The organism is Nocardioides sp. YIM B13467 (assembly GCF_042788075.1).
Classification (GTDB): Bacteria; Actinomycetota; Actinomycetes; order Propionibacteriales; family Nocardioidaceae; genus Nocardioides.
Map to the genome: position 1 here is coordinate 3,222,980 of NZ_JBHZPJ010000046.1, position 110,493 is coordinate 3,333,472.

General features: G+C 69.7%; 114 protein-coding genes (2 of these 114 only partly in view). 68 read left to right on the plus strand and 46 right to left on the minus strand.

Going from position 1 to position 110,493, the window contains the following annotated elements; all coding sequences use genetic code 11:
• The 4 genes from ACFX43_RS22605 to ACFX43_RS22620 all read left to right on the plus strand — a co-directional run.
• On the plus strand, positions 1 to 1,363 hold the 3' portion of the coding sequence (locus ACFX43_RS22605; RefSeq protein WP_378835190.1) for an acyl-CoA dehydrogenase family protein. It extends 2 nt beyond the left edge of the window; only the last 1,363 of its 1,365 coding nucleotides appear in the window; its start codon straddles the left edge of the window (only 1 of its three bases is visible, at position 1); its stop codon occupies positions 1,361 to 1,363.
• The gene (locus ACFX43_RS22610) at positions 1,363 to 2,577 is read left to right on the plus strand and encodes an acyl-CoA dehydrogenase family protein (RefSeq protein WP_378835193.1); all 1,215 of its coding nucleotides are present in this window, start codon (positions 1,363 to 1,365) and stop codon (positions 2,575 to 2,577) included. Before ACFX43_RS22605 ends, ACFX43_RS22610 begins: the two co-directional genes overlap by 1 nt.
• Positions 2,578 to 2,676: 99 nt before the next feature.
• Positions 2,677 to 3,213 (plus strand): nucleosidase, encoded by a 537-nt coding sequence (locus tag ACFX43_RS22615; RefSeq protein WP_378835196.1) that lies wholly within the window; start codon positions 2,677 to 2,679, stop codon positions 3,211 to 3,213.
• Positions 3,214 to 3,287: 74 nt separating this feature from the next.
• Positions 3,288 to 4,208 carry a patatin-like phospholipase family protein gene (locus tag ACFX43_RS22620; RefSeq protein ID WP_378835200.1) on the plus strand — a complete coding sequence of 307 codons (921 nt, stop codon included), beginning with the start codon at positions 3,288 to 3,290 and terminating at the stop codon, positions 4,206 to 4,208.
• 146 nt (positions 4,209 to 4,354) lie between these two features.
• On the opposite strand, the gene tal is transcribed toward ACFX43_RS22620, so the two are convergent.
• Positions 4,355 to 5,455: a transaldolase gene (gene tal / locus ACFX43_RS22625; RefSeq protein ID WP_378835204.1), complete on the minus strand. Its 1,101-nt coding sequence runs from the start codon at positions 5,453 to 5,455 to the stop codon at positions 4,355 to 4,357.
• 3 nt (positions 5,456 to 5,458) lie between these two features.
• On the minus strand, positions 5,459 to 7,570 hold the full coding sequence (tkt, locus tag ACFX43_RS22630) for a transketolase (protein WP_378835207.1): 2,112 nt from the start codon (positions 7,568 to 7,570) through the stop codon (positions 5,459 to 5,461).
• A gap of 170 nt (positions 7,571 to 7,740) precedes the next feature.
• Between tkt and ACFX43_RS22635 the strand changes: the two genes are divergently transcribed.
• Positions 7,741 to 8,679, plus strand: a complete 939-nt coding sequence (locus tag ACFX43_RS22635; RefSeq protein WP_378835209.1) for a heme o synthase — start codon at positions 7,741 to 7,743, stop codon at positions 8,677 to 8,679.
• A gap of 39 nt (positions 8,680 to 8,718) precedes the next feature.
• On the opposite strand, the gene ACFX43_RS22640 is transcribed toward ACFX43_RS22635, so the two are convergent.
• Positions 8,719 to 9,588 (minus strand): LacI family DNA-binding transcriptional regulator, encoded by an 870-nt coding sequence (locus tag ACFX43_RS22640; RefSeq protein ID WP_378835213.1) that lies wholly within the window; start codon positions 9,586 to 9,588, stop codon positions 8,719 to 8,721.
• 159 nt (positions 9,589 to 9,747) lie between these two features.
• Between ACFX43_RS22640 and ACFX43_RS22645 the strand changes: the two genes are divergently transcribed.
• From ACFX43_RS22645 to ACFX43_RS22660, 4 genes are read left to right on the plus strand one after another with little or no spacing between them, the layout of a single operon-like run.
• A complete protein-coding gene (locus ACFX43_RS22645) occupies positions 9,748 to 11,028 on the plus strand; it encodes an ABC transporter substrate-binding protein (protein ID WP_378835216.1) in 1,281 nt (426 codons plus the stop codon).
• Between the two features lie 45 nt (positions 11,029 to 11,073).
• Positions 11,074 to 12,018: a carbohydrate ABC transporter permease gene (locus tag ACFX43_RS22650; RefSeq protein WP_378835220.1), complete on the plus strand. Its 945-nt coding sequence runs from the start codon at positions 11,074 to 11,076 to the stop codon at positions 12,016 to 12,018.
• On the plus strand, positions 12,015 to 12,866 hold the full coding sequence (locus ACFX43_RS22655) for a carbohydrate ABC transporter permease (RefSeq protein ID WP_378835223.1): 852 nt from the start codon (positions 12,015 to 12,017) through the stop codon (positions 12,864 to 12,866). The genes ACFX43_RS22650 and ACFX43_RS22655 overlap by 4 nt, the downstream gene beginning before the upstream one ends.
• Positions 12,863 to 15,283 (plus strand): glycoside hydrolase family 3 N-terminal domain-containing protein, encoded by a 2,421-nt coding sequence (locus tag ACFX43_RS22660; RefSeq protein WP_378835226.1) that lies wholly within the window; start codon positions 12,863 to 12,865, stop codon positions 15,281 to 15,283. The genes ACFX43_RS22655 and ACFX43_RS22660 overlap by 4 nt, the downstream gene beginning before the upstream one ends.
• Here ACFX43_RS22660 and ACFX43_RS22665 read toward each other — a convergent pair.
• On the minus strand, positions 15,280 to 16,473 hold the full coding sequence (locus tag ACFX43_RS22665; RefSeq protein WP_378835227.1) for an ROK family protein: 1,194 nt from the start codon (positions 16,471 to 16,473) through the stop codon (positions 15,280 to 15,282). The genes ACFX43_RS22660 and ACFX43_RS22665 overlap by 4 nt on opposite strands.
• Before the next feature lie 139 nt (positions 16,474 to 16,612).
• On the opposite strand from ACFX43_RS22665, the gene xylA reads away from it, so the two are divergent.
• Both xylA and ACFX43_RS22675 read left to right on the plus strand, forming a co-directional pair.
• On the plus strand, positions 16,613 to 17,767 hold the full coding sequence (gene xylA, locus ACFX43_RS22670; RefSeq protein ID WP_378835231.1) for a xylose isomerase: 1,155 nt from the start codon (positions 16,613 to 16,615) through the stop codon (positions 17,765 to 17,767).
• A gap of 10 nt (positions 17,768 to 17,777) precedes the next feature.
• A complete protein-coding gene (locus ACFX43_RS22675; protein ID WP_378835236.1) occupies positions 17,778 to 18,374 on the plus strand; it encodes an FGGY family carbohydrate kinase in 597 nt (198 codons plus the stop codon).
• Here the strand turns inward: ACFX43_RS22675 and ACFX43_RS22680 are convergent.
• A complete protein-coding gene (locus ACFX43_RS22680) occupies positions 18,362 to 20,155 on the minus strand; it encodes an AMP-dependent synthetase/ligase (RefSeq protein WP_378835241.1) in 1,794 nt (597 codons plus the stop codon). The two genes, ACFX43_RS22675 and ACFX43_RS22680, sit on opposite strands and share 13 nt — an antisense overlap.
• A 132-nt stretch (positions 20,156 to 20,287) precedes the next feature.
• On the opposite strand from ACFX43_RS22680, the gene ACFX43_RS22685 reads away from it, so the two are divergent.
• The 5 genes from ACFX43_RS22685 to ACFX43_RS22705 are packed head-to-tail and all read left to right on the plus strand — an operon-like array spanning position 20,288 to position 24,306.
• Positions 20,288 to 20,734 carry an SRPBCC family protein gene (locus ACFX43_RS22685; RefSeq protein WP_378835246.1) on the plus strand — a complete coding sequence of 149 codons (447 nt, stop codon included), beginning with the start codon at positions 20,288 to 20,290 and terminating at the stop codon, positions 20,732 to 20,734.
• Positions 20,731 to 21,942: an ArsA family ATPase gene (locus ACFX43_RS22690; protein WP_378835251.1), complete on the plus strand. Its 1,212-nt coding sequence runs from the start codon at positions 20,731 to 20,733 to the stop codon at positions 21,940 to 21,942. The genes ACFX43_RS22685 and ACFX43_RS22690 overlap by 4 nt, the downstream gene beginning before the upstream one ends.
• A 2-nt stretch (positions 21,943 to 21,944) precedes the next feature.
• Positions 21,945 to 22,367, plus strand: a complete 423-nt coding sequence (locus tag ACFX43_RS22695; protein WP_378835255.1) for a hypothetical protein — start codon at positions 21,945 to 21,947, stop codon at positions 22,365 to 22,367.
• Between the two features lie 3 nt (positions 22,368 to 22,370).
• Positions 22,371 to 23,324, plus strand: a complete 954-nt coding sequence (locus ACFX43_RS22700; RefSeq protein ID WP_378835263.1) for an ROK family glucokinase — start codon at positions 22,371 to 22,373, stop codon at positions 23,322 to 23,324.
• Between the two features lie 10 nt (positions 23,325 to 23,334).
• Positions 23,335 to 24,306 (plus strand): ROK family protein, encoded by a 972-nt coding sequence (locus tag ACFX43_RS22705; protein WP_378835268.1) that lies wholly within the window; start codon positions 23,335 to 23,337, stop codon positions 24,304 to 24,306.
• On the opposite strand, the gene ACFX43_RS22710 is transcribed toward ACFX43_RS22705, so the two are convergent.
• Complete coding sequence (locus ACFX43_RS22710) at positions 24,303 to 24,791, minus strand: hypothetical protein (RefSeq protein ID WP_378835272.1); 489 nt, start codon at positions 24,789 to 24,791, stop codon at positions 24,303 to 24,305. The genes ACFX43_RS22705 and ACFX43_RS22710 overlap by 4 nt on opposite strands.
• Before the next feature lie 98 nt (positions 24,792 to 24,889).
• Between ACFX43_RS22710 and ACFX43_RS22715 the strand changes: the two genes are divergently transcribed.
• From ACFX43_RS22715 to ACFX43_RS22730, 4 genes are read left to right on the plus strand one after another with little or no spacing between them, the layout of a single operon-like run.
• Positions 24,890 to 25,660, plus strand: coding sequence for a lysophospholipid acyltransferase family protein (locus ACFX43_RS22715; protein ID WP_378835276.1), 771 nt, complete (start codon positions 24,890 to 24,892; stop codon positions 25,658 to 25,660).
• A gap of 50 nt (positions 25,661 to 25,710) precedes the next feature.
• On the plus strand, positions 25,711 to 26,142 hold the full coding sequence (locus ACFX43_RS22720) for a flavin reductase family protein (protein ID WP_378835282.1): 432 nt from the start codon (positions 25,711 to 25,713) through the stop codon (positions 26,140 to 26,142).
• Positions 26,139 to 26,984 carry an arylamine N-acetyltransferase gene (locus tag ACFX43_RS22725; RefSeq protein WP_378835285.1) on the plus strand — a complete coding sequence of 282 codons (846 nt, stop codon included), beginning with the start codon at positions 26,139 to 26,141 and terminating at the stop codon, positions 26,982 to 26,984. The genes ACFX43_RS22720 and ACFX43_RS22725 overlap by 4 nt, the downstream gene beginning before the upstream one ends.
• A 25-nt stretch (positions 26,985 to 27,009) precedes the next feature.
• Positions 27,010 to 27,909 carry a hypothetical protein gene (locus ACFX43_RS22730; RefSeq protein WP_378835292.1) on the plus strand — a complete coding sequence of 300 codons (900 nt, stop codon included), beginning with the start codon at positions 27,010 to 27,012 and terminating at the stop codon, positions 27,907 to 27,909.
• 1 nt (position 27,910) lies between these two features.
• Here the strand turns inward: ACFX43_RS22730 and ACFX43_RS22735 are convergent, their stop codons facing one another.
• Positions 27,911 to 28,381 carry a GNAT family N-acetyltransferase gene (locus ACFX43_RS22735; protein ID WP_378835298.1) on the minus strand — a complete coding sequence of 157 codons (471 nt, stop codon included), beginning with the start codon at positions 28,379 to 28,381 and terminating at the stop codon, positions 27,911 to 27,913.
• A 467-nt stretch (positions 28,382 to 28,848) separates the two neighbouring features.
• Between ACFX43_RS22735 and tuf the strand changes: the two genes are divergently transcribed.
• The gene (gene tuf / locus ACFX43_RS22740; RefSeq protein ID WP_378835303.1) at positions 28,849 to 30,036 is read left to right on the plus strand and encodes an elongation factor Tu; all 1,188 of its coding nucleotides are present in this window, start codon (positions 28,849 to 28,851) and stop codon (positions 30,034 to 30,036) included.
• A gap of 43 nt (positions 30,037 to 30,079) precedes the next feature.
• Here the strand turns inward: tuf and ACFX43_RS22745 are convergent, their stop codons facing one another.
• Together ACFX43_RS22745 and ACFX43_RS22750 are read right to left on the minus strand one after the other, a co-directional pair.
• Positions 30,080 to 30,532: a PaaI family thioesterase gene (locus ACFX43_RS22745; RefSeq protein WP_350665251.1), complete on the minus strand. Its 453-nt coding sequence runs from the start codon at positions 30,530 to 30,532 to the stop codon at positions 30,080 to 30,082.
• Between the two features lie 25 nt (positions 30,533 to 30,557).
• Complete coding sequence (locus ACFX43_RS22750; protein WP_378835308.1) at positions 30,558 to 31,505, minus strand: NAD-dependent epimerase/dehydratase family protein; 948 nt, start codon at positions 31,503 to 31,505, stop codon at positions 30,558 to 30,560.
• Positions 31,506 to 31,587: 82 nt separating this feature from the next.
• On the opposite strand from ACFX43_RS22750, the gene ACFX43_RS22755 reads away from it, so the two are divergent.
• Positions 31,588 to 32,484, plus strand: a complete 897-nt coding sequence (locus tag ACFX43_RS22755; protein ID WP_378835314.1) for an RNA polymerase sigma-70 factor — start codon at positions 31,588 to 31,590, stop codon at positions 32,482 to 32,484.
• 26 nt (positions 32,485 to 32,510) lie between these two features.
• Here ACFX43_RS22755 and ACFX43_RS22760 read toward each other — a convergent pair whose 3' ends face one another.
• A complete protein-coding gene (locus tag ACFX43_RS22760; protein WP_160024247.1) occupies positions 32,511 to 32,933 on the minus strand; it encodes a hypothetical protein in 423 nt (140 codons plus the stop codon).
• A 4-nt stretch (positions 32,934 to 32,937) separates the two neighbouring features.
• The gene (locus tag ACFX43_RS22765) at positions 32,938 to 35,001 is read right to left on the minus strand and encodes a type IIA DNA topoisomerase subunit B (RefSeq protein WP_378841086.1); all 2,064 of its coding nucleotides are present in this window, start codon (positions 34,999 to 35,001) and stop codon (positions 32,938 to 32,940) included.
• Between the two features lie 390 nt (positions 35,002 to 35,391).
• Here ACFX43_RS22765 and ACFX43_RS22770 point away from each other — a divergent pair, with 390 nt between their 5' ends.
• The 6 genes from ACFX43_RS22770 (at position 35,392) to ACFX43_RS22795 (ending at position 39,750) form a co-directional block, all read left to right on the plus strand.
• Positions 35,392 to 35,598, plus strand: a complete 207-nt coding sequence (locus ACFX43_RS22770) for a hypothetical protein (RefSeq protein WP_040756289.1) — start codon at positions 35,392 to 35,394, stop codon at positions 35,596 to 35,598.
• An 88-nt stretch (positions 35,599 to 35,686) separates the two neighbouring features.
• The gene (locus ACFX43_RS22775) at positions 35,687 to 36,175 is read left to right on the plus strand and encodes a DUF456 domain-containing protein (protein WP_378835321.1); all 489 of its coding nucleotides are present in this window, start codon (positions 35,687 to 35,689) and stop codon (positions 36,173 to 36,175) included.
• Positions 36,176 to 36,370: 195 nt separating this feature from the next.
• Positions 36,371 to 37,147, plus strand: coding sequence for an ABC transporter ATP-binding protein (locus ACFX43_RS22780; RefSeq protein WP_378841091.1), 777 nt, complete (start codon positions 36,371 to 36,373; stop codon positions 37,145 to 37,147).
• Positions 37,144 to 38,001, plus strand: coding sequence for an ABC transporter permease (locus ACFX43_RS22785; RefSeq protein WP_378835327.1), 858 nt, complete (start codon positions 37,144 to 37,146; stop codon positions 37,999 to 38,001). The genes ACFX43_RS22780 and ACFX43_RS22785 overlap by 4 nt, the downstream gene beginning before the upstream one ends.
• A 36-nt stretch (positions 38,002 to 38,037) precedes the next feature.
• The gene (locus ACFX43_RS22790; protein WP_378835334.1) at positions 38,038 to 39,045 is read left to right on the plus strand and encodes an ABC transporter substrate-binding protein; all 1,008 of its coding nucleotides are present in this window, start codon (positions 38,038 to 38,040) and stop codon (positions 39,043 to 39,045) included.
• Between the two features lie 222 nt (positions 39,046 to 39,267).
• The gene (locus tag ACFX43_RS22795) at positions 39,268 to 39,750 is read left to right on the plus strand and encodes a GNAT family N-acetyltransferase (protein ID WP_378835343.1); all 483 of its coding nucleotides are present in this window, start codon (positions 39,268 to 39,270) and stop codon (positions 39,748 to 39,750) included.
• A gap of 45 nt (positions 39,751 to 39,795) precedes the next feature.
• Here the strand turns inward: ACFX43_RS22795 and ACFX43_RS22800 are convergent, their stop codons facing one another.
• The gene (locus ACFX43_RS22800; RefSeq protein WP_378835346.1) at positions 39,796 to 40,560 is read right to left on the minus strand and encodes a DeoR/GlpR family DNA-binding transcription regulator; all 765 of its coding nucleotides are present in this window, start codon (positions 40,558 to 40,560) and stop codon (positions 39,796 to 39,798) included.
• A 47-nt stretch (positions 40,561 to 40,607) separates the two neighbouring features.
• Between ACFX43_RS22800 and ACFX43_RS22805 the strand changes: the two genes are divergently transcribed.
• Entirely contained in the window at positions 40,608 to 41,309 is a 702-nt protein-coding gene (locus ACFX43_RS22805) for an NUDIX domain-containing protein (protein ID WP_378835349.1), read from the plus strand.
• On the opposite strand, the gene ACFX43_RS22810 is transcribed toward ACFX43_RS22805, so the two are convergent.
• A complete protein-coding gene (locus ACFX43_RS22810) occupies positions 41,284 to 41,922 on the minus strand; it encodes a dihydrofolate reductase family protein (RefSeq protein ID WP_378835354.1) in 639 nt (212 codons plus the stop codon). The genes ACFX43_RS22805 and ACFX43_RS22810 overlap by 26 nt on opposite strands.
• Before the next feature lie 65 nt (positions 41,923 to 41,987).
• Positions 41,988 to 42,548, minus strand: coding sequence for a TetR/AcrR family transcriptional regulator (locus tag ACFX43_RS22815; protein WP_378835359.1), 561 nt, complete (start codon positions 42,546 to 42,548; stop codon positions 41,988 to 41,990).
• An 85-nt stretch (positions 42,549 to 42,633) separates the two neighbouring features.
• Here ACFX43_RS22815 and ACFX43_RS22820 point away from each other — a divergent pair, with 85 nt between their 5' ends.
• Both ACFX43_RS22820 and ACFX43_RS22825 read left to right on the plus strand, forming a co-directional pair.
• Positions 42,634 to 43,398 (plus strand): SDR family NAD(P)-dependent oxidoreductase, encoded by a 765-nt coding sequence (locus ACFX43_RS22820; RefSeq protein ID WP_378835371.1) that lies wholly within the window; start codon positions 42,634 to 42,636, stop codon positions 43,396 to 43,398.
• Positions 43,399 to 43,479: 81 nt separating this feature from the next.
• Complete coding sequence (locus ACFX43_RS22825; protein ID WP_378835376.1) at positions 43,480 to 43,896, plus strand: YkvA family protein; 417 nt, start codon at positions 43,480 to 43,482, stop codon at positions 43,894 to 43,896.
• 19 nt (positions 43,897 to 43,915) lie between these two features.
• Here ACFX43_RS22825 and ACFX43_RS22830 read toward each other — a convergent pair whose 3' ends face one another.
• Positions 43,916 to 44,440 (minus strand): VOC family protein, encoded by a 525-nt coding sequence (locus ACFX43_RS22830; RefSeq protein ID WP_378835379.1) that lies wholly within the window; start codon positions 44,438 to 44,440, stop codon positions 43,916 to 43,918.
• A 115-nt stretch (positions 44,441 to 44,555) separates the two neighbouring features.
• Here ACFX43_RS22830 and ACFX43_RS22835 point away from each other — a divergent pair, with 115 nt between their 5' ends.
• A complete protein-coding gene (locus ACFX43_RS22835; protein ID WP_378835382.1) occupies positions 44,556 to 45,743 on the plus strand; it encodes a winged helix DNA-binding domain-containing protein in 1,188 nt (395 codons plus the stop codon).
• A 24-nt stretch (positions 45,744 to 45,767) separates the two neighbouring features.
• Positions 45,768 to 46,619 (plus strand): carbohydrate kinase family protein, encoded by an 852-nt coding sequence (locus ACFX43_RS22840; protein WP_378835387.1) that lies wholly within the window; start codon positions 45,768 to 45,770, stop codon positions 46,617 to 46,619.
• 30 nt (positions 46,620 to 46,649) lie between these two features.
• Here the strand turns inward: ACFX43_RS22840 and ACFX43_RS22845 are convergent, their stop codons facing one another.
• The 5 genes from ACFX43_RS22845 to ACFX43_RS22865 all read right to left on the minus strand — a co-directional run bounded on the left by ACFX43_RS22845 (position 46,650) and on the right by ACFX43_RS22865 (position 51,711).
• Positions 46,650 to 48,113, minus strand: a complete 1,464-nt coding sequence (locus tag ACFX43_RS22845; protein ID WP_378835390.1) for a benzaldehyde dehydrogenase — start codon at positions 48,111 to 48,113, stop codon at positions 46,650 to 46,652.
• A 125-nt stretch (positions 48,114 to 48,238) separates the two neighbouring features.
• The gene (locus ACFX43_RS22850) at positions 48,239 to 48,949 is read right to left on the minus strand and encodes an IclR family transcriptional regulator (RefSeq protein WP_378835396.1); all 711 of its coding nucleotides are present in this window, start codon (positions 48,947 to 48,949) and stop codon (positions 48,239 to 48,241) included.
• A 51-nt stretch (positions 48,950 to 49,000) separates the two neighbouring features.
• Complete coding sequence (locus ACFX43_RS22855) at positions 49,001 to 49,993, minus strand: DUF5829 family protein (RefSeq protein ID WP_378835401.1); 993 nt, start codon at positions 49,991 to 49,993, stop codon at positions 49,001 to 49,003.
• An 84-nt stretch (positions 49,994 to 50,077) separates the two neighbouring features.
• On the minus strand, positions 50,078 to 50,716 hold the full coding sequence (locus tag ACFX43_RS22860) for a LysE family translocator (protein WP_378835407.1): 639 nt from the start codon (positions 50,714 to 50,716) through the stop codon (positions 50,078 to 50,080).
• A 74-nt stretch (positions 50,717 to 50,790) separates the two neighbouring features.
• Positions 50,791 to 51,711: a LysR family transcriptional regulator gene (locus tag ACFX43_RS22865; protein ID WP_378835415.1), complete on the minus strand. Its 921-nt coding sequence runs from the start codon at positions 51,709 to 51,711 to the stop codon at positions 50,791 to 50,793.
• An 84-nt stretch (positions 51,712 to 51,795) separates the two neighbouring features.
• Between ACFX43_RS22865 and ACFX43_RS22870 the strand changes: the two genes are divergently transcribed.
• From ACFX43_RS22870 to ACFX43_RS22880, 3 genes are read left to right on the plus strand one after another with little or no spacing between them, the layout of a single operon-like run.
• Complete coding sequence (locus ACFX43_RS22870) at positions 51,796 to 53,853, plus strand: FAD-dependent oxidoreductase (protein WP_378835419.1); 2,058 nt, start codon at positions 51,796 to 51,798, stop codon at positions 53,851 to 53,853.
• Positions 53,854 to 53,893: 40 nt separating this feature from the next.
• Positions 53,894 to 55,186, plus strand: a complete 1,293-nt coding sequence (locus ACFX43_RS22875) for an aromatic ring-hydroxylating dioxygenase subunit alpha (RefSeq protein ID WP_378835425.1) — start codon at positions 53,894 to 53,896, stop codon at positions 55,184 to 55,186.
• Entirely contained in the window at positions 55,179 to 56,312 is a 1,134-nt protein-coding gene (locus tag ACFX43_RS22880; protein ID WP_378835430.1) for a 2Fe-2S iron-sulfur cluster-binding protein, read from the plus strand. Before ACFX43_RS22875 ends, ACFX43_RS22880 begins: the two co-directional genes overlap by 8 nt.
• Positions 56,313 to 56,316: 4 nt before the next feature.
• Here ACFX43_RS22880 and ACFX43_RS22885 read toward each other — a convergent pair whose 3' ends face one another.
• From ACFX43_RS22885 to ACFX43_RS22900, 4 genes are read right to left on the minus strand one after another with little or no spacing between them, the layout of a single operon-like run.
• The gene (locus tag ACFX43_RS22885; protein ID WP_378835433.1) at positions 56,317 to 56,787 is read right to left on the minus strand and encodes a DinB family protein; all 471 of its coding nucleotides are present in this window, start codon (positions 56,785 to 56,787) and stop codon (positions 56,317 to 56,319) included.
• A 54-nt stretch (positions 56,788 to 56,841) separates the two neighbouring features.
• Entirely contained in the window at positions 56,842 to 57,423 is a 582-nt protein-coding gene (locus ACFX43_RS22890; RefSeq protein ID WP_378835438.1) for a histone deacetylase, read from the minus strand.
• 44 nt (positions 57,424 to 57,467) lie between these two features.
• Positions 57,468 to 59,285 (minus strand): DNA helicase RecQ, encoded by a 1,818-nt coding sequence (recQ, locus tag ACFX43_RS22895; RefSeq protein ID WP_378835443.1) that lies wholly within the window; start codon positions 59,283 to 59,285, stop codon positions 57,468 to 57,470.
• A gap of 41 nt (positions 59,286 to 59,326) precedes the next feature.
• Positions 59,327 to 61,807, minus strand: a complete 2,481-nt coding sequence (locus tag ACFX43_RS22900) for an MMPL family transporter (protein WP_378835454.1) — start codon at positions 61,805 to 61,807, stop codon at positions 59,327 to 59,329.
• A gap of 137 nt (positions 61,808 to 61,944) precedes the next feature.
• Between ACFX43_RS22900 and ACFX43_RS22905 the strand changes: the two genes are divergently transcribed.
• The 5 genes from ACFX43_RS22905 to ACFX43_RS22925 all read left to right on the plus strand — a co-directional run bounded on the left by ACFX43_RS22905 (position 61,945) and on the right by ACFX43_RS22925 (position 65,536).
• A complete protein-coding gene (locus ACFX43_RS22905; protein ID WP_378835461.1) occupies positions 61,945 to 62,523 on the plus strand; it encodes a TetR/AcrR family transcriptional regulator in 579 nt (192 codons plus the stop codon).
• A gap of 60 nt (positions 62,524 to 62,583) precedes the next feature.
• Entirely contained in the window at positions 62,584 to 63,042 is a 459-nt protein-coding gene (locus ACFX43_RS22910) for a methyltransferase family protein (RefSeq protein ID WP_378835466.1), read from the plus strand.
• Positions 63,035 to 63,433, plus strand: coding sequence for a VOC family protein (locus tag ACFX43_RS22915; protein ID WP_378835471.1), 399 nt, complete (start codon positions 63,035 to 63,037; stop codon positions 63,431 to 63,433). Before ACFX43_RS22910 ends, ACFX43_RS22915 begins: the two co-directional genes overlap by 8 nt.
• A gap of 386 nt (positions 63,434 to 63,819) precedes the next feature.
• On the plus strand, positions 63,820 to 65,082 hold the full coding sequence (locus ACFX43_RS22920) for a DUF222 domain-containing protein (RefSeq protein WP_378835474.1): 1,263 nt from the start codon (positions 63,820 to 63,822) through the stop codon (positions 65,080 to 65,082).
• A 148-nt stretch (positions 65,083 to 65,230) separates the two neighbouring features.
• A complete protein-coding gene (locus ACFX43_RS22925) occupies positions 65,231 to 65,536 on the plus strand; it encodes a GNAT family N-acetyltransferase (RefSeq protein WP_378835479.1) in 306 nt (101 codons plus the stop codon).
• A 10-nt stretch (positions 65,537 to 65,546) separates the two neighbouring features.
• On the opposite strand, the gene ACFX43_RS22930 is transcribed toward ACFX43_RS22925, so the two are convergent.
• Positions 65,547 to 66,458, minus strand: coding sequence for a hypothetical protein (locus ACFX43_RS22930; protein WP_378835483.1), 912 nt, complete (start codon positions 66,456 to 66,458; stop codon positions 65,547 to 65,549).
• A gap of 137 nt (positions 66,459 to 66,595) precedes the next feature.
• Between ACFX43_RS22930 and ACFX43_RS22935 the strand changes: the two genes are divergently transcribed.
• On the plus strand, positions 66,596 to 68,257 hold the full coding sequence (locus ACFX43_RS22935) for an FAD-binding dehydrogenase (protein ID WP_378835488.1): 1,662 nt from the start codon (positions 66,596 to 66,598) through the stop codon (positions 68,255 to 68,257).
• An 11-nt stretch (positions 68,258 to 68,268) separates the two neighbouring features.
• Here ACFX43_RS22935 and ACFX43_RS22940 read toward each other — a convergent pair whose 3' ends face one another.
• Positions 68,269 to 68,592 (minus strand): multidrug efflux SMR transporter, encoded by a 324-nt coding sequence (locus tag ACFX43_RS22940; protein ID WP_160024812.1) that lies wholly within the window; start codon positions 68,590 to 68,592, stop codon positions 68,269 to 68,271.
• 84 nt (positions 68,593 to 68,676) lie between these two features.
• Between ACFX43_RS22940 and ACFX43_RS22945 the strand changes: the two genes are divergently transcribed.
• The 7 genes from ACFX43_RS22945 (at position 68,677) to ACFX43_RS22975 (ending at position 74,521) form a co-directional block, all read left to right on the plus strand.
• Positions 68,677 to 69,228 (plus strand): TetR/AcrR family transcriptional regulator, encoded by a 552-nt coding sequence (locus tag ACFX43_RS22945; RefSeq protein ID WP_378835493.1) that lies wholly within the window; start codon positions 68,677 to 68,679, stop codon positions 69,226 to 69,228.
• 24 nt (positions 69,229 to 69,252) lie between these two features.
• Positions 69,253 to 69,960, plus strand: a complete 708-nt coding sequence (locus ACFX43_RS22950; RefSeq protein WP_378835497.1) for a DUF1275 family protein — start codon at positions 69,253 to 69,255, stop codon at positions 69,958 to 69,960.
• 10 nt (positions 69,961 to 69,970) lie between these two features.
• Positions 69,971 to 70,657: an NUDIX domain-containing protein gene (locus tag ACFX43_RS22955; protein WP_378835502.1), complete on the plus strand. Its 687-nt coding sequence runs from the start codon at positions 69,971 to 69,973 to the stop codon at positions 70,655 to 70,657.
• A gap of 282 nt (positions 70,658 to 70,939) precedes the next feature.
• Positions 70,940 to 72,055 carry an ABC transporter substrate-binding protein gene (locus ACFX43_RS22960; protein WP_378835509.1) on the plus strand — a complete coding sequence of 372 codons (1,116 nt, stop codon included), beginning with the start codon at positions 70,940 to 70,942 and terminating at the stop codon, positions 72,053 to 72,055.
• A 2-nt stretch (positions 72,056 to 72,057) separates the two neighbouring features.
• On the plus strand, positions 72,058 to 72,891 hold the full coding sequence (locus ACFX43_RS22965) for an ABC transporter ATP-binding protein (protein WP_350720500.1): 834 nt from the start codon (positions 72,058 to 72,060) through the stop codon (positions 72,889 to 72,891).
• Between the two features lie 14 nt (positions 72,892 to 72,905).
• A complete protein-coding gene (locus tag ACFX43_RS22970; protein WP_378835517.1) occupies positions 72,906 to 73,715 on the plus strand; it encodes an ABC transporter permease in 810 nt (269 codons plus the stop codon).
• On the plus strand, positions 73,691 to 74,521 hold the full coding sequence (locus ACFX43_RS22975) for an ABC transporter permease (RefSeq protein WP_378835522.1): 831 nt from the start codon (positions 73,691 to 73,693) through the stop codon (positions 74,519 to 74,521). Before ACFX43_RS22970 ends, ACFX43_RS22975 begins: the two co-directional genes overlap by 25 nt.
• 4 nt (positions 74,522 to 74,525) lie before the next feature.
• On the opposite strand, the gene ACFX43_RS22980 is transcribed toward ACFX43_RS22975, so the two are convergent.
• The 8 genes from ACFX43_RS22980 to ACFX43_RS23015 form a co-directional block, all read right to left on the minus strand.
• Positions 74,526 to 75,005 (minus strand): nucleoside deaminase, encoded by a 480-nt coding sequence (locus tag ACFX43_RS22980; RefSeq protein WP_378835528.1) that lies wholly within the window; start codon positions 75,003 to 75,005, stop codon positions 74,526 to 74,528.
• Positions 75,006 to 75,052: 47 nt separating this feature from the next.
• Complete coding sequence (locus ACFX43_RS22985; protein ID WP_378835534.1) at positions 75,053 to 75,862, minus strand: MurR/RpiR family transcriptional regulator; 810 nt, start codon at positions 75,860 to 75,862, stop codon at positions 75,053 to 75,055.
• Between the two features lie 11 nt (positions 75,863 to 75,873).
• Positions 75,874 to 76,749 (minus strand): factor-independent urate hydroxylase, encoded by an 876-nt coding sequence (pucL, locus tag ACFX43_RS22990; protein ID WP_378835539.1) that lies wholly within the window; start codon positions 76,747 to 76,749, stop codon positions 75,874 to 75,876.
• Positions 76,749 to 77,063, minus strand: coding sequence for a hydroxyisourate hydrolase (gene uraH, locus ACFX43_RS22995; RefSeq protein ID WP_355225851.1), 315 nt, complete (start codon positions 77,061 to 77,063; stop codon positions 76,749 to 76,751). The genes pucL and uraH overlap by 1 nt, the downstream gene beginning before the upstream one ends.
• Positions 77,060 to 77,554 (minus strand): 2-oxo-4-hydroxy-4-carboxy-5-ureidoimidazoline decarboxylase, encoded by a 495-nt coding sequence (gene uraD, locus ACFX43_RS23000; RefSeq protein WP_378841096.1) that lies wholly within the window; start codon positions 77,552 to 77,554, stop codon positions 77,060 to 77,062. The genes uraH and uraD overlap by 4 nt, the downstream gene beginning before the upstream one ends.
• A 96-nt stretch (positions 77,555 to 77,650) precedes the next feature.
• A complete protein-coding gene (locus ACFX43_RS23005; protein WP_378835546.1) occupies positions 77,651 to 79,189 on the minus strand; it encodes an AtzH-like domain-containing protein in 1,539 nt (512 codons plus the stop codon).
• Positions 79,186 to 80,226: an acetamidase/formamidase family protein gene (locus ACFX43_RS23010; protein ID WP_378835549.1), complete on the minus strand. Its 1,041-nt coding sequence runs from the start codon at positions 80,224 to 80,226 to the stop codon at positions 79,186 to 79,188. The genes ACFX43_RS23005 and ACFX43_RS23010 overlap by 4 nt, the downstream gene beginning before the upstream one ends.
• Positions 80,227 to 80,271: 45 nt before the next feature.
• The gene (locus tag ACFX43_RS23015; RefSeq protein ID WP_378835552.1) at positions 80,272 to 80,649 is read right to left on the minus strand and encodes a YidH family protein; all 378 of its coding nucleotides are present in this window, start codon (positions 80,647 to 80,649) and stop codon (positions 80,272 to 80,274) included.
• A 45-nt stretch (positions 80,650 to 80,694) separates the two neighbouring features.
• On the opposite strand from ACFX43_RS23015, the gene ACFX43_RS23020 reads away from it, so the two are divergent.
• Complete coding sequence (locus tag ACFX43_RS23020; protein ID WP_378835556.1) at positions 80,695 to 81,522, plus strand: thioesterase family protein; 828 nt, start codon at positions 80,695 to 80,697, stop codon at positions 81,520 to 81,522.
• Between the two features lie 31 nt (positions 81,523 to 81,553).
• Here the strand turns inward: ACFX43_RS23020 and ACFX43_RS23025 are convergent, their stop codons facing one another.
• A complete protein-coding gene (locus ACFX43_RS23025; RefSeq protein ID WP_378835560.1) occupies positions 81,554 to 83,185 on the minus strand; it encodes a D-alanyl-D-alanine carboxypeptidase family protein in 1,632 nt (543 codons plus the stop codon).
• A gap of 112 nt (positions 83,186 to 83,297) precedes the next feature.
• On the opposite strand from ACFX43_RS23025, the gene ACFX43_RS23030 reads away from it, so the two are divergent.
• From ACFX43_RS23030 to ACFX43_RS23055, 6 genes are all read left to right on the plus strand, one after another.
• Positions 83,298 to 84,008 (plus strand): (deoxy)nucleoside triphosphate pyrophosphohydrolase, encoded by a 711-nt coding sequence (locus ACFX43_RS23030; RefSeq protein WP_378835567.1) that lies wholly within the window; start codon positions 83,298 to 83,300, stop codon positions 84,006 to 84,008.
• Between the two features lie 10 nt (positions 84,009 to 84,018).
• Positions 84,019 to 84,942 (plus strand): N-acetyl-1-D-myo-inositol-2-amino-2-deoxy-alpha-D-glucopyranoside deacetylase, encoded by a 924-nt coding sequence (gene mshB / locus ACFX43_RS23035; protein ID WP_378835575.1) that lies wholly within the window; start codon positions 84,019 to 84,021, stop codon positions 84,940 to 84,942.
• Complete coding sequence (locus ACFX43_RS23040) at positions 84,939 to 85,295, plus strand: hypothetical protein (RefSeq protein WP_378835579.1); 357 nt, start codon at positions 84,939 to 84,941, stop codon at positions 85,293 to 85,295. Before mshB ends, ACFX43_RS23040 begins: the two co-directional genes overlap by 4 nt.
• Before the next feature lie 62 nt (positions 85,296 to 85,357).
• The gene (locus ACFX43_RS23045; RefSeq protein ID WP_378835582.1) at positions 85,358 to 87,733 is read left to right on the plus strand and encodes a VanW family protein; all 2,376 of its coding nucleotides are present in this window, start codon (positions 85,358 to 85,360) and stop codon (positions 87,731 to 87,733) included.
• 109 nt (positions 87,734 to 87,842) lie between these two features.
• Complete coding sequence (locus ACFX43_RS23050; protein ID WP_378835587.1) at positions 87,843 to 88,673, plus strand: esterase/lipase family protein; 831 nt, start codon at positions 87,843 to 87,845, stop codon at positions 88,671 to 88,673.
• Positions 88,674 to 88,693: 20 nt separating this feature from the next.
• A complete protein-coding gene (locus ACFX43_RS23055) occupies positions 88,694 to 89,083 on the plus strand; it encodes a VOC family protein (protein WP_378835593.1) in 390 nt (129 codons plus the stop codon).
• A gap of 4 nt (positions 89,084 to 89,087) precedes the next feature.
• Here the strand turns inward: ACFX43_RS23055 and ACFX43_RS23060 are convergent, their stop codons facing one another.
• Positions 89,088 to 89,975 (minus strand): GNAT family N-acetyltransferase, encoded by an 888-nt coding sequence (locus ACFX43_RS23060; RefSeq protein ID WP_378835599.1) that lies wholly within the window; start codon positions 89,973 to 89,975, stop codon positions 89,088 to 89,090.
• A 79-nt stretch (positions 89,976 to 90,054) separates the two neighbouring features.
• On the opposite strand from ACFX43_RS23060, the gene fdxA reads away from it, so the two are divergent.
• Genes fdxA through ACFX43_RS23075 form a run of 3 tightly spaced genes read left to right on the plus strand, consistent with a single transcriptional unit; the run spans position 90,055 to position 92,553 of the window.
• Positions 90,055 to 90,378: a ferredoxin gene (fdxA, locus tag ACFX43_RS23065; RefSeq protein WP_008358813.1), complete on the plus strand. Its 324-nt coding sequence runs from the start codon at positions 90,055 to 90,057 to the stop codon at positions 90,376 to 90,378.
• Entirely contained in the window at positions 90,378 to 91,484 is a 1,107-nt protein-coding gene (gene dapC / locus ACFX43_RS23070; RefSeq protein ID WP_378835608.1) for a succinyldiaminopimelate transaminase, read from the plus strand. Before fdxA ends, dapC begins: the two co-directional genes overlap by 1 nt.
• A 37-nt stretch (positions 91,485 to 91,521) precedes the next feature.
• On the plus strand, positions 91,522 to 92,553 hold the full coding sequence (locus ACFX43_RS23075) for a hypothetical protein (RefSeq protein ID WP_378835613.1): 1,032 nt from the start codon (positions 91,522 to 91,524) through the stop codon (positions 92,551 to 92,553).
• A 123-nt stretch (positions 92,554 to 92,676) separates the two neighbouring features.
• Here ACFX43_RS23075 and ACFX43_RS23080 read toward each other — a convergent pair whose 3' ends face one another.
• Positions 92,677 to 93,525 (minus strand): hypothetical protein, encoded by an 849-nt coding sequence (locus ACFX43_RS23080; protein WP_378835618.1) that lies wholly within the window; start codon positions 93,523 to 93,525, stop codon positions 92,677 to 92,679.
• 26 nt (positions 93,526 to 93,551) lie between these two features.
• Positions 93,552 to 94,496 carry a 2,3,4,5-tetrahydropyridine-2,6-dicarboxylate N-succinyltransferase gene (gene dapD / locus ACFX43_RS23085; RefSeq protein WP_378835623.1) on the minus strand — a complete coding sequence of 315 codons (945 nt, stop codon included), beginning with the start codon at positions 94,494 to 94,496 and terminating at the stop codon, positions 93,552 to 93,554.
• 152 nt (positions 94,497 to 94,648) lie between these two features.
• On the opposite strand from dapD, the gene ACFX43_RS23090 reads away from it, so the two are divergent.
• On the plus strand, positions 94,649 to 94,936 hold the full coding sequence (locus ACFX43_RS23090) for a hypothetical protein (RefSeq protein WP_378835626.1): 288 nt from the start codon (positions 94,649 to 94,651) through the stop codon (positions 94,934 to 94,936).
• A gap of 4 nt (positions 94,937 to 94,940) precedes the next feature.
• Here the strand turns inward: ACFX43_RS23090 and ACFX43_RS23095 are convergent, their stop codons facing one another.
• The 4 genes from ACFX43_RS23095 to ACFX43_RS23110 all read right to left on the minus strand — a co-directional run bounded on the left by ACFX43_RS23095 (position 94,941) and on the right by ACFX43_RS23110 (position 98,775).
• The gene (locus ACFX43_RS23095; RefSeq protein ID WP_378835629.1) at positions 94,941 to 95,126 is read right to left on the minus strand and encodes a YbdD/YjiX family protein; all 186 of its coding nucleotides are present in this window, start codon (positions 95,124 to 95,126) and stop codon (positions 94,941 to 94,943) included.
• Positions 95,123 to 97,303 (minus strand): carbon starvation CstA family protein, encoded by a 2,181-nt coding sequence (locus tag ACFX43_RS23100; RefSeq protein WP_378835636.1) that lies wholly within the window; start codon positions 97,301 to 97,303, stop codon positions 95,123 to 95,125. Before ACFX43_RS23100 ends, ACFX43_RS23095 begins: the two co-directional genes overlap by 4 nt.
• A 90-nt stretch (positions 97,304 to 97,393) precedes the next feature.
• The gene (locus ACFX43_RS23105) at positions 97,394 to 97,963 is read right to left on the minus strand and encodes a DinB family protein (RefSeq protein ID WP_378835639.1); all 570 of its coding nucleotides are present in this window, start codon (positions 97,961 to 97,963) and stop codon (positions 97,394 to 97,396) included.
• A gap of 41 nt (positions 97,964 to 98,004) precedes the next feature.
• A complete protein-coding gene (locus ACFX43_RS23110) occupies positions 98,005 to 98,775 on the minus strand; it encodes an enoyl-CoA hydratase/isomerase family protein (RefSeq protein ID WP_378835644.1) in 771 nt (256 codons plus the stop codon).
• A 56-nt stretch (positions 98,776 to 98,831) separates the two neighbouring features.
• Here ACFX43_RS23110 and ACFX43_RS23115 point away from each other — a divergent pair, with 56 nt between their 5' ends.
• The 4 genes from ACFX43_RS23115 to ACFX43_RS23130 all read left to right on the plus strand — a co-directional run bounded on the left by ACFX43_RS23115 (position 98,832) and on the right by ACFX43_RS23130 (position 104,575).
• Positions 98,832 to 99,278: a GNAT family N-acetyltransferase gene (locus ACFX43_RS23115; protein ID WP_378835647.1), complete on the plus strand. Its 447-nt coding sequence runs from the start codon at positions 98,832 to 98,834 to the stop codon at positions 99,276 to 99,278.
• Positions 99,279 to 99,519: 241 nt separating this feature from the next.
• Positions 99,520 to 102,750, plus strand: a complete 3,231-nt coding sequence (ileS, locus tag ACFX43_RS23120; protein WP_378835652.1) for an isoleucine--tRNA ligase — start codon at positions 99,520 to 99,522, stop codon at positions 102,748 to 102,750.
• 134 nt (positions 102,751 to 102,884) lie between these two features.
• Entirely contained in the window at positions 102,885 to 103,838 is a 954-nt protein-coding gene (locus ACFX43_RS23125) for a type IV toxin-antitoxin system AbiEi family antitoxin domain-containing protein (protein WP_378835656.1), read from the plus strand.
• Positions 103,839 to 103,894: 56 nt separating this feature from the next.
• Entirely contained in the window at positions 103,895 to 104,575 is a 681-nt protein-coding gene (locus ACFX43_RS23130) for a class I SAM-dependent methyltransferase (protein WP_378835663.1), read from the plus strand.
• Between the two features lie 14 nt (positions 104,576 to 104,589).
• On the opposite strand, the gene ACFX43_RS23135 is transcribed toward ACFX43_RS23130, so the two are convergent.
• Complete coding sequence (locus ACFX43_RS23135) at positions 104,590 to 105,060, minus strand: DUF6069 family protein (RefSeq protein WP_378835666.1); 471 nt, start codon at positions 105,058 to 105,060, stop codon at positions 104,590 to 104,592.
• Positions 105,061 to 105,233: 173 nt separating this feature from the next.
• Between ACFX43_RS23135 and ACFX43_RS23140 the strand changes: the two genes are divergently transcribed.
• Entirely contained in the window at positions 105,234 to 105,710 is a 477-nt protein-coding gene (locus ACFX43_RS23140) for an aromatic ring-opening dioxygenase LigA (protein ID WP_378835669.1), read from the plus strand.
• Positions 105,711 to 105,763: 53 nt separating this feature from the next.
• Here the strand turns inward: ACFX43_RS23140 and ACFX43_RS23145 are convergent, their stop codons facing one another.
• Genes ACFX43_RS23145 through ACFX43_RS23155 form a run of 3 tightly spaced genes read right to left on the minus strand, consistent with a single transcriptional unit; the run spans position 105,764 to position 107,987 of the window.
• Positions 105,764 to 106,576 (minus strand): ABC transporter permease, encoded by an 813-nt coding sequence (locus tag ACFX43_RS23145; RefSeq protein ID WP_378835675.1) that lies wholly within the window; start codon positions 106,574 to 106,576, stop codon positions 105,764 to 105,766.
• Positions 106,573 to 107,535, minus strand: coding sequence for an ATP-binding cassette domain-containing protein (locus tag ACFX43_RS23150; protein ID WP_378835682.1), 963 nt, complete (start codon positions 107,533 to 107,535; stop codon positions 106,573 to 106,575). Before ACFX43_RS23150 ends, ACFX43_RS23145 begins: the two co-directional genes overlap by 4 nt.
• Positions 107,532 to 107,987 carry a nitroreductase/quinone reductase family protein gene (locus ACFX43_RS23155; RefSeq protein ID WP_378835697.1) on the minus strand — a complete coding sequence of 152 codons (456 nt, stop codon included), beginning with the start codon at positions 107,985 to 107,987 and terminating at the stop codon, positions 107,532 to 107,534. Before ACFX43_RS23155 ends, ACFX43_RS23150 begins: the two co-directional genes overlap by 4 nt.
• Positions 107,988 to 108,086: 99 nt before the next feature.
• Here ACFX43_RS23155 and ACFX43_RS23160 point away from each other — a divergent pair, with 99 nt between their 5' ends.
• The 3 genes in view from ACFX43_RS23160 to ACFX43_RS23170 are tightly spaced (at most 21 nt apart) and all read left to right on the plus strand, a layout consistent with a single transcriptional unit that may run on beyond the window.
• Positions 108,087 to 108,887 (plus strand): TetR/AcrR family transcriptional regulator, encoded by an 801-nt coding sequence (locus tag ACFX43_RS23160; protein ID WP_378835704.1) that lies wholly within the window; start codon positions 108,087 to 108,089, stop codon positions 108,885 to 108,887.
• Between the two features lie 21 nt (positions 108,888 to 108,908).
• Positions 108,909 to 109,994, plus strand: a complete 1,086-nt coding sequence (gene dapE / locus ACFX43_RS23165) for a succinyl-diaminopimelate desuccinylase (protein ID WP_378835711.1) — start codon at positions 108,909 to 108,911, stop codon at positions 109,992 to 109,994.
• A protein-coding gene (locus tag ACFX43_RS23170) for a TIGR00730 family Rossman fold protein (RefSeq protein WP_378835715.1) crosses the window boundary here: on the plus strand, positions 109,991 to 110,493 show its 5' portion. The gene runs 217 nt beyond the window's last position; 503 of the gene's 720 nt are visible here — the first part of the coding sequence; its start codon is at positions 109,991 to 109,993; its stop codon lies beyond the right edge, outside the window. Before dapE ends, ACFX43_RS23170 begins: the two co-directional genes overlap by 4 nt.

Sequence of the window (110,493 nt, forward strand, 5' to 3'; positions counted from 1 at the left end):
GAGTATCCTCCAAGGCCTACGTGGCGGGATCGCGAACGGCGTCCCGTCCGGCGAGTCGCGTGACCCGATCGGGTTCGCCGTGGCCGGTCTGCGCAAGCTCTCGCAGAGTCCTGCGCTCGACCGGCTCGGTGTCCGCAAGCAGACCGAGCAGGTCGTCTTCACGGTCACCCGCAGCGGGTTCAAGACGTTGGCTGCGACCAGCCGTGCGTTCAAGAAGAAGGGCAAGCAGGGCGCCCCGGGCGTACGCGTACCCAACGCCATCCCCAAGGGCGTCTTCGACCTGACCCCGTCCGAGGACGAGCAGATGCTCGTCGATGTGGTCACCGAGTTCGCCGCCGAGGTCGTACGTCCCGCAGCGGCGGAGGCCGACGAGGCCTGCGCCGCGCCGGACGAGCTGCTCAAGTCGAGCCTGGAGATCGGGCTGCCGATCCTGGGTGTCCCCGAGGAGCTCGGCGGCATCTCCGAGACTCGCTCCGCGGTCGCCGGCACCCTGGTCGCCGAGGCGCTCGCCAAGGGCGACCTCGGTCTGGCCGTAGCGGCCCTCGCACCCGGTTCGGTCGCGACCGCGCTTGGCCTGTGGGGCACCGACGAGCAGCAGCAGACCTACCTGCCGGCCTTCACGGAAGGCTCGGTCCCGGCCGCTGCGTTCGCGCTCAACGAGGACAAGGTCCTCTTCGACGTGCTCTCCCCGTCGACCACGGCGACCCGGACCGCCGACGGCTACGTCATCAACGGCGCCAAGTCTCTGGTCGCCCGCGGTGCCGAGGCCGAGCTCTTCGTGGTCGGTGCCGCTCTGGACGGCAGGCCGGTCCTGTTCCTCATCGAGTCCTCGACCGATGGCCTGATCATCGAGTCCGAGCCGGCGATGGGCGTACGCGCCGCCTCGCTGACCAAGCTCACCCTGACCGACGTGAAGGTCCCGGCGACGGCGGTCCTCGGCGAGACCGACGGCTCCACCTACACCGAGGCCGTACGCCTGTCCCGCCTCGCCTGGTGCGCGCTGTCCATCGGCGTCGGCCAGGCCGTCCTCGACTACGTGACGCCCTACGTCAAGGAGCGCGAGGCCTTCGGTGAGCCAATCGCCCACCGTCAGTCGGTGGCGTTCATGGTCGCCAACATCGCGATCGAGCTGCAGGCGATGCGCCTGGTGACCTACAAGGCCGCCAGCCGGGTGGCCCAGGGCATCGACGCGACCCGCGAGATCGCGCTGGCTCGCAAGCTGTGTGCCGACAAGGGCATGCAGATCGGCCTCGACGGCGTCCAGCTGCTCGGTGGTCACGGCTTCGTCAAGGAGCACCCGGTGGAGCGGTGGTACCGCGACCTGCGTGCGATCGGGATCATGGAAGGCACGGTGCTGGTCTGATGGCCATCAATCTGGAAGACCCCAAGAAGCTCAAGCCGCTGCGCGAGCAGGTGCACCAGGTCGCGATGAACATGCTGCGACCGATCTCGCGCAAGTACGACAAGGCCGAGCACGAGTACCCCACCGAGCTCGACATGCTCGCCGCCATGGCCGACGGCCTGGCCGAGTCCGGTCAGGGTGAGGGCGCGGGCGCCACCGGCGTACGCCGCGACTCCAAGCCCGACGACGGCAAGGTCAAGAACGGCGCCAACATGTCCTCGGTCCTCTCCGTCTCGGAGATGTGCTGGGGCGATGTCGGGCTCACCCTCGCGATGCCGCGCCAGGGCCTGGGCAACTCGGCCATCGCGTCGGTCGCCAACGACGAGCAGCACGAGCGCTTCGACGGCATCTGGGCCTCGATGGCGATCACCGAGCCCGGCACCGGCTCCGACTCGGCCAACATCAGGACCACCGCCACCCTCGACGGCGACCACTACGTGCTCAACGGCGAGAAGATCTTCGTCACCTCCGGTGACCGCTCCGACGCCGTAGTGGTGTGGGCGACGCTCGACAAGGAGCTCGGCAAGGCCGCGATCAAGTCGTTCGTGGTCGAGAAGGGCACGCCGGGGATGAAGGTCGAGCGGCTCGAGCACAAGCTCGGGATCAAGGCCTCGGACACGGCCACGATCACCTTCACCGACTGCCGGGTGCCTGCGGAGAACCTTCTCGGCAGCCCGGAGATCAACGTCAAGGAGGGCTTCGCCGGTGCGATGGCCACCTTCGACAACACCCGTCCTCTGGTCGCCTCGATGGCGGTCGGCTGCGCCCGCGCGGCGCTCGACTACACCCGGGACCTGCTCGAGAAGGCCGGCGTCGAGATCGACTACGACCGGCCGGCTCACCTGCAGTCCGCGGCCGCGGCGAAGTTCATCCAGCTCGAGTCGGACTACGAGGGTGCCTATCTCCTCATGCTCCAGGCCGCCTGGATGGCCGACAACCGCCAGCCCAACTCCAAGGAAGCCTCGATGGCCAAGGCCAAGGCCGGCCGGATGGGCTCGGACGTGACGCTGTCCTGCGTCGAGCTGGCCGGCACCATCGGCTACTCCGAGGGTGAGCTGCTGGAGAAGTGGGCCCGCGACTCGAAGATCCTCGACATCTTCGAGGGCACCCAGCAGATCCAGCAGCTGATCGTGGCGCGGCGGGTCCTCGGGCTCTCGTCGGCGGAGCTCAAGTAGGTCAGTAGGGTTCGTCGGCATGAGTGAGCGTCAGCGAACGACAAAAGGCCTCAGGCCGCCGCTTCCGTATTCTTTGACTTCATCTACGGAGGCGGCGGCATGAGTGTTCTTGTGGTGTCGGCGACCAAGGCCGAGGCGGCCCATGTTCCTTCCGGGCTCAAGGTGGTGATCACCGGGATGGGGAAGGTGGCGTCCGCCTCGGCCGTCTCGCGTGTGCTGGCGGCCGACAAGACCATCCGTCAGGTCGTTAACATCGGCTCCTGCGGCGCCCTGCGTGACGGCCACACCGGGATCTACGAGGTCGGCACCGTGCTCAACCACGACTTCTCGTCCGCCGCCATCCGGGCGTTGGGTCACCCGGTCGAAGACGCGCTGGAGGTCGGGGAGTCGGACATCGTCTGCGCGACCGGCGACCTCTTCGTCACCGACACGGTCGTACGCGCCGAGCTCGCCCAGCGCGCTCACCTGGTCGACATGGAGGCCTTCGCCGTCGCCTGGGCGTCCCGGGAGGCCGGCGTCCCGGCACGCGTCGTCAAGCACGTCTCGGACAATGCCGACGAGACTGCCCTCGACTGGGCCAACGTCGTCGACCGCTCGGCCCGCGATCTGGGGGCCTGGCTCGCCGCCAACGTGTGACCTGCGCCCCTGTCCGGGCGTGTCGGGGCGACCCGATGCCACGCCCTACTCGCCAGTAGCGTCACAATCCAGATGTGGACGCATTGCAATCGGGAGTGGTCGAGCTGCTCCGGTCCCGTCTGAACGGGAACAGTGATGATGAGGCGACGCTGGCCCTCGTGGTCGAGGGTGGCGGGATGCGCGGGATGCTGTCGGCGACGATGGCCGCGGTCCTCGCCGACCAGGGCCTGGTGGATGCGGTCGACCTGGTGGTCGGCACCTCCGCCGGTGCTGCCAATGCGACCGCGGTGGCGGCCGGAACGATCGGCGCCTTCAGTGAGTCGTACGCCTCGGTGTTCGCCTCGCCCGAGTACATCGGCGCCGGGCGGATGCTGCGGCGCAAGTCGATGGTTGATACCCGCGGGATCACCGCACGTTCGGCGGAGCTGTTCGAGTGGTCGCTCGCGCTGCGTGACGGGGCGCCGCGGCTGGCCGCGGTGGCCACCGACGTGGTGACCGCGAAGGCGGTCCCGCTCACCGACTTCACCGATCCGACCGACCTCGCCGACTCGGTGATCGCCTCGAGCCAGCTGCCCCTGGCCGGAGGCCTCCCGGTGACCGTACGCGGCCGGCGTTGGCTCGACGGCGGGCTGGTCGAAGCGGTGCCGGTCGCCTCGGCGGCGGCGCTCGGGGCGACGCACGCGATCGTGCTGGTGACCCGGCCCTTCGGGACGGCGCCCACCTATGGGCCGGCCGACCGCGTCATCGAGCGCTACCTGCGCCGGGTCAACCCCGACCTCGGTGACCTCTACCGGAGCCGGCCGGATCGCTACCGCGACACCGTCGCGGAGATGCGGGCCGGGAGCCACGCGGGCGTGCACACGCTGACGTTCGCGCCCGATGCGGGCGACCCGATCCCGGGTCGTACCGAGACCGACGTCGATCTGCTTCGCTCGGCCCGTCAGGCTGCGACCGGCACGGCGACCCGGATGCTGGCCGAGGCAGGCCTGGTCTGAGTCCGNGCCTCGAAGGTGAAGCGTGAGGCCCGGCCGGGATCATCGGCGAACCACGAGCGCAGATCCGGCTCGAAGCCGGCCCGCAGCTCCGTGAGGGCCTTCCAGGCGTCCGTCGTCGTCGCGTCGACCGGGCCTTCGCTCATGGGTCAGACCGCCTCGATCTGGGCGACGACGGTGTCGACGAGCTCGGTCCAGGAGACCTTGAACTTGTCGACGCCCTCGGTCTCCAGCACCAGGAAGACGTCATCGAGGTCGACCCCGACCGAGCGCAGCGACTCGAAGACCGCGGCCGCCTCGGCACCCTTGCCGGTGACGACGTCGCCCTTGACCTCGCCGTGGTCGGCGAAGGCCTCCATCGTCTTCTCCGGCATGGTGTTGACCGTGTCGGCGACGACCAGGTCGGTGACGTAGAGGGTGTCGGGGTAGGCCGGGTTCTTGACCCCGGTCGAGGCCCACAGCGGCCGCTGGGCGTTGGCGCCCTCACCGGCCAGCGCGGTCCAGCGCTCGCTGGCGTGGACCTCCTCGAAGGCGGCGTAGGCGGCGATCGCGTTGGCCACCGCGGCCTTGCCGAGCAGCGCGCTGGCCTCGGGGGTGCCGATCGCCTCGAGCCGCTTGTCGATCTCGGTGTCGACGCGGGAGACGAAGAACGACGCCACGCTGCGGATCGTGGACAGGTCCTTGCCGGCCGCCTTGGCCTGCTCCAGGCCGGTCAGGTAGGCGTCCATCACCGCGCGGTAGCGCTCGACCGAGAAGATCAGGGTCACGTTGACCGAGATGCCCTCGGCGATCGCGGCGGTGATCGCCGGGAGCCCCTCCAGGGTCGCCGGGATCTTGATCAGCGCGTTGGGGCGGTCGACCGCGGCCCACAGCGCCTTCGCGGAGGCGATGGTCGCCTCGGTGTCGTTGGCCAGGGTGGGCTCGACCTCGATCGAGACCCGGCCGTCGTCCTTGGTGGACTCGGCGACCGGCGCGAGGATGTCGCAGGCGTTGCGTACGTCCTCGGTGGTGAGGCCGAAGATGACCTCGTCGACGGTCTTGCCCTCGGCCACCAGCGAGCGCACCTGCTCGTCGTAGCGCTCGCCGTTGGCGATCGCGGCGGCGAAGATGGTCGGGTTGGTGGTCACCCCGACGACGGACTTCTCCTTGACGAGGTCGGCGAGGTTGCCGGTCTCGATCCGCTCACGGGAGAGGTCGTCGAGCCAGATGGATACGCCGGCCTCGGCCAGCGCCTTGAGACGGTCAGACATATTTCATGCTCCCTTGTTGATGGCGGCGAGGCTCTCCTTGGCGGCCGTGACGACCGCCTCGGGGGTGAAGCCGTACTCCTTGAACAGCAGCGCACCGGACGCCGAGGCGCCGAAGTGCTCGAGCGAGACGATCCGGCCGGCGTCGCCGACGTACTCCCGCCAGCCCTGCTTCACTCCGGCCTCGACGCTGACGCGCGCCTTGACGTTGGGCGGGATCACCGAGTCGCGGTAGTCCTGGTCCTGGGCCTCGAACCACTCCAGGCACGGCAGCGAGACGACGCGGGCACCGATGCCCTCCTTCGCCAGCTCGTCGCGGGCGGCGACTGCGTACTGCACCTCGGAGCCGGTGCCGAGCAGCACGACGTCGACGGTCCCGGTGGGGGAGTCGAGGAGTACGTAGCCACCCTTGGCCACGCCGCTGGTGTCGGCGTAGCCGTCCTTCCCGCGGGGGAAGGTCGGCAGCGCCTGACGGGTCAGGATGAGCGCCGAGGGGCGGTCGTGGTGCTTGAGCACCTGGAGCCACGCGGCGGCGGTCTCGTTGGCGTCGGCGGGGCGGACCACGTCGAGGCCCGGGATGGCCCGGACCGCGGCGAGGTGCTCGACCGGCTGGTGGGTCGGACCGTCCTCGCCCAGACCGACGGAGTCGTGGGTCCAGACGTGAATCACCGGCAGCTTGGACAGCGCCCCGACGCGTACGGCGCCTCGCATGTAGTCGGAGAACTGGAAGAACGTGCCGCCGAAGGCCTTGGTGGGCGAGTGAGCCACGATGCCGTTGAGGATCGCGCCCATGGCGTGCTCGCGGATGCCGAAGTGGAGCACGCGGCCGGCGTAGGGGTCGCCCTTCCACTCGTGGGTGGAGCGGTCCTCCGGGACGAAGCTGGGCGCACCGGCGATGGTGGTGTTGTTGGAGCCGGCGAGGTCGGCCGAGCCACCCCACAGCTCGGGCAGCACCGGCGCCAGCGCGTTGATCACCTTGCCGGAGGCGGCACGCGTGGCGATGCCCTTGGCGTCGGCCTCGAAGAACGGCAGCGCGTCGGCGATGTCGGCGGGGAGCTCCCCGGCCTGCATCCGCTCGAGCAGCTTGGCGCCCTCGGGGTTGGCCTCGGCCCAGGCGGCCTCCTCGGCGCGCCAGGCCTGCTCGGCCTTCTCGCCGCGCTCGATGAGCTTGCGGGTGTGGGCGAGCACCTCGGGGTCGACGTCGAAGGACTTCGCCGGGTCGAAGCCCAGGATCTCCTTGGTCGCGGCGACCTCCTCGGCGCCGAGCGCCGAACCGTGGGCCGCCTCGGTGTTCTGCGCGTTGGGGGCGGGCCAGGCGATGACGGTGCGCAGCACGATCAGCGACGGCTGGTCGGTGACCTCGCCGGCAGCGTTGATCGCGTCGAACAGCGCCGGGACATCCTCGGAGTAGCCGGTGCCGTCGTGGGTCCAGTCGACCTCCTGGACGTGCCAGCCGTAGGCGCGGTAGCGAGCGGCGACGTCCTCGGTGAACGCGACGTTGGTGTCACCCTCGATCGAGATCCGGTTGGCGTCGTAGATCATCGTGAGGTTGCCGAGCTTCTGGGTGCCGGCGATCGAGCTCGCCTCGCTGCTGACGCCCTCCTGCAGGTCGCCGTCGCCGGCCAGGACGTACGTCTTGTGGTCGAACGGGCTCGGCTGGTCGACCGGGGTGTCCGGGTCGAGCAGGCCGCGCAGCCGGCGCTGGGCCATCGCGATGCCGACGGCGTTGGCGACGCCCTGGCCGAGCGGGCCGGTGGTCACCTCCACGCCGCGGGTGTGGCCGCGCTCGGGGTGGCCCGGGGTCAGCGAGCCCCAGGTGCGCAGGCTCTCCAGGTCGCCGAGCTCGAGGCCGAAGCCGCCGAGATAGAGCTGGATGTAGAGGGTGACGCTTGAGTGGCCGACGGAGAGCACGAACCGGTCGCGACCGAGCCAGTCGGTGTCGGCCGGGTTGTGCTTCATCACCTTCTGGAAGAGCAGATAGGCAGCCGGGGCCAGGCTCATCGCGGTGCCAGGGTGGCCGTTGCCGACCTTCTGCACGGAGTCCATGGCGAGAACGCGGACGGTGTCCACGGCCTTGCTGTCCAGATCGGTCCACTCGAGTACAGGTTTGGTGCTCACGAGGTGCCTTTTCAAATTCGTAGAGTCCACTTGGGAAGTTCTTGGGCTGGCCGTGGGGGCTGCCGAATCCGAGCCTACTCACGCCCCGGGTTAGACTGCGAGCCGCATGCTGTGAACTGCCTGTATGAGCCGCATGTGAAGCCTCAACCCGATCGAGAAGGATCTTCTCAGTGACGCACGTCGAACAGCCGGTCCCCGACCTCGACCAGCGTAGCGACCGCGCGTCAATGCGCGATGTCATCTCGGCGTACGTCTCTTTGACGAAGCCCCGCGTGATCGAGCTGCTGCTGCTCACCACCGTGCCGGTGATGTTCTTCGCCGCCCAGGGTGTCCCGGGCGTCGGCCTGGTCGCGGCCACGGTCGTCGGCGGGATCTTCTCGGCCGGTTCGGCCTCGGTCTTCAACTGCGTCTACGACCGCGACATCGACGAGCAGATGAGGCGTACGCGACGCCGGGCTCTGCCGCGGCACGTGGTCACCCCGCGGGCGGCGCTGATCTTCGGGTCGGTCCTGGCGGTCCTGTCGGTGGTCGTGCTCGGCCTCTTCGTCAACTGGCTCTCCGCGGGCCTGTCGCTCGCCGCCAACGCGTTCTACGTCTTCGTCTACACCATGCTGCTCAAGCGGCGCACCACGCAGAACATCGTCTGGGGCGGCATCGCCGGCTGCTTCCCGACCCTGATCGGCTGGACCGCGGTCACCAACTCGGTGAACTGGGAGCCGCTGATCCTGTTCATGGTCGTCTTCTTCTGGACGCCGCCGCACACCTGGGCCCTGGCGCTGCGCTACCGCGAGGACTACGCGCAGGTCGACGTGCCGATGCTGCCTGTGGTCAAGTCCGCCCGTCACGTGGGCGCTCAGATCGTGGCGTACTCCTGGGTCATGGTCGCCACCTCGCTGCTGATGTGGCCCCTCGCCTCCACCGGCTGGCTCTACCCGGTCGCAGCCATCGGCCTCGGTGCCGTCTTCCTCGTCCAGGCCCACCAGCTGCACGCTCGTGCCAAGGGCACCGAGGACCTCACCAAGATCCGCCCGATGCAGCTGTTCCACTCGAGCAACCTCTACCTGAGCCTGCTCTTCGTCGCCCTCGCGGTCGACCCGCTCATCGGCTGACCGCCTCCCGCCGAGGCGTCAACTACGTCGGCCCAAGCGTCAGTTGCGTCGGCCGANGTTGTCGAAGCCGATCACCGAGAGATCCTCGGGCACGCGCAGGCCGAGCGAGCCGGCGACCTCGATGACCTTGATCGCGGAGATGTCGTTGGCGGCGAAGATGGCGGTGGGGCGCTCGCCGGCCGGAAGCGAGAGCAGCTCGCGGGCCGGTGCCTCGGCGAGCTCGGGGTGGTAGCCGCCCACCCGGATCAGGTCGGGGGAGACGCTGAGACCGGCGTCGTAGAGAGCCTCGCGGTAGCCCTGCTCGCGCAGACCGGCGGAGCGGAGGTCGGGGCGCCCGCCGAGGAACCCGATGCGCCGATGGCCGAGCCCGACCAGGTGGTCGACGGCGAGCCGGGCGCCGGTGACGTTGTCGGCGTCGACGGTCATCGGGCCGTCCGGGCCGGTGTGGGGGTCGATCGCGACGACCGGGATGGTCGTCTCGTCGGTGATGATCATCGACGGCGTGACCACGATCGCGCCGTCGATCAGGGTGTGACCGAGGCGGGAGAGCGAGCGGCGCTCCCAGCCGGTGTGGTTGTGGGCGCCGGTGCGTCCGGCGTGGGCCAGCAGCTCGTAGCCGGTGCCGTCCAGGGCCGCCGAGATGCCCTTGAGGAGCTCGGCGGAGTAGGGCTCGAACTCGGCCACGAGGACGCCGATCACGCCGGTGGACTTGCGGCGCAGGCTCGAGGCGATCAGTGACGACTGGTAGCCGAGCTCCTCGATGACCGCGAGCACCTTCTCGGCCGTCGCCTCGCTGACGCCGTAGCGCTCGTTGATCACCTTGGAGACGGTGGCCACCGAGACGCCGGCCTCGCGGGCCACGTCGGTGATGGTCACCCGGCGGGGACGTGGCTGATCGAGCGTGCTCATGGCCCGACAGTAGCCCACTCGGGCCAAGTTCGATAACCATCTACGAAAACGTTATCGACAACGATTGACACGAGCACCTGGAGGCGCCATGCTCGACCCCGACGATGTGGCGGCAGTCACATACCCATACATCCATAGCTGTGACGAAGAGGTCCCAAGATGTCGAGGAAGACACAAGCGCTCGCCGCGCTGTGCGCCGGATTGATGATTGCCGCCACCGGTTGTGGCGGCTCGGGCGACTCCGGTGGCGACGACAAGACCATCACCTGGTGGCATAACTCCAACAACGACCCCGGCAAGGGGTACTACGAGCAGGTTGCGAAGGACTTCGAGAAGGCCAACCCCGGCATCGACGTCAAAGTCCAGGCCTTCGCCCACGAGGACATGCTGACCAAGCTCGACGCCGCCTTCCAGAGCGGCGACGTCCCGGACGTCTACATGGAGCGTGGCGGCGGCGAGCTCGCCGACCACGTCGAGGCCGGGCTCACCCGCGACCTCTCCGAGGACTCCAAGGACATCATCGACCAGATCGGCGGCAGCGCCGCCGGGTGGCAGGTCGACGGGAAGACGTACGCCCTGCCGTTCTCCATGGGCGTGGTCGGGTTCTGGTACAACACCGAGCTCTTCGAGAAGGCCGGGATCACCGCGCCGCCGACGACCATGGAGGAGCTGTACGCAGCCTTCGACAAGCTCGACGAGGCCGGCATCACCCCGGTCTCGCTGGGCGCCGGCGACGGCTGGCCGGCCGCGCACTACTGGTACTACACCGCACTGCGCGCCTGCTCCCAGGATGTGCTCGAGAGCGCGGTCGCCGACCTGGACTTCTCCGACCCGTGCTTCATCGAGGCGGGTGAGACGGTCGACGAGATCGTCGCCCAGAAGCCGTTCAACAAGGGCTTCCTCTCCACCCCGTCGCAGACCGGGCCGACCTCGGCCAGCGGCCTGCTGGCCACCGGCAAGGTCGCCATGGAGCTGGCCGGCCACTGGGAGCCCGGCGTGATGCAGGGCCTCACCGAGGACAAGAAGGGGCTCGGCGACAAGACCGGCTGGTTCCCGTTCCCGGCCGTCGAAGGCGGCGCGGGCGACCCGGCCGCGCAGCTCGGTGGCGGTGACGCCTGGGCGGTCTCCGAGGGAGCGCCCGACAAGGCCGTCGACCTGGTGAACTACCTGCTCTCCGACGAGGTCCAGAAGGGCTTCGCCGAGAACGACATGGGTCTGCCGACCATCCCGGCGGCCGGCTCCTCGGTCAAGGACCCGGCACTGGCCGAGCTCCTGAAGGTGCGCGACGAGTCACCGTTCGTGCAGCTCTACTTCGACACCGCCTTCGGTGAGTCCATCGGTGGTGCGATGAACGACGAGATCGCGCTGCTGTTCGCCGGCAAGGCCACCCCTGAGGACGTCGTCAAGGCGACCCAGGAAGCCGCGGACAAGGAGAAGTGAGCGCATGGCTGACCGAAGCACGCCCTCGGGAGGCACGGTCGCCTCGTGAGCTCTGAAGCAACTACCGGTGCGGTCACCTCGGGGCGGCCGCACCGGTCTCGAGACGGCTGGCGTCAGTGGGCGGAGATCGCGTTCTTCGTCACTCCGGCCCTGGCCCTGATGGCCCTGTTCGTCGCCTGGCCGATCCTCACCGCGGCGCGGTTCTCCCTCTACGACTGGAAGGGCCTCGGCCCGCTCGACGACTTCGTCGGGTTCGAGAACTACGCCGAGGTGCTCGCCGACAGCGTGTTCCGGGACGCGGTCGCCCACAACATGATCATCGTGGTCGGCTCGATCATCGTGCAGCTGCCCCTGGGCGTGGCCATCGCGCTGCTGCTCAACCGCAAGATGGCGGGGCAGGGAGTGCTGCGTACGCTGATCTTCGTCCCGTACGTCCTGGCCGAGGTCATCGCCGGCGTCATCTGGTTCCAGCTGCTGCAGCCGCAGTACGGCCTGGTCGACGCGCTCATGAACGGGATCGGTCTCAGCCCGCCCGAGGAGGGCTGGCTCGGCACCCCCGAGGTCGCCCTGTGGGTGGTGCTCGCGGTGCTGACCTGGAAGTACCTCGGTCTGGCGGTCCTGCTGTTCCTCGCCGGCCTGCAGGGTGTCTCCGAGGAGCTCTACGAGGCGGCACAGCTCGACGGTGCCAGCTGGTGGCAGACGCAGTGGCGGATCAGCATCCCGCTGCTCGGCCCGACGATCCGCACCTGGTGCTTCCTGTCGATGATCGGCTCGATCCAGTGCTTCGACATGATCTGGGTCCTCACCGGAGGTGGGCCCGCCGACGCGACGACCACGATGGCGACGTACCTGATCGACGAGGGCACCAACCGGCACAACTACGGCATCGCCGGAGCCGCCTCGGTGGTCCTGTTCGCGATCGCGTTCGTGATGGCGCTGGTCTACCAGCTGGTCGTGCTGCGCCGAGACACCAAGGAGGAGGCCGCATGAGTGTGACGACGAACCTGGCGCCGCGCGGCAGGCGCGGCGGCAACAACGTGCTGGTCTATCTGGTCTCGCTGATCGTCGTGGCGATCACCGTCGGGCCGGTGCTCTACGGCGCGATGGGCGGCTTCCGCACCAACGCCCAGCTGGCCGAGAAGCCGACCGGGCTGCCCGATCCGTGGGTCATATCGAACTACTCCAGCGTGCTGAGCGGCGGGTCGTTCTGGACGTACGCGATCAACTCGACCGTCATCGCGGTCATCACCACGGTGGTCGCGGTGGTCTTCGGGGTGATGGCCGCCTACCCGCTGGCGCGCTACCGGTTCAAGGGCCGCGAGGCGCTGTTCATGGTCTTCGTGCTGGGTCTGCTCTTCCCGGCTGCGGTGGCGGTGATCCCGCTGTTCATCCTGGTCACCCGCGACCTCGGGATGGGCAACACCTGGTGGGGCGTGGCGCTGCCGCAGGCGGCGTTCGCGCTGCCGCTGACGGTGGTGATCCTGCGGCCGTTCCTGATGGCGCTGCCGCGCGAGCTGGAGGAGGCGGCGCTGATCGACGGCGCTTCGCGGATCGGCGTCTTCTGGCGGATCATGCTGCCGCTGTCGATGCCGGGGGTGATCACGGTGGCGGTGCTCGCCTTCGTGACCTCCTGGAACGCCTACATCCTGCCGCTCCTGCTGCTGCAGGACGACATGCGCACGCTGCCGCTCGGGGTGGCCGACTTCTCCACCGAGCACTCCGCCGACACCGCCGGTGTCCTGGCGTTCACGACGATTGCGATGATCCCCGCGCTGGTGCTGTTCCTGGCACTGCAGCGCCGGATCGTCTCCGGACTGCAAGGAGCGGTGAAGGGATGACGGAAGCCCAGAAACGAGTCCAACCGCGTGCATGGCCGCAGGTATCCACGCGGGTACGCGAGCTGCACGCGCGGATGAGGCTCGAGGAGAAGCTGGCGCAGCTCGTCGGCTTCTGGATCGACCACGGCGACGAGGTCGTCGCGCCGCTGGCCGACGAGATGACTGAGGGTGCGCCCGAGCGGCTCGCCGAGGTCACCGAGCACGGCATCGGCCACTTCACCCGTGTCTACGGCACCCGTCCGGTCGAACCGGCCGAGCGGGCCTCGTGGTTGTGGGAGGAGCAGCGCCGGCTGCTGCGCGAGACCCGGCTGGGCATCCCGGCCCTGGTCCACGAGGAGTGCCTCACCGGGCTGGCCGCTTGGAAGGCGGCCTGCTTCCCGACGCCACTGGCCTGGGGCGCCGCCTTCGACCCCGACCTCGTCGAGGAGATGGCGTCGCTGATCGGCTCCTCGATGCGTACGTTGGGCGTGCATCAGGGCCTCGCTCCGGTGCTCGACGTGATCCGGGACCCGCGCTGGGGGCGCACCGAGGAGGCCATCTCCGAGGACCCCTACGTGGTCGGGACGGTCGGGACCGCGTACGTCCGGGGCCTGCAGTCCGCCGGCGTCCAGGCGACGTTGAAGCACTTCGTTGGCTACTCCGGCTCGCGGGCCGGCCGCAACCATGCCCCGGTCGCCGCCGGCCCGCGTGAGCTGGCCGACGTCTTCCTGCCACCCTTCGAGATGGCCGTCCTGGACGGCGGTGCGCGGTCGGTGATGAACGCCTACAACGACCTCGACGGCCTCCCGATGGCGGCGCACACCGAGCTGCTCACCGGGTTGCTGCGCGAGGAGTGGGGCTTCGACGGGACGGTGGTCGCCGACTACTTCGCGGTCGCCTTCCTCGCCCTCATGCACGGGGTCGCGGCCGACCGTGGCCACGCCGCCGCGATGGCTCTGGAGGCCGGGATCGACGTCGAACTGCCCAGCGGCGACGCCTTTCTGGCGCCGCTGGCCGCGCTGGTACGGGCCGGCGAGGTGGACGAAGCGGTCATCGACCGTGCCGTCCTGCGAGCGCTGGCTGCGAAGGAGGAGCTGGGGCTGCTCGACGAGGAGTTCACCGCCGAGCCTCCGACCGACATCGACCTGGATACGCCGGCCCACCGCGACGTGGCCCGCCGCCTGGCCGAGGAGTCGGTGGTCCTGCTCGCCAACGACGGCACCCTCCCGCTCGCTCCGACCGCCACCAGGCTCGCGGTGATCGGTCCGAATGCCGACCGCGCCGAGGCGCTGATGGGGTGCTACTCCTTCCCCAACCACGTCCTGGCTCACCATCCCGATGTCGCGCTCGGGATCGAGGTGCCGACGATCGCGGAGGCGCTGCGGGCCGAGCTGGACGGCGCCGATATCGAGGTCGTCCAGGGCTGCGAGGTCGAGGGCACCGACACCGCTGGGATCGCGGCCGCCGTCGAGGCGGCCAGCCGGGCCGAGGTGGCCGTGGTCGTCGCCGGCGACCAGGCGGGCCTGTTCGGCAAGGGCACCGTGGGGGAGGGCAACGACACCGAGTCCCTCGATCTGCCCGGCGTCCAGCGCGAGCTGGTCGAGGCCGTGGTCGCCACCGGCACCCCGACGATCCTGGTCCTGGTCACCGGCAGGCCGTACGCCATCGGCTGGGCCCTCGACGGCCGAAGCGGAGCCCGAGGCGATCAGCACGGTCCCACCCGACCCGCGGCGGTGCTGCAGACGTTCTTCCCGGGCGAGGAGGGCGGACCCGCGATCGCTCGTGTCCTCTCCGGCGCCGTCAACCCCTCCGGGCGGCTGCCGGTGACCCTGCCGCGCTCGGCCGGGGCCCAGCCCTACACCTACCTGCACCCCATCCTCGGCGGCCCTTCCGGAGTGACCTCCGCGGACTCCACGCCGGTGCGGCCGTTCGGCTTCGGGCTCTCCTACACCACCTTCTGCTACAGCGGGCTCTCGGCCGACCGTTCGGTCGAGGCCGGTGGCACGTTCGGGGTGGAGGTGACCGTCACCAACCTCGGTGATGTCGCCGGTGTGGACGTGGTCCAGCTCTACGGTCGCGACCTGCTGGCCTCGGTGGCCCGACCCGTCTCGCAGCTGCTCGGCTTCCAGCGGGTCGCGCTGCGGGCGGGCGAGTCGGCGACGGTGCGCTTCGAGGTGCCCACGACCCGGCTGGCCTTCACCGACCGCGGTCTCGTCCGGGTCGTCGAGCCCGGCGAGGTCGAGGTCTGGGTGGCCGCCTCGGCCGGCGAGAAGGTCGCCACCGGCGTCGCCGAGGGCATCGACGAGCTCTCCGACGTCGAGGTGGCCTCTGCCGCCGGCGAGTCGGGCATCGACAAGGCGCTGGTCACGATCACCGGTGACGTCCACCGGGTCAGCACCGCTGACCGGCGGATCACGACGGTGACGGTCTCGCGCTAGGAGCGTTGGGCGGCTTGCCGGGCGAGGTGGGCGGCGGGATCGGCGATGACGCGGCGTACGACGGTCCCGGCCGCCCCGCGCACGGCGGCGTCGCTGCCGAGCCCGGAGACCAGCAGCCGGGGCGGTTCTACGGCACCGGTGTGATGGCTGAGAGAGGCCGCGGTCGCCGCGGTCAGCCAGGGCGCGAGCGTGGCGAACGCGCCACCGAGCACGATCGCGGTGGGGTCGAGGAGGGTGATGACCGAGGCGAGCGCGACGCCGAGGTGCCGGCCGGCGCCGGCGACGGCATCGAGCGCCGCCTGGTCGCCCGCCTCGCAGGCCCGGGTGAGATCAGCCATCGTCGCCACCTGCGCGCGGGCGAGGATCTCCTGCTGCCCGGCCATCCGCTCCAGGCAGCCGTGGCCGCCGCAGCCGCACCGCGGGCCGTCGGGGGCCACCACGACATGGCCGAGCTCGCCGGCGCCCGCGTGCGCGCCGCGGAAGACCTCGCCGCCGATCACGATGCCGCCACCGATGCCGATCTCGCCGGAGACGTGCACGAAGTCGCGCAGGGGAGTGCCGTCGTGCTCGTGACCGCCGAACCACATCTCGCCGAGAGCCGCCAGGTTGGCCTCGTTCTCGACATCGACCTCGAGCCCGGTGCCCTCGCCGACGGCGTCGGCGAGGTCGACGCGGGCCCAGCCCAGGTTGGGGGTGCGTACGACGGCGCCCTCGACGGTCAGGCCGGGCACCGCGACGCAGGCCCCCGACAGCGGCAGACCCTGGGAGGCGGCGCTGCGCGCGGCCGTTCGGGCCAGATCGATGAGGTCGGCGACCACCTCGTCGACCTCGCGGCCGCGGTTGTCGCGGCGTACGACGTGGTGGTAGCGCGGCACGCCGGTCAGGTCGGTCACCACGGCGGCCAGGTAGTCGACGTTGACCTCCAGGCCGAGGCCGGCGACGCCTCCGGGAGCGAGGTTGAGCGCCGTGGCGGGCCGGCCACGCTCGGTCGCGGCCGGGGCGCTCTCCTGGATCAGGCCGGCGGAGATCAGATCGGCCACCAGACCGGATACCGACGACTTCGTCAGGCCGGTGCGCGCAGCGACCTGTGCCCGGGAGACCGGGCTGGTGCGGGCGACCTCGCCGAGCACGAGCGCGAGGTTGCTCGCCCGCATCCCGGCATGCTGGGCAGGCTCGGTTCTGACGGTCATGCACGGGATTAGACCAAGTTCTGAACTTTAGGTCAAGCAATCCGCTTGCAGGTGTTCAAAGGGTTGACAATGTGACGCCCGTCGCGTTTCATGAAGATCATATAGTCCGAGTCATGAACTAATGTGAGGAAGCAAGGCTATGACGGATTACACCCCCACCTCCGAGGACAAGTTCACCTTCGGGCTGTGGACCGTGGGCTGGAACGGGCAGGACGTGTTCGGCTCGGCGAGCCGGCCTCACCTCGACGTCGCCCACTCGGTGCACAAGCTGGCCGAGCTCGGCGCCTACGGCATCACCTTCCACGACAACGACGTCTTCGCGATCGACGCGAGCGACGCCGAGCGCCAGGCGGAGATCGACAAGCTCAAGGCGGCTCTGGACGAGACCGGACTCAAGGTGCCGATGGCCACCACCAACCTCTTCGGCCACCCGGTCTTCCGCGACGGCGGCTTCACCTCGAACGACCGCGAGGTGCGCCGCTACTCGATCGCCAAGGTCGCGCGCAACATCGACCTCGCCGCCGAGCTCGGCGCCACGACGTACGTCATGTGGGGTGGCCGTGAGGGCGCCGAGTCCCACGCGTCCAAGGACATCGCGGCGGCGCTGGACCGCTACCGCGAGGCGGTCAACCTGCTCGGCGACTACGTGACCGAGCAGGGTTACGACATCCGGTTCGCCATCGAGCCGAAGCCCAACGAGCCCCGCGGCGACATCTTGCTGCCGACCATCGGCCACGCGCTCGCCTTCATCAACACCCTCGACCGCCCCGAGCTGGTCGGCCTCAACCCGGAGGTCGGTCATGAGGAGATGGCCGGGCTCAACTTCGCCTCCGGCGTCGCCCAGGCGTTGTGGCACGGCAAGCTCTTCCACATCGACCTCAACGGCCAGCACGGCCCGCGCTTCGACCAGGACCTCCGCTTCGGCGCGGGCAACCTGCGCGGTGCGTTCAACCTGGTCGACCTGCTGGAGTCCAAGGGCTATGACGGCCCGCGCCACTTCGACTTCAAGCCGCCGCGCACCGAGGACGAGGACGGTGTGTGGGCGTCGGCCGCGGGCTGCATGCGCAACTACCTGGTGCTGCGTGAGCGGGCCAAGGCCTTCCGGGCGGACCCGGAGGTCAAGGCTGCGCTCGAGGCCTCGCAGGTCGAGGAGCTCTCCGTGCCGACTCTGGCCGAGGGCGAGACGCTCGAGGACATCCGCAGGGCCAGCTACGACATCGAGAAGCTGGACCACGGCTACGCGTTCGAGCACCTCGACCAGCTGGCCATGGACCACCTCCTCGGGCTTCGTTAGGTTGCAGGGCATGCCGCTCGTCGCCGGGGTCGACTCCTCGACCCAGTCCTGCAAGGTCGTCGTACGTGACGCGGAGACCGGCGCGCTGGTGCGCTCCGGCTCCGCGCCGCACCCCGAGGGGACGGAGGTGGACCCGGCGGCGTGGTGGACCGCGCTCGAATCGGCTGCCGAGGCCGCCGGCGGGCTCGATGATGTCGCCGCCGTCTCCGTCGGTGGGCAGCAGCACGGGATGGTCTGCCTGGACGAGGCCGGAGAGGTCGTACGCCCGGCCCTGCTGTGGAACGACACCCGCTCGGCCGGCGCGGCCGCCGCGCTCAACACCGAGCTGGGTGCCGCGGCCTGGGCCGATGCCGTCGGGTCGGTGCAGGTGGCCAGCTTCACGGCCACCAAGCTGCGCTGGCTCGCCGAGCACGAGCCGGAGTCGGCGGCTCGGGTGGCGGCGGTGTGCCTGCCCCACGACTGGCTGACCTGGAAGCTCGCGGGCGCCCCGGGGCTGGAGGCGCTGCGTACGGACCGGAGCGACGCCAGCGGCACCGGCTACTACTCGGCCGTGACCGGCGAATACCGTCGCGACCTGNTCGGCACCACGAGAAACTACTTTGCGTAGAGCGCGTCGACCTCGTGGCTGAACTCGCGCATGACCACGTTGCGCTTGAGCTTGAGGCTGGGGGTGAGCTGGCCACCCTCCTCGGTCCAGGATTCGGGGATGATCGCGAACTTGCGGATCGACTCGGCCTTCGAGACCGCCTTGTTGGCGTCGTCGACGGCGCTCTGGATGACGGCGCGCAGGTCCTCGTCCTCGACGAGGTCCTCGATGTTGCCGGACTTGCCGTTGGCCTCGGCCCAGGTGGGCAGCGCCTCCGGGTCGATGGTGACGATCGCGCCGATGAACGGCTGGCCGTCTCCGACGACGATGCACTGGTCGACGAGCACGTGGGCGCGCAGGCGGTCCTCGAGGACGGCCGGGGCGACGTTCTTGCCGCCGGCGGTGACCAGGATCTCCTTCTTGCGCCCGGTGATCTTGACGAAGCCTTCGTCGTCGACCTCGCCGAGGTCGCCGGAGTGGAACCAGCCGTCCTCGGTCTTCGCGTCCGAGGTGGCGGCCGGGTTCTGCCAGTACTCCTTCAGCACCTGGCCGCCCTTGAAGAGCAGCTCGCCGTCGTCGGCGACACGCACCGAGGTGCCGGGAATCGGCCGGCCGACGGTGCCGATCTTGAACGCCTCGGGCAGGTTGACGGTGAGCGCGCCGGTCGTCTCGGTGAGGCCGTAGCCCTCCAGGACGGTGACGCCGATGCCGCGGTAGAAGTGGCCCAGGCGGTCGCCGAGCGGCGCCCCGCCGGAGATCGCGTAGGAGCAGTTGCCGCCGAGTGCGGCGAGCAGCTTCCCGTAGACGAGCTTGGAGAACAGCTTGTGCTTGGCGGCGAGCAGGAACGGCGCCTTGCCGGTCTCGGTGGCCCGGGAGTATTCGATGGCGACCTCGGTGGCCATGTCGAAGATGCGGCCCTTGCCGTCGGCCACGGCCTTCTGCGAGGCGGTGTTGTAGACCTTCTCGAAGACCCGCGGCACGGCCAGCACGAAGGTCGGCTGGAAGGTGCCGAGGTCGGCGACGAGGTTCTTGATGTCGGGGGTGTGGCCCAGACGGGTGCGGGACGTGATGCAGCCGATCTGGATGATCCGCGCGAAGACGTGCGCGAGCGGCAGGAACAGCAGCGTGCTGCGGCCCTCGATGTTGAACAGCCCGTCGAGCGAGTCGACGACGACGCCGAGCTCGAACATGAAGTTGCCGTGGGTCAGCACGCAGCCCTTCGGGCGGCCGGTGGTGCCGGAGGTGTAGATCAGTGTCGCGGCGTCGTCGGGGGTGACCGCGCTGCGGCGGGCCTCGAGCTGCTCGTCGGTGATGTCGGCGCCGAGCTTGACCAGCAGGTCTACGGCGTTGTCGTTGATCGACCACACGCTGTTGAGCGCAGCGCAGCCCGCGCGGACCTCGCTGATCCGGCTCATGTGGCCGGCGTCCTCGGCGATGATCGCCACGGCGGCGGAGTCCTGGAGGATCCACTCGATCTGCTCGGCCGAGGAGGTCTCGTAGATCGGCACCGTCGTCGCGCCGGCGAACCAGATCGCGTAGTCGATCAGCGTCCACTCATAGCGCGTCTTCGAGAGCAGCGCGACCCGGTCCCCAGCGCCCACGCCCGCCGCGATCAGTCCCTTGGCGACCGCCGAGACCTCAGCGAGGAACTCGGACGACGTCACGTCGACCCAGGAGCCGTCCGCGCCTGGCCGGCTGAGGACGGCGGCATCGGGTGCCTCGGCGGCGTTGCGCACGACATCGTCGCTCAGACTGCCGGTGGGGGGAACAACGTACGTCGCGGGCGTGGAGAACTCGCGCACAAGGGCCTCCGCATACTGATGGTAGGTGGGTACGAACCGGAGGTTACCCCCGTCACAGCCCGACCATTTCACCGGGATGCTATCCGGTACGCTCCATGGCACCTAGCAAGTCAGGGAGTGAGGACACCACCGATGGCCGATCAGACCACCTCGACGATCGTGATCGAGGCCGCGCCCTCGGCAGTGATGGCGGTGATCGCGGACTTCAAGTCCTATCCGGCCTGGGCGAAGGGCATGCAGGAGGTCAGCGTCCTCGAGACCGGCGTCGACGGACGGGCCGAGCAGGTCCAGTTCGTGCTGGATGTCGCGCCGATCAAGGACGAATACACCCTGGCGTACGACTGGGACGACGACCGCCAGGTGACCTGGTCGCTGGTCAAGGGCAACCTGCTGCGGTCGATGGACGGCGCCTACGTGCTGCGTGACCTCGGCGGTCGCACCGAGGTCACCTACCGGCTCGCGCTCGACCTGAGCATCCCGTTGATCGGCATGCTCAAGCGCAAGGGCGAGAAGGTCCTGATCGACACCGCGCTGCGAGGCCTCAAGCAGAGAGTCGAGAAGCAGGGCATGCCTTCGTGAGAGTCCTCCTCTTCACCGGCAAGGGCGGCGTCGGCAAGTCGACCGTCTCGGCCGGCACCGCGGCGATGTCCGCGGCCCGCGGCCTGCGCACCCTGGTCCTCTCCACCGATGCCGCCCACTCCCTGGGCGATGCGTTCGGGGTCGACGGCGCGCTGGGTTCGGAGCCGGTCCAGGTCACCGAGCACCTCTACGTCCAGCACGTCGACGCCCAGCGCCGCTTCGAGGAGTCGTGGGCGGAGGTGCAGGGCTATCTGCTGAGCGTCCTGGACACGATCGGGGTGGACCGGATCGCCGCCGAGGAGCTGACCATCATCCCGGGGGCCGAGGAGGTCTTCGCGCTCCTGGAGCTGCGCCGGATGGCGGTCTCGGGGGAGTGGGACACGATCGTGGTCGACTGTGCCCCGACCGCCGAGACGCTGCGGCTGCTCGCCCTTCCCGAGGCCCTGGGCTGGTATCTGGAGCGCATCCTCCCGGTGCAGCGCAAGATGGTGAAGGCGCTCAAGCCGGTGCTGACCAAGGCCGCCGGGGTGCCGATGCCCGGCGACTCCGTCTTCGACGCCCTGGTGCGGCTCCACGACGAGCTCGCGGAGGTCCGCGCCCTGCTGTCCGGCCCCGAGGCGTCCGTACGCATCGTGCTGACCCCCGAGCGGGTCGTGCTCGCCGAGGCGCGACGGTCCTGGACGACGCTCTCCCTCTACGGCTACCGCGTCGACGGTGTCGTCGCCAACCGGATCTTCCCGGCCGGCGGCTCCGACGACTGGCGCGCCGGCTGGGTCAAGGCCCAGGACGACGTGCTCGGCGACGTCGGCGCCTCCTTCGAAGGCCTTCCGGTCTGGCGCTCGTTCTACCGGCCGACCGAGCCGGTGGGCGTCGAGGACCTGCGTGAGGTAGCCGAGGCGGCCTATGCATGGACCGGCAGCGTCGACCCGCTCGCCGTTCCCGAGACCGCGGCTCCGTTCCGCACCGAGACCACCGGCGAGGCCACGATCGTCCATCTGGCGCTGCCCGGGCTGGCCCAGTGGGTCGAGCGCGACCAGGTGCAGCTCGGCCGCAACGGCGACGAGCTGGCGATCACCGTGGGGGCCTACCGGCGCCTGCTGACCCTTCCCGCCGCACTCGCCCGGATGCGCGTCAGCGGGGCGCGGGTCGAGGGCGGGGAGCTGCGAGTAACGTTTTCTCGTCAGACGACGAACACCGAGAGCGAGTGATCGTGAGCGAGCAGCGCCACGAGTGGGCGGACGAGCCGTTGGGGTCGACCGCCGAGGAGCTCGGCCGGCTGATGGAGGCCATCGGCGAGTGGGCCAAGGACTCCCGGATCGGCCACTTCACCGAGACCGTCGGAGAGCATCTCGATACCGGGGCACCGGAGTGTGCCTACTGCCCGCTGTGCCGTACCGTACATGTCCTCCGGGAGTCGAGTCCGGAGGTCAAGGTGCACCTGGCCAGCGCTGCCGCTTCGTTGATGCAGGCCGCGGTCACGGTGCTCAATGCGGCGGCCACGAGTCCGGGTGCTGGCCCTAGTGAAGGCGAGGATGCTCACAGTGATGGCGTGCGGGCTGAGGAAGATGCGACCCGGGACTGGGCGCAGCGCTCGGAGAAGGTTGAGCGTATCGATCTCGACGGCTGGAGCTGAGGCATGACGACGACGAAGAAGCTCGCCTGTGGCGTCGACGTCGGTGGCACCAAGATCCTCGGTGGCGTCGTCGACCACGACGGCAACATCATCGAGGACCACCGGGTCGAGTCGCCGGCGAAGAGCCCGGAGGCCATCGAGGCGGCCATCGTCGAGGTGGTCTTGGAGCTCAAGACCAAGCACCCGATCGAGTGCGTCGGCATCGGCGCCGCGGGCTACATCGACAAGGGCCGCTCGACGGTCATGTTCGCGCCCAACATCGCCTGGCGCGACGTACCGCTCAAGGAGCGCCTGGAGAAGGTCCTCGAACTGCCGGTCGTGATCGAGAACGACGCCAATGCGGCAGCGTGGGGCGAGTTCGAGTACGGCGCGGGTGCCGAGGTCGACAACATGATGCTGGTGACCGTCGGCACCGGTGTCGGTGGCGGTCTGGTGCTCGAGGGCGAGCTCTACCGCGGCGCCTTCGGCGTCGGCGCCGAGATCGGCCACATGCGGGTCGTGCCCAACGGCCACCTGTGCGGCTGCGGCAACCGCGGCTGCTGGGAGCAGTACGCCTCGGGGTCGGCCCTGGTGCGCAACGTCCGCTCCGCCGCGCGTGGCGGGTCCCTGCTGGCTCGTGAGGTCCTGGACCGCGCCGAGGGTGACCTCGACAAGATCAAGGGCCCGCTGATCACCGAGGCCGCCCGTGACGGGGACGCCTTCGCGATCGAGGCCCTGACCGACCTCGGCATCTGGCTGGGCGAGGGGATCGCCTCGATCGCTGCGGTGCTGGACCCGGCCGTGGTCGCCATCGGCGGGGGAGTGGCCGAGGCCGACGACCTGCTGCTCGGGCCCGCCCGGCGTGCCTTCCAGGCTCAGCTGACCGGCCGCGGACACCGGCCGATGCTCGACGTACGCAAGGCGACGCTCGGCAACGAGGCCGGCTTGATCGGCGCGGCGGACCTGGCCCGCAAGTGAGCCAACCCAAGTGAGCCTGCACATCGGTGTCGACATCGGCGGCACCAAGGTGCTCGCGGCGGAGGTCTCGCCGGCCGGTGAGGTGCTCCGCACCGCTCAGCGGAGCACACCCGGACGCCGGGTCGAGCTGGAGCTGGTGGAGGACGCGCTGACCGAGGCGGTCACCGAGGTGGCCGCCGGCCGGCCCGTCGCCGGCGTCGGCCTGGCCGCCGCGGGGTTCGTCGACGCGGCCAGGGAGCGGGTCATGTTCGCTCCCCACCTGCCCTGGCGCGGCGAGCCGACTCTGACCCGGCTCTCCTCGCGATGGGGCACCCGGGTGGCGCTCGACAACGACGCCAACTGCGCCGCGCTGGCCGAGCTGGAGCTAGGTGCGGCCCGCGGCGTCGACTCGGCCCTGCTCATCACCCTCGGCACCGGCATCGGCGGTGCCGTGGTCCTGGACGGCCGGATCGTCCGGGGCCGCAACGGCATGGCTGGGGAGTTCGGCCACATGCAGGTCGTGCCCGGCGGGCTCCCGTGCGAGTGCGGCCTCACCGGCTGCTGGGAGCAGTACTCCTCCGGCAACGCGCTGGTCGCCTTCGTACGCGCCCGCGTGGAGACCGAGGAGTACGCCGGCTGCGCGCTCGACGAGCTGGCCGCCGGCGACCCGCTCAAGATCACCGGCCCGGCGGTCACCGCCGCCGCGGCCCGCGGCGATGCGCTCGCGCTGGCTGCGTACGAGTCGGTGGGGTCGTGGCTTGGGGTCGGGATGGCCGGCCTCGTGGCCGCCTTCGACCCCGAGCTGTTGGTCGTCGGCGGGGGAGTCTCCACCGCGGGCGACCTGCTGCTGGCGCCGGCGCGTACGGCGTTGGAGGCCTCGCTCGTCGGCCGCCTGCACCGCGAGGTGCCGCGGATCGTGGCGACCGCCTTCGGCGCGGAGGCCGGCGTGGTGGGAGCGAGCATCCTGGCTCGCCGCCTCACCTCGAGCCAGAGCCAGAGCTAGACGCGAGCGCCGTCGTCCCAGGGGTCGCGGGGCTCGGACGGCATGGTCGCCAGCAGGTAGACGAAGCCGGCCAGGAAGGCGGCGACCAGGCCACCGATGACCCAGCTGTTGAAGTGCCGGCCGGTGATCTGGGTGACCACGATCAGGATCAGCACGGCGACCGGTGCGCCGAGCACCCCGATCCAGGCGAGCAGGCGCGCCGGGGTCGGCTTCGGGAGCGGCGGCGGAGGCGGTGGGACGTAGCCCTCCTCGTCGTCTCGCCACATGTCGTCGTAGGCGTCCGGCTCGTCGACGGTCTCGACGATGTCGATCTTCTTCTCGAAGAGATCACGGGCGACGGGCTCCTCCTCGAGGGCGGGGCGGTCGCCGTAGTTCTCGACGATCTCGCGCCATGCTTCGTCGTCCGACGACGGGCCCTCCGAGGGCACGGAGGCGTCGTCGGAGGCCCCGGTCGCGTCCTCGGGCCGGTCGTCTCGGTCGCTCACTCCTCCAGCCTAGCCGGATCTCATGACAGGGTGCGGGAGTAGAAGTACCTGTCTCGTTATAGGCTCATCGGTCGAAGGCAAATAGGGAAGGCGATGGGGTGTCGACGAAGCTCTTCTACTCGTTCTTGAAGTGGGTCGCGATCGGGCCTCTCCTGCGGGCGGTTTTCCGTCCGTCCTATGAGGGCACGGAGAACATCCCGCGCAAGGGCCCGGCGATCATGGCCAGCAACCACCTCTCCTACGCCGACTGGCTCTTCATGCCGCTCGGGATGAAGCGGATGGTGCGTTTCGTCGCCAAGGCGGAGTACTTCACCGGAACGGGCCCCAAGGGCTTTCTGCAGAGGATCTTCTTCTCGGGCACCGGCAACGTGCCGATCGACCGTGGTGGCGCCACCGCCGCCGAGGGGGCGCTCATCGCCGCCAAGCGCGTCCTGGCCGAGGGCGAGCTCTTCGGGATCTACCCCGAGGGCACTCGCTCCCACGACGGCAAGCTCTACCGGGGACGGACCGGCATCGCCAGACTGGCCCTGGACACGGGTGCGCCCGTTATCCCGGTCGCCGTGATCGGCACCGATGTGATCGCGCCTCCGGGCAAGAAGTTCGGCAAGCTCGTGCACCCGCGGGTCATCTACGGCAAGCCGCTGGACTTCTCGCGCTACGAGGGCATGACCAACGACCGCTACATCCTGCGCGCGATCACCGACGAGATCGTCTACGAGATCCTGAAGCTCTCCGGCCAGGAGTACGTCGACATGTACGCCACCGAGGCCAAGAAGCTCGCCAACGACGAGAAGCCCTCGAAGAAGAAGTCCTCCGGGTCGGCCAAGACCGGATCTGCCAAGACTGGACCTACCAAGGATGTAGCCTGACGATCCACTCGTCCCACCCGTTCCCGACGCCGGAGGATCCGGTACGCCGGTTGCGCGGTCGTCTGGGTGGGCGAGTGTCGCTGTGGACATGTGGGTCCGCCGGGCTCACGGTCTCGTCGCTGATGGTGGCAAACGGATCGCCCGGTGCTGTCCTCGGCCTGCTCGATCCCGACTCGGACCTCCGTGACGAGCTCGAGGAGACCGGCGTGGGGGTCGTGTCGCTGCTCCACTGGCGCCATCGTGACCTCGCCGAGGCGTTCGGGGGCACCGCTCCTGCTCCCGGCGGCGCGTTCCGGTCGGGGTCCTGGGAGACGACCGAGTTCGGCCGTCGGCTCGCCGATGCGCCGACCTGGGCAGGCGTACGCCTGGTGTCGATGCAGGAAATCGGCTGGTCTGCTCTGGCGACGTGCGAGATCGTGTCGCTCGAGGTCGGTGACGACGCCGACCCGCTGGTCCACCGGCACGGGAGGTATGAGCGATGATCGAGGGCTATCTGCGACGGCTCGGCATCGAAGGGCGGCCGGAGGCGACGTACGAGACGCTCGTCGATCTTCATCACCGCCATCTCGACACGCTTCCCTACGAGAACCTCTCGATCATGCTCGCCGCCATCGGGGCCGTGGGGGCACCGGATCCGGTGGACCCCGAGGTGACGCTGGCGCGGGTCGCGGCCGGGGGCAACGCGGGCTACTGCTTCCACAACAACGGCGTCTTCTCGCTGGTGCTGGAGAAGCTCGGTTTCGACGTCGTACGCCGCTTCGGCCAGATGCTCGAGGCGACCGGTCCTTCGGGGACTCTGGATCACCTGGCGATCGAGGTCCGTGGACTGCCGACCTCATCGAACCCGGCGGGCCGTTGGGCTGCCGACGTGGGCTACGGGGACGGCTTCCGTGACCCGTTGCCGCTGGTCGACGGGCATTTCCGGCAGTCCGGCTTCGTCTACCGGCTGGCGCGGGTGGGGGAGTCGGGGTGGACCTTCCACCATGATCCGCACGGTTCCTTCAACGGGAGCTTCGTGCGCGGCGACGTTGCGCAGGGCGCGATCGAGGCGTCACACCTGCGGCTCTCCACGCCGCCGGAGGGCGACTTCGCTCGCAAGCTCGTCGTGCAGCGGCGTGACGCGACAGGCGCTGACACCGTTCGCTCGATCCGGCACACGCGGACCGGATCCGGGGCGTCGACGCGTGAGCTGCGGGACTTCGAGGAGTGGCGCGCAGCCCTGGATGGTCTCGGGCTGTCGTTCCTCGGGGTCGAGGAGGACGCGCTGCGCGAGCTCCACAAGCGACAGGCCGCCGACTACGACGAGTGGTTGCTGACGCGATAGTCCGCGACGTGCTGAGATGGCGGACATGAGCGACGAACCTGCCCCCGGGCTGCTCGACATCGCGGCCGAGCTCTACGGGCTGCCGCTGGCCGACTTCACCCCGGAGCGAGACGCGCGGGTCAAGGGTCTCAAGGGGACGCCACTGGCGGGTCAGGTCAAGGCGCTGAAGAAGCCGGCGACCGCGGCGTGGGTGGTGAATCTGCTGGTGCGTTACGAGACCGAGCAGGTGGAGCAGGTGATCTCGGTCGGCGCCCTGTTGCGCGAGGCGCAGACGGGCATGGACGCCGCTCAGCTGCGAGAGCTCACCAAGCAGCGCCGCCAGCTGACCGCGGCGGTGACGACCCGTGCCCGCGGGCTGGCGCGCGAGCACGGTCTCCGGGTGACCGAGGCGGTCGCGACCCAGGTCGAGGCCACGCTGACCGCGGCCATGATCGACGAGTCCGCCGCCCAGGCCGTACGCAGCGGCCTGCTCATCTCGGCGTTGGCCGCCACCGGGATCGACGCCGTGAACGCGGCGGACGCCGTCGCACTGCCGGACGCGTTGGGCTTCGAGGTCCCCGAGGTCGTCCCGCCGCCCCCGGAGCCGCTGCGGGCGGTCCCGGACCTGCCCGACACCGCCGCGCTCGACGAGGCCCGGGAGGCGCTCGCGGAGGCCGAGTCCACGCTCTCCGGTGCGGAGGAGCAGCGCGACAAGGCGATGTCGGCCTTCAAGGATGTCGAGGCGAGGTCGCTCCAGGTGAAGTCGGAGATCGAGGACCTACGCCGCCGGCTGGCCGACCTGGAGTCGGCCGCCGCCGACGTCGACGACGAGCTCACCGACGCAGAGGATGCCCGCGACTCCGCCGAGACCGCGGTGACCGAGGCGGCCGCTGCCCGCGACTCCGCCGCCGCAGAGGTCGAGCGCCTCGGGCTCGCCGGCCGCTGACTCAGATGCTCTTCCGCATCCGCACCAGCGGGACGGGTGCGCCGCCACGGTCGTCGGTGATCCGCTCGACCGGTTCGAAGCCGTACGCCGTGTAGAGCGGCTCACCGGACGGGGTGCCCATCAACTCGAGGGTGGTGAAGCCCTCTGCCGCCGCGGCGCGCTCGCAGAGGTCCAGGATCAGCCTGCCCACGCCGCGTCGGGCGAAGGCGGGGTTGGTGTACATCGCCCGCACCCTGGCCGGGTCCGTCTTCGGGTCCAGGAGCTTCGGCTCGCGACCCGGGGTGTGGTCGCCGCCGTAGAGCGTCGCCCTCCTGCTCCAGCCGCCGCAGCCGGCGATCTGGTGGTCCTCTTCGACCACGAAGTACGTGCCGTCCTCGATCAGCTGGGTGTCGATGCCCATCACCGTTCGGCTCGAGGCGATCTGTTCTGCTGTCAGGAAATCCTTCTGGAGCTCTGCGATCGACGTGTTCATGATCGCTGTCAGGGCTGGGATGTCCTCGCGTGTTGCTATGCGGTGGGTGAAGGGCACGAGGGTGAGCCTTTCATGTCGTTCGCTGGTCGAGCTGCCGGAGCCGCTAGGCAGAGGTGTGTCGAGACCAACACGGTCACTTCTCGGGGAAACCTCGCTTACGCGACCGTGTTTTCGTTCCAAGGTTCGCCGCCGACCCGGGCTTTGAGTGTTTCTCGATNGCCTATCGTGATCAGCATGTTCCCCGTGGTTTCCGAGCACCACCTGTCAGGCATGAGCCTGACGGGCGCTCCCACGTGGGCACCGTCAGTCGATTGCACCGGCGCGCGAAGCTGACCCTCCTCCTGCTCTGCAGGACCCGCGGAGGAGGGTGGCCCGCACCGGCCCCCTCATCGCGGTGACAGCGCTGTGAGGGCATGCCGGAGGGTCCTGGCTCACCCCGAAATCTTCTGACTGACAAAGGAAATCTCATGGCCAAGGGCCAGTTCGTGCGGACCAAGCCGCACCTCAACATCGGGACGATGGGTCACGTCGACCACGGCAAGACCACCCTGACCGCCGCGATCACCAAGGTGCTCGCGGAGCGCGACCCGAGCGTGAACCGCTTCATCGCCTTCGACGGCATCGACCGTGCCCCGGAGGAGCTGCAGCGCGGGATCACGATCAACATCTCGCACGTCGAGTACGAGACCGCCACCCGGCACTACGCGCACGTCGACATGCCCGGGCACGCCGACTACGTGAAGAACATGATCACCGGCGCCGCCCAGGTGGACGCCGCGATCCTGGTCGTCTCCGCGCAGGACGGCGCCATGCCGCAGACGCGTGAGCACGTGCTGCTCGCGCGCCGGGTGGGCGTGCCGTACCTGGTGGTGGCGCTCAACAAGGCCGACACCGTCGACGACCCCGAGCTGCTCGACCTGGTCGAGCTGGAGGTCCGTGACCTCCTCTCGGAGTACGGGTTCCCCGGCGACGACGTACCCGTCGTCCGGGTCTCCGGCCTGAAGGCGCTGGAGGGCGACCCGGAGTGGACCGCCGCGATCGGTGAACTGCTGGACGCGATCGACGGCTACGTGCCGGTGCCGGAGCGCGAGCTCGGTGAGCCGTTCCTGATGCCGATCGAGAACGTGGTCACCATCACCGGCCGCGGCACGGTGGTCACCGGTGCCGTCGAGCGCGGGTCGCTGAAGGTCGGCGACGCGGTCGAGGTCGTGGGCCTCGGCGCGACGATCACCAGCACGGCGATCGGCCTCGAGACGTTCGGCAAGTCGCTGGAGTCCGCGGACGCGGGCGACAACGCAGCTGTGCTGCTGCGTGGCGTCAAGCGCGACGAGGTCCGTCGCGGCCAGGTGGTGGCGCTGCCGGGCAGCGTACGGCCGCACCGGAAGTTCCGGGCGAACCTGCACGCACTGTCCACTGCCGAGGGTGGCCGGCACACCCCGTTCGCCGCGGACTACCGGCCGCAGTTCTACTTCCGGACAACGGACGTGCCCGGCGGGATCGACCTGGGTGAGATCGCCCTGGTGATGCCCGGCGACACGATCGAGCTCGGAGTGGAGCTGGAGAAGCCGATCGCGATGGACGTCGGACTCGGCTTCGCGGTCCGCGAAGGCGGTCACACCGTCGCCGCCGGCACCGTGACCGAGCTGCTCGACTGAGATATGGGACGGCCCTCACCTGGTGGGGGCCGTTCCCCATTTCTCAGTCGCGGGGGCGCCACCGCTTCCACAGCGCCTCGCCCTCGGCGCGGACCTTCCCGTCCCACTCCAGCCGCACCACCGAGGTGATCTGGTCCTCGCTGGCGTCCTTGGTGGAGGCGACGAGCGTGACCGGCTCCCTGAGCGGAGCCGGCCGCCGGTAGCGTACGTCGATCCCGGCCGTGACGTAGGCCAGCGACTCCCCCTCGGCAGGCATCCAGCCGTTGAGGAACGCCTCCTGGTGCACCGCGGCGGCGCTGTGGCAGTCGAGCACGGTCGCGATGATCCCGCCGTTGAGGAACCCGCCGCCGTTGTCGTGCTGCGGCCACGGCTGGAAGGTCGCGGTCACGCTCCCGTCCAGCTGCGGATAGCTCTTCAGCTGGAGCCCCTGGGCGTTGGCAGGCCCGCACCCGAAGCAGGTCATCGTCGGCCACCACTCGTCCTGCAACGCGATCATCTTCACCGCGCCACCATAACCACGATCAGCCGATCCCGGTCCGGAAGCCCTCACGCCAGGTGGCATACGACGGCGTCCAGCCGAGCTCCCGCTTCGCCTTGGCGTTCGAGGACCCGCGCACGGAGGTCATCAGCGCGACCCCGAACTCGCCGATCAGCGGCCGGGCGAGCCAAGCCGGCAGGCGCATCGGGTTCCTGCCGCCGACCTCCTCGGCGAGGAGCGGGATCCACTGGTTCACCGGAGCCGGCTCGTCGTCGACGATGTTGTAGATGCCCGGCGCACCCCGGTCCAGGGCCGCGACGGTCGCGGAAGCCACGTCGTCGATGTGCACGAACGACCACACTCCCGTGCCACCGCCGACCACCGGCATCTTGCCCTTGCGCAGCATCTCACCGAGCACGCCCTCCCGAGAAGTGGCGTTGCCGGGGCCGTAGAAGTTGCCGTAGCGGAGCACCACGCCCTCGAGATCGGTCGCGGAGGTCACGGCGTGCTCCAGGTGACGGATCGCCGCCAGGGTGCCGCGCGCCTCCTTGCCGGGGTCGGTGATGAGCGGGGCGCTCTCGTCCTTGACCCAGCCGCCGGTACGCTCGTTCGACCAACCGCCGCCGAAGCTCTGCGCGATGAACCGCCGCACCCCCGCCGCCCGGGCCGCCGCCAGCAGGTGGTCGGTGCCCTCGGTACGCAGCCGGCTGGTCATCGCAAAGTCCTGGTCGAACTTCTTCAGGTTGCCGCTGAGGCTGCCCAGCGCGGTGAGCTGGTGGACGACGACCTCGGGCTCGGCCTTGGCGACGGCGTCGTGGACGCTCTGAGCGTTCAGCGGGTCCATCACGATCCCGGTCGCGCCCATGCCGGCCAGGGCCTCGCAGCCCGCCTCGTGCCGGGTCGAGCCGTAGACCTCGTGTCCGGCGGCCACCAGGAGCGGCACCATCCGGACTCCGACCGCACCGGTTCCGCCTGCGATGAAGATACGCATCGTTCTGTTCCTTTCGTCGTTGTTGACCCCACCGACGAAACAACCTGCGCTCCTGTGACAGCTGGCGTAAGGTCCTGCACTCGTGGACCTCGCAAGCGCTCATGACGGGCTTCGCCCGCTGATGTTCTCGATCGCCTACCGGATGCTCGGCAGCGTCGCCGAGGCGGAGGACATCGTGCAGGAGGCGTTCCTGCGGATGCACCGCAGCACCGAAGAGGTCGACAACCTCGATGCGTACGCCACCACGGTCACCACCCGGATCGCCATCGACACCCTGCGCTCGGCCCGCCACCGCCGTGAGCAGTACGTCGGCCCGTGGCTGCCCGAGCCGATCCTGGTCTCCGACGAGGACCCGAGCCACCGCCTCGAGCTCGACGAGACCGTCAGCACCGCGTTCCTGGTCCTGCTGGAGTCGCTCACCCCGGTCGAGCGCGCGGTGTTCGTGCTGCGTGAGGTGCTGGGCTACGACTACGACGACATCGCCCCCGTCGTCGACAAGAGCGCGACCAACTGCCGCCAGATCTTCACCCGTGCTCGCAAGCGGATCGCCGACGGCACGCCGCGGTTCGATCCTTCACGTGAGCGCCGCGACCAGCTCGCCTCGCAGTTCGTCGCCGCGCTGTCCGCGAGCGACATCGCCGGCCTTGAGCGGCTGCTCGCCGACGACGTCGTGTTCGTCGCCGACGGCGGCGGCCGGGCTCCCGCCATCCAGAAGCCGATGCTCGGTGCCGTCGCCGTCGCCCGCTTCCTGCTCGGGCTCATGCGTCAGGGCGAGCGCTTCGGCGTACGTCTGGAGCTCTCCCACGCGAACGGTCAGCCGGCGATGCTCACCCGTGGTGCCGACGGCGCCCTGCTGGGCGTCATCGCCCTCGACGTGGACGGCGGCCGGATCGTGCGCATGCACAACGTCCTCAACCCCGACAAGCTCGGCCACCTCGGTGAGGTCGGCGACCTCTTCGCCCTGCTGGCCGAGCGCTGACCGTCAGGCTCAACCCGTCCGAGGCTCTACCCATCCAAGAACGTACGCAGCGACTGGTCGACCAGCGGGCGCCCCAGCGTTCCCTCCGCCAGCGCGTCGCGCAGCGCGGTGACCGAGTCGAGATCGGCGACGAGCGTCACCAGCTCGTCGACCTCCTCACCGATCTCGGCGGGTGTGGTGGCCGCGACCGGCCGGTCGAGCAGCAGCGGACAGTCGACCGGACCGCCTTCCGGCTCCGGGTGGCCGAGGGCGGCGACCCAGCAGCCGATCTCGTAGCGCAGCGGCGCGCTCGGTCCGGCGCCCTGGGCGCGCAGGTCGACGTACCAGACGATGTCGTCGCTCTTGGGGTCACCGAGCCGGTGATGGCCCTTGCGCAGTGGCATGCCGCCCGTCTTGAACGCCTTGGTCGCCGCTGTCCGGGCTGCCTTCTGGTCCATCGCTGAGGTCACGGCCCTAGAAGTCGAGGTCGGTCTCGGAGAGCTGACCGCCTCCGGCGACGATGAACTCCTTGCGCGGAGCGACCTCGGAGCCCATCAACAGGTCGAAGACCGCCGCGGCCTCATCGGCGTCGTCCAGAGTCAGCCGGCGAAGCGTCCGGTGGCGCGGGTCCATGGTGGTCTCGGCCAGCTGGTCGGCGTCCATCTCACCCAGACCCTTGTAGCGCTGCACCGGGTCCTTCCAGGAGACGTTCTTCTTCTTCAGCTCGGCGAGCTTCCGCTGCAGCTCCTGGTCGGAGTAGGTGTAGACGTACTTCTCCATCCCCTTCTTGGGGTTGGAGATCTCGATCCGGTGCAGCGGCGGGACCGCCGTGTAGACCTTGCCGGCTGCGATCAGCTCGGGCATGTACTTGAAGAACAGCGTCGCCAGCAGCGTACGGATGTGGGCGCCGTCGGAGTCGGCGTCGGCCATGAAGATGATCTTGCCGTAGCGCGCCGCGTCCAGGTCGAAGCTGCGACCGGTGCCCGTCCCGACCACCTGGATGATCGAGGAGCACTCGGCGTTCTTCAGCATGTCGCCGACCGAGGCCTTCTGGACGTTGAGGATCTTGCCGCGGATCGGCAGCAGCGCCTGGAACTCCGAGTTGCGGGCCACCTTCGCGGTGCCGAGCGCGGAGTCACCCTCGACGATGAACAGCTCGGCCCGATCGTCGGTGGTGCGGCAGTCGGCGAGCTTGGAGGGCAGCGCGGAGGACTCGAGCGCGTTCTTGCGCCGCTGGTTCTCCTTCTGCTGACGCAGCGAGAGCCGGGTCTTGGAGGCGGCGTACACCTTCTCCATCACCAGCTTGGCCTGCTGCTTCTGCGCCCCGCGCGACTCGGTGAGGAACGTCTTCATCTCCGCGGCGACGACCTTGCGCACCACGCTGCGAGCCGCAGGCGTGCCGAGGATCTCCTTGGTCTGGCCCTCGAACTGCGGCTCGGCCAGGCGCACCGTCACCACCGCGGTCAGACCCTCGAGGATGTCTTCCTTGACGATGTCCTTGTCGTTGACCTTGAGCACCTTCGCGGCGCGCATGGCGTCGTTGAACGTCTTGGTCAGCGCGTTCTCGAAGCCGCTGACGTGGGTGCCGCCCTTCGGGGTGGCGATCACGTTGACGAAGGAGCGGATCTCGGTGTCGTAGCCGCTGCCCCATCGCACCGCGATGTCGACGCCGAGCTCGCGCTCGACGTCCTGCGGCGTCATGTGGCCGGCGTCGTCGAGCATCGGCACCGTCTCGGTGAAGGTGTCCGAACCCTGCAGGCGCAGTACGCCGCTGACCGGCTCGTCCTTGGCCAGGAAGTCGACGAACTCGGCGATGCCGCCGTCGTGGCGGAACTTCTCCTCGACCGGATCCTCGCCGGACTGGTCGCGGATGACCAGCTCGAGCCCGGGGACGATGAAGCTCGTCTGCCGGGCCCGGCCGAGCAGGCCTTCGAGCTCGAAGCGGGCGTCCTTGGTGAAGATCTGCCGGTCTGGCCAGAACCTGACCCTGGTGCCGGTCTTGCCCTTGGCGACCCGCTTGCCCTTGCGGGTCAGGCCGCTCTGCGGCGTGAAGGCGGCCGTCGGGCCGTCGCCGTCGAACACACCGGGCACGCCACGGCGGAACGACATCCCCTGCTGGGCCGGCGAGCGGTCCACGTCGATGTCCATGCGACTCGAGAGCGCGTTGACGACCGAGAGGCCGACGCCGTGCAGACCACCGGTCGCGTTGTAGGAGCCGCCACCGAACTTGCCGCCCGCGTGCAGCTTGGTCGCGACCACCTCGACGCCCGGCAGCCCGGTGCGGGGCTCCTTGTCGGTCGGGATGCCGCGGCCGTCGTCGTAGACCTCCACCGAGCCGTCGGGGTGCATCGTCACCTCGACGTGGCCGGCGACACCTGCCAGCGCCTCGTCGACGCCGTTGTCGATGATCTCCCACAGGCAGTGCATGAGGCCGCGGGTATCGGTCGAGCCGATGTACATACCGGGACGCTTGCGCACCGCCTCCAAGCCCTCGAGGACGAGGAGGTGCGCGGCGTTGTAGGTGTTGTCAGAGATGATCGGCTCCTGCGTAACTGCGTTGTTCCCGGGGTACTGCGTGGGGGTGTTCCTCGGATGAAATCTACCGTGCGACACGCCCGGGTCTCACGCAGGCACGCGGCAACCAGCCACGCGCCATCGGGCGGCACACGTACGTCGTGATCGGTCCGTTACGTGGAACTTGCGGGTTTCGATGCACGAAATGGTCGGTCGACAGGTAAGAATGTCTGTCACGGACAGCGATGTCCCGCGGGGTAGGTCCGACCCGGATCCCCAACCCGGAGCGACAACTGCAAGGATTAGAGGTGCGGCGGCGGTAAGAGTCCGCGAGGAAACGCTAGCGATCTAGGGAATCTTCCAAGACTCACGTACGTTATCCCGGCGCAATCATGATTCAGAAATGAGGCCGATGTGACCACTGCCGTTGCCACCAGCTCGCCGCTCACGTCCGAGGACCGTTGCGACCGGTGCGGAGCGCAGGCCTACGTACGCGCGGAGCTCCACTCCGGCGGCGAACTGCTGTTCTGCGCCCACCACGCCCGCGAGCACGGTGAGAAGCTCAAGGAGATCGCGAGCTCGATCACCGACGAGACCCACAAGCTCACCGAGAAGAACTGACCCCACCCACCGACTCCCCGAAGGCCCGGACCACGACGGTCCGGGCCTTCGGCGTCTGCGGGGGTGCCACGGGGCTAGGGTTCGCTCCGTGAGTCTCGTCGAAGTTCTCGTCGCGCTGGTCATCGCCTTCGGCATCGCCGGCATCATCGTCCCCGTCCTCCCCGGCGGAGCGCTGCTCGTCGCCGCCGCGATCCTCGGCTGGGCAATCTGGCTGGGAGAGCCCACCGGGTGGGTGATCTTCGGCATCTCGGCCGCCTTCATCGCCATCGGGCTGATCACCAAGTACGCCATCCCCGGCAAGCGCCTCAAGGACTCCGGGATGCCGCTGTCTACCCAGATCGTCGGCGCGGTCCTGGCCATCATCGGCTTCTTCGTGATCCCCGTCGTCGGCCTCTTCGTCGGTTTCCCCATCGGCGTCTTCCTCGCCGAGCTCCGTCGCCACGGCGGTGACGCGGGTGAAGCCTGGGCCTCCACATGGACCGCCCTGAAGGCGATGGGCCTGTTCATCCTGATCGACGCCACCGCCTCCACCCTCGCCACCATCACCTGGGTCGTGGGGGTCGTCATCACGCCGTAGCCGCGGGTGGGATACCCGGTTAACCGGGTATTCCTGCACTTCTCAGGTGTTGCAATGCCCGAGAAGTGCAGGAAACACCCGAGAAGTCCGACCCCTGGGCCGCTCCGGCCAGCACTTCTCCAGGTCGCTATAGTCGAGTTACTTAGTTTTCTAAGTCGACTCTGACGACCACATCCCTGGAGGCCTTCCGTGTCCATGCTCGAGGTCAGCGACGTACGCCTCGGCTATCTCGTCGACGGCGAGCCGCACCTCGCCGTGGGCGGGGTCTCGTTCTCCGTGCCACGCGGATCGACGACGATGCTGCTCGGTCCATCGGGCTGCGGGAAGTCGACCATCCTGAAGGCCGCGGCCGGGTTCCTCCGTCCCTGGTCGGGCACGATCACCGTCTCCGGCCGCACCTCGATCGCTACGCCCGGGCCCGACCGGGCGGTCGTCTTCCAGGAGTTCGACCAGCTCTTCCCGTGGCGGACCGTACGGGGCAACCTGGAGTTTCCGCTGCGCGCCAACGGACGCACCCGCGAGCAGGCCCGGGAGCGAGCCGACCGCTGGCTGACGACGATGGGGCTCGACCAGGCCGGGGCGCGCTATCCGCACCAGCTCTCGGGCGGCATGAAGCAGCGGGTCGCGATCGCCCGCGCACTGGCGCTCGAACCCGACGTACTCCTGATGGACGAGCCGTTCGGCGCCCTCGACGCCCAGACCCGTGATCGGCTCCAGCGCGAACTCAAAGAGGTCGCCGCCGAGACCGGGATCACCGTCCTCTTCGTCACCCACAGCATCGCCGAGGCGGTCTACGTCGGCGACCAGGTCGTCGTCCTCTCGACGCCCCCGTCGCACGTCGTGGACACCCTCGACGTACGCGGCGTCGACGACCCCAACGATCCGGCCTTCGTCGCCGCCCAGACCCGCCTGCGGTCGCTGCTCGCCGGCGACGGGATCGACGGGTCCGGCGAGGGCGAGGCGGCAGCATGACCCAGACCGCTCCCCCGCCCACCGCCTCCCGGACCGCTGCCGACCTGCCCGGCGACCTGCAGAGGCGACTGCCCCGCTGGGGCGACATCCCCACCGCCGTACGCCGCGGCCTCCTGCTCCTCACCCTGCTGCTCGCCTGGGACCTGGGTGTCCGGTTCGGCGGAGTCAGCCCGCTCGTGCTCGTCGGGCCGCTCGACGTCGCGCAGGCGATGGGCGAGGGCGTACGCAGCGGAGCGCTGGTCGACTCGACCTTGCTGACCCTGCGCATCCTCGGCCAGGCGCTTGTCATCGGGATCGTGGCTGCCGCCGTGCTGACCACACTCGCCACCTGGACGACGATCGGCGAGGACCTGCTGGTCCTGCTCACCTCGATGCTCAACCCGCTCCCGGCGGTCGCGATCCTGCCGCTGGCGATGCTGTGGTTCGGCATCAACACCACGGCCCTGATCGTGGTGATCGCCAACGCGGTGATCTGGCCGATCGCGATCAACGTCAGCCAGGGCTTCCGCACCGCCAACCCCACGGTGGTCGCGGTCGGGCGCAACATCGGGCTGCGCGGCGCACGCCTGGTCTGGTACGTCCTCGTCCCCGCCGCCCTCCCCCACACCGTCTCCGGCCTGAAGAGCGCCTGGGCCTTCGGCTGGCGCACGATCATCGCCGCCGAGCTGGTCTTCGGCGTCGCCGGTGAGGGCGGCGGTCTGGGCTATTTCATCAACAACGCCAAGACCTACCTGCACATCGCCGACGCCTTCGCCGGCCTGGTCACCATCGCGCTGATCGGGATCCTCTTCGACCTCGTCTTCAGCTGGCTCGAGCGCCGCACCGTCGTGCGCTGGGGCATGAAGACCGCCTGACCACTCCCCGCCAACCCCACGTCAAGGAGCTCCACCATGTCCTATCGAGGTTCCCGTCGAGGATCGCGTCGAGACGTACGCAGCCTGGCCGCAGTCTTCGCCGCCACCCTGCTCATCGGCGTACTCACCGCCTGCGGCGCCGGGGCGGACGACGGCCCGGCCGACACGATCACGATCGGCTACCAGCCCGGCCTCGGGTACGCGACCCTGCTGGTCATCAAGGAGCAGAAGACGCTCGAGAAGGCGCTGCCCGACACCGAGATCAAGTGGCAGGAGCTCGACTCCGGCGGGGCGCTGCGCGACGCGGTCATCGCCGGCGACGTCCAGGTCGCCTCGATGGGCGCCTCGCCGTTCCTGGTCGGCGTCGATGCGGGCGTCGGCTGGAAGACGGTCGCCGCGATGAACCAGATGAACCTCCAGCTCATGGTCACCGACCCCGCGATCAAGTCGCTGAAGGACCTGCCGAAGGACGCCAAGATCGCGATGCCGGCGCCCGACTCGATCCAGTCGCTGCCGCTGCGCAAAGCTGCCGGCGAGCAGCTCGGCGACCCGCACGCGCTCGACAAGAACATCGTCGGCATGGGCCACCCCGACGGCCTCCAGGCGCTCGTCTCCGGCCAGATCGCCGGACACCTCACCGCCCCGCCGTTCGTCGCGCAGGAGGCCGAGGCCGGCGCCCACCCGATCCTGAAGAGCTACGACCTCTTCGGTCGCACCACCTTCAACGCGATCTACGCCAAGCCCGACTTCCTCGACGCCAACCCCGACTTCACCGAGGCCTTCTACGCGGCCCTGAAGGAGTCCAACGCCCTGCTGAGCGACGACCCGGCCCGGGCCGCCGAGCTCCTCTCCGCCGAGTCCGAGGGCGAGCTCACCGCCGCCGAGGTCAAGGCCCAGATCACCGATCCCGACGTCACCTGGTCCCTGACCCCCACCGGCTTCGGCGAGTTCGCCGACTTCATGGAGTCGGTCGAGATGATCAAGGAGGCCCCGTCCGCCGAGGACATCTACGTCGACAACGAGTTCAACACCGACGCCAGCTGACACCTCCCCGCCGAATCGGTGGTTCTGGCGGCCGAGAATGTAGTTGTGGGCGACGAAACTCTGGTTTCGTCGCCCACAACNCCAACTGATCTCGACAACGCCGCCCTCCTCTGCAGCCATCACCACCACCGCGCCCACGACACCGCGTACCTTCATGAGCGCTTGCCCAACGGCGACATCCGCTTCGCCAGACGCACATAGACCCGACGTACGGTTGCCATCATGAGCGCCATCCCGATCGGGCCGAACCCCGAGGGCATCAGACCAGCGGAGCCGGCGGATGCCCCGAGGCTGAGAGAGATCGCGCTAACGGCGTACGCGAGGTACGTGGAGCGGATCGGGCTCGAGCCGGGGCCGATGGGGGCGGACTACGAGGAGGCGATCGAGTCCGCGGAGGTCTGGGTGGCGATGGCTGATGGCGACGTCGCCGGATACGCGGTCACAAGGCATCCGGGGAACGACGGCGTGCTGTTGGAGAACCTCGCTGTGGCACCGGGTCATCAGAGCCGGGGGATCGGACGAGCGCTGATCGCCCATGTCGAGGCTCGCGCGACGGCCCGCGGCGCGGCGTACGTCGAGCTCTTCACGCATGAGGCGATGACCGAGAATCGGCGACTCTATGCGCGGTTGGGGTATGAGGAGACCGGCTACTTGGTCGAGAGTGGATATCGACGTGTGCTCATGAAGAAGACGCTGCACGGTTGAGGTGCCCATCCGGGTCCAACGGGTGTCGGTGGTCGGAGACGGTCCTTAGACGCCGCCGGCGTGCAGGATCTCGACGTCGAGTGCTGACAGCTGCTTGATGACGTCATCCGTCGGGTCGGAGTCGGTGATGACGCCGGTGATCTGCCCCCAGGGGAGCACCCGGTAGGGGGAGGCGGTGCCGATCTTCTCCGAGGAGGCGAGGACGTACGTCTCGGCTGCCCGCGCAGCCAGGGCGCGCTTCATGGCGGCGTCCTCGGCGTCGCCGGTGGTGAGGCCGGCCTCGGGGTGGACGCCGGTGACGCCGATGAGGCAGAGGTCGGCGGAGACGTTCTGGGCTGCTTCGACGGCTGCCGCGCCACAGGCGACGGCGGAGTGTTTGAAGACTCGGCCGCCGAGGAGGAAAAGGTCGGCGCTCGGGTGCTGCAGGAGGGCCGAGGCGACCGTCGGGCTGTTGGTGATGACGGTGCACTCCAGGTCCCGGGGAAGCGCCTCCGCGACGGCGAGGGCGGTTGTGCCTCCGTCCAGGATGAGGGTGCTTCCGGGGCGTACGAGGCCGGCGGCCGTGGCCGCCACCGCACGCTTTCCGCCGGGCTCGACGCTGCGACGGGTGGCGTAGTCGACCACCGCCGGGGAGACAGGGAGCGCGCCGCCGTAGACGCGTTGGCACAGTCCCTCCGCGGCCAGATCGCGCAGATCGCGACGGATGCTGTCCTCGGAGATACCCAGTTCGGCGGCTGCGTCTTTTGCCACGATCTTGCCTGTTTCGTCCAGAAGACGCAGCAGGTGAGCGCGGCGCTGCCCGACAAGCATGCACATTCCTTTCTGTTTCTGCACAGTATTGCATGTACGCTGCCGCCATGACGACAGCCAATGCTGACGCGCGTCCAGGGATCGAGGTCCCCGACCATCGTGGCCGCACCGGTCTCGACCGCGCCGGGCGGGACCTGACCCGCAACCCCGGCGTCGTGGTCCGAGACGTCGAGCTGACCTCACAGGGTTGGCACGTGCTCAGGCGCACCACGTTCGACTACCGCCGACGGGATGGGCGCTGGGAGACCCAGCAGCGCGAGACGTACGACCGCGGGAACGGCGCCGTGCTCCTTCCCTACGACGTCGAGCGCGGCACGGTCCTGCTGACACGGCAGTTCAGATATCCGGTCTACGTCAACGACCATCCCGACGGGCTCCTCATCGAGGCGGCCGCGGGGCTGCTGGATGCCGATGACCCGGTCACCGCGATCCGTCGGGAGAGCGCCGAGGAGCTCGGCATCAGTCTCGGCCACGTCGACCACGTCTTCGACGCCTACATGAGCCCAGGGTCGGTGACCGAGCGGCTTCACTTCTTCGCGGCGGCCTACTCGCCGGCGAGCCGCACCGGAGACGGGGGAGGAGTCGCCGAGGAGGGCGAGGACATCGACGTCCTCGAGCTCGACTTCGCCGAGGCACTCGCGATGACGAGGGACGGCCGGATCATCGACGGCAAGACGGTCATGCTCCTGCAGTGGGCCGCCCTCGACGGACCGTTCGCCCGCGTCAGGAGTCGGCAGGCTTGCGGGTGAAGGTCAGGTGCGTGACGCCGCTGGGCGTCGAGACCGCCTCGATGTCGTAGTCGTTCTCGGTGCCCTCCAGGCCGTCCCAGACACGTACGCCACGACCGAGGACGATCGGGACCTGGACCAGGTGCATCAGGTCGACGAGTCCGGCGGCGACGAAGTCGCGCACCACTGTCGCGCCGCCCCCGAGGCGTACGTCCTGACCGTCGGCCGCCTCGAACGCGGCTGCCAGCGCTTCGGCCGGGGGTGCAGCCAGGAAGTAGAAGGTCGTGCCGCCCTCCATCTCCACGGGTGGACGCGGCCGGTGGGTGAGGACGAAGGTCGGCGAGTGGAACGGCGGGTTGGGGCCCCACCAGCCCTTCCACTCGGGGTCGTCCTGCCATCCCGGCGGACCGAACTTGTTCGCACCCATGATCTCGGCGCCGATGCCCTGGCTGTGCCGCTGCGCGAAGGCGTCGTCCGCGCCCGCGCCGCCGGACGAGTCCCAGTAACGGGTGGCGAACATCCATTCGTGAAGGCGCTCGCCGGCATGGCCGAACGGAGCCTCGGCCGACTGCGGCTCCCCGGTCGCGAAGCCGTCGAGCGAGATCGAAAGATTGTGGACTCTGGTGAGTGGCATGGGTTCCTCCGTGAACCACGACGTCGAGGTCAGCTCGCCGTCTTGTCGAGCGTACTGCTCGAGGATCAGCCGCGGAGGTGATCGAACAGGATCTCCATGGACGCCTCGAGGTGCCCGACGTCGCCCGTCGAGCGCAGCACCAGCACGCCGCCCTGGATCCCGGCGATCGTCGCGGCCGCGCAGCGCGCCGGGTCGATGCCGGCGCGGATCAGGCCGGATGCCTGCATGCCGCGGATCCCGCGCTCGACCTCGGCCTGCCACCGCCCGATGAGGGCCGAGACGACCTCGGGTGCGCCGGGCGTCTCTGCGAGCTGGCTCATCAGCGATCCCAGCGGACACTGCTGTCCCTGGGCTCGGTAGCGGGCGAGGACGGTCTCGCGCCATCGCTCCCAGTCCGCCCAGGTGTCGAGAGCCGAGAGGTAGGGCTGCTGGTCCTCGATCACCTGGTCGGCCTCATAGCGGGCGACCTCGAGGAACAGCTCCTCCTTCCCGCCGGGGAAGTAGTGGAAGATCTGGCTGTTGCTCGTTCGGGTGACGGCTCTGATGTCCTCGAGCGTGATTCCGCCGGGATCCTGGGTGCGCAGGTGGGCGGCCGTGCCCTCGATGATCTGTGCGCGTCTCCGCATGCCTTTCGGCGTCAGCCCCATGCCGCTCCCGCTCCTCGAAAAACTGGATTTGTGAGTCCATTTTACGCTCTCTACCGTCGCAGACATGACACACAGATTCTCTGGGAAGACGGCTCTCGTCACCGGCTCGACGAGCAACATCGGACGCTCGATCGCTCAGCGTCTCGCCGCCGAGGGCGCGCACGTGATCGTGTCCGGCCGCAACGAACAGCGAGGAGCGGCGGTCGTCGAGGCGATCCGTACGAACGGTGGCCGCGCCGACTTCGTCGCCGCGGATCTCGACGGCAGCCCCGAAGCGAGCCTTGCCCTCGCCGAGCGGGCCCTCGCCGCGCTCGGTGGGCGGCTCGACATCCTCGTCAACAACGCCGGGATCTTTCCGGCGGCCAACACCCTCACTGCCGACGCCACGATGTTCGACCAGGTGTACGGCGTCAACGTGAAGGCGCCGTTCTTCCTGACCCAGGCGCTCGCGCCGCACATGAAGGCGGCCGGTGGAGGCGTCATCATCAACCTCGGCAGCTGGGTCGCGCGGCTGAGCCTCCCGCTCGGTGCCCTGTACGCCTCGACGAAGGCGGCCATGGAGACCCTGACGCGCGCCTGGTCCGCGGAGTTCGCCGACAGCGGGATCAGGGTCAACGCGGTCTCGCCCGGTGTCATCCGCGACCCCGCTCTGGAGGGCCCCTGGGCCGCCGACGGACTCATGGCGGGCACCCCGGCGGGTGGCTCGGGCGGTCCGGACGCGATCGCCGCGGCCGTTGCGTACCTCGCCTCCGATGAGGCTGAGTTCGTCCACGGCGCCGTGCTGGACGTCGACGGCGGACGGACAGGCGTGGCAGTCGTCGCGGCCTGACCGTCCGGTCCGGTGTGGCGCCGTGATGGAATTCAGGGGCGCGGCGCCACCACGGAGCGCGGCGTGGCTCGGAGGGTGAGGATGACCGGTTCGTTCTGGTGGGACCTGGCGATCGGCATAGTCGCTGCCCTGTTGCTCACCTGGTTGTGCCTCATCGTCGCGCTGCTCGTCGTCCGCCCGCGCGGCGACCTGCTGCGCGAGGCGCTGCGGATCCTGCCCGATGTGGTGCGGCTGCTGCGCCGGCTCGCGGCTGACGGGTCGATGCCTCGCGGCGTACGGATCAGGCTCGGGCTGCTGATGGTCTACCTCGCCCTGCCGATCGATCTGGTGCCCGACTTCATCCCGGTGCTGGGCTATGCCGACGACGCGATCATCGTCGCCGCCGTCCTGCGAAGTGTCGTACGCCGCGCCGGGATCGACGCGGTTCGGGCCCAGTGGCCGGGCACCGACGACGGCTTCGCGGCCCTGGTCCTGATCGCGCGCCTCGACTCGAAGTAGCGCGTCCCGTCCTGTTCGCTCAGCGGACGGGCGCGCTGCTCCGTCCGTCTCCCCGCCCGCTGAGCTCGGCATCGAGCGTCATCTGCGCCACGCGCATCTGCTCGGCGTAGACAGGATCTTGGAGCCGCTGCCAGATCACGTCCTCCGGCACGTCTTCGACGTTGCAGGCGACCCACCAGATATTGCCGAACGGGTCCTTGATCCGCCCGCCGCGCTGACCGAACGCGCTGTCGCTGATCTCGGTCACGATCGTCGCACCCTGCTCGACGGCCCTGGCGAAGGTCGCGTCAGGATCAGTCACCCACACACGCAGAAGGCTTGGCATCACCGGCCATTCCGGTCGCCTGTCGAATGCCAGCACGACGGTGTCGCCGATACGTATCTCGCCATGGCCGATGGATCCGTCCTCGGTGGCGACGCGACCGATCTCTTCGCCGTCGAACACCTCTGCGATGAAGTCGAGCAGCGCACCCGTGTCGTCGGAGACGACCCATGGCGCGACGGTCGTGTAACCGGCAGGGGTGGTGGGGTTCGTGGCTGTCATGTCGATCTCCTCGGGTCGGCGGTTGGGGTCTCCACGACTCTAGGAGTGAGTCAGGTCAGATATTGGCCTGAATCCCGGAAAGGAGGAGCGGAGCGAGCGGACGTACGCTGGGAAGGTGGCCGAGCGGATCGGGCGGGAGAGCGTGGTCGCGTTCCGGCTGGCGTCGCACCATCTCGACGTCCGGCTCGGCGAGCGGGACCTGCTGACGGCCGCCGGGCTGTGCGGCATCCAGAACACTCCACCAGGGTCGGCGCTGCTGGCGTTCCACGCGCGGGTCGAAGGTGTCACGGCTGACGTGGTCGCGGAGGCGGTGGAGGACAGGAGCCTGCTGCTGACGTGGAGCATGCGAGGTGCCCCGTACTACGTCCCCACCGCCGAGGCCGACATCTACACGACGGGGGTGCTTCCTGCGACCGAGGAGGCGCGGCGGCACTTCGTACCGGGTGTCGAGCAGGCAGTCGACCGGCTCGGGCTGAGTCTCACGGAGACGGTCGAGATGGTCACGGCGGCCACGCGCGACATCCTGCCGGGACGGCAACTCGCGATCGACGAGCTCGGAGCCGAGGTGGCCGTACGCATCGCGCCCGAGCTGACGACCCAGCAGCGAGGGGTCTGGATCGAGGAGGGGCCGTACGCCGCAGGCCAGCCCATCGGGGAGGCGGTGGTGCACTTCTGCGTCCGCCTGCTCGCGCTGCAGCGGACCGTCTGCTTCGCGCCGCGCACCGGGAACAGGGCCCCGTTCGTCCTGACCGAGGAATGGCTCGGGCGTCCCGTCGCGGAGGCGGATCCCGTGGCGTGCCGCCGCGAGCTGCTCCGGCGCTACCTACGCTGCTACGGCCCGTCGACCCGAAGCGACTTCGCGACGTGGCTCGGTGTGCGAGCCGGGGATGTCGATCCGTGGTGGAGCAATCTCGAGGGTGAGCTGGTCGAGGTGGACTTCGGTGGCCGGACCTGGGCTCTCGCTGGAGACCTCGACGCGCTTCGAACGGCAACGATGCCCACCGGCGTGCGGCTGCTTCCGCCCCGGGATCCGTACACCCAGCTGCGCGATCGAGACACCATCGTGGACAAGGCTCATCACCGGGCCGTCTGGAGGACCAGCGGTGACCCCGGGACGATGCTCGCCGACGGCGAGATCGTCGGCACCTGGCGCGCACGGAAGAGCGGGCGGAAGCTGCGCGTCGAGCTCAAGGCCTTCGAGCCCCTGAGCAGAGGTCATCAGGAGGCCCTGGCCGCGGAGGCCGAAAGCATCGCGCCGCTGCGGGAGGCGTCGTCGGTGTCGGTCGACGTCACCACCTACTGACCGCAATGGTGCTGGAATAGGGCGATGTCGTCTGCTCTCCGTGTCGTCGTCTGCGGCCCCGCGTCCTGGAACCATCTGATCGAGCTCGACCGGCTGCCCGAGCCGGTGCCGCACATGCAGTTCGCGCGGCGGGCGTGGCACACGATCGGCGGCACCTCCGCGGGCAAGGCGCTGCACCTGGCCGGGCTCGGCATCGACGTACATCTGTGGGCGGCTTTCGGTGACGACGAGGACGGTGCGCTGCTGCGGGAGCGGCTCGAGCGGGCGGGCGTCGTCGTGGAGGCGATCACGAGCGAGCAGACGGAACGGCACGTCAACCTGATGGCCGAGGGCGGCGGCCGGGTCTCGTTGTACGTCTCGACCCCTTCGGCCCCGTCCACCGACGCGGTCGAGGCGGCAGTGGACGCGGTCGCCGCCGCGGACCTCGCGGTCATCGACCTGAGCGAGCTCGGCCGGCTGGTGCTCGAGGCGATGCCCGCCCGACGGGTACCGCTGTGGATGGACCTGCACGACTACGACGGCGCCTCGGCGTTCCACGAGCCCTTCCTGCGCGCCGCCGAAGGCGTGTTCATGAACGACGACGGCACCGATGACCCCTGGAAGCTGATGGCGTCGTGCCTCGACCGCGGCCCCCGCTTCGCGGTGTGCACCCTAGGCGCCAAGGGCGCGATCGCGCTCGAGGCCGACGGGACGCAGCACGAGGTCGCCGCGGTGCCGGCCACGGTCGTGGACACGAACGGCGCCGGCGACGCGTTCATGGCAGGCTTCCTGGCCGCGCGGCTGCGTACGGAACCGGTCGAGGTCGCGCTCCGCGCCGCCGCCGAGCAGGCCCGGGTCGCGATCGAGACCCGGCACCTCCATCCTGCGCTCGACTGACGAGGCCGTCCGTCCCAACGGGTCCACCGCTCAGAACGGGTAGCGGGCAGGCTCGCCGCGCATCGTGATCCACCGGGTCTCGGTGAATGCCTCGATGTTGGCCTCGGCGCCGCCGAAGCGTGAGCCCGTGCCGGAGGCGCGGACGCCACCGAACGGTGCGTTGGCCTCGTCATTGACCGTCTGGTCGTTGATGTGGACGATGCCGGTCGGGATCTGCTCTGCGACGGCGAGGCCACGCATGACGTCCTTGGTGACGATGCCCAGGGACAGGCCGTACTCGCTGTCGCCCGCGAGCCTGATGGCGTCCTCGACGGAGCTGACCTTGGTGACCGGCGCGACGGGACCGAAGACCTCGTCCACATACGCCGGCGCGTTGAGCGGAACATCGGCCAGGACGGTCGGCCGGTAGAAGAGGTCCTCGTAGGTCCCGCCGGCTGCGATGGTGGCACCGGCATCCGCAGACGCCGTGACCAGGCCGTGGATCTTGTCGCGTTGACCGGCGTCGATGACCGGGCCGAGAGCGACCTCGTCGGTGGCCGGGTTGCCGACTGGCAGCCGGCTGGCCTTCTCGGCGAGGGCCTCGACGAAGTCGTCGTAGACGCTGGCGGCGACCAGGTGCCGACCGGTCGTCATGCAGATCTGGCCCTGATGGAAGAACGAGCCCCACGCGGCCAGGTTGACGGCGTCCTCGACATCGGCGTCGTCGAGGACCAGCATTGCGGAGTTGCCGCCGAGCTCGAGGTGGGCACGCTTGAGGTGCCTTCCGGCGAGTTCGCCGATGCGGCGCCCGACACCGGTGGAGCCGGTGAACGAGATGACCCGGATGTGCGGGTCGGTGATCAGCGCCTCTCCCACCTCGGCGCCGCCGGGCAGCATCTGGAGCACGCCACGAGGTAGGCCTGCCTCCTCGAATATGCGGGCCATCAGCGTGCCGCCGGTGACGGCGGTACGCGGATCAGGCTTGAGGATGACGGCGTTGCCGAGGGCGAGGGCGGGAGCGACCGAGCGGATGCCGAGGATGATCGGCACGTTGAAGGGTGCGATGACGGTGACCACGCCGGCAGGGGAGCGGCGTGCCATCGACAGACGTGGCTGCTCTGATGGGATGACCTCGCCGATGGGCCGGCTCGGAAGGCCGGCTGCCTCATAGCACTCCTCTGCCGCCACGTGGAGGGAGAAGCCGGCCATGCCCGGGACGGCGCCCACCTCGCGTACGTTCCAACCGGTGATCTCGTCGGCATGCTGCTGCCAGAGGTCGCCGGCGCGGCGCAGGACGGCGGCGCGTGCCGGGTGAGGAAGCGCGGCCCACTCGAGCTGGGCCTCCGCGGCAGCGGCGGCGGCATCCGCCACGTCGGCTGCGGTGGCCAGGCCCATCCTGCCCAGCTCGGCGCCGGTGGCGGGTTCGACGACCGCGTAGTCGCCGCCTTGCCCGGGCTGCCACGTGCCGGCCTTGAGGATGTTTCCGGACCAGTCGACGGAGTCGAGAAGGGACATGGTGATGAGCTCCTTGTTCTGTTGCGGCTGGCCGAAGTGGACGGGTGATGAGGACGAACTCTAGGTGCCGATCGTCTGTGACCATCGACACGGCTTCCATCCAGTGGAAAGCTCGACGAAGTCCGTCAGAGACGGCGCCCGATCGACTGTGCTGCCACATGGAGAGCGCCGTACAGCCGCTGTTCGCTGCCCTTGAGCGAGGGGACCACCAGCCCGAGGGAAGCGACGACCTTGCCGCCTTGACGGATCGGGACGGCGATCGAGCAGGCGCCGAGGCTCATCTCCTCGCGGGTGGTGGCGTAGCCCTTGTCGAGCACCTGCCGCAGCTGTCTACGGAGGACGCCCGGCTGGGTGATCGTGTAGGGGGTGACCCGGGTGAGAGCGCCCAGCACCGTGTCCTGGACCTCGTCCGGAGCGTGGGCGAGGAGGACCTTGCCGACCCCGGTGGTGTGCAGCGGCAGGCGTCCGCCGACCTTGCTCACCACCGGGACGGACTGGTTGCCGCGCAGCCGGTCGAGGTAGACGACCTCGAACTCTTCGCGTACGGCGAGATGGACGGTGGCCAGGGTGGCGCCGTAGAGGTCGTGGAGGAACGGTTCGGCGACCTGGCGCAACCCGGTCTCGGCAGGTGCCAGGTGGCCGATGTCCCAGATCTTCCGGCCGATGACGTAGTCGCCGGAGGGCAGCCGTTCCAGCGCACCCCAGCGGAAGAGCTCGCCCAGGAGCCGATGGGTCGTGGCGAGCGGAAGGTCCGCGCGGGCAGCGATGTCGCTGAGCGACATCGACCGGTGCTGCTCGTCGAAAGCGCTCAGGATCGCAAGTGCCCGGCTGGTCACGCTCGTGCCAGTCTGTCGGGTGTTCCCTGCCATTGCTGCGGAGATTACTCCTCAGCCGCCGAACGCGGGGTGGAGCGGCTTGCCGGACCCCTTGGACCGGGTGGACGCGGAGGCCTCGATCGGGTCGAAGGTCCACAGCGCGTACGCCCCCGGGCCGACGTGCAGCGTCGAGTTGCCGATCGTCTCGGTGTGCGGCTCCTCGGCCGCCTCGTTGAGGGCGAGGATGATGTGGCGTACGCCTGCCTCCTCGGCCGGGACCGGGAGCAGGCGGATGGTGGTCATGCCGTCGAAGGCGAGCACGCCGCCGTCCTTGAGGACGCGGATGGTGATCCCGGCGGCGCGCCACAGCGGCACCATCTTCTCGATGTCGGCGGCGGTCGTGGCGATCTGGATGCCGATGACGTCGCGCATCTGGTGGTCGAGATAGCGGTCACGGTTGTAGCGGTCGCGGCTGACGTCGCCCTCGTAGGCGGCGGGCGGGAAGGAGAGCCGGGGGTCGTCGAGGAACTCGTCGCGATACTCCATCGCCCAGGAGAAGAAGGTGTCGTAGGTCGAGGTCGTGTAGGCGGCGTCGAACCACGGGATCAGGTTGCCGTCGCCGAGGTCGGTCACCTGGGTGAACTCGACCGGGTCGGCGCCGAGGTCGCGCAGGTTTGCGGCCGCGATGGCCAGGTCGCCGTCGTTGTCCGCCGAGACGGCGAGCCCGGTGTCACCGGCGACCGCGTCGGGAGCGTCGCCCGGACCGAAGAACTCCAGGTAGGTCTCCTTGCCGAGCAGATAGCGACCGGTCCAGGTCGAGGTCCCGTCGTTGCCGGTGTTGATCCGGCGGTCGGCGAACTCGCCCAGGTAGTCGGAGTGCTCGATCGCGTCGGCCGTCTCCCGGTCGACCATCGCCCAGGCGTGGTTGAAGGCCAGGAGCGGGTCGGGACGCCCCTCCTCGGCGTGGGCAGCCTCCGTGGCGTGGGCGGGAGTCGCCAAGGCCCCCGAGGTGATGGCGAGTGAGGCGAGCGCGGCCGCGATGAGGCCCGAGAGTGGAGTCCGCATGCGTCCCAGTCTCGGTGACAGCGGCGCTCCTGTCTTCGGAATTCGGCGGCTGGCGGCCGGTTGCCGGCGTTCGCGTCGGGCCGGTCAGGCGCCGTGGGAGGCGGTCGCCATGGTGGCGCCGAGGCCGATCATGAGGACACCGCCACCGGCGCCGAGGCTGTCGAGACGCTTGGGCTTGCGGGCGAACCAGGCCTTGGCCCGGCTGGCCGCGAGGACCCATCCGGAGTCGCAGGTGAACGCCATCGCCGAGAAGATCGCGCCGAGCAGGAGGATCTGGGGCACCGCCGGGGCGGAGGTGTTGATGAACTGGGGCAGGAAGGCCAGGTGGAAGACGATCGTCTTCGGGTTGGTCGCCCCGACGATCATCCCGGTGCGGATCGCGCCCCACGCGGTCGTCCGGGCGACGTCCTCACCGTGGAGGGCGGCCCGGGCGTCGGCACGGTGGCGGATCGCCTGGATGCCGAGATAGATGACGTACGCAGCACCGACCAGCTTCACCACGGTGAAGGCCGTCGCGGAGGCCGCCACCAGTGCGCCGAGCCCGATGGCGACCGCCAGGACCTGACCGAACTGACCGAGAGCGTTGCCGCCGACGGCGAACACCGCCTCGCGGCGGCCCGCGGTCAGAGCCCGGCCGAGGGCGAAGAGCACGCTCGGGCCGGGGATCAGGATGAAGATGACGGACGCGAGCGCGAAGGCGGCGAACTGGCTCAGGGTGGGCACGTCAATCATTCTGCGGCAGGGTCGTGGTGGCGTACGAATGATTTCTGCTGGGCGAGACGCGGCGGGGATCTGCCCTAACCGGCATCCATCTCGGCCAGCGAGGTGGCGACCTTTCTGAGCTCGGCGAGGGCACAGGCGATCTCGGGCTGGCGCGAGGTGCCGCTGCGTACGCTGGTCCGGACGTGCCGCACGGGGCTCGCCTCACCACGCAGCGGGATCCGGACCAGACCGGCGGCGTTCGGGATCCGGGCGAGACGAGGGACCAGGGCGACGCCGAAGCCTGCACTGACCAGCGCGGCGCCGGTGTCCCACTCGACGACCTCGTGGGCCTGCTCGGGGGTGAACCCGGCCGCGGCGCAGGCGGCGGTCACCAGCTGGTGGTACGGGCGGCCGGGATGCTCCATGATCCAGTGCTCCTCGGCGGCGTCGGCGAGCCTGACCCGGGACCGGGAGGCGAGCGGGCTGTCGGCGTTGACCAGCAGGTCGAGCGCGTCCTCCATCAGCCGCTCCTGCTCGAACCGCGGGTCGGCGGTCGGCGGCAGCTCCGACATGTTGACCACCACGGCGACGTCGACCTGGTCGGCCAGCAGCATGTCGAAGCAGACCTCGGGATCGGCCTCGATGATCTTGATCGTGGACTGCGGGAACTCCCGGGCGACCGCCACTGCGGCCGGTGGCAGGAGCGCCGAGGCGGCGGTGGAGAAGCCGGCCATCCGCAGGTAGCCACGGGAGGTGCCCGAGGCCTGCTGTACGTCGGCGCGGATCTCCTCCCACTGCGTGAACAGGTTGTGGCTGCGCTCGAGCAGGGTGAGTGCGGCCCCGGTGAGGCGTACGCCGCGGCCCTCCGGCACCAGCAGCTCAGCGCCCACGTCGCGGGCCAGCGTGCGCAGCTGGTGGGAGATGGCCGAGGGGGTATAGCCGAGATCGGCTGCGGCGGCCGAGACGGTGCCGCGCTCGGCGAGCACCCGCAGCACATGGAGCCGCTGGTCGATCATTCTTCGATTGTGCAATGGAATCGCACGGTAAATAGCGGAAACATGCGCTTTTCTTGAACAGTGCCGAGGCGCCACGCTGGTCCTGTGTCCCCCAGCACCGATCCCCTCCTGGCGAGCTTCCAGCTCCGGAGCCTCACCCTGCGCAACCGCGTGGTGAGCACCTCCCACGAGCCCGCCTACACCGAGGACGGGATGCCGAAGGACCGCTACCGCCTCTACCACCTGGAGAAGGCGCGCGGCGGGGTCGGGCTCACCATGATCGGCGGCTCTGCGGTGGTCTCGCCCGACAGCCCACCGGCCTTCGGCAACATGCTGCTCTACCGCGACGAGGTCGTCCCCTGGCTGCGCCGGCTCGCCGATGACGTCCACGAAGAGGGCGCCGCGGTGATGTGCCAGATCACCCACCTCGGCCGCCGCACCAGCAACTTCACCGGCGACTGGCTGCCGCTCGTCTACCCTTCGCGGCTGCGCGAGCCGCAGCACCGGTCGTTCCCGAAGGTCGCCGAGACGTGGGACGTGGACCGGATCGTGCGGCACTACGCCGAGGCGGCCCAGCGGTGCCAGGCAGCCGGGCTCGACGGGATCGAGATCGAGTCCTACGGCCATCTCTTCGACGCCTGGGTCTCGCCCGCCACCAACCACCGCGACGACGGGTTCGGGGGCGACCCGGAGGCCCGGCTCGCCTTTCCGCTGCGGGTGCTCGGCGCGATCCGGGCCGCCGTCGGACCCGACTTCATCGTCGGGGTCAGGATGGCGATGGACGAGGACCTGCCTTCCGGACTGGGCCTGGACGACACCGAGCAGGTGATGCGCCGCTACGTCGGCGCCGGTGTCGACTTCCTCTCCGTCATCAAGGGAGGTCTCGACACCGACGCCCGCCTCGCCGCGGTGATCCCGTCGATGGGCACGCCCTCGGCCCCGTTCCTCGACTTCGTCGGAGAGGTACGCCGCCGGGTGGATGTCCCGGTCATGCACGCCGCTCGGATCAGCGATGTCGCCACCGCGCGCCATGCGCTCCGCGAAGGGCTGCTCGACCTCGTCGGGATGACCCGCCCCCAGCTTGCCGACCCGCACCTGGTCGCCAAGGTCGCCCGTGGCGAGGAGGACCGGATCCGGCCGTGCGTAGGCGCGAGCTACTGCCTGGACGCGATCTACGAGTCCGGGGACGCCAAGTGCATCCACAACCCGGCGACCGGGCGTGAGCAGTCGCTGCCCCACCTCACGCCGCCGGCCCCTCGAACCCGCCGGGCCGTGGTCGTCGGCGCCGGCCCCGCCGGTCTCGAGGCCGCTCGCGTCCTGGGCGAGCGCGGCCACGCCGTGACCGTCCTGGAGGCGGCCGACCGGCCCGGTGGTCAGCTCCTGCTGGCCTCCTCGACCAGTCACCGCCGCGACCTGATCGGCATCGTCGACTGGCGCGTCACCGAGGCGAAGCACAGCGGCGTCGACTTCCGGCTCGGCACCTACGCCGACGCTGATCTCGTCCGGAGCCTCGACCCGGATGTCGTGGTCGTCGCCACCGGCGGGGTTCCCGACCGCTCCTGCCTCCCGGTGGGCGCGGAGCTGGTCAACGACACCTGGGACGTGCTCGACGGGACCCTGACCCCCGGCAACGGCACCGTCCTCGTCTACGACGACAACGGCGCCGAGCCCGCGCTCGACGCCGCCGAGCACCTGGCGACGCTGGGTGCTCAGGTCGAGCTGGTCACCCCGGAGCGTACGGTCGGCATCTCGGTCGGCTCGATGAACAGCCCGGCCTATCTCGGGGTCTTCGCCGCGCACGACGTGACCCTGACCGTGGCCCGGAAGCTGGTCGCGGTGCGCCGGGCCCCGGCGGGCTCCGAGCACCGGCTGATCGCCACGCTGACCAGCGAATACACAGCAGGTGCCGAGGTCGAGAGACACGTCGACCATGTCGTGGTCGAGCACGGGACCACTCCCAACGACGAGCTCTACCACGACCTCGTCCCCGGCTCGATCAACCTCGGTGAGGTCGACCAGGCGGCGCTGCTGACCGGCGCGCCGCAGACGGTGTCCCGCGATGCGGCGGGCAGCTACCAGCTGTTCCGGATCGGCGACGCGGTCGCCAGCCGGAACGTCCATGCCGCGGTCTACGACGCGCTGCGGCTGTGCCTGACGATCTGACCCCCCACTGAACCTTTCTGAATCTGCCTGGGAGCGATGGATGACAGACCAACTCGTCGGCGAACCGTTCGCCGGCCGACGTACCAGAATCCTCGACCACCTCGACCGCAGGAGCCCCGGCCACTCGCTGCCGGGTGCTCTCTACACCGACCCCGACGTCTTCGCGAGCGAGGTCGACCTGCTGTGGCGTCGCCGCTGGCTCTTCGTCGGCACCGTCGCCGAGGTGCCCGAGCCCGGTGACTACTTCTCGTTCGATGTCGCCGGCTCCTCGGTCCTGGTGATCCGTGACGACGACGAGCAGGTGCGCGCCTTCCACAACGTCTGCCGCCACCGCGGCTCCCGGCTGGTCGCGCCCGGGCACGGCAGCGTCGGCAACCTCGTGTGCGGCTACCACAGCTGGACGTACGCCACCGACGGCTCGCTCCGCTACGCGCCCCAGCTCTCGGAGGCCATCGACACCGCCTGCCTCGGCCTGCGCCCGGTCGCGCTGCGCGAGGTCGGCGGGCTGCTCTACTGCTCGCTCGCCGCCGAGCCCGACGGTGACCTGGACGTGGTCGCCGAGCAGGTCCGTGACTACATCACTCCGCACCGTCTCGACCGGGCCAAGGTCGCCGCACAGGTCGACCTGGTCGAGGAGGGCAACTGGAAGCTGGTCATGGAGAACAACCGGGAGTGCTACCACTGCGAGGGCGGCCACCCCGAGCTGATCTGCACCTTCTTCCCGACCTGGGGGCTGCGCGAGGACCAGATCCCCGACCGGCTCCGAGCGGACCATGACCGCTATCTGTTCGCCGAGGCCGATCTGGCGCGGCGCTGCGACGCGCTCGGAATGCCGTACGCGCTGATCGAGGAGCTCGCCGATCGTCCGTTCGGCTTCCGGATCCAGCGCGAGCCGCTCGACGGGGCGGGGGAGTCCTTCAGCATCGACGGGTCCCGGCTCGTGGGCCGGCTGCTGGGCGACCTCGACGATCCGCAGCTCGGCCGCTGCACCCTCCACACCCAGCCCAATGCCTGGATCCACCTGCTCGCCGACCACGTGGTGACCTTCTCGGTCACACCGCTCTCGCCCGACCGCACCCTGGTCCGCTCCACCTGGCTCGTCCACGAGGACGCGGTGGAGGGGGTCGACTACGACGTCGCTGCCCTGACCGCGGTGTGGCGGGCCACCAACGAGCAGGACGCCGAGTTCGTACGCAACACCCAGCTCGGGGTCTCCGACCCGGCCTACGTCCCCGGCCCCTACAACGAGGCGGAGCGGCAGGTCGACGACTTCGTGCGCTGGTACGACGCGCAGATCCGATCGGAAGCGCAGAGAGGTGGAGCTGATGACTGAGCCATGGCCCGTGGAGGTGGCGCCGCTGCCGGCGCCGGCGCAGCTCTTCGCGGTCCCGTCGCCGCTGGGAGCGGGGATCCTGCCCGAGGAGAGACCGTTCGAGGGTGAGCTGCGGTGCCGCCGGGTGCGCCGGGTGACCCACGACGTGGTCGAGGTGACCCTCGAGCCGACCGGAGGGGAGAGCTTCGCCTTCGCGCCCGGGCAGTACCTGACCCTTCGGGCGTCGATCGACGGCGAGCCCGTCGAGCGGTGCTACACGATCTCTTCGCCGCCGACCCGGCCGCACCTGCTCACCATCACCGTCAAGCGGGTGCCCGACGGGCCGATGTCCGGCTGGCTCCACGATCGGCTGGCCGTCGGCGACCGGCTGTGGGCGAGCGGGCCGATGGGCGGGTTCTCGGTGCGGGAGCACCCCTCCTCGTCCTACCTGCTCCTCTCCGGCGGCAGCGGGATCACCCCGACCCTCGCGACGCTGCGCACGCTCGCCGACCTCGCCGAGACCACCGACGTCGTGGTCGTCCACCACGCGCGTACGCCGGCCGACCTCATCGAGCGGCCTGAGCTCGAGGCGCTGGCGGCCGCTCATGACGGGATACGCATCGTGTGGGTCGTCGACCAGCCCGATGCCTCCTGGTCCGGGCCGACCGGGCTGATGAGCGCCGAACAGCTCGCCGAACTGGTCCCTGACCTGGGCGGACGCGAGGTCTTCTGCTGTGGTCCGTCCGGCTACATGGGTGCGGCGCGGACCGCCGCCGAGGCGCTGGGTGGCGAGTCCGCGCGCTGGCACGAGGAGAGCTTCGTCCTCACTGACGCTCCTGACGCCGAAGCGCCTGACGCCTGTGCGCCGGCCGCTGCGGCCGGGGCTGCGTACCGGATCAGGCTGCAGCGCAGCGGCCGCGACCTCGAGTGCGCCCCGGACCAGACCGTCCTGGACGCAGTGAAGGCCGCCGGCGTACGTCTGCCGTCATCGTGTGTGCAGGGCATGTGTGGCACGTGCAAGTCGACCCTCGTCTCCGGCGAGGTCGACATGAACCATGCCGGTGGGATCCGGCCGCGCGAGGTGGCGGCCGGGAAGTTCCTGCCCTGCTGTTCGAAACCGCTCGGCGACCTCGTCGTCGACATCTGAGGAGTCAGCGCCCTGCCCGGATCTGCTCGACGAGGATGTCACCGTGCCCGGCGTGGCGAGCGAGCTCCTGGATCATGTGCGCGTAGACGAACCGCAGCGACACCGAGTTGCCGTGCCAGTCGAACTGCTCGTCCAGGTCATGTCCGGCGGCCACCTCGCGGGAACGCTCGCAGGCCGCGCGGTGGGCCGCCCGGACGGTTTCGACCGTGTCCTCGGGATCCAGCATGAAGCTCTCGTCGACGGTGTCGGGCAGCCCGATCTGTTTGCGCGACACACCCGCGACCCGGGCGTGGAACCAGACCTTCTCCACGAAGGTCGCATGCTTGACCAGCGCCAACGGGGTGGTCAGCGACGGCACCAGTCTCCGCCGCGCCTCCTCGTCGTCGAGATCCTCGAGGATGGCATTGATCTCGTCCCGCTGGGTGTCGACCATTCCTTCGAGAAGCTCGCGCTCGTCCGCCTGTCCGATCTTCATGCGGGCAGGCTAGCCGGGCGTCCGCCGGTGCACGGCGCCTGGGCCGCTGCTTGCTCAGCAGCGCTCCGTGACGTATGCCTCGGCCTGCCGGCGATCCCAGCCGCGTGACTCGTCGAGCCCACGAACGAGCATCGAGACGTACGCAGCCGACGGCTGGGTGTGCGGGACGGCGTCGAAGCCGTGCGGGGCGGTGAAGGTGAGCATCGGGAGGCTGTCGCGGCGACCGACCTCGATCAGGGTCTCGTAGTGTCCGGGGCCCGCCTCGTGGCGGCCCTTCTCGAGCCCGTCGATGACGACCTTCTCGATCGGGTCGCCGGGGGAGGGCAGCCGGTCCATCTCCTGGGCGGCGATGTCGGCGAACTGCTCGGCGGTCATCCGGAAGGCGCGGGCAGCAGTCCACGACCCGGCCGCGTCGTGGTCGTAGAACGCCACCCCACCGGTCCAGGTCGTCGACTCACCTGCAAAGTAGAGCCGCCCGGGGAGGTCGACGGCGACGTCGTCGGCGGGCATGACCGGCGTGCGGGCCCCGACGTACGACCGCCGCGCACCCGCCGGTTGGCCACCGAGGAGATAGGCGCCGAGACGGTCGCGGCACATGTTGGATCCGTAGCTGACGTACCAGACCTCAGAACTCATCGCGGCGCAGCATACCGAGGGAGCGGGACCGAGAAGCTCGCGACCTAGAGGACGGCGAGCACGCCGTCGGCGTACTTCTCCAGCTTCGCCTCGCCGATCCCGCTGATCGTCCCGAGCTCGTCGCGGCTGGCCGGCAGGCGGGTGGCGATCTCGCGGAGCGTGGCGTCGTGGAAGACGACATAGGCGGGCACGCCCTGCTCCTTGGCGACCTCGCCGCGCCAGGCCCGCAGCCGCTCGAAGACCTCGGCGGCCTCGGGCGAGAGGTCGGCGGCGGCCACCTTCGGCTTCCGCTCCCCGGAGCCGCTGCGACGAGCCTGCCGCGGTGGCTCCTTGCGGAGCATCAGCTGCTGCTCCGAGCGCAGCACCGGCCCGGCGGCCTCGGCCACCGAGAAGACGCCGTAGCGGGTGTCGACGGCGAGCATCTCGCGAGCAAGCAGCTGCCGGATCACGGAGTGCCAGTCGCTCTCGGCGATGTCGGTGCCGATCCCGAAGACCGAGAGCTCGTGGTGGCGGAACTGGCGGACCTTCTCGGTCTCCTTGCCCCGCAGGATGTCGACGATCTGCCCGGCCCCGAAGCGCTGTCCGTTGCGCTCGCGGTCGAGCCGGATGACGGTGGAGAGCACCTTCTGGGCCGGCACGGTGCCGTCCCAGGACTCCGGTGTGGCCAGGCAGGTGTCGCAGTTGCCGCACGGCTCGGCGGCCTGGCCGAAGTAGCGCAGCAGCTGCACCCGCCGGCAGTCGACGGTCTCGCACAGCGCCAGCATCGCGTTGAGGTGCTGGCCGAGCCGGTGCTTGTGGGCGCGGTCGCCCTCGGAGGTCTCGATCATCTGCCGCTGCTGGACGACATCGGCCAGCCCGTAGGCCAGCCACGCGGTCGACGGCTGCCCGTCACGCCCGGCCCGGCCGGTCTCCTGGTAGTAGCCCTCGACCGACTTGGGCAGGTCGAGATGGGCCACGAAGCGTACGTCCGGCTTGTCGATCCCCATCCCGAAGGCGATCGTGGCGACCATGACGATGCCGTCCTCGCGCAGGAAACGGGACTGGTTCTGCGCGCGGGTCCTGGCGTCGAGACCCGCGTGGTAGGGGAGCGCGGGGATCCCGGCGCCCACCAGGGTCGCGGCGGTGCGCTCGACCGAGTTGCGCGAGAGGCAGTAGACGATGCCGGCCTCGCCGGGATGCTCGGTGCGGATCAGGTCGAGGAGCTGCTTGGCCGGCTTGTCCTTGGGGGCGATCCGGTACTGGATGTTGGGCCGGTCGAAGGAGGCCACGAAGTGGCGGGCGTCCTCGAGGTTGAGTCGGGAGGCGATCTCGCGGCGGGTCTCGGCGGTGGCGGTCGCGGTCAGCGCGATCCGCGGCACCTCCGGCCAGCGCTCGTGCAGGTGGGAGAGCTGCAGGTAGTCGGGGCGGAAGTCGTGACCCCACTGGGAGACACAGTGGGCCTCGTCGATCGCGAAGAGCGAGATCTTGGCCTGGTCGAGCAGTCGGCCGGTCTCGGGCACTCGCAGCCGCTCAGGGGCCAGATAGAGCATGTCGAGCTCACCGGCGAGGAGCGCCTTCTCCACCTGCTGCCGCTCGTGGGGCATCTGGGTGGAGTTGAGGAAGCCGGCGCGCACGCCGAGCGCGGAGAGCGCGTCGACCTGGTCCTGCATCAGCGCGATCAGCGGCGAGATGACCACCCCGGTCCCGGCCCTCACCAGGGACGGGATCTGGTAGCACAGCGACTTCCCGCCACCGGTCGGCATCAGGACGAGCGCATCGCCGCCGCCGGCGACGTGCGCGATGATCTCCGCCTGCTCGCCGCGGAACTCGTCGTAGCCGAAGACGCGGCGCAGTACATCCAGCTCCGGGGTCACGTCACTCACGGGTGTGACCCTATCGGCCGCCACCGACGGTCACGACCTCCTCAGACCGAGACCTTGTCCCGCTTGACCGTGGCCTCGTCGACGGCGCTGGGGCCGTGGGCGCGCTCGAGCCCGGCGCCCTCGACGTCCACGTTCGGCAGGATGCGGTCGAGCCACTTCGGCAGCCACCACGCGGAGCGGCCGAGCAGGTGCATCAGCGCCGGCATCAGCAGCATCCGGACGATGAACGCGTCCAGCAGCACCCCGAGCGCGAGCCCGAAGCCCATCGAGCGGATCATCACCGACTCGGCGAAGATGAACCCGCCGAAGACGGAGACCATGATCAGGCCGGCCGCGATCACGACCGAACGCCCGGCCCGGAAGCCCTGGGCGACGGCGACGCGGGCCGGGGCACCGTGGACGTACGCCTCCCGCATGCCGGAGGCCAGGAACAGCTGGTAGTCCATCGCCAGGCCGAAGAGGATCCCGACCAGCAGGATCGGCAGGAAGCTCAGGATGGGGCCGGTGCTGTCGAGGCCGATCCACTCCGCGCCGATGCCCTTCTGGAAGACCGCGACCACGACGCCGTACGTCGCCAGCAGGGAGAGCACGAAGCCACCGGTCGCGATGAGCGGGACCAGGATCGAGCGGAAGACCAGGATCAGGATCAGCAGCGAGAGGCCGACGACGACGGCGAGGTAGGGGAGGAGTACGTCGTTGAGGCCCTGCGACACGTCGATCGCGACCGCGGTGGCACCGGCGACGCCGAGCGTGATGTCGCCGTTGACCGCCGGCATGTCCCGGATCGCGTTGACCAGCTCGTTGGTCGAGACGCTGTTGGGGCCGTGCTCGGGGACGACCTGGAAGGCCGCAGTGCGACCGTCCTCGGAGACCGCGACCGGAGCCACGGCGCGTACGTCATCGAGGTCCGCCAGCGCCTTGGCGACCGTCAGCTGGGCCCGCTGGATGCCGGCCTCGTTGAGGCCGTCGGGCAGCTCGGCAGCGACCAGCAGCGGGCCGTTGGCGCCGGCGCCGAAGCTGTCCTCGGTGATCGTGTAGGCGGTCTTGGCCAGCGAGCCCTCGGGCTCGGAGCCACCGTCGGGCAGGCCGAGGCGCATGTCGAGGGCGGGGACCGCGAGGGCGAGCAGGGCGACGACGGAGGCGACGACCGTGACCAGCGCACGCCAGGTGGGCATCGGCTTGGCGTGGGCCTCGGCGGCGTCCTGCTCGGCGACCTTCTTCCGGGCACGCTTGGAGACGATGCGGCCACCGACGAGGCCGAGGATGGCCGGGGTCAGGGTGATCGCGACCAGGACGGCGATCGCGACGCAGGCCGCGCCGACCGAGCCCATCAGGCCGAGGAACGGGATCCCGGTCATGTTGAGGGCGACCAGCGCGACGATCACGGTGGAGCCGGCGAAGACGACCGCCGTGCCGGCGGTGCCGTTGGCGAGCGCGATCGACTCCTTCACATCGGAGCCGTGGAGCAGCTGCTTGCGGTGGCGGTTGAGGATGAAGAGCGAGTAGTCGATGCCGACCGCCAGGCCGAGCATCAGGCCCAGGATCGGGGTCATCGAGGCCATCTGCACGACGCCGGAGAGGGAGAGCGCGCCGAGCGCGCCGATGCCGACTCCGGTCAGCGCGGTGACCAGCGGGACGCCGGCGCCGATGATCGTGCCGAGCATGACCAGGAGGACGATCGCGGCGACGCCGACGCCGACGATCTCGCCGGGACCCATCGGGTTGGGCGCCTCCTGGGAGATGTCGGAGGAGACGCCGATCTCGACGCCGTCGATCGGGTTGTCGGTGAAGTGCTCGACCGTGGCCTTCTTGGTCTCCTCGGACATCTCCAGACGGCCGACGGAGTAGGCGACGTTGACCAGGGCGGCCGAACCGTCCGCGGAGACCATCCGGATCTCCTCGGAGAGCTCGAGCAGCTCGGCGCCGTTCTCCGCCTTGGCGGTGTTGGCCTCGAGGTCGGCGGCGCTGTCGTCGAGCTTGGACTGCTGCTTGTCGAGGGCGGCCTGCTGGGCATCGATCTGGGTGGTCGGCATCCCGGCGGCCTGCAGCTGCGCGCGGGCCTTGTCGATGTCGGCCTGCGCTTTGTCGAGCTTGGCCTGGGCGCTGTCGAGCTGGGTCCGGCCGGCCTCGAGCCTGGCCTGGCCCTCGGTGACCTTCTCGGCCTGCGCCTTGCGCTGGGCCTCGGTCTGGAACGGGTCGGTGACCGCGGCGACGTCGGGGAGGTCCTCGGCGCTGGTGATCAGCGCCCGGATCTCCTGCTTCTGGGTCGCGCTGAGCGGGGTGCCGTCCTCGGTCTGGAACGCGATCGTGCCGGAGCCGCCGGCCAGGTCGGGCAGCCCCTCCTGGAGCTCGTCGACCACCTCGGACGAGGGCAACCCCGGGATGTCGAAGCTGGTGGTGAGCTCGCCGGACCAGGCGACGTACGCCCCGGCGGCGCCGGACAGCGCCAGCACCCAGGCAAGGATCACAAGCCAGGCGCGGCGCGCGGCCGACTTGCCCAATCGGTACAACAGCTCCGCCATGACGGCATCCCTCCGGTAATACGCAACGGTGCGTCCAGTTAATCACTTGTACGCCGATGGACAAGGGCCGCTGAGCGAGTGATGTGTCACACCTGTGCCGTGGCCAGGAGATGCCACGGGCTCTTAGGATGCCGTTCATGCCAGCGTCAGCAGGAGTGCGCCGAAGGGGTGCCGTACGCAGCGAGGAGGCTCGCATGGCGGTCCTCGACGCGACCGGCCGGCTCTTCGCCACCCAGGGCTATGACCACCTCACCATCGAGGGCATCGCGGCCGAGGCTGGTGTCTCCAAGCAGACGATCTACCGCTGGTGGTCCTCGAAGAGCGCGGTCGTCGCCGACGCCCTGATCGAGGACCTGCTGCTGCCGGACCACCCGGTCGTACCGGACACCGGGGACATCCGCGGCGACCTGATCGCCTGGATGCAGAGTCTCATCGACCTCGTCGCCCAGCCCGGCAACGACGGACTCGTCCGCTCGCTCGTCGCGGCCGCCTGCGAGAACCCCGACATCGGCACCCGCCTCAACGACGCGCTCGGCATCACCGCCACCGTCTCCACTCGTATCGAGGCAGCCGTCGAGGCCGGCCAGCTGCCCGCCGACCTGCCCGTCAAGGAGTTCGTACGCGCCCTGGTCGGTGGTTTCGTGCTCCACTCCCTCGAGCGCACCGAGCCCGCTCCGGACGTCGCCGAGCGCCTGGTCCGCGCGCTCTTGCACTGAACTTCTCTTTACCCAAGAAAGAGGGGTTCGGACCGTCGGGGCCCGGCTACGGTGGAAGGCATGCCGAAGGTGCCGCCGCCCGTCTACGTCGTCGTGGGCCTGGCCGCCCAGCATCTCCTCGCTCGGGGCCGTCGACCGACCGTCGTGCGGTCCGTCGCGGCTGGTCTCCTCGCGGCCGGCTCGGTCTATGTCGCGGGCGCAGCCGCCCGGGCGTTCAAGCACAAGGACACCACGTTCAACCCGCTCGAGCCCGAGGGTGCGACCGCGGTCGTCACCGACGGACCGTTCCGCTACACCCGCAACCCGATGTACGTCGGCATGGCCGGTCTCCTCACCGCCCACGCCGTCCTGCGCGGTGGCTGGCTTCCGCTCGTCCCCGTCGCGGCCTTCGTCGCCGTCATCGACCGCACCCAGATTCCCGCGGAGGAGCGCGCCCTGTCATGGAGCTTCGGTGAGGCGTACGACTCCTACCGGAGCGCCACGCCCCGCTGGCTCGGCTGGTGTTCCGCGCGTGGCTGAGCTCCTCCACACCGTCCTCGACACCACCGACGTACGCCGGCTCGCCGAGTTCTACCGCCAGCTCCTCGGCCTCGTCTACCGGCCGGGGGACGAGGAGCCTGGGGATGACGACGACTGGCTCGTTCTCACCTGGCCCGACGGGCGTCGTGCTCTTGCGTTCAACCGGGTCGACGAGTCCGAGATGGCACCGTCAGGCTGGCCTGCTCCTGGGGCGGTCAAGCACATGCATCTCGATACCGTCGTACGTTCTGTTGCTGAGCTCGATGCTGAGCACGTTCGTGCGCTCGGGTTGGGGGCTTCGCTCCGTCTTGATCGGTCTGACGATCCTGATGAGCCTCTGCGGGCTTATGCGGATCCTGACGGGCATATTTTCTGCATCTTTGTTGGCTGAGTCCCTGTCGCGGAATGTTGTTTCGGGCTGACGTGGGCCGCCGACCCTTTCTTGAGGGTCTTCTCGACGGACTCCGGAGTCAAGGACGGCCTTCGGCCGCCGGCTTCGCCGGTCGCCTGCGGCGATCCTTGACACCGGCGCCCGTCGAGAAAAGATTTGGCTGGCTATCGGGGCGGCGGCCCGGGTGTGGCGCAGCGGATTCTTGCCTGGGAAGGGTGAGGTTGATGGGGCGGAAGGGTGGCCCTTCGGGCCACTTACCATCCACAGGTTTGAGGTCGTTCGCTCACCGCGAAACTGCGCCTGACCTGCATAAATGGCTCGTCCTTGAGGCGTTCGAGGAGTAGAATCAGACCCATCACAACACCTCTTTGAAGGGAGGGATGGCGATGAGTCTCGGCCGCGAGATCAACCCCTGGGGCACCAACCCCGGCGACCTGATCGACGCTGCCCTCACCGCCATCGAGACCGCCCTCCACGACCTTCTCGCCACCGATCCCGCCTACTGGCGCACCGGGCAGAAGAAGGACCTGCTGGAGCGGCTGGAGAAGCTCCAGGCTCAGCAGGCCGCCTTGAAGCTGCGGGTGCTCGCGTCTGCCGGCGATATCGCCGAAGAGACCGGCGCCAAGGACGTCTCCGGGTGGATGCGGACCGAGCTTCTCGTGGACAAGGCAGTCGGGCGCTCGCAGGTGAAACTCGCGGCGGCGGTGAGCAAGTACGACCTCGTGGCCGCTGGCCTGGCCGATGGTGTCGTGTCCCAGGACAAGGCACGGGTGATCACCCAGGCCCTCGACACCATCGAGAACGACCCCGTTGCCAGCGGCGAGGACCTGATCCTCGCTGAGAAGCTCCTGGTCGACTACGCCAGCCAGTTGACGGCGAACGAGTTGAAGATCGTCGGGCGCCGGATCCTGGCCGAGATCGACCCCGAACGGTTCGAAGCCGCCGAAGCCAAAGCCCTGCAGCGGGAGGAGGAGCACGCCCAGCGGCGCACCTTCTACTCCTCCCGCGACAACGGCGACGGCACCATCGACATCCACGCCCGCGTTTCCCGCGCGGTCGGGATGCGGCTCCGGACCCTGCTGGACTCGCTGGCCCAGCCCCGGAAGCTCTCGGCCGAGAACCGTGGCCGCAAAGCCCCCTATGACCGGCTGCTGGGCCAGGCGTTTGCCCGGGTGGTCGAGACCTACGACGTCGACCAACTGCCCCGCCACGGTGGCCACGGCACCACGGTGTTCATCACGATGAGCGTGAAAGACCTCCGCAAGGACCTCGGCACCGCGGCCCTGGGGTTCGACGGCGAGAAGATCACCGCCGCCGAGGCCCGCCGGATGGCCTGCAACGCCGACCTCGTCCCCGTCGTGCTGGGCACCGACTCCGAGATCCTCGACCTCGGCCGAACCGCCCGGTTGGCGTATCCGACCCATTACAAGGCGCTCCGGCTACGCGACAAGTGCTGCCAAGCCGAAGACTGCGACGCCCCGGCAGCCTGGACCGAGGCCCATCACCTCAAACCCTGGTCCGAAGGCGGCCGAACCGACCTGGCGAACATGGTCTTGCTGTGTTCGAGTGATCATCGACGGATCCATGACCCCAACTACGGCTATGAGCGCCTCTCAAGCGGGCGGATCCGATTCACCCGGCGTATCTGACCGGGCTGTTCTGGTGCGACCGCTTACCCGTGCGTCTTGTGAAGGCCGAGAACACCCACCCGTAACGGGTCGGCGGCAACAGCCCCGCGAAGACACAGCACGCGAGCGACAGTGAGCCCCTGCGTACGTCATGGGCGGGTGGGTGAGAATGGGGGGTGTGAGCGAGATCGAGTACGTAGACAACCCGGCCAGGCATCGCTACGAGATCCGTGACGGGGAGACCGTGGCGGGGCTGGCGGCATACCGGCTGCCCGACGACGAGCATGTGGACTTCCTGCACACCGAGGTCAAGGAGGCCTACAACGGGCAGGGGCTCGCCTCGAAGCTGGTGGCGTTCGCGCTGGCCGATGTGAAGGCGAAGGGGAAGCGGATCATCCCGCATTGCCCGTACGTCGCGGGGTGGCTGAAGCGGCACGGCGAGGAGTACGCCGATATCACCGACTGGCCGGCCTGATCACGAGAGATCAGAGGGAGTCGGCCGACTTCCGCGGCTCCAGGCCGAGCTTGGCCAGGGGAGTGCGGGTCATGTGGGCCGAGGGCCAGGTCTGGCCTCGGGAGGAGCCGCGGGAGTAGGGCCTGGCGCCCGACTGGTAGGTCACGAAGAACTCGTCGCCGACCTCGGCGATGCCCTCGGCCAGGTTGGGGAGCCACTGCACGGCACGGGGCCGGATCGTGACCCGGTCCTGCACGACCAGCTGGCTGCGCCGGGCGGGGCCGCGGTTGACGCTGAAGACGTACTCCTCCTCCCGGACCACGACGCCCTGGGTGCCGACGGGGGTGCGTACGCCGATCGGGGTCTTGATCTGCCAGGTGTCGTCCTTGCGGATGTACTTGTAGAGGCGGTTGTTCGCGTGCGACCCGACGTAGAGCAGGTCCTTCGCGGCGGCGAGGTAGGAGCCGGCGGCGAGCGCGACCAGCGGGGAGACGGTCGAGACGGTCGAGAGCGGTTCGGCGTGGACGATCTGGGTCAGTGAGTAGCGGTAGAGGCGGGGCGGGTTGCCCTCGCGGCAGACGAAGACCTCGTCGCCGATGACCGCCACGCCGCCGGCGTTGACCGGGCCACTGACGCTGCCCTTCGGCCCGCCCAGGTAGACGGCGTTGATGAGCTCTCCCGACGGCTTGTCGACCAGAGCGAGCGCGGAGCCGAGCTTGTCGCCGTGGTAGCCCTGCAGGAGCAGCTCGGCCTCGGGGGAGTACGCCAAGCCCTGAGGGATCCAGCCGTGGTCCTCGTCCCCGGTGAGCACTCCGGCGGTGGCGATGTGCGGGATCAGTGGACCGAGTCTGCTGCCACTACGGCCCAGCCAGGTCTCGGTGCGGTCGATGCCGCGTTGGACCCACTTCTGCTGCCTCTTGGCGGTCACCTTGGGGTCGATCACGATCAAAAAATCTATCCGCTCGGACACCGATCGGCGGTCGCTTCGGGGCGCGAGTCCGACAACTGTCCACCTGACGGAACGGTCGGGCGACAGGTTCCATGTACTCGCGGGTAGATATGGTGGCAGGATCTGCCGACATGACGAAGCACGCCGACGTGATCGTGGTAGGAGCCGGCCTTGCCGGCCTGGCAGCAGCGGCCGAGGTCGCGGACGCGGGAAAGAGCGTTCTCCTGGTCGACCAGGAGCCGGAGCAGTCGCTGGGCGGTCAGGCCTTCTGGAGCCTCGGCGGGCTCTTCCTCGTCGACAGCCCCGAGCAGCGCCGGATGGGGATCAAGGACTCACCCGAGCTGGCGCTCCAGGACTGGATGGGATCGGCCCAGTTCGACCGTGACGAGGACCTGTGGCCGCGACGCTGGGCCGAGGCTTACCTCGACTTCGCGGCGGGTGAGAAGCGGTCCTGGCTGCGCCAGATGGGCCACCGGATCTTCCCGGTCGTCGGCTGGGCCGAGCGTGGCGACGGCCGCGCCGACGGCCATGGCAACTCGGTGCCACGCTTCCACATCACCTGGGGGACCGGGCCTGGCGTGGTCGAGCCGTTCGAGCGGCGGGTGCGCGCCCACGCCGACACCGGACGGATCACCTTCGCCTTCAGGCACCGCGTGGACCATCTCGTGGTCGAGGACGGTGCCGTCGTCGGCGTACGCGGCAAGGTGCTCGAGCCCAGCGACATCGAGCGTGGGCACGCCTCCTCTCGCACGGAGGTCGAGGACTTCGAGCTCAGCGGCCAGGCCGTGATCGTCACCTCCGGCGGCATCGGCGGTGACCACGACCTCGTCCGCAAGCACTGGCCCGCCCGCCTCGGCACTCCGCCGAAGTCGATGGTCTCCGGCGTCCCGGCGCACGTGGACGGCCGGATGCTCGCCATCACCGGAGCGACCGGCGCCAAGATCATCAACGACGACCGGATGTGGCACTACGTCGAGGGCATCCGCAACTGGGACTCGATCTGGGCCAACCACGGCATCCGGATCCTGCCCGGCCCCTCCTCGCTGTGGCTGGACGCGACCGGCAAGCGACTTCCGGCGCCGTTCTTCCCCGGCTTCGACACCCTCGGCACGCTCAAGCACCTGCGTCAGACCGGCTACGACTACTCCTGGTTCGTGCTGACCGAGAAGATCATCAAGAAGGAGTTCGCGCTCTCCGGCTCGGAGCAGAACCCCGACCTGACCGGCAAGGACCTCAAGCTGCTCGCCGAGCGGGCGCGCAAGGGTCCCGGCCCGGTGAAGAAGTTCATGGAGCACGGCGAGGACTTCGTGGTCGCCGAGAACCTCACCGCCCTGGTCCACGGTATGAACGGCCTCGCCGAGAAGGACCCGACCGGCCCGCAGATCAACGAGACCGAGCTGCGCCGGATCATCGAGGCCCGCGACCGCGAGATCGCCAACAACTTCACCAAGGACGCCCAGGTCACCGCGCTGTACGCCGCCCGCCACTACCGCGGCGACAAGCTGCAGCGCACCGCCAAGCCCCACCGGATCCTCGACCCCGAGGCCGGGCCGCTGATCGCGGTCAAGCTGCACATCCTCTCCCGCAAGACCCTCGGCGGGCTCGAGACGGACCTGTCCGGCCGCTGCCTGACCGCTGCCGGCACCCCGCTGCCCGGGCTCTACGCGGCCGGCGAGGTAGCCGGCTTCGGCGGCGGCGGGATGATGGGCTACAACGCGCTCGAGGGCACGTTCCTCGGCGGCTGCCTGTTCTCGGGACGTACGGCGGGCAGGGCCGCGGCCGCGGCGATCTGACCCCGTCGGGCTCAGTGGGCGCCGGAGAGGTTCAGCCCGACCACGCCGACGACGATCATCGCCAGGAATCCGGCCTTGGCGGCGGTGAGGTGCTCACCGAGGAACATCACGCCGATGCCTGCGACCAGTGCGGTGCCGAGGCCCGACCAGATGGCGTACGCCACCGAGACCGGCATCCGCTCCACGACCACCGAGAGCAGCCAGATCGAGGCGCCGTAGCCGGCCAGGACGGCGACCGACCAGCCGAGGTTGCGGAAGCCCTCGGTGCGGGGAAGCAGCGCGGTGCTGACGACCTCGATCGCGATCGCGGCGACGAGCAGTATGGCGGCGTACATCTTCGGGTCCTCCTGAGGCGCATGTAGCGACTGCTACATCCCGCCAAATGTAGCAGTCGCTACATGTTCGGCATAATGCTTTTCATGGACCGCAAGGAGGAGCTCCTCGGGCAGGTGGTCGACCACGTGCTCGAGCACGGGCTGATCGGGCTGACCCTGCGTCCGCTGGCGGCGGCGATCGGCACCAGCGACCGGATGCTGATCTACCACTTCGGCGGTCGCGACGAGCTCGTCGCCGCGGTGGTGGCGCGCACCAACGAGCTCTCCGTCGCAGCGGTCGCGGCGCTGGAGCCGGCCGATGACGTACGTTCCGGGGTGGAGACCCTGTGGCGGGCCTACCGCACCGAGCCGCTGCACGGCTGCCTGCAGATCTACCTGCAGGCGGCCGCGACCGGGCTGATCGGGATGGAGCCCTATCGCTCGGTCGTCCGGGAGACGAACGAGCTGTGGTACGCCGCGCTGCGCGACTATCTCACCGCCTGTGGCGCGCCGCCCGAGCGTGCGGGCCGGATCGTCACGCTCGTCGACTCGTCGCTGTTCGGCTTCCACCTGGACCTGGCCACCGATCGGCCGGACGAGCTCGCCGCCGGGGTGGCCGATCTCGCCGCGGCCGCGGGAGCGATCGCCGAGGGCTGATCGAGGGTCCGGCACAATGCGCGGGTGAACTCGCTGCTGAAGACCGTCCCCGCCGACCGTATGCACCTGTGGCTGATGCTCGTGCTCACCTTCACCACGGGCATCAACGACGCCGTCGGCTACCTCGGTCTGGACAAGGTGTTCACCGGCAACATGACCGGCAACGTGGTCATCCTCGGGATGGCGCTGGTCGGTGACACCGGCCTGCCGGTCCTCGGGCCGGCACTGGCGCTGGTCGGGTTCATGGCCGGCGCCGCGCTCGGCGGGCGAGTTCTGAAGGCCGACAAGCAGGCCTGGAGCGCGCGTACGACCATGCTGTTCTCGCTGGTCGCAGTGGTGATGCTGGCGCTGGCCGGGCTCCTCTTCGTGACCGGTGACGAGCCGTCGAGCGCTGTGATGATCACGACCACCACTCTCGCCGCGGCCGCCATGGGGACCCAGGCGGCCGCCGCTCGCCACATCGCGGTCAAGGACGTGACGACCGTCGTCGTCACCAGCACGATCACGGGTCTCGCGGCCGACTCGCCGATCGGATCCGGCAAGGCGTCATTCCGTGGCGGCGGCACCGCGCGGCGCGTGATCACCATCCTGCTGATCCTGCTCGGTGCCTCCGCCGGCGCCGGGATGCTGCTGTGGCACACCGGCGGCGGTCTGCTGCTCGCCGGCATCCTGATCGGGCTCGCCACCGTCCTCGGCGCCTGGCACGCCCGGGTGCATCGCTCGATCATCTAGGGTCTGCCACGTGGAGTGCCCCAAGTTCGCGGTCAGCGTCGATCTCGTCGTACTCACCGTTCGTGACGACGCGCTCTGCGCCCTGGTCGTACGCCGTGGCATCGAGCCGTTCGTCGGCGCCTGGGCGCTTCCGGGCGGGTTCGTCCTCGACGACGAGGGCCTCGAGGAGGCGGCGGCGCGCGAGCTCGCGGAGGAGACCGGTATGCGACCGGGCAGCGTGCATGTCGAGCAGCTGGCGACGTACGGCTCTCCGGGGCGGGACCCGCGGACGCGGGTCGTGACCGTCGCCTATCTCGCGCTGGCGCCCGACCTGCCGGTGCCCGCGGCGGGTTCGGATGCGGCGGACGCGCAGTGGTGGCCGGTCGACTCACTCCTGTCCGGCGGCGGCCTCGCCTTCGACCACGCCGCGATCCTGCGTGACGGCGTCGAGCGCGCTCGCTCCAAGCTGGAGTACTCACCGCTGGGTGCGGCGTTCTGTGCCGAGGAGTTCACCGTCGCCGAGCTGCGCCGGGTCTACGAGATCGTCTGGGGCGAGCGCCTCGACCCCCGCAACTTCCATCGCAAGGTCACCAAGACCGAGGCCTTCCTCGAGCCCACGGGCACCACGACGACCCGGGACGGTGGCCGGCCGGCTCAGCTCTTCCGCCGGGGCTCCGCCGAGCACCTGCACCCGCCGCTGCTGCGGCGTACGACCTGACGGTTTGGTCACCGAAAGGTCTCGGGCTGATCACGAACCGATAACGGCGAATCCGGTGTGGCAGACGGCACATGCGACGCGGCCTACGCGCGTTGGGTAACTAGACAACAACCACGGCATTGTTGTCCAGCGGACGCCGCGTCTCGGGACCGTACGCCCTGTTCGAGGTTCGTCTTGAAAGGGTCGTTACAACGCCGAAACGCCAGTGCCAGCCCCTGAAACCTCCGCTCGCTACGGTCCCCGAAACCTATGCGTGACACTCCTCGAAGGGAACTCGTTTCGATGTCTACCCCCGCCTCTCGGACCTCGCGACGTAAGTCAGTTCAACGCCGGGCCGCCGCGGCCCTGCTGACCCTGGTCGCCGCCACCACCCTGGCCGCTTGCGGCTCCGACTCCGAAGAAGGCAGCAGCGAGGAGGGCTTCGGCACCATCTCGATGCAGTACTCCTGGATCAAGAACGAGGAGTTCGCCGGCGAGTTCTACGCCGAGGACAAGGGCTACTACGAGGAAGCCGGCTTCGACGCGGTCAACGGCATCTCCGGCCCCGACACCGGCGTGGCCAAGCTGCTCTCCGGCAAGGTCCAGGTCGCCATCAACGACGCGGCCTCGGTCGGCTCCGCGATCGCCGAGCAGGAGGCGCCGCTGAAGATCATCGGCGCCACCTTCCAGAAGAACCCGTTCACCATCCTCTCCCTCAAGGACGGCGGCAACATCGCGACGCCGGCCGACCTCAAGGGCAAGAAGATCGGCGTCCAGGACTCCAACGTCAACGTCTTCAAGGCGATCCTCGCGGCCAACGGCCTGGAGGAGAAGAAGGACGACATCACCGTCGTCCCCGTCGAGTTCGACCCGACGCCGCTGATGAAGGGCCAGGTCGACGGCTTCATGGCCTACCTGACCAACGAGGCCATCACCGTCGAGATGGCCGGCCACGAGATCACCAACCTGCCCTACGCCGAGAACGGCGTGCCGTACGTCGCCGAGACCTACACCGTCACGGACCAGTACCTCGCCGAGAACCGCGACCTTCTCAAGGCGCTGCTGACCGCCGAGATCAAGGGCTGGTCCGAGACCTTCAAGAACCCCACCGACGAGGTGGTCAAGGTCGTCACCACCCACTACAACCAGGCGGCCAGCGACTCCGACGGTCTCGAGGCCAGCTTCGGTGAGCTCGACCCGGTCAAGACCAAGCGTGGTCTCGAGGAGTCGCAGAAGCTCATCTCCACGCCGGAGACCGAGAAGAACGGCCTCTTCACCATCTCCGAGGAGCTCCAGCAGCAGACCGTCGACTCGCTCGCCGCCGCCGGCTGGGAGGTCTCGGTCGAGGACCTGTTCGACACCTCGATCATCGACGAGATCTACGAGGAGAACCCCGAGCTCAAGGACTACCAGAAGTAGTCATGGCCGAGAACAAGCTCATGGATGCCGGTGCTCCCGCTGCGGAGACCGGTGGCGGCACCGGCATCCACATCTCCGGAATCAGCAAGGTCTTCGGCTCCGGGTCGAAGGCCGTCACCGCGCTCAAGGACACCGAGCTCCACACCGACCAGGGCTCGTTCCTGGCCCTGCTGGGGCCCTCCGGCTGCGGCAAGTCGACGATCCTGCGGATCCTCGCGGGCCTGGAGACGCCGACGAGCGGAGAGGCGTACGTCGACGGCAAGGCACCCGCCGAGCTGCGGCGTGACTCCGAGCTGGGGATCGCGTTCCAGGACCACGCGCTGCTGCCGTGGCGCTCGGTGGTCGGGAACATCAAGCTCGTCTTCGAGGTCGCCGGGCGGCGTCCCGACATGTCCTACATCCACGAGCTGATCAAGCTCGTGGGGCTGGAGGGCTTCGAGAAGGCCCGCCCCGCGCAGCTCTCCGGCGGGATGCGGCAGCGGGTCTCGATCGCCCGCGCACTCGCGCTGAAGCCGTCGGTGCTCCTGCTCGACGAGCCGTTCGGCGCGTTGGACGACATGACCCGGCAGAACCTCAACCTGGAGCTGCTGCGGATCTGGACCGAGAAGCCGGCGACCACGCTGCTGGTCACCCACGGTGTGAACGAGGCGATCTTCCTCTCCGACCGGGTCGCGGTGATGTCGCCGCGACCGGGCCGGATCAAGGAGATCATCGAGGTCGACCTTCCCCGGCCGCGTACGCCCGACATGATGCGTACGCCGGAGTTCCACGCGCTCGCCGACCGGGCCTCCGAGCTGCTCTTCGGTGACGACGGGCGCGCCGAGGCGGAATCTTGAACAAGCAGAGTTTGATGCGACTGAATCAACAGCTGGCCGGCTGGGTGGCCGGTCTGATCGGCGTGGTCACCCTCTTCGTGCTGTGGGCGGTCGTGGCCGTCGCCGGATTCCCGCCCGACCCCGGCACCGGGTTCACGCCGGTGCCGCCGCCGTGGACGGTCCTCTCGGAGATGGCCGCCGCGGGTCCGTCGGCGTTCTGGGACGGCGTGCTCCGGGAGACGCTGATGGAGGCGTCGATCGGGTTCCTCTGGGGCAACCTGATCGCCCTGCTGCTGGCCTCGCTGGTGCTGCTGGTGCCGTGGCTGGAGCCGATGATCATGCAGATCGCGGTGACGACGTACTGTCTGCCCGTGGTCGCCGTGGGCGGCATCTCGATCGTGGTCCTCGGCGGCGCCGAGCAGCCCGGTGACCCGTCGAAGACCTCGATCTTCCTGGCCGCGCTGATGGTCTTCTTCACGACCGTCGTCGGGGCTGTGCTCGGGTTCAAGTCGGCCGATCGCGCCTCGCTCGACGTGGTGCGGGTCTACGGCGGGTCGGTGTGGACGCAGCTGGTGAAGGTACGCCTCGTCGCGGCCGTGCCGGCGATCCTCAACGCGCTGCAGATCGCGGTGCCGACCGCGATCCTGGGTGCCGTGCTCGGCGAGTACCTCGGCTCCACCGACCGTGGCGTCGGGCGCACGCTGATCGTCCTGCAGGGCAAGCCCGACCCGGAGCGGCTCTGGGCCGTCTTCCTGGTCTGTGCCCTGGTCGCTCTGGCCGGCTATCTGCTGCTGGGGCTGGTTTCGCGTCTGGTGACGCCATGGGTCGCTGGGAGGTCCGGATGATGTCGGGTGCCAAGGGTCTGTCGCGGGCGGTCCTGGGGCCGGTGCTGCACACCCTCGCCGCGCTGGCGATCGTGGTCGTGCTCTGGCAGGCGTTCGTGTCGTTCTCCAGCGTCTCGGAGTTCGTCGCGAAGGGGCCGCTGGACGTCGTCGACCACCTCTTCACCGGGCCGGACGCGGCTGCCCATCGGGCGGAGCTGTTCCCGCTGACGTGGGTGACCCTGCGGGACGCCGCGCTCGGCTTCCTCGCCGGGATGGCGATCGCCGTGGTGGCGGCGGTGCTGTTCAACCTGTCGCGTACGGTCGAGGCCGGCGTGATGCCGCTGGCGCTGCTGCTGCGCTCGATCCCGCTGGTCGCGATCGCTCCGGTGGTCATGCTGATCACCGGCCGTGCGTCGACCGCCTCGGTCGTGGTGCTCGGGATCATCGTGGTGCTGTTCCCGGCGCTGGCCGCGGTCCTGTTCGGGCTCTCGCGGGCCTCGCCGCAGTCGCTGGACCTGGTGGCCGTCTACGGCGGCTCGCGGCTCACCGCGATCCGGAAGGTGTCTCTTCCCGGCGCGCTTCCGTCGATCTTCGCCGCGGCCCGGGTCTCGGTGCCCGGCGCCGTGACCGGCGCGCTGCTGGCCGAGTGGCTCTCGACCGGCAAGGGCATCGGCGGCAACATCCAGAAGTTCCCCGCCGCCGCCCGCTTCGACGATCTGTGGGCAGCCGTCGCGATCATCACCGTGGTCACGCTGGTGCTCTACAACCTCGTCCAGCTCCTCGAGTCGGTCGCGCTGGAGCGGATGGGGATGGGCGCCTCGCAGTAGCCGGTCAGTAGTCCGTGCGGTCCTGCTTCGCCAGCCAGGCGTCGAACGGGTCGTACGCCTGCGGGATCCGCAGCTCGTCGACCTTGGTCGGCCAGTCGTGGTGTTCGTTGGCGCGGCCGGTGCCGAACAGGTCGTAGAAGGCGCGGTCGTCGAACCCGCCCTTGGCCGCGTCGTCACGGTCGGCCGCGTAGACGACGCGGTCCAGACGCGCCCACAGCGCGGTCGCCAGGCACATCGGGCAGGGCTCGCACGAGGTGTAGAGGGTGCAGCCGGCCAGCGAGAAGCTGTCGGCCTCCTTGCAGGCGGCACGGATCGCGACGATCTCTGCGTGGGCGCTCGGGTCCAGGTCGCGGGTGACCCGGTTCTGGCCGGTGCCGAGCAGGATGCCCTCGCGGAGGATGATGGCCCCGAACGGGCCACCGCCGTTGTCGACGTTGCGCACGGCAAGTGCGATCGCCTGTTCCAACCACATGGTGTCGCTCATGAGATCCCCCCGGATCGATGTTCCTGCTGCCATTCTGCTCCCAGACATCACTCGACCTCGTGGAGCCGGTCGTAGGTGGCGCTGATGGTCGAGACGCGGTCGCGTCCGGCCCGTCCCCGCTCGTGGAGTACGCCGTCGGCGAGCACGCTCGCCAGCGACATCGGCGCGGCCAGGGAGTCGAAGGCGAGAGCGCCTTGGACCGGGCACTCCAGCGCGATGTCGGCACGGCCGAGGTGGACCGTTCCGGTCGGGTCGGCGATCACGATCACCGTGCTCCCGGAGGCCGCGGCGGCGTCGACGAACTCGCCGAAGCCCGGTGGCCGGCGCCGCAGCCCGACCGCGACCACCACCGATCCCTCGCCGAGCTCGGCCAGCTCCTCGCCGATGACCTGGCCGGGAGCGGGCGCGAGTGTGACCCGCTCGCGGGTCTGGGTGAGCTGCTGGCGCAGATGGAGCGCGACCGGGTAGGAGTTGCGCCAGCCCGCGACCATCACGTCGCTCGCCCCGGCGATCGCCTCGATCGCCTCGACGATCCCGGCCTGCTCCACGACCCGCGCGATCGCGGCCGCCTCACCCTCGGCGTGGGCGCTCAGGTCCGGGGCACCCTCGACACGTCGCGGCTCGCCGGCCGTACGCAGCCCCCGCAGGTGGTCGCGTACCTCGTCGAAGCCGTCGAATCCCAGCGACCGGAAGAGCCGGCTCATCGTCGCCTTCGAGACCTCGGCGAGCGAGGCCAGCTCGGCCGCGCGGTAGGTCGCCAGGTCGTCGAGATGCTCCAGCAGCGTGTCGGCCGCCTTGCGCTCCTGCGGCGACAGCTCCTGGTAGTGCGTCGCGATCCGTCGGTCGATCCGGTTCATGTCAGACCTCGTCACGCGAAGCCTGGCACCGATGCCCAGGCGTCCGGCTCGGTCGATCCGTCGCGCTGCAGGGTCGCCTCGATGAGCCCGTAGGGGCGGTCGGCGGCGAAGAAGACCTCATTCTGGTTCTCGAGGTCGAAGGGGGAGAGGTCGACGAGGAAGTGGTGCTTGTTGGGGCAGGAGATCTTGAACTCCGCGATCCCCTCGAACGCCTCCATCACGGCCCTGCCCATCTCGTAGATGGTCTGCTGCAGCGCGAGCGAGTGCACCTCGGCGAAGGTGTCGAGCATGATCGCGCGGATCCGGTCGTAGGCGTCGTTCCAGTCCTCCGGGTGGCTCTCCCACCGCCACCACGCGGTGACCTCGGTCGCCAGGATCCGGTCGGTCGTCTCGGCGAGGGTGGTGTAGCGGTCGCGCGGGAAGCCGTGGAACTCCGAACCGGTCGACTTGAGCACCACCAGGTCGGTCAGGCCCGACAGAACGAATTTTCGTTCGCCATAGCTGTTGACCACAGCCGTACGCGTCTCCTGACCGCGCCGGGCGAACGAAAATTCGTTCGCCGGGATGCGGTCCCAGGAGTAGGACTCCGCCTTCATCACCGACCCGGTCACCCACGGCTGCTCGGCCCAGTAGGCGGTGAGGTCGAGCAGGAACGCCTCCGGCGAGGTGATGCCGAGCTCCTTGGCCTTCGCGTAGACCACGTTCTTCTGGGTGTCGGTGGCGTGCACGTGCACGTTGTCACCCTCGGTGAAGGCCGTCGCGAAGTCGCCCCTGAGCTGGGTGGACACGTTCAGGTCGTGGATCGTGTGCCGCGCGCCCTCCCGGTCGACCTTGACCAGGCGTACCTCCGCCTTGCCGTGCTGGTTGGGGCCAAGAGTGATCGACATCAGCTTCCTCGATAGGTCGTGTAGGAGAACGGGCTGAGCAGGAGGGCGACGTGGTGGTGCTCGCCGGCGGTGACGGTGAACCCGATGGTCACCTCGGGGAAGAAGGTCTCGCGATCCTGCTCGGCGAACCAGGGTCCGGTCGCGAAGGTCAGCATGTGTGGCCCGGGCGGCACCTCGCCGTCGAACCGCACCCGCCCGTCGGCGTCGGTGGTCGCGGTGCGCGCGCTGTCGTCGGGAAGGGTGAGGTAGAGCGCGAGCCCGGCGGCGGGCCGGCCGAGGGCGGCGTCGAGGACGTGTGTGGAGACGGTGGTCATACCAGTAACCCTCGCAGCCGGAGCAACGCGATCTCGGCCAGCTGGCCCTTGGTCACCGTGATTTCGGTAGCCGGGTCGTTCTGGAGCCGCTCCTCGAGGAGCGCGAGCATCTCCTCGGCGCTGCGTCCTGCTGCCCGCACCAGGTAGATCCGCCCGAACCGCTCCTCGTAGGCCGCATTCCCCGCCCTCAGTCGCGCCTGCACCTCGGCGTCGGCCGGGTCGACCCCGGCCTGCTCACGGGCGGAGAGTGCCGCGCTCGCCCCGTCCCCGGAGTGCCGCTCCCCGATCCGGGGGTGGTCGGCCAGGGCTGCCTCGACCTCCTCGTCCGTCCAGGCCGCGGCCAGCTGCCTCGCGGCGGCGAGCAGGTCCGGTACGTCCGTATAGGGCCGCCCCGCGACCAGCCCGGCCGCCCACGAGGGGATCGCGACACAGGGTGCGACCACCGCTTGCGCCTCGTCGGCGGGCAGTGCATCGAACTCGGCGAGCGTCATCGTCACCAGGGCAGCCTATGAAACGAGCGTTTCGGCGTCCGAAACGCAGGTTGCCTTTGTGTAACGCCCGGGCGGCTGCCCCGCGAAGCTCTCCGCTTACTCTGCGAAGCTCTGCGCCAGGGCGAGGAGGTCGCGGTCGCGGCCGGGTGCGGCGACCAGGCAGAGGCCCGCCGGGAGGTTGCCGGGTGTGCGGACCGGGATCGAGACGGCGGGGAGGCCGGCGATACCGGCGATGCAGGTGAGGCGCATGGTGTCGTCGCGCACCCCGGCAGCGTCGGCCGCCGTCGGCGCCACCGAGGAGGCGCTCGGGTAGGCGAGGATGCGGTCGCCGACGACGTCGAGGATCTCCGTACGCGCCTGTGCGAGCACGGTGCGCGCCTCGGCGGCCTGCTCCCGGGTCACGGACCGGGCCATCTCGAACCGACCGCGCACCGCCTCGCCGAGCGTGTCGAGCCGGGTCTCGAGCCAGGCCCCGTGGGCCTGCCATGCCTGGTAGGCCTGTCCGATGACGAAAGCCTGGCGCCACTCGTCCAGCCTGGCCGCCTCCCAGGCCAGCGGCTTGGCTTCGGGCAGGGCGTCGCTCACGGCGGTGGCGACATCCTCCGCAGCGAGTCCGACCAGCGCCGGCACCAGGTGGACCTCGTCCACCGAGACGGACGACGACGCCGGAGTCTCCGGCAGCAGTACGTCACCCACCGCCTGCAGCAGGAACGCCGAACGCGTCATCCACCCGACGGTGTCGAAGGCCTTGGCGAGCGGAAGCAGGCCCTCGCGCGAGACGGCGCCGTGGGACGTACGGATCCCGTAGAGGCCCTGGTAGGCGGACGGGACCCGGATCGAGCCGCCGGTGTCGGTGCCGAGGCCGATCGAGGCCTGGCCGAGAGCGACCGCGGTCGCCGAGCCAGATGACGAGCCGCCGGGGATCCGCCCCGGAGCCTTCGGGTTCGGCGGCGCCCCGTAGTGGGCGTTGAGCCCCGACAGCGAGTAGGCGAATTCCTCGGTGCGCGCGATCCCGCGTACCGACGCCCCGGCGTCGAGCAGCGCGGCGACGGCGGCGGCGTGCGACGGTTCCGTCGGCGCCTGCTCCAGCCAGGCCGGGCTCCCTGCGCCGACCGCGAAACCGGCGACCGCGAAGAGGTCCTTGACCGCGACGGTCTCTCCCGACAGGGCACCGTCGGCGGTGTGCGAGGAGACCAGCGGGTCACCGACGACCCGCCAGATCCGGGTGTCGAAGGCCGGCGCGGGCGCCGAGACGTGGGCCGCGGTGACCTGCCAGCCGCCGTACTCGATCCGCACCGGGTCCCGCGCCCACAGCTGCGTCTGCAGCCCGCGCCCGCCGCGGTCGAGCTCGGTGACGGCCACGATCAGCGCGTGGTCGTCGTCGATCACCTGCACATGGGTCTGCACGATGCGCCGCTTGGGCGCGCCGCCGCGCGACCCACGAAAGGCGGAGATCTGCTCGTGCCCGACGAGCAGCCCGGCGGCATCGCCTCGCAAGGTGGTCGGTGAGTCGGCGAAGAGCGCGTCCAGAGCTGCGACGTCGTCGGACATCAGCGCGCTCTCGTACGCCCGGAAGGCCTGCAGCAGCCCGTGCGGGACCGGTTTGAGCTGGGCGCCGGCATGTCGAGGGGTCATAGGGCGAAGTCTGCCTTGCGGATCGTGGCGTGTACGCCTTTGACGACGTCGACGACCTGAGAGATCCGGAAGTCGGTGGCCGCCGAGAGATAGGCGTACGCAGCCTCAGGCTCCATCCCGAAACGCGCGCTGAGCAGGGCGATCGCGGCCCGGACGCAGTTCTGCGTGGCCACGTCGAGGGACTCGTCGAGCCCGGTGGGAATCAGATATTCCGAGGTCTCCGCCAGCGGCCCGGCGAGCTCGCCGAACCGCGCGGCGGCCTCCTCGCGAGCGACCAGGTCGAAGCGGAGCGTCGCCCGGAGCGAGGCCTCCAAGGCGGTCAGCGAGACCTCGCCGTCACCCTGCGCGAAGTGTGGGTCGCCGACGTAGGCCAGCGCGCCGGCGACCTGGACGGGCAGGTAGAGGGTCGCCCCGGCCGTGAGCAGCCGGATGTCGATGTTGCCGCCGTGCGACCCGGGCGGGACCGAGTGCGGCCGCTCAGACCCCGGCACGGCGACCCCCATGATCCCGAGGAACGGGTCGAGGGCGAACGACGCCGGCCCGATCACCCCACGTCCGTCGACGACGGGCGTGAAGACGCTGTGCACCGGCGAGTCGCCTCGCGGGAACTCGCCCGGCAGCGCGCCCCGCCCGTGCCGGTTCGACACCACGCCGTAGGGCACCCGCGGCAGCGTCTCCAGCACCGTGATCGCGAGCAGGTCACCGACCTCGGCACCCTCGACCTCGATCGGCCGCGAGACCACGTGCGGACCGTCGACGCCGAAGGTCCGCTCATAGCCCGACGCCGCGAGAGCGACCGCGTCGGAGAGGACCTCCGAGACGCCGTGGGCAGAGAAGAACCGCTCCGGGTCCCGCCCCTGGTCCTCGAGGATGCCCTCGTGGGAGATCGTGTCCACGGTCACCGAGGTGCCCGGCGCGACGCTCAGCACGGGGGAGTCCGTCGCGCACGGCAGCCGTCCCCAGAGCACGTTGTCGACCTCGGCCGGGAGGTAGGTCGTCGAGCTGATCGGTCCGGTCCCGGGCTGGAGCGCGTTCATGGCGGCACAGTACGAAACCGATGTTTCACGCTCGTGACAGCCGGATCAGAGCACCAGCGAGAACCCCAGGAGCACGCCGACCACCAACAGTGCGCCCGCGAGGATGAAACCGGTCGAGAAGGCGGGCAGGGGCCGACGCTCCCGCATCGCGCGCTCGACCCGTGCCCAGCGGATCATCGCGAACAGCGTGCACAGGATCGCGGTGACCACCAGCACGGCGATGACCCCGACGCGTACGCCCTCCGGGGTGGGCACCTGGAACGAGTGCAGCGCGACCGCACCGGCGAGCAGGCCGAGCACGGTGCGTGCCCAGGCCAGGAAGGTGCGCTCGTTGGCCAGCGTGAACCGCGGGTCCGGCTCGGAGCCGTGGTGGTAGACCCAGTGCGGGTGCCGCGGGTCCTCCTTCGATGGCGTCTCGGTCATGCCCCCATCGTCCACCACATCGGGTCCCGATCTAGATTATTACCCATGGGTAATAGGGAACCGGCCGAGTTCGACCGCGACATCGCGGTCCGTCGGGTCGACAAGAAGACGTACGCGGCCGACCTCGCCCCCGGCTGGGTGGTCGGCGGCGGGGTGAACGGCGGCTACCTGCTCGCGGTGATCGCCAACGCGCTGCGGGCTCACCTGCCGAACCACCCCGACCCGATCGTGCTGAGCGCGTTCTACGCCGGCGCCAGCACCCCGGGGCCGGCGGAGGTCCGCATCGAGACCAAGCGTGACAAGGGCTCGCTGGCCATCGCGACCGCCGAGCTGTGGCAGGGCGAGGAGCTGCGGATCACCACCACCGCGACGTACGCGGACCTCGACGGCCTCCACGCAAAGAGCAGCGGCTTCGAGCGGGTCACCGCGACCGAGCCGGAGCTGCCGCCGCTCGACGAGTGCCTCTCCTCGACCACCGCGCCCGAGGAGATGAAGAAGTTCGTACCGATGCTGGACCGCTACGAGCTCTGCGTGCCGAAGGAGCAGTTCGTCTGGGGCGGCGCCGCGCCGACCGGCGAGGCGGTCTTCACCGGCTGGTTCCGTCACCACGACCGCGAGCCCGACCCGCTCTCGCTGCTGCAGGTGCTCGACGCGCTCCCGCCGGTGACCTTCGGGCTCGAGCTGCCGGGCTGGGCGCCGACCCTCGAGCTCACCTGCCACATCCGCCACAAGCCGGCTCCGGGCTGGCTCAAGGTGACCCACTTCTCCCGCAACCTCTCGGGCGGCATGTTCGAGGAGGACTGCGAGGTCTGGGACTCCGAGGGCAAGCTGGTCGCCCAGGCGCGTCAGCTGGCTCGGCTACCGCGGGCCTGACGGGTCAGGCCGGGCAGTCACATCGAGGCGGTCACATCGGGGCGCAGCGGTCCTTCCCGCCGTACGCGTCCCAGTGCCACGCCTCGGCCGAGTACTGCTTCAGCCCGAAGTTCAGAGCGTTCTTGTTCAGGAACCGCCACACCGCGCTGGCCGGCTCCGAGGCCCGCGTCGCGCAGGTCTTGCCGCCGGTCGCGCTGGGCTGCTCGAAGTCGATGGCGATGCCGAGCTGGTGGGATGAGTGGCCGGGCTGCGCGGTCAGCGTGTAGTCGCCGGCCGGGCAGCCGCCGGTGACGTCAGACTGACACAGCGCCTTCTGCTTCTTCATCGTCCGGAACGAGCTGCCGGCGACCAGGTCGATCCCCTGCTTCTCGGCCCTCTTGACCAGCGCTGCCGCGGCCCCCGAGATGCGTGCGTTGACGACGGTCAGGCCGTCGGCACCGTCGATGTAGTAGGGGTCGCCCTTGGTGCTCTCGGTGCCCGTGTTGGGCAGTCCCTCGACCGCGCAGAGCCGCACCGGGATCAGCTTGCCCTCGTCGTACCCCTCGCCCTCGCCGAGGTCCTTCGTCCCCGGCGCGCATACGAGCGCGGTCGAGTCGGCGCGTACGTTGCCGACCGGCCTCGTCGGTGCCGCGATCTCGAGGAGCTTGCCCTCGGTGGCGCCGGCGGCGCGCTGCTCGGAGGCCTCCACGGCCAGCTCGGCGAGGTGACCGGTGACCCCGCCTGCGTTCGCGTCGGTGTCGGTCTGGCCGGCGTCCGGTGCCGTCTTCGGGACGTCCTCGGGGCAGGTCGTGATCGTCTCGCTCAGCGGCTTCTGGGTCCCGGTCGCGAGGGTGATGTTCGCGCACACGACCGTGGTGTGGTCGCGCTTGGCGTAGGTGTCCTGCCAGGTCCGGTAGCCCGCCACCGAGAAGCTGTTGCCGTCGGTGCTGGCAGGGTCGGCCTGCAGCGTACGCAGCTTCAGGCCGTCGCCGTAGGCGCCCGGCTGCTCCAGCCAGGTGCCGATGTCCGCGGCGGTGACCTCCCAGCCGACGCTGCGCAGGGACGCCACGGCCACCGACAGGTCGCTGCCGACGCCGTTCAGGTCGTCGGTCGTGGTCTGCTCCCACTTCTGCATCTGGTCATAGAAGTCGTACGCCCCATAGCCGCCGACCCCGACCAGCGCGAGCACCAGCAGGCCCACGACCACCTTCGGCCACCGCCGCTTCTTCGGCGGTTCGGGCCCGAACCGGCCGGGACCGAAACCCTGCGGGTACGCCGGGGGCGGTTGCCCCGCGTAGGGCTGCTCCGGGTATGGCTGTTCGGGATAGGGCTGCTCGGCGTAGGGCTGCTCCGGATAGGGCTGGTCCTGGTACGGCTGCTCCGGATAGGGCTGGTTCGGATAGGGCTGCTGATCCGGGTAGGGCTGCTGGCCGTAGGGCGGCTGCTCGGGCGGATAGGGCTGCTGCTGAGCCGGGTACGGCCGCTGCTCGGGGTAGGGCTGCCCGCCCGGGTAGGGCTGGTGCTGCCCCGGATGAGGCCGCTGCTGACCCGGGTGCGGCTGCTGCGGCCGGCCCGGCTGCGCCTGCGGTCGTTGAGGCTGCCGCGGGCCGGGGAAGGGCTGTTGTCCCCGGTAGGGCGGGCGAGGCTCGCCGGGGCGCCGCGGGGGCCACTGCTGATCGCTCATGATCGGGCCCCGGACGGGGGCAGGCAGGCGATGAGCAGAAGACGGCGGGGCACGGCGTTGGAGCGTACCCAAGAGACACCACATTCCGGGTGTCTAGGGAACAATCTCACACGTGAACAGCCCCGAGACCGTAGTAGCCGCAGCGATCCTCAGCGCCGACGGCAAGCAGGTGCTGGCCGCGAGGCGTACGTCCCCGCCCGAGGCCGCCGGACGCTGGGAGCTCCCCGGCGGCAAGGTCGAGGAGGGGGAGACGCCCGAGGCGGCCCTCGTCCGGGAGATCGGCGAGGAGCTCGGCTGCCTGATCGAGGTGCTCGACTGGATGCAGGGCGAGTCGGCCATCGGCGGGACCGGCGGCCGGTTGATCGCCGCGACGGCCAGGGTGGTCGCGGGTGAGCCGAGGCCGCGCGAGCACGACCAGGTCCTCTGGCTGGCGGCCGAGGACCTCGACTCGGTCGACTGGCTCGAGCCCGACCGTCCGTTCCTCGATGCGCTCCGCCACGTGCTCGGCGTGCCCGAAGGGCCCACCCTGCGCGGCATCTTCTTCGAGGAGGAGGACGCCCGTTCGGCTGCCTCGACGCTGGAGCGCGAGGGCTGGACGGCCCGGATCAGCCGTGAGCGTTACCAGGGCGAGGACGACGACGAGGATCACCCCTGGTCCGTGGAGACGGACGCCCCGGAGATGGTTCTGGAGCTGCTGGTGGACGAGTACGACGGCTGGCTCGACATCCCCGAGGACGCGCCGGACGACTCGATCGCCCCCGAACCCGTCGAGCTCCCCGAGAACCCGAAGCGGATCAAGCGCCCAGACTTGGGCAACTCCTAGGATCGATAGCGTGACTTCACAGAAGAGCCTGCTGCTCGTGCACGCCCACCCCGACGACGAGACGATCACGACGGGGGCGACGATGGCGAAGTATCTCGCCGAGGGCGCCCGCGTGACCCTGGTGACCTGCACGGCAGGGGAGATGGGCGAGATCCTGGTGCCCGAGCTGGCCCACCTCGCCGCGGACCAGGACGACGCCCTGGGCGATCACCGCCGGGGCGAGATCGAGGACGCGATGGCGGCCCTGAAGGCCCCCGACGGCAGCCAGGTCGACCACCGCTGGCTGGGTGGTTTCGGCAACTACCGTGACTCCGGGATGACTTGGAGCGACGACCGTACGCACGCGCTCCCAGACCCCGACGCCCGCGAGAACGCCTTCTGGTACGCCGACCTCAACGAGGCCGCCGACCACCTCGTCACGATCATCCGCGAGGTGCGCCCGCAGGTGCTGGTCACCTACGACGAGTTCGGCAACTACGGCCACCCCGACCACATCCAGGCTCACCGGGTCGCGACGTACGCCGCCCATCTCGCCGCCGTGCCGACCTACAAGAAGGAGCTCGGCGAGGCCCACGAGATCGATCGGATCTTCTGGACCGCGATCGCGGAGAGCTGGATCCGCGAGGGGCTGCGGGCGGCCCGCGCGGCCGGCGACGAGGAAGCGCTCGGCGGGATGGACCCCGAGGGTCCGCTGCCGATGGCCACCCCCGACGTCGACATCGCCGCCGCGATCGACGGCACCGCCTTCGCCGACCAGAAGGTCGCCGCGATGCGCGCCTACCCCACCCAGATGGACATGGAGCAGGGCATGTTCGCGATGACCAACAGCCTCGGCACGACAGCGTGGTCCCACGAGCACTTCCGGATCGCCAAGGGAGCCGTCGAAGGGACTGACGACGGGAACACCCTGACCGACCTCTTCGCCGGGTTGTGAGGCTGCTCGGCGGCGGCCTGGCTCGTTGTGGGGCCGGTCTTGTCCTCGGTCTCGTCGTCGGGGTCGCGGCGGTCGCGGTCCACCCGTGGTGGTGGGGTCTGCTGCTCGCGTTGGCCGCGTCCTCGGCGACGCTGCTCGTGCTGCCGCGAGGGGCCTCGAGGATCGCGTACGCCGCGGCCTGGGCGATCGTGGTCGCGCTGGCCGCGACGCCGAGGCCGACGGGCGGGTATGCCGTCGCGGGCGACGTGGCGGGATACCTGATGATCTTCTGGGCCGTGCTGATGATCGTGGTGGCCACCGCGACCGTGTCGAGGGTTGCTTCCCGGGCGGATCAGGGCCTCCCCGGGAAGTGACGAACGTCCCAAGATGGGCTACGGGTTCGGCCTAGGGGGGTATAGGTCCTAGGCTCTCCCGCATGTCCAATGAGCCCGAGGCCTCCAAGGCCCCCGAGCCCGCGAAGCAAACTGACGCGGCCGGGTCCAACGCCAGCCAAGCTGGCGCGGACGATGCTGCCATCGAGACGATCATGATCCCTCAGATCGAGATCGACGCCCGTGTTGCCGAGTCCACGGGTGCCAAGCCGGTTCCGAACGACGCCGATGACGAGCCCGACGGCGCGACCCGATTGGTCCCCGCCGGCGACTTCGACGAGGATCTGGCCGAGGAGACCCTGCTGCGCAGCACGATGCTGCGCTCGGAGCTGCCGAAGCGCGCGGAGCTGCCGGAGGAAGACAACTTCCTCTTCGTCTCGAAGAACCGGAAGTTCGCCCCGGAGCCGGACGCGGTCGACGCCGCCCCCGACCTGGCCAGCGAAGCGGCCACCGAGATCGCGCTCGACAACCAGGCCCAGAACCCTCCCGACTTCGATGACGAGCCGCTCGAGGAGACCGTCATGGGCGTCGGGCCGTTCGTCGTGCACGAGCCGGTCCCCGCCGACCAGTCCGGCTTCGACCAGTCCGGCTACAACCAGTCGGGCTACGACCAGTCCGGCTACGACCACTCCGCCTTCGAGCAGCCCGACTACGCGCAGCCGGTCGCGGCCGAGAGCAAGCCGCTCGGCACCGGCACCAAGGTCGCCGCCGCGATCGCGGGCGGCGTCGCCATCCTGGCCTTCGCCGGCTGGGCCGCTGCGTACGCCGTGGCCGGGGAGAAGATCCCCGAGGGCACCACGGTCGCGGGCGTGGACATCGGCGGCATGACGGCCAACGAGGCGGCGCCGCTGCTGGACCAGAAGTTCGCTCCCGCCCACAGCCAGCCGATCAACGTGACCGCCGGCGACAGCACGACCGAGGTCAACCCGGCCGACGCGGGCCTGAGCTTCGACGCCGAGGCGACGATCGCGAAGGCCAACGCCGTACGCAGCTGGAGCCCGGTCAAGCTGTGGAAGCACTTCACCGGCGGTGGCGAGATCGAGCCCGTCATCAAGGCCGACGACAAGCTGATAACCAAGGTCGCGGCCAAGGTGAACAAGCGCGCTGGCACCCCCTTCAAGGACGGCGACGTCGTCATCAAGAAGGGCAAGATCAAGACCACCCAGCCGGTCGCCGGCGAGGGCGTCAGCGACGAGGCCCTCCGGACCGCGCTCGCCGGTCAGCTCCTCGTCGAGGGCGACCGCAAGGCCGACGTACCTCTCGCGGAGCTCACCCCCGACGTCGACGAGGCCGACGTCCAGGAGGCGGTCGACAAGGTCGCCACTCCGGCGGTCTCCGGCCCGATCACGCTGAAGTTCGAGAAGACCCCGGTGGAGCTGTCGCCGAAGGAGTTCGGCGACGCGATCCGGTTCGACCCCAAGGACGGCGAGCTGCAGGCCTCGGTCGCGCCCAGCAAGCTCAAGAAGGTGCTCAAGAAGGCCCTCGCCGACGACGCCGCCAAGCCGGTCGACGCGACCGTCAAGATGGTCAACGGCGCTCCGAAGGTCATCCCCGCCAAGCCGGGTGTCACCTTCAACCAGAAGGACCTGGAGGCGGTCTTCCTCGACGTCGTCACCGCGCCCAAGGGCGAGCGCACCGTCGAGGTGAAGTCGAAGGTCGCCAAGCCGAAGGTCACCACCGAAGAAGCCAAGGCCTGGGGCGTGAAGGAGAAGGTCTCGACCTTCACCACCAACTTCCCCTACGCCGAATACCGCAACGTCAACATCGGCCGCGCCGCCGAGCTGGTCAACGGCACCGTGCTCGCGCCGGGCGACACCTTCTCCCTCAACGGCATCGTCGGGGAGCGTACGGCCGCCAACGGCTTCACCAAGGGCTGGATGATCCAGAACGGGATCTTCCGCGAGGACTACGGCGGCGGTGTCTCGCAGATGGCGACGACCACCTTCAACGCGATGTTCTTCGCCGGTCTCCAGGACGTCGAGCACAAGGCGCACTCGCTCTACATCGACCGCTACCCGATCGGCCGGGAGGCGACCGTCGCCTGGCCCTCGCTGGACCTGAAGTTCAAGAACAACACCAAGTACGGCGTCCTGATCCGTTCCTGGGTCAACCCCGCCAGCGCCAGCGGCCAGGGTTCGGTGACCGTCGAGATGTGGTCCACCAAGATCTGGGACATCAAGACCCGCACCGGCGAGCGCTACGACTTCAAGCCGCCGGGCAAGCAGAAGATCACCGACGGCAACTGCGAGAACACCGTCGGCGCCCCGGGCTTCTCGATCAACGTCTGGCGCGACTTCTACAACGCCGGATCGGGCGCGAAGGTCGACACCCAGACCTTCAAGACCACCTACATCCCGCAGGACGAGGTCGAGTGCACCGACGAGTCGGAGAAGCCGCCGCCGCCCGCCGACCCCAACTGACCCGATTCGGCCGGTTCTGACCAAAACCAACGCCGAGTCGGCGCGTCATGACGCGCCGACTCGGCGTTGTTGGCCGTGACGCGGATCACAGCTGTTCGTTGAAGCGGTCATGCGCCCGTTTCTGCTGAGTCTTCTCGCTGCTGCCGCACTCGTCCTGGCCCCGATCTCGTCACCCGCCGCGGCGGGGCCGAGCCGGACCGGGATCCCGCTGCCGGGGTCGCCCTACGGCGACCCGGCGGGGGCCAACGACTGGGCGTGCGCACCGTCGGCAGCGCGCCCGACGCCGGTGATCCTGGTGCACGGCACCTTCGGTGACCGTCGCTCGCTGTTGGACCCGATCTCGCTGGCCATGAAGCGAGCCGGGTTCTGCGTCTACTCGTTCGACTACGGCAACCGCGCGACCGGTGACATCCGGGACTCGGCCGCTCACCTGGGGGAGTTCATCGAGCGCGTACGCGAGGTCACCGACGCCGACAAGGTGTCCCTCGTCGGTCACTCCCAGGGCGGGATGATGCCGCGCTACTACATCAAGAACCTCGGTGGCGCCGCCCACGTCGAGGACCTCGTCGGCCTCGCCCCCTCCAACCACGGCACGACCGTCGTCATGGACGGGACCGCGATCGGAGCCACCGGTCTGTGCCAGTCCTGTGCCCAGCAGGCCGCCGGCTCGCAGTTCCTCGCCGACCTGAACGCCGGCGACGAGACCCCGGGCGACATCTCCTACACCCAGATCGTCACCGCCACCGACGAGGTGGTCGTGCCCCACACCTCCGGCTTCCTCGCCGAAGGCCCGAACACCACCAACGTACGCATCCAGGACGCGTGCGCCCTCGACCTCTCCGACCACCTGCTCATCCCGATGAGCACCTCCGCCATCGCCCTCACCCTCGACGCGCTCACCCACGAAGGCCCCGCATCCCCGGACCTGAAGACCTGCTGACCGCGCCCTACCGTTCACCCATGCACCTGGACCTGGTCACGATCGTCGTTCCCGACTACGACGCGGCGGTGGAGTTCTTCCGCGGCGTCCTCGGCTTCGAAGTCACCGAGGACGCCCCGTCGACCACGAACGATGGGCGCCCGAAGCGATGGGTGGTCGTACGTCCGCCCGGCGGCGGCACCGGGTTCCTGCTCGCCCGGGCCGACGGCCCGGCACAGACCGAGAGGATCGGTGACCAGACCGGCGGCCGGGTGACGTTCTTCCTGCGCGTGGACGACTTCAGGATCGCGTACGAGAAGCTGGTCGCCGCCGGGATCGAGCTCGTCGGGCCGGTGCGCGAGGAGCCCTACGGCACCCTTCAGGTATTCCGGGACCCCTTCGGCAACCTGTGGGACCTGCTGGCGGGCTGATTCCCTACGGAGTGGGCGAGGCGTAGTAGCGGCAGCGGTGGTGCTCGGTGAAGCCGAGGCCCTCGTAGAGCGCGAGGCCGGGGGCGTTGGTGGTCTCGACGTGCAGCCAGGCGCCGCGGGCGCCGCGTTCTGCGCCCCACTCGAGCAGGGTGGCGAGGGCCTTCGTGGCGAGGCCCTGGCGGCGGTGTTGCTCGGCGACCTCGAGGTCGTGGATGGCCAGCCAGTCGCGCTCGAGCGTGCCCATGATCCGGGCGGTGTCGCCGAGAGTGATCAGCACCTGTGCGTCGCTCGCCTGGACCTCGACGCGGGCGTCCTCGACGGGCGGAGGCAGAAGGCGGCGGGTGGCGGCGAGCCCGGCGAGCTGGAACTCGACGGTCACGTCCTCGACCCAGCCCCGCGCGAGCACGGCCTCCTCGGCCGCGGAGCCGACCTCGATCTTCAGCCGTGGGCGCTTGTGGCGGCTCCGGTAGTAGCTCTCGACCCGGTCGATCGCCGCATCCAGCCCGATGCCGGGGTCGCCGATCGCGAGCGCCGAGTTGGGTCGCCGGCGGACCGAGACCTCGTGGTCGAAGAGCACCCACTCGCCCAACGGCTCGGAGGTGGTGCCGGGGAAGATCGCGGCGCTGAGCAGCTCGGCCTCGCGCACCCCGATCCGAAGGCGTACGTTCGGCCGCGGCGGCACCGGTTTGCCGGAGACGATCTCGGCGACGGGCACGCTCACCTGCTCCCCGGACTCACGTTCGATGACCGCGACGCCGTCGGCCCATGACGTACAGACTCCGAGGATGTCGGTGAAGGCGGGGCCGCCGGTGGGGCCGGTCTCGCCAGGTATGAGGCGACGGATGACGATCCGCTGACCGACGACATGTGGTCCCAGGAGATGAGCAGGCACGTGGGGATACTAGGCTGTGCATGGAAGGGCCAGCTGCGCCCCTCTGACTTTAGTGAAACCCCGCTTGGAGGAGCCCCGAATGACGTACGTCATCGCCCAGCCCTGTGTTGACGTGAAGGACAAGGCTTGCGTCGACGAATGTCCCGTGGACTGCATCTACGAGGGCAAGCGGATGCTCTACATCCACCCCGACGAGTGTGTCGACTGTGGCGCCTGCGAGCCGGTGTGCCCGCCCGAGGCGATCTTCTACGAGGACGACACCCCGGAGGAGTGGAAGGAGTACTACGACGCCAACGTCAAGTTCTTCGACGACCTCGGTTCGCCCGGTGGCGCTGCTCGCATGGGTGAGATCGACAAGGACCACCCGTTCGTCGCCGCGCTGCCCCCGCAGAACCAGGACTGATGCCGGCCTCGATCCCGGTCTCGCAGCGGCTGCCTGACTTCCCCTGGGACAAGCTCGCTCCCTTCAAGGAGAAGGCGTCCGCGCACGCTGACGGACTGGTCGACCTCTCGGTCGGGACTCCGGTCGACTCGACCCCGGCGGTGGTGCAGAAGGCCCTCGCCGGAGCCGCCGACTCGCCGGGATACCCGACCACGATCGGCACTCCCGCGGTGCGGCAGGCCGCGATCGACTGGCTCGCGCGCAACCACGGCGTTTCGGGACTCGGGCTCGAGAACGTGCTCCCCGTGATCGGTTCCAAAGAGCTGATCGGCTCGCTGCCGCTGCATCTCGGTGTCGGCCAGGGTGACCTGGTGGCGTACCCGGAGCTCGCTTACCCGACGTACGAGGTCTCCGCGGCTCTCGTCGGCGCCGACACCGTCGCCACCGACTCGCTGGTCGCGCTGGGCCCGAAGGCGCCGAAGATCCTGTGGATCAACTCGCCCTCCAACCCGAGCGGCCGGGTGCTCCCGGTCGAGCACCTGCGCAGGACGGTCGAGTGGGCGCGCGAGCGCGGCACGCTGCTGATCTCGGACGAGTGCTACATCGAGTGCGCCTGGGAGGCGTCTCCCGTCTCCGTGCTGCACCCGGACGTCTGTGGCGGCTCCTACGAGGGGATCCTCGCCGTCCACTCGCTCTCCAAGCGGTCCAACCTCGCCGGCTACCGCTGCGCCTTCGTCGCCGGTGACGCCTCGGTCCTGGGTGAGGTCCTCGCGGTCCGCAAGAACCTCGGCCTGCAGATGCCCGGCCCGCAGCAGGTCGCCATGGTGACCGCGCTGGGCGATGACCAGCACGCCAAGGAGCAGCACGCCCGCTACGCCGCCCGGCGCACCAAGCTCAAGGCGGCGCTGGAGTCGGCCGGCTTCCGCATCGACCACTCCGAGGCGTCCCTGTATCTCTGGTCCACGCGCGACGAGGACTGCTGGGACACCGTCGAGTGGCTCGCCGAGCGTGGCATCCTCGCCGCTCCCGGCACCTTCTACGGTCGCGCCGGCAGCCAGCACGTACGCATCGCCTTCACCGCCACCGACGAGCGCGTCGACGCGGCGGTCTCCCGCCTCACGGCATAGCCGGGCGGGGTTTGCCCCATACGTGAAGATTGGTGGAGTGAGCGCACAGCCGGGGACCCCGACGGGCCCGCCGACCATCCCGCCCCCGGGTCCGCGGCCTCCTGCGCCGGGCCCTCACGGGCCGAGACTCCCCGAGCCGGCGCGCGAGGCGCTGCGGAAGTCGGCGCGGGAAGCCCGCAAGCAGCTGCGGCCGGTGCGCAAGCACCTCATCGTTCTCGGCGTCGTGATCGCCGTCGCCCTGGTCTTCGCCGGCCTGCGGCTCCTCGGCGTCGGGGTCGGCGGCATCCCGGTCCTCGCCCGCGAGGCCTGCACCGTCACCTCCGAGGGCGAGACCTACGACCTCTCCTCCGAGCAGGCCGAACGTGCCTCGACGATCGCCGCCCAAGCCGTACGCCGCGGCCTTCCCGCCCGCGCGGCCTCCGTCGTGCTGGCGGTCGAGCTCGCCGATCACTCCCTCGAGCGGGATCCGGCGAAGGCGGCCGGCCTCTACGACCGGCTCTCCGGAGTCCCCGACTACCGCCAGCAGTCCGTCCCGGGTGTCGCCCAGCAGATCAGCGACGGTTCGCGAGACGGCTACCGCGACGCCGAGCCCGAGGCGCGGGCTCTGGCCTCGGCGCTGACCGGCAACACTCCTGAGGCGTTCTCCTGCGTCGTCAAGGGCGGTGCCGAGGAGGTCCCGGACAGGCTCAGCGGCGCGGGGCTCACCTCGCGTGCGGAGGCGCTGCGCGAGGACGTACGCAATGTCTACGGTGGCCTCCCCGAAGGCGGCTTCCAGCCCGGCGGGGTGACCACCGGACACATGGTCGGCTCGGCCCACTACGAGGGCCGCGCGGTCGACTACTTCTTCCGGCCCATCAACGCGCGCAACAACATCAAGGGCTGGTCCCTGGCGCAATACCTCGTCGCCAACGCCGACCGCCTCGACATCGAGACCGTCATCTACGACGACCGCATCTGGACCAAGTTCCGCTCCGGCGCCGGCTGGCGCGACTACGAGGTCCCGCCCCGCGGCGGCGACCAGGCCATCCTCGAGCACCGCGACCACGTGCACGTCGACGTAGCCGACTGACGCCGAGGCGTCACGTACGTCGGCCGAGAGGTCGCTCGCGCTGGCCGAGTTGCCGCCCGAGTGCCATGTCGGCCGACCAAGGTGACGCTTCGGCCGACCGGGGTGACGCCTCGGCTGGTGGGGTCAGGCGAGGGTGACGACGATCTGGTCGCCGGAGACCTCGGGGGTGTCGGCCCACTCCTCGTCCTTGCCGGCGGACCAGGTGCGGCCGTCGTAGGCGATGGAGGTGGCGCCGAACTCGCTGGCCCGGGCGAGTACGTAGTGCGCGACCGCCCAGCCGTTGCGCTGGCCGGTCTCGCCGGCGTCGACGGGGATGACCACCGTGCTGCCGTCGACCCGGGCGCGGCCGACCATCTGGCCGAGCAGCTGGTTGACCTCGGTCGTGGTCGCCTGGGGCTTGCCGGAGCCGGCCTCGGGCTCGTCGATCCGGCAGGTCAGCGCGGCGGGGGAGTAGCCGCTGATCGCGGAGGCGATCGCGCGACCCTCGCCCTCGTGGTCGGCGTACGCCTCGGGGTAGGCCGAGCGCTGCACCTCCTGCGCCGCCTCGGTGACCACCATGTCCTCGTAGCCCTCGATCTTCACCAGCGCGTCGTAGAACTTGTTGGTGGCGTAGACCGGGTCCTGGACCTGCTCCTCGGTGCCCCAGCCCATCGATGGGCGCTGCTGGAAGAGGCCGAGCGAGTCCCGGTCACCGTGGCTGATGTTGTAGAGCTTCGACTCCTGGATCGCGGTCGCGATCGCGATCGTGGCCGCCCGCGCGGGCAGGCCGCGCTTGAGCCCGAGTGCCGTGATCACGGCGGCGTTGCCCATCTGCTCGGGGTCGAAGCGCGCCTCGTACTCGCCGGCGACCGCCGTGCACTGCTGCAGGTCGGGCAGGATCGAGCCCAGCTTGTCCGTCGCGGCCTGGACGACCCAGTAGATGCCGCCGGCGATCACGCTGAGCACCACCAGGGCGGTGAGAAGCTTCTTCAACTCGGCACTCTGCTCTTCGGTGAGAGTCAGTTGGCGTGGAGGGCGGCGTTGAGCTCGATGCCCTCGCCCTTCCACGGGACTGCCTCGATGGCGCCGCTGACCGAGTTGCGGCGGAAGAGGATGTTGGAGGCGCCGGAGAGCTCGCCGGCCTTCGTCACGGTGCCGTCGGGGAGCGTGACCTTGGTTCCGTACGTCACGTAGCACCCGGCCTCGACCACGGCGTCGTCGCCCAGGGAGATGCCGATACCGGAGTTGGCACCGAGCAGGCAGCGCTGGCCGATGGAGATGACGGCCTTGCCGCCGCCGGAGAGGGTGCCCATGATCGATGCGCCGCCACCGACGTCGGAGCCGTCGCCGACGACGACACCGCCGGAGATCCGGCCCTCGACCATCGACGCGCCGAGGGTGCCGGCGTTGAAGTTGACGAAGCCCTCGTGCATGACGGTGGTGCCGGAGGCCAGGTGGGCGCCGAGGCGGACGCGGTCGGCGTCGCCGATCCGGATGCCGCTCGGGACGACGTAGTCGACCATCCGCGGGAACTTGTCCACGCCGAAGACGGTCACGTGCTGGCCCGCGGCGCGCAGCCGGGCGCGGGTGAGCTCGAAGCCCTCGACGGCGCACGGGCCGGCGCTGGTCCACACCACGTTGGTGAGCAGGCCGAAGATGCCGTCGAGGTTCTGCCCGTGCGGCTGCACGAGGCGGTGGGAGAGCAGGTGGAGTCGCAGCCAGACGTCCTCGGTCGACTCCGGCGCCGTGTCGAGATCCTTGACCTCGACGAGCGCGACCTTCTTGGTCACCTGACGCACGTCGTCGGCGCCCTCGAGCGCGGTCAGCTCGGCCGGCGCCGTCGCGTCGGCGGGCTTCTCGCCCAGCTGCGGTGCGGGGAACCACACGTCGAGCACACTGCCCTTGTCGGATCCAGTGCCGGCGGCGTACGTCACGAGGCCGAAGCCCCAAGCTGCATTCGTCACGGGGCGCAGTCTAGTGGCCGAGCCTGAGCGGTCCCTTATCGACGGTCTCGACGTGCGAACATGGGGAGCGTGAGCGAGCGCCAGCCAGTGAACCATCCAAACAACACGCGACCGCGTCCGTATTCTGGCGCGTGCGCTACGGAGGTGGTCGCGTGAAGAAGAGCGCGCCGCCGATGCCCAAGCTCCTCCAGGCCGAGGACGGCACCTGGACCCTGGAGATCCCCGGCGTGGCGACCAGCAAGGGTCACCCGGCGCCGGAGTGGGCGATGGCGAAGGGCGTGGAGGTCGTCCGTCGCGCCGCCTCCGACATCGTCCGCAGCTGGATCAACGGCAAGCCGGTCAGCGACGCCGAGAAGCAGGTGGTCCTGCTCGTCACCCGAGGTGACTCGCAGGTGTACGCCTGGCTCGACGCCGCCTTCGCCGACGACAGCCCCCACTAGACCGCTAGCAGCAGCGGGCCTGCGGGTTGTGCTCCTTCTCGTCGGCCCGGTGACGCTCGAACGCGCGCCGGCTCATCGGATCGACGCCCTCGCGCTCGCACCGGGCGACGTACTCGTCCCACTTGGCCTCCCCGGTCGCCTGGCGGAGCAGCCGCCAGGCGCCGGAGACACGCTCGGTGAGCAGGCTCATGACACTGGCGCCTTCTGGGAGGCCTCCCACTCGCGTACGGCCTCCTTCTCCTCCTTGGTGGCGAAGAAGTCGGAGGGCGCGACGATCTTCGACTCGACCTTCGGGACCTCGGTGGTCGGCAGCGAACCACCGGCGCGGATCGTCTTGACCACAGTCACCGCGGCGCCGGCGACGATCACGATCACCAGCAGCGCGAACGCTGCCTGCAGGATGCCGCTCTGGGTCGAGTTGTAGATGATCTGGTCGACGTCCCCGGGGGTCTTCGCAACCCCGTAGAGCTCGCCGGCGTCGCGTGCCTCGCGCGCGGCAGAGGCCTGGGCGAAGTAGCCGATCGTGGGGTTGTCGCTGAACACCTTCTGCCAGCTCGCCGTCATGGTGACGATGAGGTCCCAGACCAGCGGGATGCCAGGCACCCAGGCGAACTTGGCCAGACCGTGCTTGAACATCAGCACCGTGGCCAGGGTCAGGGCGATCGCGGCGAGCAGCTGGTTGGCGATGCCGAAGAGCGGGAACAGCTGGTTGATCCCGCCGAGCGGGTCACCGACGCCGATCCAGAGCATGTAGCCCCAGGCCAGTACGACCAGCGCGGAGGCCGACCAGGCCGCCGGTCGCCAGGAGGTGTCGGCGTAGCGCTTCCAGACGTTGCCGATCGTGTCCTGGAGCATGAAGCGGCCGACCCGGGTGCCGGCGTCGACGGCGGTCAGGATGAAGAGCGCCTCGAACATGATCGCGAAGTGGTACCAGAAGGCGGCCAGGCCGCCCCCGAACGCCTCGCTGAAGATCAGCGACATCCCGAACGCCAGGGTCGGGGCGCCACCGGTGCGGGAGATGATCGTCTCCTCCACGCTGGCCGCGGCTGCCTCGAGATCGGCCGGGGTGATCGAGAAACCGAGCCCGTTGACGAAGGCGGCCGCGGTCTCCGGGGTGCCGCCGGTCGCGCCGGCGGCGGCGTTCATCGAGAAGTAGATGCCCTGGTCGATGACCGAGGCCGCGATGAGGGCAGAGATCGCCACGAACGACTCCATCAGCATGCCGCCGTAGCCGATCATCCGGACCTGGCTCTCCTTGGCGACCATCTTCGGCGTGGTGCCGGAGGCGATGAGCGCGTGGAAGCCGGAGAGGGCGCCGCAGGCGATGGTGATGAAGACGAACGGGAACAGCTTGCCGGCGAAGACCGGACCCTCGCCGTTGGTGGCGAAGTCCGTGACGGCCTCGTTCTGCAGCGTCGGGGCCGCGAGGACCAGGCCGACGGCCAGCAGCACGATGACGCCCACCTTCATGAAGGTGGAGAGGTAGTCACGCGGGGTGAGCAGCATCCACACGGGGAGGATCGAGGCGACGAAGCCGTAGACGACCAGGCAGATCACCAGCGTCTCGTGGGAGAGGGTGAGGGCGTCGGCCAGGCCCATCTCGTCGACGTACCCACCACCGATGATGGCCAGCAGCAGCAGCGCGACGCCGATGACGGTCACCTCGCTGACGCGACCGGGGCGCAGGTAGCGAAGGTAGAAGCCCATGAAGAGCGCGATCGGGATGGTGAGGCCGATCGAGAACACACCCCACGGCGACTCCGCGAGCGCATTGACGACGACCAGCGCGAGCACCGCCAGGATGATGATCATGATCGCGAAGACGGCGATCAGCGCGGCCACGCCGGCGACGGTGCCGATCTCCTCACGCACCATCTGACCGAGGCTCTTGCCGTCGCGGCGCATCGAGAAGAACATCACGACCATGTCCTGCACGGCGCCGGCGAAGATGACGCCGACGATGATCCAGATCGTGCCCGGCAGGTAACCCATCTGCGCGGCCAGCACCGGGCCGACGAGCGGGCCTGCGCCGGCGATCGCGGCGAAGTGATGCCCGAAGAGCACTCGGCGGTCGGTGACGTCGAAGTCCTGCCCGTTCTCCAGCCGCTCGGCCGGGGTGGCCCGGGTGTCGTCGACCTTCAGCACCTTGTTGGCGATGAACTTCGAGTAGAACCGGTAGGCGATCGCGTACGAGGCCAGCGCGGCGAACAGGATCCACAGTGCCGAGACGTCCTCGCCTCGGGACAGGGCGAGCACGGCCCAGCAGACCGCGCCGACGACGGCGACGGCGGTCCAGATCACGATGGACTTGAGGTTGGGCCCGGACCGTGGGCCCGAGCTGGTGGGGTTGGCGGTCGACGTCGACATGGTCTCCCTCTGATTCAGCGCGCGGTAACGGTCGTTGTGACCGCTGTCTCAGCCTAGTCTCAGGAAACCGCCTGGTGGGCGGGGGAGGGGCTACTGCCCGGTACGCCCGTCGATGACCTCCCGCAGCAGGTCGGCGTGACCTGCGTGCCGGGCGTACTCCTCGATCATGTGGACCAGGATGTCGCGGATGCTGACCGGCTCGTCGCCGCGGCCGACGTCACGGGTCTCGCCGAGCATCGAGTCTTCGATCGAGTCGAGCCACTCGTCGGCCGCCGCGACCTGCTCACGCCAGCTCGCGAACGCCTCGTCGACCGACTCCTGGGTCGGCTCCACCTTGTGGAACCCGCCGGTGGGGTCGTCGGCGTCGAGCCGCGGCAGCTCGAGGTTCTCCTTCAGCACCCGCTGGAACCAGCTCTGCTCGACCCGCGCCATGTGGCGGATCAGCCCGAGCAGGCTCAGGTCGCTCGGCGGCACGCTCTGCTTGACCAGGTCCTCCGGACCGAGGTCCTGGCACTTGAGCTCGAGGGTGAGCCGGTAGTGGCGCAGGTAGTCCCGGTAGGTCGCCAGTTCGCCTACGGCCGGCTGCTCCTGGTGGCGTGGATCCTCGCCCTCGGGAAGCCAGATTCCGCCGAAGCCCACCTGTCGCTGATCACTGCTCATGGGTTCACCCTCGCGGAACGAGCGCCTTTCGGCCAATGATTTCAGCCGGTGAAGCTGGGCGGCCGCTTCTCCAGGAACGCGTTGATGCCCTCGCGGCCCGAGGCCGAGCCACCGAGGGCGGAGATCGACTGCGCCTCGCGCCGCAGGGCCGACTCGGGGTTGGGGTCGGCGACGTCGCGGATCAGGTGCTTGGTGCTTGCCAGCGCCTCCGGGGAGCCGGCGAGGAGGGTCGCGACGACCTCGTCCACAGCGGCGGCGAGTTCCTCGGCCGGTACGACGCGGGCGACCAGCCCGGCCTCGAGCGCCTCGGTCGCCGAGAGCATGTCGCCCAGCAGGGTCAGCCGGAGCACTCGGTGCAGGCCCAGGGTGTGCACGAGGAGAGAGCCGCCGCCGTCGACCGACAGCCCGACCTTGGCGTAGGCCAGGCTGAACTTCGCCTTGTCGGCGGCGATCACGATGTCGGCGGCCGCGGCCAGCGGGAACCCGACCCCCGCCGCGGTGCCCTGGACGGCGCTGACCACGATCGCGTCGCAGCGGACGAGCTCGGTGATGATCCGGTTGGCGCCCTCGGCGAGCTCGAGGATGTACGGCCCCAGGTCATCGGCGGCCGCGAACCCTGCCAGGTCACCGCCGACGGAGAAGTACTTCCCCTCCGCAGCCAGCACGATCACCCGCGCCGAGTCCGCCTTCGCGCGCAGGATCGCCGCCAGCATCTCCGCGCCCGCCTCGGGCTTGAAGACGTTGCCCCGGTCCGGGTTGGTCATCGTGATGCGGGCGCAACCATCGGCGTACTCGTAGCGAATCAGGCTCATGCGCGCATCCTGCCAGGTGCCGAGACGAGGTGTCCGCACACCGATATGGTCGCGACGTGATCACGGTGCGCCGGGTGGAGGTTGAGGAGACGTATCCGTTGCGGGCGAAGGTGTTGCGCAACGGTGGGCCGCCGGAGGCGGCGAGGGTGCCGGGGGATGACGGTCCCGAGGTCGCGACATACGCGGCGCTGGATGCCGGCGGGAACATCGTCGGGTGCGTCGGGCTCTTCCCGGAAGCATGCCCTGACCTGGCCGAACATCCCGGGAAGGGGTGGCGGATCCGGGGGATGGCGACGGCGGACGGATGGCGCGGCAAGGGTGTCGGAGCCGAGGTGCTGCAGGCGGCGCTGGACCACGTCGCGGCCAGAGGCGGCGGGCTGGTCTGGTGCAATGCGCGTACGCCGGCGGCGGCCTTCTACGCGAGAGCCGGGTTCGTCGAGATCGGCGAGCCGTGGGACGACCCCGAGATCGGTCCGCACGTGCGGATGTGGCGCGCGGTGTAATCGGGTTCGCGTGGTGGGCGCCGGGCGGCGTACTCTCTTCCTTACAGGCGTTCGAGCCGTCATCAGCGGCGAGCCCCGGGAAGAAAGCCTCCAGGTAGATCGAAGGCAAGTAGAACCCGGCGGGAGTGGCCCGTCACAGCCGTAACGAAGTGGTCCGGCAGGACAAGCAGGGTGGTACCGCGGTCGAAAGATCGTCCCTGTGGTGAAGACAACCCACTACCACCCAGCAGGAGATGCGTCGATGGCCTATCCGAAGGTCAACTCAGCCAAAGTCCCGGCCAGCCCACGCTTCCCGGAGATCGAGACGCAGATTCTCGATTACTGGAAGAAGGACGGGACCTTCCAGGCGAGCATCGACAACCGTGACGCCGGGGAGAACGGCGAGAACGAGTTCGTCTTCTACGACGGCCCGCCGTTCGCCAACGGCCTGCCGCACTACGGCCACCTGCTGACCGGCTACGTGAAGGACATCGTCCCGCGCTACCAGACGATGCGCGGCAAGCGCGTCGAGCGGCGCTTCGGGTGGGACACCCACGGCCTGCCCGCCGAGCTCGAGGCGATGCGCCAGCTCGGCCTGAAGACGACCGACGAGATCGTCGAGATGGGCATCGACAAGTTCAACGCGGCCAGCCGCGCCTCGGTGCTGAAGTACACCGGCGAGTGGCGCGACTACGTCACCCGCCAGGCGCGCTGGGTGGACTTCGACAACGACTACAAGACCCTCAACCCCGACTACATGGAGTCGGTGATCTGGGCGTTCAAGACGCTCTACGACAAGGGCCTGGTCTACGAGGGCTTCCGCGTCCTGCCCTACTGCTGGCAGGACGAGACCCCGCTGTCCAACCACGAGCTGCGGATGGACGACGACGTCTACAAGGACCGTCAGGACCCGGCCGTCACCGTCGGCTACGCGCTCGACGCCACCGGTGAGGACGAGGTCCTCGACGGCGCCCACATCCTGATCTGGACCACCACGCCGTGGACCCTGCCGTCCAACCTCGCCGTCATGGTCGGCTCCGAGATCGACTACGTCGTGGTCGATGGCCCGGTCCCGGGCACCGACAAGACGGCCAAGTACCTCCTCGCGGAGGCTCGCCTCTCGGCGTACCAGAAGGAGCTCTTCCCGGAGGCGGACGAGGCGACGGTCCTGGGTCGCTACAAGGGTGCCGAGCTGCTCGGCCGCACCTACCAGCCGCCGTTCTCCTACTACGCCGGTCACCAGAACGCCTTCCGGATCGTGGCCGCCGACGACGCCGTCACCACCACCGACGGCACCGGGGTCGTCCACACTGCCGGCGCGTTCGGTGAGGTCGACAAGGAGGTGACCGACCGCGAGAACATCGAGGCGGTCATGCCTGTCGGCAAGGACGGGCGCTTCACCGCGCCGGTGGTCGACTACGCCGGTGTCCAGGTCTTCGACGCCAACCTGCAGATCATCGACCACCTCAAGGCGGTCACCCGCGGCGAGGCCGGGGGATCGGTGACCGCGGGCACGATCCTGCTGCGCCGCGAGTCCTACAACCACTCCTACCCGCACTGCTGGCGCTGCCGTCAGCCGCTGATCTACAAGGGCGTCTCGAGCTGGTTCGTCGAGGTCACCAAGATCAAGGACCGGATGCTCGAGCTCAACCAGCAGATCCGCTGGGTGCCCGAGCACATCCAGGACGGCCAGTTCGGCAAGTGGCTGGAGAACGCCCGCGACTGGTCGATCACCCGCAACCGTTTCTGGGGATCGCCGGTGCCGGTGTGGAAGTCCGACGACCCGGCCTACCCGCGCCTGGACGTCTACGGCTCGTTCGAGGAGCTGGAGCGCGACTTCGGCACCCTTCCCAAGGACGCCGAGGGCAACCCCGACCTGCACCGTCCGTACGTCGACGACCTGGTCCGTCCCAACCCGGACGACCCGACGGGCAAGTCGATGATGCGCCGGGTCTCCGACGTCCTCGACGTCTGGTTCGACTCCGGGTCGATGTCGTTCGCCCAGAACCATGTCCCGTTCGAGAACGAGGAGTGGTTCCAGCACCACTTCCCGGGCGACTTCATCGTCGAGTACATCGGCCAGACCCGTGGCTGGTTCTACACCCTGCACATCCTGGCGACCGCGCTCTTCGACCGCCCGGCGTTCTCGAGCTGCATCAGCCACGGCATCGTGCTGGGCTCGGACGGCCAGAAGATGTCCAAGAGCCTGCGCAACTACCCCGACGTCAACGAGGTCTTCGACCGCGACGGCGCCGACGCGATGCGCTGGTTCCTGATGTCCTCGCCCATCCTTCGCGGCGGCAACCTGGTCGTCACCGAGCAGGGGATCCGGGACTCCGTACGCCAGGTGATGATCCCGCTGTGGAACAGCTGGTACTTCTTCCAGCTCTACGCCAACGCGGCCGATCTGGAGACCACGGGCTCGACGGCTTCCGAGGACCCGCTGGACCGCTACGTCCTGGCCAAGCTGCGCGACTACGTCGCCGAGATGACCTCGGCGATGGACGACTACTACGTCGCCGAGGCCTGCGAGGCGACCCAGCGGTTCATCGACGTGCTCACGAACTGGTACATCCGGCGGAGCCGGGAGCGGTTCTGGAACGAGGACAAGGCCGCCTTCGACACCCTCTACACGGTGCTGGAGACGGTGACCCGCCTGGTCGCGCCGCTGCTGCCGCTGACCACCGAGGAGATCTGGCGCGGTCTGACCGGTGGCCGCTCGGTGCACCTGGCCGACTACCCGGTCGTCGAGTCCCTTCCCGCTGATGACGACCTGGTCGCGCGGATGGACGCGGTCCGCGCGGTCTGCTCCTCGACCTCCGCCCTGCGCAAGGCGCGCAAGCTCCGCAACCGCCTTCCTTTGGGTGGCCTGACGGTCGTCGGTGCCGACATCGCGGGCTTCGAGGAGATCGTCGCCGACGAGGTCAACGTCAAGTCCGTCCGGCTGCTCGCCGCCGACTCGGAGGAGGCCGGCACCTACGGCATCGAGCAGAAGCTCAGCGTCAACGCCCGCGCCGCCGGCCCGCGCCTGGGCAAGGACGTCCAGAAGGCGATCAAGGGCTCCAAGTCGGGCGACTGGTCGGTCTCCGACTCCGGTGAGGTCGTCGCCGGTGGCCTGGCGCTCGTCGAGGGGGAGTACACCCTCGAGACCGTCGCCGGTGCCGCCTCCGACGACATCGCCGTGACCATGCTGCCGGGCGGCTTCATCGTCCTGGACACGGTCGTCACCCCCGAGCTCGCCGCCGAGGGCCTCGCCCGCGACCTGATCCGCGCGGTCCAGCAGGCCCGCAAGGACTCCGGCCTCAACGTCGAGGACCGCATCACCCTGTCGGTGACCGGCTCCGAGACCGTACGCCAGGCAGCCACCACCCACGCCGACCTCATCTCCCGCGAGACCCTCGCCACGACGTACGACGTGGTCGACTCGCTCGAGGGCAACCCGGTCGACCTGGGCGACGGCGAAAAGGCCCAGATCGCGGTCGCCAAAGTCTGAGCCTGCGAACCCGCGAAGCGGGTCGAGATCCGTCCAGTAGCAGCACGACCTAGGAGGGCCGGGGCCGTATATCGGCTCCGGCCCTCCTAGGTTCTGAGGGGCCGGTGTCGGTGGGCAACGTTAGCGTCATCGGTGTGGGTGCTGTTGTCGACTTCGAGTGGTACTCGACCCTCCTGCAGCTGCAGGCAGGGGTGGTCTCGCGCGCCCAGCTCACCGAGTCCGGCTGGACGAAGTCGGAGATCAAGGCCGCCGTACGCCACAACGAGCTGCGCCGCGTGCATCCACGTGTCTATGTGAACCACACCGGCCCGCTGACCTTCGAGCAGCGCAGCTGGGCGGCGATCCTCTACGCCGGCAAGTCGGCGATCTGCGGGCCCACGCTGGCGGCGCCAGGGACGCAGCGGGAGAGCGATCCGATCCATGTCGCCATCGACCAGAAGCGTCGGGTCGACCCACAGCCGGGGATCGTTCTCCATCGTATGGTCGACCTCGCCGACCACATGTTCCCCGATGTCCTGCCTCGGTTGCGGTTCGAGGACAACCTGCTGCTGATGGCAGGCGAGGCCAGCGACGAGATCGATGTGATCGGCGTGCTCGGGCGCGGGATCGGGCGCCGTGGCGTGAGCGTCGGCGAGGTACGCATGGCGCTGAACCGGTTTCCGAGGCTCCGCCGGCGTGCCTGGATCGCGGAAGTGCTCCACGATCTCGCGACGGGAGCCGACTCGGTCCTCGAGCACGGCTACCTCACCAAGGTGGAACGCGCCCACGGGCTCCCGCTCGGCACTCGCCAAGCGCTCAGGCGCACCTCAGGCGGCAACCAGTATCGCGACATCGACTACGAGGCGTATGGGCTGGTGGTCGAGCTCGACGGTCGTATCGGTCACGACTCGTGGGACGACCAGGGAAAGGACGCCGACAGGGATCTCGACGACCTCGCCCTGGCGAACCGTATGACGGCAAGACTGCGTTGGCGGCAGATCTACGGGACGCCATGTCGCACAGCGACGAGGATCGCCAGAATCCTGGCGAAAGCCGGCTGGAAGAAGCGACCAACCCTCTGTGGCGAGGACTGTCAGCTGGGAATCTAGGAGGGCTGTAGCCCATATCCGGCCCCTACCCTCCTAGGTCGGGCTAGGTTTGTGGCGTGCAGGGGCCGACGTTTCGCGAGCTGGTGGTGCAGGCGCTGTCGTCGGTGGAGCACGGCTACGACCTGCTGGCGCCGAAGTTCGACGCGACCCCGTTCCGGACGCCGGACTGGATGCTGGCCGCGACCATCACCGCCCTGCGGGAGTACGGGCCGTTCGAGCGAGGGCTCGATGTGTGCACTGGCACCGGGGCGGGGCTGGAGCTGCTCGCGGAGGCGACCGCGGAGCGGCCGACGGGGGTCGACTTCAGCATGGGGATGCTCGAGCAGGCCAGGGCCGCTCACCCCGACGCCGATCTGGTGCGGGCGGATGCTCGCGCGCTGCCGTTCGAGGCTGCGTACGACCTGGTGGTGAGCTTCGGGGCGCTGGGGCACTTCCTGCCGGAGGAGCGGCCGGCGCTCTTCGACGGCATCCATCGGGCGCTGCGACCGGGCGGGGTGTTCGCGCTGCCGGTCAGCCGGGCGCCGGGGCCGACCAACCCGGCCTACTGGTTGCTTTCCGGCTTCGACCTGGTGATGCGGGTGCGCAATGCGGTGTGGCGGCCGAAGTTCGTCATGTACTACCGCACTCATCCCAGGCCGGCGCTCTTCGCCGACCTGGCCAACGCGGGGTTCACGGTCGAGACGACGCCGATGCCCGGTGTCGGCGAGCTGATCATCGCTCGCCGACCACCGGGCTGACGTCGGCAGACACCTCAGGCGCGGCGCGGGTTGCGCTCCGCGAGCCGGGCGGCGATGACGGGGATGATCACCACCGCGGCGACGAGGTGAGAGATCACCAGCATGATGTTGGTGGCGTAGGAGTCGGTGACGGCGATCAGGCTGGGCACCATCGAGAGCGCCGTCAGGGTCCAGGCGGTGCGCTTCCAGGTCGAGCGCGGACGCTTGGTGAAGCGGGCCAGGCAGACGGCGATGATGATGCCGATCAGGCCGAGCTCGGCGACGGCCCAGGCGAGCCCGGTCGCGGGGATCGCGGCGGGATCGACGCCGGTGCCGGGGAGTGCGACATTGAACGGCACTCCGACCGCGCGGGCGAAGAACTCGTAGACGCCGGTGACCAGGGCGCCGACAAGGACGGCGGTGACGCTGACGAGCCAGACCGGCATCCGCGCAGCGAACTGACCGCGGGAGGTGGTCGTGGCCTGGGTGTAGGTGCTGGTGCTCATGATGGTGCCTCTCGTCCGGTGGTGGTTTGTCGCGGCCCGTACGGCCGCTTCTCACTCACTCCACGAACGGCCCGACACCGATCCGACAGGTCCCGCGAAAAAAGTTCTGCACGACGAAGATCACACCCTCCAGGGCTATCAATCCAAAGTAAGTCAGGCGAGCCTTAGTCGGCATGACCCGCAAACCTCGGATCGCGAAGCTGCTGAGCCCCCTGATCGGGCTGTTCGGGCTCCTGTTCATCGCCAGTGGCGCCGCCACCTACTACCTGGCCCACACCCAATTGAAGGCGCAGGGGATCACCGTCGCCGACGACGCCTCCTTCCTCGCCGGAGACCACGTCGACGGGCCGTTCTCGGCCTACGCCCAGGCGGCCACCGTCGAGAAGCACGCCCTGGGGATCACCAAGGGCAAGACGTACGCCGAGCTCGAGCAGGAGGACCCGATCCGCGAGGTCGCGGCGGAGTCGTCGTTCGTACGCGCTTCCCTGCTGACCGCGGTCACCGCCTTCGGTCTCTCCGCGCTGGTCGCGGGCCTGGGCGTCGTACTGCTCTTCGTCGCCTTCGCGCTCGGGTCGCTGACCCGGGCCGTCGCGTCGGTGAAGGCGAAGGCCGTGGAGGAGCCCGACGGCCTCGAGCCGGCCACTGCCTGACCCCACCCATTCGCCAACGGGCCCGGGAAGGCATCGCCTTCCCGGGCCCGTTCTCAGCCCAGGCGCCGGAACGCGCGGACGGAGAGCGGGACGAAGACCGCCAGCAGGACCGCGGGCCAGGCGAGCGCCAGAAGCGTCGCGTGGTCGGCGAGCACGCCGGAGGTGATCCCGGTCGGGTTGCCGAAGAGGTCGCGGCAGGCGGTAGCGGTCGCCGAGACCGGGTTCCAGGCGGCGAGGAAGCCGAGCCAGCCGGGCATCGTCTCGGGCGAGACGAACAGGCTCGAGCAGAACCCCAGCGGCCACACCAGCACCTGCACCATCGTCAGCGCACCCTCCATCCGCAGGGTCAGGCCGAGGAAGATGCCCAGCCACAGCATCGCCAGCCGCAGCCAGAGCAGGAGCCCGACCGCGGCGACCGCCTCGAGGAACGTGCCCTCGATCCGCCACCCGATCAGCAGCCCGCCGAGCATCAGGACACCCAGCTGGACCGCCGAGTTGCCGAGGTCGGCGATCGCCCGCCCCAGCGGCACCGCGAGACCGCTCATCGGCAGCGACCGGAACCGGTTGGTGACGCCGCGCTTGGTGTCCTCGGTGACCACGGCCATGGTGCCGTCGATGCCGAACATCATCGTCAGCGCGAGCACTCCGGGCAGCAGATAGGGCAGGTACGACCCGCCGCCCGGCATCTCGATCGCGCCGCCGAACAGGTAGCCGAAGATCAGCAGCATCATGATCGCGAACAGGATCCCGAACACCGGTCCCCACGGCTCGCGCTGCCAGTGCTTGAGGTCGCGGAGGGTGATCACCCAGGTCTGGGTCACGGTCTGTCGCAGGGTGGAGGACAGACCTGAGGTCAGATCAGTCATCGGGCGGCTCCTTCAGGATCGGGTACGTGGCCGGGGGCGGTCAGGTGGAGGAACACCTCGTCCAGGGTCGGTCTGCGCAGCAGCACGTCGTCGACCGTGATGCCGGCGGAGTCGAGGGTGCGTACGACCTCCACGACCGCGGCACCGCCGCCGGCCGCGCCGGCCTCGACGGTGACCTCGTGCCGGTCGGGGTCGACGACGGCGAGGGAGCCGAGGACGCCGGCCATCCGGGCGAGGTCGTCCGGCCCCGTCGCGGTGATGATCACCCGGTCACCGCCGAGATCGCTCTTGAGCGCAGACGGGGTGCCCTCGGCGATCACCCGGCCCGCGCCGAGCACGGTGACCATGCCGGCGAGCTGGTCGGCCTCGTCCAGGTACTGCGTGGTCAGTAGCACCGTCGTCCCGTCGGCGACCACCTGCCGCACCATCTCCCAGACCTCGTGACGGCCGCGCGGGTCCAACCCGGTGGTCGGCTCGTCGAGGAAGAGGATCCGCGGACGGGTGACCAGACCGGCGGCGATGTCGAGGCGCCGCCGCATCCCGCCGGAGTAGCCCGAGACCTTCCGGTCGGCGGCCTCGGTGAGGCCGAAGGCGTCGAGGAGCTCGCCGGCGCGGCGTACGGCATCGGGTTTCGGCAGGCCGTGCAGGCGGCCGAACATCACCAGGTTCTCCCGGCCGTGGAGGGCCTCGTCGAGCGCGGCGCTCTGCCCGACCAGGCCGATCGTGGAGCGGACCTGGGCGGGGTGGCGTACGGCATCGTGACCGCCGACGCGCACCTCGCCGGCATCAGGTCGGGTCAGGGTCGCGAAGACGTTCACCGCGGTCGACTTGCCGGCGCCGTTGGGTCCGAGCAGGGCGTGCACGGTGCCGGCGGCGACCTCGAGGTCGAGGCCGTCGAGCGCCTGGGTGTCGCGGTAGCGCTTGCCCACGCCGCGCGCGGACAGGGGAGTCGAGGTCATCGGCCCACCTCGATCCGGAACACGCCGCAGCGGCCGGCGACCGCCTCGAACGCCTCCGGCGTCACCGCCGTGACCACACCGGCGTCGAGCATGATCTTCGCGCCGTCCGTCATCCGCTCCGGCCAGGCCCGGAGCACGGTCAACGCCTCCTCGCGCTCCACCTCCACGAGACGCACCTGCTCGGTGTCTTTGCCGATCCGGAGAGTGGCGCGGCCGGCGGCGGCACGTACGTTGCGGGCCCAGTCGGCTCCCGGAAAGCCTTCGAGCAGATAGCGGCGTCCGTCCAGGTCCAGGACCGAGAGGGGGGTGCTGCGGGGTTTGCCGCTCGCGCGGCCCGGCACGGTGAGCACCGGCAGCTCCTTCATCCCGAGCCCGGTCTTCGACAGGGTCATGAAGACCTTGTTCATCGGCTTGAGCCAGCGCGGCGGGACCGGCTTCGCGTCGTTCGGCATACACGTTCCTCCAATTTCGTACGCTGTACGAAGATGTCAACGGGGTGACTGTAGCATTTGTTCCGTACGACGTACGAAATTATTCCGGATGAGGTTACGATGAGCGACGTGCCGGACCAGCCAGACCAGTCGGACCCCTCCCTTCGCCTGCTGTGGCGCCATCGGAGCGGGGCGCGCGAGGAGCCCAAGCCGAAGCGGGGCCCGAAGCAGAAGGTGAGCGTCGACGAGATCGTCGACGCCGCGATCGACCTCGCCGACGCCGAGGGCCTGGCTGCCGTGACGATGCGCGCGATCGCCCAGCGCTTCGGCCTGGGTGCGATGACGCTCTACTCCTACGTGCCCAACCGGGATGCGCTGCTGGTGCTCATGGCCGACCAGGTGACCGGCCGCGCCGAGCTGCCGGAGCTGCCCGCGGATCCGCGCAAACGCCTCGAGCTCGTCGCCAACCTCACCCACGACGAGCTCCGGGCCCATCCGTGGCTGCTCGAGGTGCAGGACGTACGCCCCTGGCTCGGGCCCAACATGAGCGACCGCTACGAGTGGCAGCTGCGGGCCGTCGACGGTCTCGGGCTCTCCGACCTGGAGATGGACCAGACGGTCGCCGTGCTGATCGGCTTCGCGGGCAACATCGCCCGCAGCGAGCTCATGAAGCGCCGCGCCGAGCAGGTCACCGGGATGACCGAGTCGGAGTGGTGGGAGGCCAACTACGACACGCTGAGCGAGGTCATGGCGGGCAGCCACTATCCGCTGGCCAACCGGGTCGGCACCGCCGCCGGCGAGGCCTACCAGGCGGCCACCGACCCTGCGCGAGAGCTCGACTACGGGCTGGCCCGGATCATCGACGGCGTGCTCGCGCACGTCGACCGCCGGTCAACCGGTGCGGCCGACGATCTCTCATGACGGGCTGGTTGACTAGCGCCTGTGACAACCAGTCCTGACACTCCCGAGATCGACCTGACGACCGACGTGGTGACGCTGACCCGGCAGCTGATGGACATCGACTCGGTGAGCCTCAACGAGCTCGAGCTGGCCGACGCCGTGGAGCGGGCGCTGGCTGCGTACGACCACCTCGTCGTCGAGCGGCGGGGCAACTCGATCGTGGCGCGCACCGACCTCGGCCTTCCCGAGCGCATCGTCATCGCCGGCCACCTCGACACGGTGCCGGTCAACGGCAACTTCCCGAGCCGCCTCGACGAGGCCACCGGCATCCTCCATGGCCTCGGCGCGTGCGACATGAAGTCCGGCGACGCGGTCATCCTCAAGCTCGCCGCGACCCTGCGGACGCCGAACCGCGACGTGACGTACGTCTTCTACGACGCGGAGGAGATCGAGGCGGTCCACAACGGTCTCGGCAAGCTCGCGGCCAGCGAGCCCGACCTCCTCGCCGGAGATTTCGCGATCCTGATGGAGCCCTCGAACGCCGGCGTCGAGGCCGGCTGCCAGGGCACGCTGCGGGTGGAGGTACGCACCACCGGCGAGCGCTCCCACAGCGCCCGCTCCTGGCGCGGCGTCAACGCGATCCACAAGGCCGGCGAGGTGCTCCGCCGCCTGGAGTCGTACGTCCCGCGCAAGCCGGTCATCGACGGGCTGGAGTATCACGAGGGCCTCAACGCGGTCTTCGTCGCCGGGGGAGTGGCCGGCAACGTGATCCCCGACGAGTGCGTGGTGACGGTCAACTTCCGCTTCGCGCCGGACCGGAGCGAGGAGGAGGCGCTGGCGTTCGTGACCGAGTTCTTCGAGGGCTACGACGTCACCCTGACCGACTCGGCCCCGGGTGCGCTGCCCGGCCTGGACCGGCCGGCGGCGAAGGACTTCATCGCTGCCGTCGGCGGCGAGGTCGGGCCCAAGTTCGGCTGGACCGATGTGGCGCGGTTCACGGTTCTCGGCATACCGGCGGTCAACTATGGTCCAGGTGACCCGATGTTCGCCCACAAGGCCGACGAGCACGTGCGGATCTCCGAGATCACCGCGTGCGAGCAGGCCCTTCGTGATTGGTTGACCGCATGACCCGACGCAGCGGCTCCGGCCCACGCCCCACCAAGGGGCGCCCCGCCGGCAGCACCACCGACCAGCGACTGCTGGACAGCTCCGGCCACGGCGACTGGGTCCACACCGATCCGTGGCGGGTCATGAAGATCCAGGCCGAGTTCGTCGAGGGATTCAACGACCTCTCCGAGATCGGTCCGGCGATCAGCGTCTTCGGGTCGGCGCGCACGCCCCAGGACCACCCGACCTACGCCCAGGCCGAGGCGATCGGCCGGGGCCTGGCCGAGGCCGGCTTCGTGGTGATCACCGGCGGTGGCCCGGGCACGATGGAGGCGGCCAACAAGGGCGCTCTCGAGGCCGGTGGCGAGTCGATCGGCCTCGGCATCGAGCTGCCCTTCGAGGCCAGGCTCAACGACTACGTCAACTTCGGGCTCAACTTCCGCTACTTCTTCGTGCGGAAGATGATGTTCGTGAAGTACTCCCAGGGCTACATCGTCATGCCCGGCGGTCTCGGCACCAT

What these genes read in the sequence shown, in the direction of transcription:
- ACFX43_RS22655 (WP_378835223.1), top strand. Translation starts at nt 12,015, where the DNA reads ATGAGTGTGACGACGAACCTGGCGCCGCGCGGCAGGCGCGGCGGCAAC.
- ACFX43_RS22815 (WP_378835359.1), bottom strand. Translation starts at nt 42,548, where the DNA reads ATGCGGAGACGCGCACAGATCATCGAGGGCACGGCCGCCCACCTGCGC.
- uraD (WP_378841096.1), bottom strand. Translation starts at nt 77,554, where the DNA reads ATGACGCTCGCCGAGTTCGATGCACTGCCCGCCGACGAGGCGCAAGCG.
- ACFX43_RS22920 (WP_378835474.1), top strand. Translation starts at nt 63,820, where the DNA reads ATGAGTCTCGGCCGCGAGATCAACCCCTGGGGCACCAACCCCGGCGAC.
- ACFX43_RS22970 (WP_378835517.1), top strand. Translation starts at nt 72,906, where the DNA reads ATGCGACTGAATCAACAGCTGGCCGGCTGGGTGGCCGGTCTGATCGGC.
- ACFX43_RS22880 (WP_378835430.1), top strand. Translation starts at nt 55,179, where the DNA reads ATGACTGAGCCATGGCCCGTGGAGGTGGCGCCGCTGCCGGCGCCGGCG.
- ACFX43_RS22975 (WP_378835522.1), top strand. Translation starts at nt 73,691, where the DNA reads ATGGGTCGCTGGGAGGTCCGGATGATGTCGGGTGCCAAGGGTCTGTCG.
- ACFX43_RS22735 (WP_378835298.1), bottom strand. Translation starts at nt 28,381, where the DNA reads ATGAACACGTCGATCGCAGAGCTCCAGAAGGATTTCCTGACAGCAGAA.
- fdxA (WP_008358813.1), top strand. Translation starts at nt 90,055, where the DNA reads ATGACGTACGTCATCGCCCAGCCCTGTGTTGACGTGAAGGACAAGGCT.
- ACFX43_RS22925 (WP_378835479.1), top strand. Translation starts at nt 65,231, where the DNA reads ATGGGGGGTGTGAGCGAGATCGAGTACGTAGACAACCCGGCCAGGCAT.
- ACFX43_RS22890 (WP_378835438.1), bottom strand. Translation starts at nt 57,423, where the DNA reads ATGAGTTCTGAGGTCTGGTACGTCAGCTACGGATCCAACATGTGCCGC.
- ACFX43_RS23110 (WP_378835644.1), bottom strand. Translation starts at nt 98,775, where the DNA reads ATGAGCCTGATTCGCTACGAGTACGCCGATGGTTGCGCCCGCATCACG.
- ACFX43_RS22910 (WP_378835466.1), top strand. Translation starts at nt 62,584, where the DNA reads ATGCCGAAGGTGCCGCCGCCCGTCTACGTCGTCGTGGGCCTGGCCGCC.
- ACFX43_RS23020 (WP_378835556.1), top strand. Translation starts at nt 80,695, where the DNA reads ATGGGTAATAGGGAACCGGCCGAGTTCGACCGCGACATCGCGGTCCGT.
- ACFX43_RS22805 (WP_378835349.1), top strand. Translation starts at nt 40,608, where the DNA reads ATGACGACAGCCAATGCTGACGCGCGTCCAGGGATCGAGGTCCCCGAC.
- ACFX43_RS22785 (WP_378835327.1), top strand. Translation starts at nt 37,144, where the DNA reads ATGACCCAGACCGCTCCCCCGCCCACCGCCTCCCGGACCGCTGCCGAC.
- ACFX43_RS22980 (WP_378835528.1), bottom strand. Translation starts at nt 75,005, where the DNA reads ATGAGCGACACCATGTGGTTGGAACAGGCGATCGCACTTGCCGTGCGC.
- ACFX43_RS23055 (WP_378835593.1), top strand. Translation starts at nt 88,694, where the DNA reads ATGCACCTGGACCTGGTCACGATCGTCGTTCCCGACTACGACGCGGCG.
- tuf (WP_378835303.1), top strand. Translation starts at nt 28,849, where the DNA reads ATGGCCAAGGGCCAGTTCGTGCGGACCAAGCCGCACCTCAACATCGGG.
- ACFX43_RS22960 (WP_378835509.1), top strand. Translation starts at nt 70,940, where the DNA reads ATGTCTACCCCCGCCTCTCGGACCTCGCGACGTAAGTCAGTTCAACGC.
- ACFX43_RS22780 (WP_378841091.1), top strand. Translation starts at nt 36,371, where the DNA reads ATGCTCGAGGTCAGCGACGTACGCCTCGGCTATCTCGTCGACGGCGAG.
- ACFX43_RS23025 (WP_378835560.1), bottom strand. Translation starts at nt 83,185, where the DNA reads ATGAGCGATCAGCAGTGGCCCCCGCGGCGCCCCGGCGAGCCTCGCCCG.
- ACFX43_RS22725 (WP_378835285.1), top strand. Translation starts at nt 26,139, where the DNA reads ATGATCGAGGGCTATCTGCGACGGCTCGGCATCGAAGGGCGGCCGGAG.
- ACFX43_RS22795 (WP_378835343.1), top strand. Translation starts at nt 39,268, where the DNA reads ATGAGCGCCATCCCGATCGGGCCGAACCCCGAGGGCATCAGACCAGCG.
- ACFX43_RS22825 (WP_378835376.1), top strand. Translation starts at nt 43,480, where the DNA reads ATGACCGGTTCGTTCTGGTGGGACCTGGCGATCGGCATAGTCGCTGCC.
- ACFX43_RS23160 (WP_378835704.1), top strand. Translation starts at nt 108,087, where the DNA reads ATGAGCGACGTGCCGGACCAGCCAGACCAGTCGGACCCCTCCCTTCGC.
- ACFX43_RS22830 (WP_378835379.1), bottom strand. Translation starts at nt 44,440, where the DNA reads ATGACAGCCACGAACCCCACCACCCCTGCCGGTTACACGACCGTCGCG.
- xylA (WP_378835231.1), top strand. Translation starts at nt 16,613, where the DNA reads ATGACGGATTACACCCCCACCTCCGAGGACAAGTTCACCTTCGGGCTG.
- ACFX43_RS23015 (WP_378835552.1), bottom strand. Translation starts at nt 80,649, where the DNA reads ATGACCGAGACGCCATCGAAGGAGGACCCGCGGCACCCGCACTGGGTC.
- ACFX43_RS22810 (WP_378835354.1), bottom strand. Translation starts at nt 41,922, where the DNA reads ATGCCACTCACCAGAGTCCACAATCTTTCGATCTCGCTCGACGGCTTC.
- ACFX43_RS23150 (WP_378835682.1), bottom strand. Translation starts at nt 107,535, where the DNA reads ATGACCTCGACTCCCCTGTCCGCGCGCGGCGTGGGCAAGCGCTACCGC.
- ACFX43_RS22610 (WP_378835193.1), top strand. Translation starts at nt 1,363, where the DNA reads ATGGCCATCAATCTGGAAGACCCCAAGAAGCTCAAGCCGCTGCGCGAG.
- dapC (WP_378835608.1), top strand. Translation starts at nt 90,378, where the DNA reads ATGCCGGCCTCGATCCCGGTCTCGCAGCGGCTGCCTGACTTCCCCTGG.
- ACFX43_RS22700 (WP_378835263.1), top strand. Translation starts at nt 22,371, where the DNA reads ATGACGACGACGAAGAAGCTCGCCTGTGGCGTCGACGTCGGTGGCACC.
- ACFX43_RS22935 (WP_378835488.1), top strand. Translation starts at nt 66,596, where the DNA reads ATGACGAAGCACGCCGACGTGATCGTGGTAGGAGCCGGCCTTGCCGGC.
- ACFX43_RS22845 (WP_378835390.1), bottom strand. Translation starts at nt 48,113, where the DNA reads ATGTCCCTTCTCGACTCCGTCGACTGGTCCGGAAACATCCTCAAGGCC.
- uraH (WP_355225851.1), bottom strand. Translation starts at nt 77,063, where the DNA reads ATGACCACCGTCTCCACACACGTCCTCGACGCCGCCCTCGGCCGGCCC.
- ACFX43_RS22660 (WP_378835226.1), top strand. Translation starts at nt 12,863, where the DNA reads ATGACGGAAGCCCAGAAACGAGTCCAACCGCGTGCATGGCCGCAGGTA.
- ACFX43_RS22945 (WP_378835493.1), top strand. Translation starts at nt 68,677, where the DNA reads ATGGACCGCAAGGAGGAGCTCCTCGGGCAGGTGGTCGACCACGTGCTC.
- ACFX43_RS23050 (WP_378835587.1), top strand. Translation starts at nt 87,843, where the DNA reads ATGCGCCCGTTTCTGCTGAGTCTTCTCGCTGCTGCCGCACTCGTCCTG.
- pucL (WP_378835539.1), bottom strand. Translation starts at nt 76,749, where the DNA reads ATGTCGATCACTCTTGGCCCCAACCAGCACGGCAAGGCGGAGGTACGC.
- ACFX43_RS23145 (WP_378835675.1), bottom strand. Translation starts at nt 106,576, where the DNA reads ATGACTGATCTGACCTCAGGTCTGTCCTCCACCCTGCGACAGACCGTG.
- ileS (WP_378835652.1), top strand. Translation starts at nt 99,520, where the DNA reads ATGGCCTATCCGAAGGTCAACTCAGCCAAAGTCCCGGCCAGCCCACGC.
- ACFX43_RS22615 (WP_378835196.1), top strand. Translation starts at nt 2,677, where the DNA reads ATGAGTGTTCTTGTGGTGTCGGCGACCAAGGCCGAGGCGGCCCATGTT.
- ACFX43_RS22865 (WP_378835415.1), bottom strand. Translation starts at nt 51,711, where the DNA reads ATGATCGACCAGCGGCTCCATGTGCTGCGGGTGCTCGCCGAGCGCGGC.
- ACFX43_RS22820 (WP_378835371.1), top strand. Translation starts at nt 42,634, where the DNA reads ATGACACACAGATTCTCTGGGAAGACGGCTCTCGTCACCGGCTCGACG.
- ACFX43_RS23140 (WP_378835669.1), top strand. Translation starts at nt 105,234, where the DNA reads ATGACCCGCAAACCTCGGATCGCGAAGCTGCTGAGCCCCCTGATCGGG.
- ACFX43_RS22750 (WP_378835308.1), bottom strand. Translation starts at nt 31,505, where the DNA reads ATGCGTATCTTCATCGCAGGCGGAACCGGTGCGGTCGGAGTCCGGATG.
- ACFX43_RS23005 (WP_378835546.1), bottom strand. Translation starts at nt 79,189, where the DNA reads ATGACCCCTCGACATGCCGGCGCCCAGCTCAAACCGGTCCCGCACGGG.
- ACFX43_RS22665 (WP_378835227.1), bottom strand. Translation starts at nt 16,473, where the DNA reads ATGACCGTCAGAACCGAGCCTGCCCAGCATGCCGGGATGCGGGCGAGC.
- ACFX43_RS22985 (WP_378835534.1), bottom strand. Translation starts at nt 75,862, where the DNA reads ATGAACCGGATCGACCGACGGATCGCGACGCACTACCAGGAGCTGTCG.
- tal (WP_378835204.1), bottom strand. Translation starts at nt 5,455, where the DNA reads ATGTCTGACCGTCTCAAGGCGCTGGCCGAGGCCGGCGTATCCATCTGG.
- ACFX43_RS22685 (WP_378835246.1), top strand. Translation starts at nt 20,288, where the DNA reads ATGGCCGATCAGACCACCTCGACGATCGTGATCGAGGCCGCGCCCTCG.
- ACFX43_RS23045 (WP_378835582.1), top strand. Translation starts at nt 85,358, where the DNA reads ATGTCCAATGAGCCCGAGGCCTCCAAGGCCCCCGAGCCCGCGAAGCAA.
- ACFX43_RS22790 (WP_378835334.1), top strand. Translation starts at nt 38,038, where the DNA reads ATGTCCTATCGAGGTTCCCGTCGAGGATCGCGTCGAGACGTACGCAGC.
- ACFX43_RS23155 (WP_378835697.1), bottom strand. Translation starts at nt 107,987, where the DNA reads ATGCCGAACGACGCGAAGCCGGTCCCGCCGCGCTGGCTCAAGCCGATG.
- ACFX43_RS22965 (WP_350720500.1), top strand. Translation starts at nt 72,058, where the DNA reads ATGGCCGAGAACAAGCTCATGGATGCCGGTGCTCCCGCTGCGGAGACC.
- ACFX43_RS23010 (WP_378835549.1), bottom strand. Translation starts at nt 80,226, where the DNA reads ATGAACGCGCTCCAGCCCGGGACCGGACCGATCAGCTCGACGACCTAC.
- ACFX43_RS23100 (WP_378835636.1), bottom strand. Translation starts at nt 97,303, where the DNA reads ATGTCGACGTCGACCGCCAACCCCACCAGCTCGGGCCCACGGTCCGGG.
- ACFX43_RS22885 (WP_378835433.1), bottom strand. Translation starts at nt 56,787, where the DNA reads ATGAAGATCGGACAGGCGGACGAGCGCGAGCTTCTCGAAGGAATGGTC.
- ACFX43_RS22745 (WP_350665251.1), bottom strand. Translation starts at nt 30,532, where the DNA reads ATGATCGCGTTGCAGGACGAGTGGTGGCCGACGATGACCTGCTTCGGG.
- ACFX43_RS23105 (WP_378835639.1), bottom strand. Translation starts at nt 97,963, where the DNA reads ATGAGCAGTGATCAGCGACAGGTGGGCTTCGGCGGAATCTGGCTTCCC.
- ACFX43_RS22940 (WP_160024812.1), bottom strand. Translation starts at nt 68,592, where the DNA reads ATGTACGCCGCCATACTGCTCGTCGCCGCGATCGCGATCGAGGTCGTC.
- ACFX43_RS22730 (WP_378835292.1), top strand. Translation starts at nt 27,010, where the DNA reads ATGAGCGACGAACCTGCCCCCGGGCTGCTCGACATCGCGGCCGAGCTC.
- ACFX43_RS23095 (WP_378835629.1), bottom strand. Translation starts at nt 95,126, where the DNA reads ATGAGCCTGCTCACCGAGCGTGTCTCCGGCGCCTGGCGGCTGCTCCGC.
- ACFX43_RS22875 (WP_378835425.1), top strand. Translation starts at nt 53,894, where the DNA reads ATGACAGACCAACTCGTCGGCGAACCGTTCGCCGGCCGACGTACCAGA.
- ACFX43_RS23135 (WP_378835666.1), bottom strand. Translation starts at nt 105,060, where the DNA reads ATGAGCACCAGCACCTACACCCAGGCCACGACCACCTCCCGCGGTCAG.
- ACFX43_RS22905 (WP_378835461.1), top strand. Translation starts at nt 61,945, where the DNA reads ATGCCAGCGTCAGCAGGAGTGCGCCGAAGGGGTGCCGTACGCAGCGAG.
- ACFX43_RS22900 (WP_378835454.1), bottom strand. Translation starts at nt 61,807, where the DNA reads ATGGCGGAGCTGTTGTACCGATTGGGCAAGTCGGCCGCGCGCCGCGCC.
- ACFX43_RS22800 (WP_378835346.1), bottom strand. Translation starts at nt 40,560, where the DNA reads ATGCTTGTCGGGCAGCGCCGCGCTCACCTGCTGCGTCTTCTGGACGAA.
- ACFX43_RS22645 (WP_378835216.1), top strand. Translation starts at nt 9,748, where the DNA reads ATGTCGAGGAAGACACAAGCGCTCGCCGCGCTGTGCGCCGGATTGATG.
- ACFX43_RS22840 (WP_378835387.1), top strand. Translation starts at nt 45,768, where the DNA reads ATGTCGTCTGCTCTCCGTGTCGTCGTCTGCGGCCCCGCGTCCTGGAAC.
- ACFX43_RS22855 (WP_378835401.1), bottom strand. Translation starts at nt 49,993, where the DNA reads ATGCGGACTCCACTCTCGGGCCTCATCGCGGCCGCGCTCGCCTCACTC.